We start from the raw sequence: 115,343 nt of genomic DNA on the forward strand, positions 1-115,343 counted from the left end.
TTCCATGTGATACACAAACGATGCATTGGCATCAGGTGGAATCACCCAACATTCTTTCAACCAGGGCTTGAGCTCGTTTTTTTAAGAGTTTGTCGAATCGTTTCATGGGAAATGCTCTCGACATACTCCAGTTCCACCATCTTTTCGGCGAGTAGGCGGAGACTCCAACGGGCTCTGCCGTCTGGAACCTCCCCACAGGTCATCGTAATCAAACGGGCTTCCTGCTCACCATCTAAGCGTCGAGCTTTTCGCTGGTGCTGAACTTGCCGAGTTAAAGCGGCCTCTAAACTGGTTTCGACGAACCGTTGCCGTACCCGTTCAATGGTGGCAATACTGATATCTAAGGCGTCACTGATAGCCTCATCCGTCCAACCGCCTTCCGCTCGATTGATATCGGCCTTCAGCAGAATCCGGGCATGATTCATTTTGTAGGCTGAGGTTTTGCCTGTCGTCGTCAGTTTTTCCAATGTTTCTCGCTCTTGCTCAGTCAGAGCTACGATGTATTTCTTTTTTGCCATGCTGTTAAAGGGGGAGACGAGCTTTCATCCATTATCGTTTAGTTACCCCTCAAAATAAAGCTGACAGACCACTAGTACTCGACAGTTTAAATTTGCCCAGTTTAGAGATGAAGGAGACTTTTCCCGGCTTATACCCATTCAACACGATTCAGCAAGACATTCAAAAGCTTAGGCTTAGGCATTTTTGCTGTGTGGTGTGCTTTGCACACCACACAGCAAAAATGCTCTACAGATGGTGGACTTGGTAAGCCCTAACAATTGCGGAGAGTTAGACAAAGGCATCGGGGGCAGCGGCGTTGAACTCGGGCGATCGCCCCAAATATCCTTAATACGGTTTTGGGTTTGCCTCGCCTCCGCCAACCTAGGGAGTTCAGTGGTCCCAACCCGTTAAGGACGACGCAAAAATCCGCTTGCGAAGGAGGCTCCAGCTCCAGCAATAAACCCAAGGGTTCGCAAAAACTGTCTTCGGCTTAAATCAAGGGGGAAGGAAAACTTAGCCTCGTTTGCCTGTTTACGTGCCATAGGAGTGCGTTAAAGCCGCTGGACAGACAGCATTCGCAATTCCTATGACCCTGCCGTCAAGCGAAACTGCGCATCTCATGCATATCTATGGATTCTCCTAGAGGACTGATAGACATGATTTCTTCATTCCAAACTTAGTCTGACTACCAGCAATCGAGAATTCGTTGTCTTTATTTGTTTGTTTGAGTTGGTGATCGCATTAACGTCTACTCCACGTTCAATATCCTGAATATTGGCATCACTTTTCAAGAACAAATTACATCCGTTCATCGTAAGCGTCCCGATCGCAAAATTCCCACAATTAGCCACAAGCCTAAGAAGCTGGCGATCGCAAATAACGCATCACTCAACCACGACACCTGACTAAACTGTGAGTTGGCCGAAATAATTGCCGCTCCCATAATCAGCGAACCGACAAGGATACTGAAAGAGAGGCGATTCGCAGCGGTATCCATAGCCCGCCGCACCGAGTCCAATTCCTGTACGTTAATGTTCCATTGCAATGTCTCGGAGGTGAGCCGTTCGAGGAATAGTTCTACTTGACGGGGAGATTGCAGCGTCAAACTTTTCAGGTCAAGCACCGCCCGCAATAAAGAGGGAAGCGGTGCATTGCCCTGGAGTTGTTGCCGGAACACGTCAGCCATCAGGGGACGCACCTGTTCGGTGAAATTGAAGTCAGGATCTAGAATACGGGCAACGCCCTCCAGGTTGGCGATCGCTTTCGCACACAATCCCAAATTCCCTGGAATGCGGATGCGGTTATCGCGCGCAGCTTGCAGCACCTCATAGAACAACAGGCTAAAGTTCACCTCTGAGAGGTTGGTGCTGTAGTAGGTGCGGAGCAGGCGATCGTAATCCGTCTCCAGTTTGGCAAGACTGACGGGGTGGGAAGAGGGAGCCAGATTTAAGGTGAGCTGGGCACAGCGGCGAGCATCCATGCTGACGATGGAGAGGATGAGTTCTAGCAGCACTTCCTGGGTGCGAGGGTCGAGGCGTCCGACCATGCCGCAATCCAGCAGGCACACTCGCCCATCGGTCATGTAAAACAGGTTGCCAGGGTGAGGGTCAGCGTGGAAGAAGCCATCCAGACAGACTTGCTGGAAGAAAGCACGGAGGAGGAGGTCGGCGATCGCCCGCTGCTCCTCTGCACTTTCATGCAGTTCCGTTGACTCATCCCGCAACGCATTCAGCAACGGCTTCCCCTCAATCCATTCCATCACCAACACCTGCTCCGAGGTGAGGGGCCAGATAATTTCGGGAATGGTGATTTGGGTGGGGTCAAACCAATGGCTGGTAGAGAGATTTTGTCGCAGTTGCTCCGTGGCACGGGCTTCTTTCATGAAATCCAACTCGGCTCGGAGGGCTTGAACAAATTCCTCCGCCAGAGAGACAATGTCGTAATACTGGCCAAAGTCAGTCTGGGCGACCAATGCCGCCAAAAATTGAATCAGGCTAATATCCCGTTCCACCGCAACGGATAGGCCAGGGCGTTGCACCTTGACCGCTACCGCTCGTCCATCCTGGAGGGTAGCCCGGTGGGTTTGGGCAATAGAACCCGCGGCCACGGGCACAGCGTCAAAGCTGGAAAAGGTTTCCGTCAGGGATTGAGACAAACTTTCCTGAAGCACTTTTTCAATTTCGCTCCAGGGCTCGGGCGGCACATCTCCCTGTAAGGTGCTGAGGGATTCGATATAGGCAGGCGGCAACAAGTCAGGGCGGGTGCTAAGCAACTGCCCCAGCTTCACAAAAACAGGCCCCAGCTCAATCAGGATCTTTCGTAAAACTGCCGGAGTAGGCAATTTAGGTTCCTCAGCGCGGCCTACAGTCAGCAAGCCCCGCATATAATCCCATCCGTTCCGAAAGACGACCTCGGCAATTTCGGCCTGACGAGAGCTGCTCTTTACAAGACTGGCAAACATGGGCGATCGCTCCGGGGGTCGAACAAGGAAGGCCCCTTTGCCTTAGCCTAGCAAGGGAATAAGGGTTTCTGTGTCTACAGGAGGACAGGAATAAGAGTAGAAGCCCAAGAGGACACTGGGGATAGAAAGGTACAGCATCTCTGCTCTCTCACCCACCCAACTCCTCCAAAAAACGTTTTCCCTCAAGCCAAGGCCCAAACCCTGACGTTGCTGTGATATGACCGCCACCTTCGATCGCCTCAAACCGACTGCCCCAGGCTTGGGCAAACTCTTTGGAGCGGTGGAAAGCCATGTAGGGATCATCGGTGCCAGCGACGAGGATACTGGGAAAGGGGAGGGGCGATCGCGGCATGGGAGCCAGAGCTGTGATGGCGGGAATGGCATCGGGTGCTTCGCAATCCGCGGGGGCGACAAGCAGAGCACCGATGACCGTGTGGGGAGGGCATTGTTCAGCCCATAGGGGGATCAACACTGACCCGCAGCTGTGCCCGACCAGGAGAATGGGATCGGCGATCGCACGAATGGCGTGATCCAGGGTTTGCACCCATTCCGTGCGATCGAGGTTTTCCCAATCTCGTTGTTCGACCCGGCGAAAGTTGGGATGTTCTTTCTCCCAGAGGCTTTGCCAATGATCGGGAGCAGAATTGAGGTAGCCAGGAACGAGGAGAACAGTTGGAGGCATGCGATCGCGACATCTATAAACTGAGCCAAACAAATTTTTCAAAATGAAGCAAAAAAGCAAACGTCGTTGACTTTTCTGCTTCATTTTGAAGTTAACGATAATGATCCTCAAACGATTGGGATGGAGCAGATAGGATACACAAAAGATCAACTATTTGAGAAAATATTATCCTTAGACTTATGAAGAATCGATTACAAAATCTGATTCTCGGTCACACACTTTTGGTACCAATAAAAGCTAGCTTTTGGGATACGTTTTTGTGTGGCGTAATCAACGTAGGTGATACCAAAACGGCGATCGTATCCATAGGCCCACTCAAAGTTATCCATGAAGCTCCAGAGGAAGTAACCGGTTAAGGGGAAGCCTTCTGCCGTGGCACGATGTAGCGATCGCAGGTAGTGCCGCAGGTAATGAATGCGGTCTATATCCAATACTTCGCCAGACTTTGTCACTTCATCTTCAACAGCACAGCCGTTTTCACTAATAAAAACGGGTAACTCGGGGTGCTGAAGGGTTTCGCTGATGTGGCGAACGGCCCAATAGAGGCTGTCTGGCAGAATGTGTAACCAGGGCATATGCAAGCGCGGGTAGCTTTTAGGAAAAGGTACTTTTTCGTACCCTCGAGGCGTGGCTGCTGCCCGCACATACACTCCTGTATAGATATTCAAACCCAAGGCGTCGAGAGGTTGGTTAATAATTTCCAAATCGCCGGGAGCAATGTCAGGAGAATCCTTGCCCAGGTCTGCAAGCAATGCAGGGCTGTATTGTCCGGTGAGAGCCGGCACAATAATGCCACCGTTGGTTCCGGTTCTCGGAAAGGCGGCTTTGGCAGCGGCAATATCTTCGGGAGTTTCCGTCAAAGGCACGGTTGCCAGGAAGTTGTCCACCAAGGCTACCTGGCAAGGTTGGGGAGTGGCGGCGCGAATGGCCTGACAACCCAAACCGTGGGCCAGCAATGCATGGTGAGAGGTTTGCCAAACGTCTTTGGACGATCGCACTTTTGTCCCTGGCGCATGGGGAGGTTGCTGCACGCCATAACCCATGTGGGTAAAGCAGAAGATTTCGTTGATGGTCATCCAGTGGGTGACGCGATCGCCCAACCCTTTCACCACGACGGTCACATAATCGGCAAAGTCCTGGGCCATTTCTCGACTGCGCCATGACCCATACCGTTTTTCCAAAGCCTGAGGGCTGTCCCAGTGGAATAGAGTGACGTGGGGCGTGATGCCGTTAGCTAACAAGCAATCCACTAAACGATTGTAAAAATCTAAGCCGGCCTGATTGGTTTCCCCTCGTCCTTCCGGTACGATGCGAGGCCATGCCACGCTAAAGCGGTAATGCTTGACTCCCAGTTCCGCCATTAATCGAACATCATCTTCGTAGCGATGGTAATGATCACAGGCAATTTTTCCGGTAGCACCTTGCAGCGTACGTCCTCGGGTGGCACTGAAGGTATCCCACACGCTGGGCCGCCGCCCATCTGCCTCCACTGCGCCTTCAATTTGATAGGAAGCTGTTGAAACACCCCATTGAAAGGTTGGGGGAAAAACGTAATTCATAATGTTAGGAGATTGCGATCGCGACCAGGCAAGATTGAAGCTGTTTGCCTTTAGTCCAGCATAATTCAGTCAACCGAGCGACAATACTATCTCAAGGATTGATGTACATTCTCTACACAAAATGCAATCTTGTTGGAGGATGAATATCTTGGATAATAAGGATTCTTACAAAATTAAAACTCGTAACTTTTTCGGGAGAATGCGGTTAAGCTGCACTTTCCCGCAACGAATCTTTGTTGTGTAGGGTGCAAAGCACCCTACACAACAAAGATTTCATATAGAGAACTTGCATAAGCCTTGTGAAAGCCATTCTGAGTTTTATCAAAATAGCATCACCGCATAAAGTGCAATGTTTGAAAACGTTGGCGGAACTTGAGAACATCCAGCGCAACGGTTTCTGGTGGTTCTTTGTCAATTAAGACACGGCTAATCAACGTAGCCAGTTCGCCCATATCGGCAGTGGTCATACCCCAGCGCACAATTTCGGGGGTACCGATGCGTAGGCCATTGAGATCCCCTTCGATGGGTTCTATAGGAAGGCCAATACCCGACGTGAGCAGATTGGCGCGACGGAGAAGTTTTGCCGCCTGTTGGCCGCCGCCAAAAACTTCGGCAATAATCGCAAATTGATGCGAGTGAGTATATCCGTCCTTGGTTTTAAAGACGGGGATTTGGGCGATCGCCAACTCCTGAGCCAAAGCGATCGCAGTTTCTGCCATCTGAGCGGCGTAAGCCTGTCCGTAAACCTTCCAATCCAACAACGTAATTGCCAGGGATGCAGATTTTGCCGCATCAAAATTAGCGGTCAATCCTGGATACGCAATCTGGTCAAGTCGTTGAGCCAACTCTGGCTCGTTGGTCACCAGTAGCCCAGACGGAGGGCCACCCAAACTCTTGTAGGTACTCATGGTCATCAGGTGTGCCCCTTCCTCCAGGGGTTGTTGCCAGGCACGACCGGCAATCATCCCCGACAGATGAGCCGCATCGAAAAGGACGTAGGCTCCCACTTCATCGGCAATTTGGCGTATCTGGCGAATCGGGTGGGGGCACAGATTTAAGCTGCCACCAACCGTAATCAGTTGAGGTTTTATCTGATGGGCCTGTTGCCGCAATGCTTCGACATCAATGGTGTAGCTTGGAATATCCACAGGTGCTGTATGAATTTCTAGACCAAACAGCCCAGCAGCACCGGGTTGGTGATGGGTAATATGCCCTCCAATGTCAGGCGACTGCGCAATAATTTTGCTGCCTGCCTGACAGGTTGCCATGAATGCGTACAGGTTGGCCATCGCTCCCGAAGCGACACGGATTTCCGCAAACCGGGCATTAAATACTTCACAGGCGAGTTCAGTAGCGATCACCTCAATTTTCTCGATCGCCTCTAACCCCATCTCATACTTATCCCCCGGGTAACCCAATGAAGGACGGGAGCCTAATCCGCGACCCAGTACGGCTTCTGCCTTGGGGTTCATCACATTAGTTGCAGGATTGAGATTAATGCAGCGTTGCTCGTGAATGTCACGATTTTCAGTGATCAGGCGATCAAGTTCGGCCTCCAGTGCATCGGCATTGAGCGCCGCATACTGTTCTGCCAGGGATTGAATGTAGTTTTCAGAATGGGTAGGCACCCATGACCGCTTTGCCAGGGTTTGCATCAGCCTGTCTCCTAGGAAAATAAGCGAGCGATCGCATCCACCTTCCCCACCCCGGAGAAGCGGCCTGCAATCCATAGCCATAAATCGTATACGATTAACCCGTACAAATCGTATACCTCTCGCCATCCCCCACGTAACCTCCAAAGCCTTGCATCAAGCCGAAGCCATCATTGGGGAGGCCGAACTAGGAGAAGATTCATATTCATTCCGATCGCTATGTACGCTTACATCTATCTCTTACAAAATCTCAGGCTCGTTCTCAGCTAGAGCATTATGCCATCCTGGACGCATGTAAAAAGAGTGATATTCCAACGGCTATTTCCCTTCTCACCACACATTTACAATTAGCGAAATCTTTATTACTTGAGTATTTCAAAAATTGCGATATACAAAGCTAAAATGTGTACGTTGCTGAAGGTATGAAATGGGATGTGGAACTGTGGTTCCATATCCCATTTCATACCTTCAGCAACGCCAAAATATAAGACACCCGGTGTTCCTAAAAACACCGGGTGTCTGAGTTCCTTTATCTTCAGAAGTTTAAAGGAATCTATGTGAGGTGAGTGAAACTCACCTCACATAGATTAGCCGTTCAGATAAGCTTCTAACGCCTTGGCAACCACCTCACTCATGGAGATACCCTCAGTCGTTGCAGCAGTCTTCAGGCGATCGTACAGATCATCGCGAACACCAATGCGGTGACGTACTTTCGTGGCCTTGGCAACCATCCCCGACGTGTAACGGGCTGCATACTCCCGCAAACTTTGCAGACCCACACGATCGCAGAAATCTCCAAAGCTCTCACCGGGATGGCGATCGCGCTTAAAGTACACAAACAGTGGCTCCAGCGTGACTTCCAGATCGTTGATGTGGCTCTTGTCAGCATAAATTTGAGCCAACCGATTTTGGTGGGGATCAGCACCCAACCAAATCTGGTAAGACTCAGGGGATTGACCCACAAAACCCAACTCCGCCAGATAGGGACGGGCGCAACCGTTGGGGCACCCCGTCATGCGGATAACGAAATGCTCGTCTTCCAGACCTACTTTGGTCAGCAGGGCACGAATTCGATCGAGGATGCCGGGGAGTGCCCGCTCGGACTCGGTGACGGCGAGGCCACAGGTAGGCAGCGCAGGGCAGGCCATGGAGTAGCGCACCAGAGTGTCAATTTCTTCGACAGCTTTAATGCCGTGGCTGCTTAAAATTTCTTGAATTTCCAGCTTATCCGCCGGTTCAATGTCGTGGAACAGAACATTTTGATGCGGAGTCAGGCGGATAGGCAGCGCGAACTTCTGGTTAATCAGACGCATCGCAGTTTTCAGCCGGAAATCGCCTTCGTCTTTAATGCGGCCATTCTCCACAGAGATACCCAGGAAGAATTTGCCGTCGCCCTGGTCATGCCAGCCGAGAAAGTCCTTGTACTCGAAGGGAGGCAGCGGTTTGAGAGGTTGAATGGCCTTACCAAAGTAACCTTCAACAACGCTACGGAACTTGTCCACCCCCCAATCATTCAGTAGGTACTTCATCCGGGCGTGACGACGGTCTTTGCGATCGCCATAATCCCGCTGGGTTGCCACGATCGCCTTCACCAGGCTATATACATCCTCTTTATCTACATAGCCAATGGGGTCAGCTACACGGGCAAAGGTTTCTTCCTTATTGTGAGTCCGACCCAGACCGCCACCGGCGTAAACGTTAAAGCCCAGCAATTGCTTCTGGTCGTCGGTAATCACCACCAAGCTCACATCCTGGGAGAACAGGTCTACAGAGTTATCCCCTGGCACCGTAACAGCGATCTTGAACTTACGGGGCATGTAATGTTGCCCGTAAATAGGCTCTTCGCCATCGTGGAAGATAGTGCGGTTGCCGTTCGCTTGACGGGCCGCAACCACATCGGGATGCTCTTCCCCAGAAATAAATTTTTCTCCATCCAGCCAGATTTCGTAGTAGGCTCCGGTTTGCGGAGCTAGCAAATCTGCAATGTTGTTAGCGTATTCCCAAGCATAGATGTACTCCGGGTGGTTGGCATAGGGAGCCGGAGGAGCCATGACGTTACGGTTCAAGTCACCGCAGGCCCCAAGGGTAGATCCCATGTTCCGCACAATGGCAGCCATGACGGTTTTCAGGTTCTTCTTGAGGATGCCGTGAATCTGAAAACCTTGCCGAGTGGTTGCCCGCAGAGTACCGTTGCCATACTCCTCAGAAAGTTGATCCAACGCCGTGTAGAGTTGCGATGGAATAATGCCCCCCGGACTACGCGTCCGTAGCATAAACTGATAGTCTTTCTCTTGGCCCTTAACGCGGTTATCACGATTGTCTTGCTGGTAAGACCCGTGAAACTTCAGAATTTGAGTGCCGTCTTCGCTGAAGTGGGTCGTGTCTTGCAGCAACTCAGTCGCAATTGGCTCTCGTAACTGCTGACTGCGCTCCTTAATGCCTTCGACCTTTGATACTTGTGAGGCAGACGGTGCAGAAGTGGGAGACATAAGAATTCGGTTAGTACGCTGGACTGATGGGGGAATTCCCAGTATTCCTACCGGGATTATGGAAAATTAGTTCGAAATTGATTGTAGCACCTGTTCTGTGGATCCTGGTTACGACTTAATACGATGTTCACTTACGTTGTAGGGAGAACCCGGAGGTAAGAATCTACGTTCTCCTCATACCATGCTTCTGTTGAGTGTGGTGTATTAAACCGAGCCCATATATATAAGGTAGGGAAGTACTTGGCGCAAACTTGGGCACCTTCCATGTTTAGGGTTTTGAGATACGTTCTGTACAAGAAACGCGGCTCCTGGGATATCCAGAAGCCGCGTAGATTTCCTGTGTATCAATCAGGAGAAGACTTAGAAGCGGTAGGCCGCACCGAGTTGTAGGCTAATGGCAGCATCATTGCTGTCTTGATAAGCATCAATGCCCACTTTCGCGTCACCGTAAACGACGACATTCCGGGTCACCGCTGTTTCAGCACCCGCCATCACCACAGGGGCGTTCTGGTTACCCAGAGGGGTATCACCACCTTCCTCAGTTACGAAGGAGTAGCCACCACCCACATAGAGGTTGGTGCGGGGGGCGACGGGCAGATCGTAGGTTACGAGGGGCATCAGAGCAACGCCATCATCAGAGAACAGGGCAGCACCCCGTACAGAGACAGGCGCAACGGGCACATCGAAACGCCCCTGCACGTTCCCGCCAAAGGTGCCATCTTCGGTAACACCTGCGGAAATACCACCACCCAGGTAACTACCACTCATACCACCCACAAAGGGTTGAGCTGAGGCAGGACCTGCAGACAGCAGCATGGGGGCAGCGATCGCAGCGGTCATTACAGACCCCACAGCAAGGGATTTCAGTACGTTTTTCATGGTTTCAATCTCTCCTCAATCAAATAGTGAAGGCTTCAATGCGACGGCATAGAAAATGAATTGGGGGAGTACATCAAAGCTTCTATTAGGGCTTGCTTTAGTTATAAAAAACTAAAGTAATAGAAGGAAGATTTCACCCCTCTCTATTGATACTTGATTAGTGGAAGACCATCATTTTTGCTGATAACTTTCACCTGTTCAAGAACCTATTACAGTTGTATCGATAGCCTGAAGAACTTGGATTTTGCCATAGCCTCTTTCTACAACTGTCACACAATGTGGTGGGTCTTTATAATGACAATTATGCGGTAGCCAATGAGGCAAAGGCTTTGAAAAGTGGCTATTAGAAGGATAGCAACTATGTCTTAAATTGTGTTTTCAAGGTCTTCGCAAGACGCAAGAAATTGCAGTTTGGTTCCAAGGAACAAGAAGAATCACCCATCTGGATGAGCATCTTCTAACCGAAATAGCTAACCCAATTAGAACTTCTCTAAAAAGCGTGATTTTTTCAAGGGTCTTTAAATGCAAAAACCAGACTTTCCAAATAGCTCTTCAATATCGTGATAGAAATCCTGAATAGTTTTTGCAAGATAAGATGGGCATAGTTGGTTTTACTGGCAAAAACTGTTTCACAAATCATGTGGGAGTATACAGCGTTTTTCAACCGCTTAAAACCTGGTTGTTTTTGTGAGAGCCGCGCGGAGCGCGGCTCTCACAAAAACAACCGTGTCTAACTCAAGCGCAAGGCGCTGTATATCCCTTTCCAATTAGGCGAGATACGAGAAATGGCTGTAGAACCTTAACCCACATCTATACCTCGTACCTCACCCATTCGAAAATGCTGCCTGTACAATGCTGAGTCTTCTGGGTCTTATGTTCAATGAAACTGAGCTACTTCGTTAAGCCCTTGAGAATTCACCAATCGCAACAAATTTATGGGCTATCTCAGGGTATTCTGGGGAACCTTATAGAGTGAAGCCTACAGACAGCATTGGGGTTTTCACTTAGAACCTTTCATCTGCTCGCCTATAGTCAGGGCGTTTATATGGAGGTATCGAGCAACTCGCGCTACATATTGCTGGCTGGCTCTCACTCACTAAGCCAAATTTCATTATGGGTTATGGGTCGTCTGATTTCCCTTTCCCTGCTCTGCCGTCCTCAAATCATACCCGTGACATTTATCCCAATCCTATGGGCTCAAGCCTATCGAAGCCAGGAGCGTGGTCGGGTGTGAACCAACCGTTACAACAGTTTGATGTCAATCGTCTGATGCAGTTGGCTCAGGCGACTTGTCAGGTACCCACTGTCCTGTTGGTGCTGAAGCTAGGCACCACCCCTCGATATTCAATTGCTAGCCAAATTGGCTGGCCCTTTGTGCGGAGTGCCGAGCCTCTAGCCCGACCCCTATTTGAGCGGGTCGAATCTCATTTTTCTGGGGAAGCTCGAGCCATCCAGGGTACGGTTCAGACCGCTGCCAGCCGAACCAGCAAAATTCAGCGGTTGTCTCATTTTCGGACCTGGGCAGGCATCGGGTTGGGGGTAGATGGGCAGATGATGGGTGCTTTGCTGGTGCTCGACACTCAGCCTCGAACCCTGAACGCTGATCAGCTGGATATGCTGAGTCTGATTGCAGAAAAGCTGACCAGGCTGATAGCACCGATCGCCCCTGCATATCGGATCTCCCCGGAACCTCCGTCCGGCACGACTCCTAAAAACACCCTCGAACAGCTCCATCACCTGAATGCTATGAGTTGCTGGATGCAGTCCTGCATTACCCAGGCAGAATTGTTTCAGTCCCTGGCGGAGTGGGTTCAGCCTCTGATACCCGACTGCTCCGGCCGCATTTTACTCTCGCATGCGTTAGACGTTCACATGACCGTTGCCGTTGAGTGGGGAGAGTGGCCTTCCTCAGCAGAGAGTTGTGTAACCGTCTTTTGCCCTGTCATGAGAACAGAGCAGGCTCAGTTTAAGTGTTCTCGGCCCTGCCGCGATCGCCCCATCAACCTTGCGCACCCAAACACACCCACAGCCCTGCCCCCCCCGTCAGGATCACAATATTGTGTCCCTATTACGACGATGGATCAGGTGGTCTTAGGGGCATTAGCATTCTGGCAACCTCAGACGGATAAACTGCCCGCCGAGTTGTTACCTATGGGGGAGGCGATCGCCCAACAGCTAGCCTTAACCCTATGGCGACTTCAGCATATTGATGAATTGCAGCAGCGTAGTATTCGTGACCCCCTGACAGGTTTGTTTAATCGCCGCTACCTGGCAGAGACACTACCCCATCTGCTACATCGCGCCCTCCGAGGGCAACACCTCGTCAGTATCATTCTTCTAGACTTGGATCACTTTAAGCGCCTCAATGACCAGTTTGGGCACCTGGCAGGAGATCAGGTATTAAGGGATTTCAGCCTGTTTCTGAAAGGATTTGTACGGGGAACGGATATTGCCTGCCGATACGGGGGGGAAGAGTTCATTCTAATCTTGCCGCAAGCCCCTCTTGAAAAGGCCCAGGAGCGAGCCGAGCGCATTCGCCAGGGACTCCACTATATTTCCATGCACTATGCCGGAAAAAATATGGGCAATGTCACTCTCTCTGCCGGAGTTGCCACCTTTCCACGGCACGGCGACACGGCAGATATATTAATCGCAGCTGCGGACAAGGCACTGTATCAATCGAAGCTGAATGGGCGCGATAGGGTAACTGTATTTGAGCCATCCCATTAACTTCGCTGGGCCGAGCATCTCAAGCGGACACCTCCATAGAACACCTCAGCTTGAAAGACCAGTCAAATTTCAAATTGCGCTAAAACTCCTGAAGCTTGTACAGCCAATCGAGGGTACCGGGATCTTCGCGAAAGCTGATGAGGTCAGCTTGTTCAGGATTTTCCAGCATGGATTTTGCCAGCAGGAAGCCGGCGATCGTCCAGGTCTGGTATTTCCGAGACGCTTTGCCCACCAGACGCCCATAGCGCCCGTCGTAGTATTCAGGCCAGCCGTCATCGGCCAAACGTCGCTCCGCGATTTCCATGGCCCGTTGAGCTAATTCCATACGCCCGGTTTTAATAGCAGCTCCGACCAGGAACCACAGCAGCACAGGCCAGTTGCCACCGTTGTGATATGACCAGGGCACATTTTTGGGGTCGCAACCGGTGAGAATCTTCCATTCCTGGTCAGCGATCGCCGGGTAACAAATCTTCATCGGCATATGACCCACCAAATCCTGCCAGCGCTGCTCAATCAGGCTCATGATGAGCTGTGCTTCTTGAGCTGTCACCAGGGAAGACATAATTGCCATTAAATTCCCCAGGGCAAAAAAGCGGAAGTCCATTCGGGCAGGGCTGAGGTTGCCCACCAGATAACCGCCCTGCTCCGGCATCCAATCATGTACCCACTCAGGAATAGAGTCAGGGTAGATGTTGAATTTATTGATGGCAGAGGTACCAAATTCCTCAGAGCGGTAGCGATAGATATTGTTGAGCCGCTTCAGATCGAGCCAGTAGTACTGCCGCAGGTGGTAGCTTAAAGCTCCCAGACGCTGGTTGATGACCTCCAAATAAATGTCGCGCTTGTAGCCGGGTAGGAGCATTTCCCGAGCCGACTGCAGGGCCGCATAGAAGAGGGCTTGAATTTCCAACGGGTGACCGTCTACCCCCATACGGCGGTCAATCATGAAGGCACCATCGGGTACCAGGATGGTGGGGTACATGTCGAAGCGATCGGCCAGGCATAGTTTCAGAATCCATACAATGCCCTGTTGGAAATCAGGCTGGTAAGCCAGATCCAGGTCGCCTGTCGCCTTCACGTAGGCTCGCAGCACAATGAGCCACCATAAGCAGGAATCTACTGGGGTAACGCGGCCAATGGCGTGTTCGCCAAAATCAGCTACCAAGTAGTGATGGCTACCCTCATTCATCACCTTAAAGCTGGCTGGCATCAGTCCCCGTCCGGCGTGGCTGTAGTCCATTTGCTTGTCACTACTTTGCAACGCCAGAGTTTCAATCAAGAAATTACGAACGATGTCAGCTCGACCATTTAGCAAGAACACGAGGGCCGAGGATACAAAATCTCGTACGAAGCACTGATCGTAGTTCAGGGCTTCGACGCTAGGGTCTGAGGCAGCCACGGTACCAACGGGACGATCGCCATAGTAAATGATGGATCGTTCAAGTAGTTGCCAGGAATCCGTTGTAGTCTTGATCTGAGTCTCCATTGCGCAATCTGAGGATAACGGGTAAGGGGCAGATAAGGAAAACTAAAAAGTTGTGGCTATCCAACCCCGTACAATACGCCAGGATTTGGAGCCCACCCATCTCAAACAGGAACGAAGCAATGGCGATCGCCAACGCTACTACAGTTTGATAGGTATCTGCGAAGGAAGCATCCCCCTAGCTGGCAGGATGCACTCAAACACAGGATTAAATGAAGCGAGGATTAGGTGCGAGGGATAAGACTCTGGGTGCTTTACCTGGATCTAGCCTGAGCCCAAAGGAGGAGCTCGGCTTGTAGATGTATCCAGGGCAACCGGAAACGCGGGAAAGTAAACTCCTAAACGAACCGGTGGGGAACAGCGAGTGTGTCGCTCGACCGCTTGTAGCCCAATAGGGACATTTTTTTGGACAGAGCGGATAGCAAACCCAGGCAAGCCTAGGTTAGCAAAGAACAAGACTCAGTCCAAGGAGATAAAAGGACAATCATTGCCCTAACTTCCTCCTATGTAGCCACACCCAGAATGCATAAAAATACAACAACTTGCGATCAGAATTCCACCGTGGGCAGGAAATCTAACCCGGGATGGATGCGATCGCCCGACTGCTCTTTGAAGCATCCTCTACTACTAGCTTACGCGCAGTGCTTGGGATTGCGTCAGGTTTTAATTACGCAAGTTATGGAATCCATACACATTGATAAAGATTTCGACCTCCCGTTACTTAACGGCCTCGGCAGGCAAATTATTGGCCTTAGGATTGTGGATTTCTAGCGGCAAAGCCAGAGCCTGCCGAAACTTGGGTGCGGTCAAGCTTTATGAAGTTTTGAAACACTTGGGAGGTTGGTAAAAGTAGGAGTTGGCCCATTGTTGATGAGCGTGGCCTGCCGCCCTGCAGAAGTGGTAGATTTTGCCGCTTCTGAAGAAATCACCAGCTCAATCTCGCCGTAGGATTCAGGCCGCTCTGCTAACCGCTCTGCCCACTCAATTGCGACTAAGCCAGGAGGATACTCATTTCCATCCCAATAGGTTTCTAGATATAGGTTTGCGGCTTCTTCTGAAGTGAGCCGATACAAATCCAGATGATAGAGGGGAATACGGCCTTCGTAGTATTCGCTGATCAGCGTAAAAGTTGGGCTCAAAATAGGGTCGGTGATGCCTAGCGCTCGACCAATTCCTTGCACCAGAGTCGTCTTGCCGCTGCCCAGATTGCCATGGAGCAACAGAACAGTACCAGGTGGAAGCGATCGCCCCAAAAATTCGCCCAGGGCCAGAGTCGCGTCAGCGTCTGCCAGAGATATCACCGATGCCGTTGTGCTCATGCCCTCTGCGCCCCTACCTGTTTCATTCATCTAGATTGCGGTGCAACTTTGCCATTTTCCTTAAGGATAGGTATTTTACCCACCGGATTTAAGTAAAGTGGCTACCTTACAAGGTCTAACCCCCAACCATGACGGGTATTAGCTTATAAGCCGCACTTATTCTATACTCACATCCTGGCTGTTTTTTAGACTAATCAAGTCAAGACAGTGCACTTCCATTGGGTGTAGTCACACGCAATGAAAATGCACTGTTCTGGTTGAAAACAAAGGGGGATGCAACTGCATCCCCCTTTGACAGCCTGCTTAGAGAAATTCGCTTCACAATACCTGCTTAGACAGGCAGCGGGCGATCGCTCGTCATCTCAAAGCAAAGGGGGACGCAACCGCATCCCCCCTTGATGCCTATTTAGAGAAATTCGCCTACTCAAAACTGCCCAAGACAGGTCATACTGGCGATCGCTCTTCAACGGGTTGATTTAGTTGTCGTAAACGCGGCACTCATCAGCTTCGGGGTTCGCATCGCAGTACTGCTCAAAACTAGTCTTCTCATCGCCCCGCTCCCGTTGGTGGGACGCTTCTGCTTGCAGTTCTTCAACAGCGTCCCAGGCAGCGGCACATTCTGCCGAACCATCGCCCTTGATTTCGCAAACTTCGCGAGCTTGGTCACGCTCTTCTTGAATTTTTTGGTGGATGTCGCTCATAGCTATAACACTCAGAGGTTGATATACGGACGATTGTATCGATAGTGCCCTCAGAATAGAGTAACTCGACGGACGGTTTCGTCAAGTCACCCAGTCAGGCTATCAAAATGGGTGAGTGAGTATTTCTACTCTTCTATATTGTAACGTGCGATTGTCAGCACGACTTGCGCCTATCGGCCAAGCTCAGCTATTACCAAAGGATGTAGCTTTTGAAAACCACTCAATCTTCACCAATTCCGGGCACTTCGGGCTTCTGGCAGTATGTCAAAATGGAGACTTAAAGAAAAGTGGAAAATTATACTGGCCCCGTATAATTCCGGTAAACCCAGTTCAGCTTCCGCTGGTGGTGACAAAGACGCACAGGATGGACGCAATGGCAGACCCCCAAACCGACCCGATGCAGTGGGTTAATGCGCTATCAACGCAGCCTTCCTTAGAGGCGGCAGTGAATGAAGTCGTTGAGCAAGCCCTAAGCCAACTCCAGGCTCCGGCGGATCTGGCCATGGTGTTCATCTCCTCTGCCTTTGCCAGCGAGTATTCCCGGTTGATGCCGTTACTAAAGGCAAAGCTGTCAGTTTCCGTGCTTATAGGTTGTAGTGGTGGCGGCACTATCGGCGTTGAGGTTAGCGGCCAAGTCCGCGAAATAGAGGATGCTCCTGCCCTGAGTTTGACCCTAGCCCGCTTACCTGGAGTGAACCTTCACCCCTTCCACATTGACAGCGATGACCTCCCTGATTTGGATGGTCCGCCTCAGCGGTGGGCAGAGTTAATCGGCGTCCCCCCCGAAGAAAATCCCAGCTTCATTCTGCTCTCAGATGCGATGTCATCGGGCATCAATGATCTACTGCAAGGAATGGATTTTGCTTACCCAGGTGCCGTGAAGGTTGGTGGCATGTCTACGGGACCATCCCTCTTTGGCACCGGGCTCTTCTGCAACTTTGAGCTGTACCGTGAAGGAACCGTAGGGTTAGCGCTGAGCGGGCGGGTCGTGCTGGAGGCAATCGTGGCCCAAGGATGCCGCCCCATTGGCAAGCCCTTCCGAGTCGTAGAAGGCGAGCGCAACATTCTCATCAAACTGGAAGCCCAGGAAGCAGGAGCCAGCGTTTGTACGCCGCTGGAGGCATTACAGGAGCTCTATCAAGACCTGGATGCTGCGGATCAAGAACTGGCCCAGCATTCGCTGTTCGTCGGAGTGGCCCAGTCTGAATTCAAGCAGAATTTGGAACCAGGGGATTTTCTAATCCGGAATATGCTGGGCGTAGATCCCCGTATTGGAGCCATTGCCATTGGCGATCGCGTCCGCCCAGGCCAACGTATTCAGTTCCATCTGCGCGACTCACAAGCCTCTGCCGATGACCTGGAGGCTTTGCTGGAGCGTTATCAGAAAGAACATCACGGCGTTCAACCTGTTGGGGCGTTACTCTTTGCCTGTGCTGGCCGGGGAGAGGGGTTGTACGACCAGCCCAACTTCGACTCGGGTTTGTTTCGTCAGTATATTAACCGCATTCCCCTCAGCGGCTTTTTCTGTGGTGGCGAAATTGGCCCTGTGGGAGGTTCCACTTTCTTGCATGGCTATACCTCCGTCTTTGGAATTTGCCGCGAACCATGACCGAAAGAAAACGTTGGCGGTCCCTGGCTCTGGCTCTGGCATTGGTTGGAGCGGGAGGATGGCGATCGCCCCTTCTGGCATCCATCTGCCCGGCTGACCTTCCCCAGGCAATTGAGACTATCCTCCAACAACAATCCATCAGCCGCCGTGCCCGTTGGGGTATTCAGGTCAGTCCCATAACCGGAGGTGAGCCCCTCTACACGCGAGATGCCCAACAGTTTTTTATTCCTGCCTCAAATATAAAGCTGTTAACCACAGCAGCGGCTCTGACAGAATTAGGGCCTGACTACCAAATTCGCACGTCGGTTTATCAGTTGCCATCCGCAGCCGGGGAAACCGTGCTGCGAGTCGTAGGGCGAGGCGATCCAACGTTTACAGCAGAATCGCTACAAAATTTAGCACAGCAAATTTATAACCAGGGCGTTCGCCGTATAGATCGGCTAGAAGTCGATGATTCCTACTTCACAGGCGACCCCATCAACCCGAACTGGGAGTGGGAAGACTTACAGGCAGGCTATGGAGCTCCGGTTAGCAGCTTGATGCTAGATGGCAATGCGATCGCCCTTCAACTAACCCCCCAATCCTCTGGCCAGCCTTTGCATGTAGCCTTTAATAACCCCGTCGATGCTGGCAACTGGCAAATTATTAACCTCAGCCGCACGCTGCCCGCCGGAAGCAACGAAGAGGAATTCACCCAAGTTCAGCAGGATGGACAGCGACGGGTACTCCGGATTGAGGGGCAACTGCAAGCAGGTAGCGAGGCTGTGGAGGAGGCGATCGCTACCCCAGATCCAAATGGGCGTTTTCTACGCCATTTTCAGTCAGCCTTAAGGGCTGTGGGAATAACGGTCGAGCGAGGGACAACGCCAAATACAGCCACCTTTCCCCCCCTCCCCAGCTCGGCATCAGAGATTGCCTTTACGCTCTCCCCGCCCCTCTCCTACCTGATAACCCAGGCCAATACCGAAAGTGAAAACCTCTATGCGGAAACCTTGCTGCGCCAGATTGGAGTTCGCCACACCTTATCGCAACCCTCGACGCTAGTAGCCGGCTTAGAAGGGGTTGAAGCTATTTTGGCTCCTCTAGGTGTTGATCCAGATAGCATTGACCAGACGGACGGTTCTGGGTTAGCTCGCCGTAACTTAGCGACACCCGAGGCCTTTGTACAAACTCTCCAGGCTATGCACCGTGGTCCTGCGGCTCAGATGTATCAGAACTCTCTGTCTGTCGCTGGTGTCTCAGGAACCCTCCAAAACCGCTTTCAAGGAACTCCTGTGGAAGGCCATTTATGGGGTAAAACAGGGGCCATTAGTGGGATTGCAGCCCTATCCGGTTACCTTGAGCCAGACCATCACCCCCCTCTGGCCTTCAGTATCTTAGTCAATCATTTTGACCAGCCTGTGCGAACAATCCGTCCCACAATCGATCAAATTGTAGTGTTATTAGCAGACCTCTCTTCTTGCTCCAGCAATTAACGAACTGGATAGATGAAGTGTGCATGACACATTTGTCATAACCGTATTCATGACAGCCGAATCATCTTGTTTGTACCTGATAACGAGCAATCTCATACCTTTGTATTTTTCGGGGCTTACCACTACGGATCAGACAAACCCCAAATTGCTCAATTTCACGAGGGAAATCCTCTAACCAGTCATTCTTTACAAGATAAAGATTGGGCGATTTAAGAACCCGGCGAACACAGCGAGAACAGCGAACACGACGGGTTCGAACGGGAACTTTTTCGGGAGCTTTATCAGGACAGGGGGTACGCCCTTTCTGGTCATAAGGCGTGCAATTAAGATTGGCAGGATCTGCGCTGCACAGCACGTAAGAGGACCAGTATTCTCCAATAAATCCCGCAGGAGCAAGATTCTCAAATGGCTGTAGACGCAACACATAGGGTGGTGCCACTTTCAGAGCCAGGACTGGAGTAGCTTGAAGAAAAATAGAAGCAATAGCCATCAGAAATAGGCCGAGTTTCATACGACGCCCATAGGCACCCGATACCTGTTCTACCAACAACAGAAATGCCATCCAGGCTGAGATGTAAACGACTGAGAAATATCGCAGACTTACATCGTTGATATAGAGCCAGTTAGATACCAGGATTAGCCCGAAGGAAAAAATAGCATTCAAGAAGAAGAGCATTGCCCAATGAGGAAAACGGCTCTCAAGCAGAAAGCTTCTTTCGGTACTCCACCAGTAGATGGCATAGCCCACCAGCAGCACAAACAAAACAGCATAAATTGAAAGGATTGGGCTATCAACTTGAAATGTTAATGTTTGAATGGCCGATGTTATAAGACGATTGAGTACCTCAAGGATTTGCGAAAAGCTGCTGAACCCTCCATAAGGAGAAGTTCCAGAGGCTTCATGCTTGGCAAATAAGATAAATGAAAAGCCTACAATAGAAGTAATGATGATATTAATTACATCAGGTATTAGGAGGTTTCGCAGGCGATCGCGCCAGGAAATATCAGTACCCTGATTAACAGTTTTATCAACGTGCTGTACGGTAATGGCTGCCAGGATAGCCATAAACACAAAGTGCAGGTCGGATATCCAGAGTGAGGTAAATAGGCAAAGGGTTGCGCTAGAAATGAGAACCTGACGCCTCCATTGCTTCAGATGCTTCTGTTCCAGCAGGTAGTTGATAATGAAAAGAGCTATTCCTGTAAAAGCAAACTGGGGCCCATAGGGGTGGGCAGGAAAAACGAGCTCGTGAAAGTGTGGGATTGGAAGAAACCAGGCCAGGGCAAAAATTAAGCGAGAGAAGTATGTTTTAAATAGAGTACTAAGACAGATAAAACCAGCCAGTAGAAGCCCATACTGTACATAGGAAATGGCTTCAACGGGCGATAAGGACGTAATCTTTAGTAGAAGATTGCTTAGAATTGGAACGGCACTCCCAAGGCGATTTTGGCCCCAATAGTACAAATCTTCAGGGAGTTTGAGATGGTAGGCCATTAAGATATGAACGGCCATATCTGAGTTCAGATTAGGGATGCGATCAGCTGCGAATCTCCGAAATGAAAGCAGAAAAATGAGGACTATTAAGGATTTAGAAATCAGCGAACGGATTGATTTAAGAGAGTTAGACGTGGACAGCAAACCTATCTTTCCTTACTAAAGAGAATTTAAGTTTCCAAGCGTAAATCTATAAAGCTGATCCATTGCCTCCAGCTATTAGCAAAACCTGGTGAGTTTATACCCTATGGATGTGATAAATAGGAGCTTCGGCACTCATCTATTTTCTAAGGGAACAGGTTATATCTAAGAATGCAGTAGATAGCTCGAACGCCGTCCTTCCAACCAATCTTTTTCCCTTCTTTATAGGTACGACCATAATAGGAAATACCCACCTCATAGATACGACAGTCGAGCTTAGAAACCTTGGCCGTAATTTCAGGCTCGAAACCAAATCGATTTTCCCGAATTTGAATGGATTGAATAATTTCCCGACGGAAAGCTTTGTAACAAGTTTCCATATCCGTCAGGTTAATATTGGTCATCATGTTGGAGAGAGTAGTCAAGAACTGGTTACCAACCATGTGCCAATAGTAAACAACCCGGTGAGGATGGCTACCAATGAACCGAGAGCCAAATACCACATCTGCCCGATCTGCCAGAATGGGTGCAATCATAAGCGGATACTCTTGAGGGTCGTACTCTAAATCCGCATCTTGAACAATAACAATATCACCCGTGGCTTCTGCAAAACCTGTACGTAGCGCCGCTCCTTTTCCTTTGTTTCGAGGATGGTATATAACCTTGTCTACGTATGGCTCGATTGTCGAGCGCAATAGATTTTGAGTGCCATCTGTTGAACAATCATCAACAATAATGATTTCTTTGTCTTTGACAGGTGATTCTTTAACGGCAGCCACGACTTTTCCAATCGTACCTAACTCGTTGTAGCAGGGAATAACAATCGATAATTTCATAGACAAAGCCGAACATTGGATGAGAACAACAATAACTGACAGAGTGGTTACTCGTGGTACCGGGACATAGGACTGAATAGTTATTGCCATATCCCTGTCTAGAGAAGCTGACAGAATAAACTATTATTTACCGAATGCTGGCAGCCCGCATAAATTTCGATGGCAATTGTACATCTGATCGTTAGGTGCTTGACACTCCACCTGCCATATCTAGAAGAGTTTTAAATGTGCTTTACGCTGTTAGCATCTACAGCATAGAAGACAATGTTGGAAACGAGACCTAATAACCGATGTGGCCGCATATAAACCTGCATCGTTGGAGGGCACATCTGTTGCAGTTCCTGAGCAGTCAGCAGATTTAAGTTTTCCTCTCTAGCCCAGAAGTCATGGCCTAGCAAACGAAGAATTCGGCGAAACCATGTGGCAGGTAACCAGTGTATTAGTGGAAGAATGGTGTGAAACTCTACAGGATACCAGCGGTTAGGTGTGGTGATAAAGCAGCGCTTACCTACTCGGCAGAGTTCGTTAACAAAAGCTTGTTGGCGCTGGCGATCGCCTACATGCTCAATCACTGCAGAGCTCACTACAAGATCAAAGCTCTTGTCAGGAAACGGCAGATTAAGCCCATCGGCTTGAACGTAGGTTAAGCCAGGAAATTCTTTTTCTAAAAACTTGGCATCTTCCATACCAACAGCCGTGATGCTTTGGGGGTAAGGATAATACCTTTCAAAAAAGTTGCAATCTTCTCGTCGATCAGACGTAACACCCACATCGAGAACTTGCATGGTCGGGGTCGGTTGAACCAACTGCATCAGAGTGTTCAACATCTCCAGCCGGACTTTCAAAGAAATTTTGCTGACTATACCACCCACATTAGGTTGTACATAGTCACTTTGCCCTTCAGAAGATGAATATAAAGACAGGCTAGTTTTGCTGTTCATAGGCTTCGGCGCGTTTCACTCGACACGACAGATAGGAACGGAAATAGGAATCTAGTGCGAAGTCAATGACGATCAGCAGGGCTGCAAAACAATCTCTTTGAACTAGGAAGGGGGCATCAGGTTAGCCCAAGTATTCTGTATTGGCGTTTCTAGGCATACCTTTAGCACCTGGCTACCGGACTAGAAGCAATTTCTTACACGAGAAAAGAATAAGCACCTGATTGATTTCTGGCAGAAAGATCCGTCATCAAAGTTTCAAGCATGAGTGATTTAATCCTGCAAATTTGACGCATCAACTGCAATGTCTTATACAAGAGCATTGCTTAAAGCAAAATCCTCATAACCAAGCCAGATCTACATTTATTTCTGCTGCCACACAGAACCATGGGGAGCAAAAATTGAAGTGATTATACTATGAGGAATAACTTAGCGGTCATAATAATCGACCTATGTTGGAAGTATCACAGGTCATAATCTCCATCAGGCACTTCTGATACGCTCAGGACTAGAGCCTTTTTGTTGTGTGTTGTGCGAAGCACAACACACAACAAAAAGGCTCTAAATAGGAGAAGAGGTTGAGTGCGACGCACCCAACCTCTTCTCCTATCTCTACAAAAATAACTAAGGTCAATCTCTACTAAAAGTAGCCGTTTTTCAACGGTCTTGCTCAACGACTTCACGCACCCGGTAAATGGGCCGCCCCTGGGATTCATGATAAGTGCGCATAGCAACCTCGGCCAGCAGGCCCAAACTGAACAGCTGTACCCCTGTTAGGAAAAGTACTACCGCCAGAATGAGGAGGGGGCGATCGCCAATACTTTGCCCCAATACCAGCTTCAAGAAGGTGAGATAGCTACCCAGCAGAATTCCCAACGCTAGCGACGCCAACCCAAAGCCACCAAACACATGCATGGGTCGGGTAAGGAACTTTTTCATAAAGGCGATGGTGAACAGATCCATCAACACCCGAAAGGTACGCCCCAGCCCATATTTGCTTTGACCAAATTGACGGGCGTGATGCTTCACAGGCACTTCCGTAATTCGTGCCCCTTCAATGAAAGCCAGGGCCGGCAGGAAACGGTGCAGTTCACCGTACAGATTCATATCCATGACCAACTCAGAACGGTATGCCTTGAGGGAGCAACCGTAGTCATGTAGCTTTACCCCGGTGACCCAACCGATTAAGCCATTGGCCAACTTTGATGGTAGGAGGCGAGTTAGAGCAGCGTCCTGCCGATTCTTACGCCAACCGCTCACCAGGTCATACCCCTCCTCCAACTTCTCAACCAGCATAGGAATGTCAGAGGGGTCGTTCTGCAGGTCACCATCCAGAGTAACAATTACATCTCCCCGGGCATGGTTGAAACCTGCAGCCATCGCAGCGGTCTGGCCATAGTTCCGGCGCAACAGCACACCTCGCAGGTCGCTTCGGCTCAGGGCCAGCTCCCGCAGCAGTGCCGTAGTACCGTCTCGGGAGCCATCGTCTACACAGATAATTTCATAGTCGAAGTCGGTGGGTTGGACGGCTGTGGCGATCGCCTCCACTAATCGGGGCAAGCTTTCCACCTCGTTGTAAACGGGTACCACCACCGACAGCCTTAGCGGGCGAGTTGCTTCATCAAGGGACGGTTGGGGTTGACCTTTAGGGATGAGAGAAGTATCCATAGCACGGCGACTCATGAGCTAACCACCATTAAACCGGAGAAGCGGTTTCGATGGATGAGTCAGTTAGCCAGATTTTGTCAGGGCAGAAGGTGGGGGCTTTGCTTTCATCTTTTGCCCTAACAGAAAATGTAGAACAGTCTGTCATAACTTTAAGTTGCCAATATGGTCAGCAAAGATACGGAGCCTTTTCAAGAGCTAGGATGTAAACCTTTCTATATTTCATGGGGCGAGTTTGAATTTTATTCAGTCCAGATCAAATTTGCTTAACGCAGCTTTCATATTTTGGGGAAGGCCTACCCAATCTATTTCCATTTTATTTGGCTAACTTATGTAAACAGAATTCATTTAATTATTACAAGAAGTCATTCTCTCAAGGCCGATCAAATCTCTAATACATCGGCAAAAGCTACCAGCAAAGGACTTTCATAGATTTAGGCATAAGTTAGCGTTAGTTTGCTGGCCTCTAAGATTTGCTCAAAGCTACTTCTTCAGATAGCTTTATAACTCGCAAACTAAATCAATTTGTTAGTAATTTATTTTATTTTTCTTCAGAATAAAGCCGAAACACAACGCTCAGAAAAATCCGTGGATATTCCCTACAGCTATCTTGGTGCAGCTGACTAGGATGAGCTTAAATCAATTCAATGCAATCCAATCTATCCGCTCTACAGGAGTCATCATGGTTTTAGATCCTCACACTTTCATGGCAAAGATGGAAGCTCGAATGGACTTTTCTACCGCTGATAAAGAGCTTCTATTAAGTAATGCAAATTGGGGATTAGAAATTGCCTCTGACATGTCCGATCACTTCTACAGCTATATGGGACGTGACCCGGAAATGGGCGTCATCCTCAACGCCTCTGAAGGTCGGGTTCATCGGCTGAAAGAAACCTTCGTTCTGTGGTTTCACGAAATGTTTACCGGCATGGATAATTGGGGAGACGAGTACGCCGATCGCCGCTGGAAAATCGGTCTAGTTCACGTCAAGATTGGCATTGGTCCTCAGCACGTCGTTCCAGCCATGGCAACGGTTGTTCATGAGGCTGGTAAGCGAGCGATCGCTGATGGTAAATCTGAAAATTTACGCGATGCCCTGGGTAAGATCTGCATGATCGACCTGGCATTTATTGAACAGGCTTACATTGAAGTTTCTTCAACGGCTGTGTTGAAAGAAACAGGCTGGACTGAGGGCCTATTCCGGCGCTTAATTACAACAGGTGCTGGAGCAATGTAAGAGCACCAGGCTCATCCTTGAAAATCTCTTTTAGAGGATGTTTGAAACGTTTTAATGAGGGTTTTATTTTCCGTACACAGCATACGAAAAATGAACGTTTCAAACACCCTACCAGGCTTATGATCCAACACTATCTATTTCGTTAATTTTCCAGAAGTTGTTGACCCTCTATTTCTCCTGACTTCCGTTCACTCCCACTAACAAAGGAAATCACAATGGCTATTAGCACCGAAAAGTTGAATATGGTTTTGCAGCAGTTCGTCACAGCTACCAGTGACGTTCAAGGGGCAGCCCTGGTAACCCCCGATGGTCTGCCTTTGGCTACGAGCCTACCCGCAGGTATGGATGAAGAACGGGTTTCAGCGATGTCTGCCGCTATGTTGTCCCTGGGCGAGCGGATTGGTTCAGAGTTGGCACGGGGTGGTGTTGATCGAATCTACGTAGAAGGAGATCAGGGCTACGGCGTGCTGACCAGCTGCGGCGAAGACGCCGTATTCCTAGTGTTGGCCAGCAAAGCGGCCAAGCAGGGTGTACTGATGCTTGAGATCAAGCGCACCCTGGGGGAATTGAAGTTACTCATGATGTAAAGTTCCGATTCGCTGTGGCGGAGTCCCAGGCTCCGCCACCTTCTTCACCCCTATCCCTTCATCGGTCTCTTCCATGGAAATCATGCGGCTTGTGGTGACTGGCCCGGTTGGGTCGGGCAAGTCCACGTTTATTCGCTCTGTTAGCGAAATTGAGGTCGTCGATACTGATCGCCACGCCACCGACGAAACTCTACTCATCAAAAAACGCACCACCGTTGCCTTTGACTTTGGCCGCCTCCAGTTTGGGCCAGAAATGGCATTGCACCTCTACGGAACTCCTGGACAATCGCGCTTCGACTTTATGTGGGACATTTTGATCCGCAAAGCTCACGCGTATATCTTGCTGATTGCGGCCCACCGTCCCATGGAGTTTCGCCACTCGCGCCGCATTCTGGCTTTTATGAAACAGCGATCGCAAATTCCCATGATCATCGGCCTCACCCATACAGACTGCGAGGGAGCCTGGGAAGCCGAGAACGTGGCGATCGCCCTGGGCTACGTCCTCCCTGAAACCCGTCCCCTAATGATTACGGTTAATCCCACGGAATCTGCTTCCGTTGCCGAAGCCATCATTACCCTCGTCCAACATTCTATGCAGGGCTGTCTTGTCTAATAGTTGATGTTGCGTGCGCGGCCCAAACCAACCTTTCTCAGAGCGTCGCATCTACAGGTCAGCGCATAAGCCCAGCCCTGTCCATCAGCCCCCATTTGAAATGTTGATTTTTTGTAGATTAATCAGCCACGCAAAATCAACATCTCAAATCTCTCTCAAATCCATTGCAGCGACTACCTAGGTGAGATGTGTCATGACCATTACCGGCTATCTATCAGAGTTTTCCTTAGCAGAACTCTTCCAAATTTTGGAACAGGGAACGAAATCGGGGTTGTTGACCATCTGCTCCCTGTTGGAACCGCAAGCACCGAAACAAGGCAATCACTACATCTGGTTTAAGCAGGGGCGCATTGTTGCTGCCTCCAATACTCTCGACCAGCAAGGCTTAATGCGCTTGATTAATCAGCGAGGCTGGTTGGGAGAGCGAGCGGCTAACCGGCTCACTCAAAACTGCACAGTGGGAACTCCTGCCGGAGTTTGCCTAAAAACCCAGGGAGCATTAACTGTTGAACAACTCAAGTTGTTGTTCTACTCCCAGGTCATGCGTCAGGTCTGTGCCCTGTTTGAACTAGAAAATGGCTGGTTTCAGTTTGATCCACAAGCACCAATTCCCGTAGCTGAATTGACAGGATTAAATGCATCAGCAACCGAAGTGACGCTAGCAGGACTGCGAGCGCTAAAAGATTGGTCAGCCTTACTGGACAAGCTACCCGATCCCTCCTCAGCCCTGGTTAGTGTGATTCATGGTCAGCCACAGTTCAAGCTCAGCCCAACAGAGTGGCAGGTCTGGGAATTTGCTAAGGGAACAGTGGCGTTGGGGGCGATCGCCAAACAGCTTCAGATTTCCGTCGAAAAAGTACAGCAGGTGGCTTTTCGGCTAACGGTAGTGGGTTTGGCGGAAGAAGTGCCGATGGTTTCGGAGCCCCTGGTAGCCATGCCAGATCCAGAACCTCTCGTAGATGCTCCCATCAGTGGCTTTGGATCCCACTCGGCACAAACTGAAGCAGTACCAGCAGGCCACGGGGTTAGCCAATCCTTTCTACAGAATTTGGTTGGCTTCTTGAAAGGCAAACTCTAAGTTTTCCCAAAGGTCTTATGCTCATCTTCGATTTCTTACTCGGGTTGTTCGAATTTGTAGAGTTTCTTGCCAGCCCGCTGGGTCTATCTACCAGCCTTTGGGGAAGCGCTTACTGGATTTTGCTCCAACTCTGGCACGTCAGCGTTCCCTCGGCTCTGTGGCTGCCACTCATTCCGGCCTTCTACCTCTACATCTACCTGGATAGATTGGCATGCCGTTAGCCCTTCGGCTATGCCTCTCTCACCATTGCGCAATCTAGGGATAACGGCTCTGGTGTTCCATCACCTCCCTAGATTAGGCATGCTTTCTTCCTCTCTGCGATTCAAGGAGTGTTTATGCAACGGTTTGCCTGGAACGATTCCCTCAGCACTGGCGTCCCAATGATTGATGCCCATCACAAGGAACTGATCGCGGCAGTGAATGATCTGGCTCAGGCGATTGAACAGGGCCAGGGGTCAAATGCTATTAAAAAGCTGATTATGTTTCTTAAGTACTATGCTGAGTGGCATTTTGATCACGAAGAAAAATGCGCAGCCAAGCACCAATGCCCTATGGCCGACACCAATGAGAAGGCGCATGCCGCTTTCATTGAAACCTTTGGTAATTTACACGAGCAATATCGCCAGAGCAACGCCAGCGAAGCCGTTGCCCAGCAGATTTACGATGAGCTGTCCCGCTGGCTGGTAGGACACATTATGAATATTGATACAGAGATTGGCCGATGCCTCAGGCAGCCAAAAACGGTTCTTCCTACGTCATAGAGGGCTTATAGCCTGACGCAACTTAGGATCGCGTATTTATTAACCTGTAATTCTTGTTGTGAGAGGGGCGGCAAAGCCGCCCTTCTCACAACAAGAATTACAGGTTATTTTGTTCGTGATCCTTAGTAATCGACGGCTGAAGCCTGCCCACCTTCAAATATAGGTTGCTCTTTGCTGTTTACTCCTAGCCAGAACGGTTCATTGTTGAAAGGCCACGGAAAGCTTTTCAACAATGAATTTCCTGTTTCTAAGCGCGTAGCACCACAGGCGTTGATTACAAAGGAGGAGTGGCGTGCGTCGCACGCCACTCCTCCTTTGTAATCAACCTACTTGTAACAGGTGCATTTCACCTTATATAAGCAGGCAAATCCATTCACAACACTCGGCTATCCCCTTACACGCCGCTATAAGGGGATTTAAGGCTGAAATAATACCTTTGTTCTGGTCAGGTTTCAAACATGTGGATGGGGTGTGGTGAAAGGGGCATTTCGTGTTCCTTTCACCACACCCCATCCATGCATCTAAACACTCTCCTCTATTCTGATTTCCTGAAGTGATAGTGTCTTTGAAAAGCATTGGCTTTAGAGGACAAGAATATAGGCTGTTCACTTTTATGTTAAATTTCCTAGAGTATCTACGCCGTTAGGTACAACTCCTTATTTCAAGGCTATTTCAGAACGTTGATTTCAGATCTGAAACATCCTCGAGCCAAATTTTCTGTTGAAGCGGATCAATTTGTCTAGGCTAGGCGGTCAAAAAAAGAATGCTTTTTACGAGTTTTAATTTTTTTGTATTGGTTGCGATCGCCTTCGGGTTGTACTACTCGACAAAGAAGCAAAAGTTGCAAATCCTTATACTAATCATTGCAAGCTTTATTTTTTATGCTTGGAATTTTCCTGCACTCCTTTTGCTTCTACTCCTATCAATTGCTATTAATGCTATTTCCAGCTATGGCATTACAACTACAGGGGATAAAAACCTCAGGAAGATATATGCAACGCTAGGAGTTGTGCTCAACCTTGCAATTTTAGGTTTCTTTAAGTATAGCCCTTTAATTGGCCATACTTTTTTTGAGGACAAATCAACAATTGGGCAATTTTTAGTATCAATTCCTCTACCAATTGGTATTTCGTTTTTCACCTTCCAGGGAATTAGCCTCGTTATTGATACTTTCACGGGCAAGGAATTAGTTTTAACAGAAAGCCATGGAAACAAATTTAGTACACATCTGGCTAAAGTAACGCTATTTAAAGCCTTCTTTCCACAGCTGGTTGCTGGGCCTATTGTCAAAGCCCATGAATTTTTACCTCAGATAAAATCTAAGTTCTTATCCAATATTGAATGGGAATTCTGCTTTAGGAATCTCGTGGCCGGGTATTTTCTGAAGATGGTTGTTGCAGACAACCTCAAAGAGCAAACCTATTGGATCACCTATCCCTGGTTTTCTAACGTTTCCTTATCTGGGTTGCTAACACTTTTGTTTGGATACTCAATGCAAATCTTTGCCGATTTTGCAGGGTATTCCCTCATCGCTATTGGCCTTGCCGCATTGTTTGGATATAGGCTAATGGACAACTTCTTGTTCCCCTATATCTCCACATCTTTCTCTGAATTCTGGCGGCGGTGGCATATTTCCCTATCTAATTTTCTCAAGGAGTATTTGTATATACCCCTGGGAGGTAATCGGAAAGGTCGAGTCAGAACCTATATCAACTTAATGATTACGATGATGCTAGGAGGACTATGGCATGGTGCAGCTTGGAGCTATGCAGTGTGGGGAACATACCATGGCGCATTACTCGCTTCTGAACGTTTTTTAAAGGAAAGCTTTAATCCAAAACCTTTGAATCTTCCAAAAAACGTTATTCTTATCATCAAAGGAATTTTAGTATTTACAGCGGTCAGCTTTGGATGGTTACTATTTAAGCTACCCAATTTTGACCATGTAATCAAGTACCTACAAGCAATGATTCATAATGTTTTTTTTCTAAATCAGGATATAGACATTATGTTCTTCGTTGCAATTTATTCACTTCCTGTAGTGATTTATCATTTTCTATATCTTTATAAGGAAGGAAAGAATAGTTCTGGCTACAAGAGCTTACAGAGACTTGAGCCTATCATTTATGGAACGATGCTTTTTATGTTGATTTCAAATAGTGGTTCTTCTGGAGATTTTATCTACTTCCAGTTCTAAAGAATGCTTTAAAGCTCACTGAAAAAGTTATTTTTCGTGCAGAAAATGCATGAAAGAAATAACTAAAACGGACCCTGGTATCTTGTCAATTTCTCCCGAAGCATTGAGCGAGAAGCACTGGCCATGATGATACGTAAAACGTTGACGGTAACAATTGCTTTGATTCTGTTGTGGTCTATCATCGTCAATTTTCTACCACAGGATTTGGATACTTATCAGAGCCAGCGAGACAATAATTTAATTCGTGCACAAGACTACCTTTATAGCGTTCCTAACATTCAGGAAGAGAATGTCATTTTAGGTACTTCTCTTTCACAAAAAATTTCTGAATCCCTCCTATCTAAAAATTTTTATAATCTTGCCTTTGGTGGCCAGGGAATATTCGATGGTTTGGATGTTGTGAATTATCCCAAGGAGAAGCCAAGGGTAGTTTTTATAGAAATCAACAACATTTTGAAGGTAGAGGGAGACCTGTTTACAGAGGCTTTATTTGGACCAGCTACGTATAACTTGAAGAAGTACGTACCCTTGCTCAGAGATAGGAATAAGCCTGTAGGGGTCCTTAGAGGCTTTACCCGACCAAGGCAGAAAACTGCTGTGAATTTTAAGATGGCTGAAGATCAGATAGATGAAACAGATGCTTATAAGGCTGTTCTCAACCAACAAAGGGAAGCTTACAAGACGAAACCTTCGAAGCAGAGATTAGATCCACTATTTCAAAGATTAAAGCAATCTGTTGAGAAGCTTGAAAAAGAAGGTACAACAGTTGTTTTCTTCGAGATGCCAGTGCATCAAGAACTCTGTACTATGCCACGCGCTACAACCATTAGGAAGCGCTTCTACGTCGAATTTCCTCAGAAACAGTACCTTTATATCAAACAGCCAAATTGCGGTAACTATCAGACAACAGATGGCATTCATCTAACAGAAGCAAGTGGCAATCGGTATTCTCTGTACTTCAAAAGAAAAGCTGCAGCTTTGCCGCTTTAATATTACATTTTTCATAGATAGCAATGGGCAAGTGCATTAAGTATGGTGGTATAGGACACTTTGTGCCTTATACCACCGTCTGCTATATTTAACCTCAATTTGAGGAAAGCTCAAGTGCCCATTTTGGTATTCGCAGAGCGCCCATCAAAATGTTTTTTCAGGGATGTGCAAGGCACGCCCTCGAAAGAACCCTTAACCCGAACTCAACAGTTTTGTTGTATACAGTGTGCGAGCCACCACATACAACAACAATGCGCAAGGTCTAATCAACTCGACATGAAGATGCCTCCGTTCCATACCTTAACCAGACAAAGCTAGGACATGAGAGATATCTTCATGTTGAGTGGATAGATATAGCTTATATTTTGCACATTTCTAAAACTAAAACCCAGAAGTATAATTCTTCCACAACAACGTGGCTGAAGAATTACACTTCTGGGTTCTGGTGCAAGATCCAGGCCTATAAATTATGACCCTGGGTTAACACGCATTAGAACCTGGCCAAACTCCACAGGCTGAGCATTTTGCACAAGGATTTCGACAACTTCTCCGACTACTTCGGCCTCGATCTCGTTCATGATCTTCATAGCTTCAATAATACAGACAGTTTGGCCCAGACGAATCCGATCGCCCACCTCCACAAAGGACGCCTCGTCAGGGCCGGGAGCTCGATAGAACGTACCGACTACCGGAGCAACGATATCGATAAGCCGATCGTTGGCATGGGGAGCTGGAGCAGGGGCTGAAGTAGCAGCAGGCAAAGGGACAGGAACAGGAGCGGGTAGGGAGGCAGGAACGACACTACCCCGATCAGGTTCGACGGGGAGGGAGCGATCGCTAAAAACACCTCCCTTGCGTACCGTCAGTTCAAAATCGCCACTTTTTAAGTTCAGCTCCGCAATATCGGTCTGACTCAGGGTAGACAGCAGCTCGCGCAGTTCGTTCCAGTTCAATTCCACGTCCTATCCGCTCAATCTAATCGTGCAGTTTTATAAGAGACGACTTGCTTCAACAAGCCATCATGGGTCTCCCACACCGTTGCCTATTCTCGGCCCAGGTAGGAGTCGTTCCGGGTATCAATCTTAATGCGTTCGCCAACGGAGATAAACAGGGGCACCATAACTTGAGCTCCAGTTTCAACCTTAGCAGGCTTGGTACCGCCCGTTGCGGTGTCTCCCTTAACGCCGGGATCAGTCTCAGTAACCTCCAAAACAACGGAGTTGGGTAGTTCCACTTCCATCACCTGGGTGTCCCAACGAACCACGCTGACTTCCATGCCCTCTTTGAGGTACTTGACACGATCGCCGATTTGCGCCGCCGTCAGTCGTCCCTCTTCGTAGGTTTCCATATCCATAAAAACGTAATCATCACCTTCCTTATAAGTGTGTTGCATCACACTCTTTTCGAGGATGGCTTGGGGTACGGTTTCACCAGCCCGGAATGTACGCTCAATCACGCTGCCCGACTGTGCATTTTTCAGTTTCGTGCGTACAAATGCAGAGCCCTTCCCCGGTTTTACGTGCAGGAATTCAACTACCCGCCAGACGTTACCATCTAGCACGATGCTGACACCGGGACGAAAGTCGTTGCTGGAAATCATGAATCTCTTTGATTTGTGGGAGAACAATCGGCATCTAATTTTACCGCTTGTTGTGCGCTTGAGACATGAACGATCGCTTTCATTCAGCAATTCTCATTTTGAAATTAGGCCCGAAAACCGCGCGCCAAAGGCGCGCGGTTTTCGGGCATCAAAGCCAAGAGTTCACGCCCTACGGGCGTGAACTCTTGGCTTTGATGCCCATACTGAGAATTGCTGGCTTTCATTCAGACTTTGTGCTTTTACTCAGTTAAGCTCTGACAATAGGAACGATTGAGCTTCCCTGCGCCAGAACGAAAATGTTCGAATTTTGCGAATTTCAAGAGACGCTGACACTACACATATTTTCGTGAGAATTTGCAAGTGCCAATTGACGGAGAGCTCCAAATCCAACTAATCTACAAAAAATACATCGATAAACTGGAGTATGAGCTCATCTAAACCCTAAAGTTTGTCTCCGCCGTAGACAGCAGTGTGGGTTGGTGAAGCATATTCTCGCTTATCTCACGAGGTAATTGTTGTGGGCATCGTTGTTCAGGAGGTTTCCAAGGGCTTTGGTTCATTCCAGGCGGTTGACCAGGTCAACTTGGAAGTAGAGACTGGGTCATTGGTGGCATTGTTGGGACCATCGGGGTCTGGGAAGTCTACTCTGCTACGTCTCATTGCAGGGCTAGAAACTCCAGACGCCGGGCGAATCATCCTGACAGGACGAGATGCGACCTACGAGACTGTGCAGGAGCGCAATATCGGGTTCGTGTTTCAGCATTATGCGCTGTTTAAGCACATGAACGTGCGGGAAAATATTGCGTTCGGCCTGAGTCTGCGCAAAACACCCAAGAAAGCGGCCCAGAGACGGGTGGAAGAATTGTTGGAGTTGGTGCAGTTGAAAGGGCTGGGCGATCGCTACCCCTCCCAACTCTCCGGGGGCCAGCGGCAGCGTGTGGCTCTAGCTCGTGCTCTGGCAGTAGAACCCAAAGTATTGCTGCTCGACGAACCCTTTGGCGCTCTGGATGCCAAAGTTCGCAAGGACTTGCGAGCCTGGTTGCGCCGGATGCATGATGAGGTGCATGTAACCACAGTGTTTGTCACCCATGACCAGGAAGAGGCCATGGAAGTTGCCGACAAAATTGTGGTGATGAATAAGGGGCGCGTGGAACAGGTGGGCACCCCCGCAGAGATATATGACAACCCTGCAACGGCATTTGTCATGAGCTTCATCGGCCCAGTGAACGTGTTACCGGGCACATCCCGGATTTTTGAAGGGAATGGGTTTGAGTCACCCCATCCAGAAGTCTTTGTACGACCTCAGGATGTGGTAGTAGAAGTAGAGCCCAACGGCTCAACGGTATCGGCTCGGGTGAATCGCGTTATCCACCTGGGTTGGGAAGTGCAGGCCGAGCTGATTCTAGATGATGGTCAAGTGGTGACGGCACATTTGACGCGCGATCGCTTTGATGAGCTACAACTCGCCCCTCAACAACGGGTGTACGTTAAGCCCAAGGAAGCTCGCGCCTTCCCGCTTTACTACTCCATCTAGATCGCCTATTCATGATGCGCTGAAACGCTTGTGGTATGTGCCTTGCACGCAATGTTACTACTACAAGCGTTTCAGCGCATGTGAGATGAATACGCAGGTTGGCGTCTCTAACTATGCAAGCCAATTGAATTAGTAGGAAGCTGTGCCTTCTACGCCCTGGCGCATCAGGACGCAAAAGGCACAGCTTCCTATTGAATCTGGTACAAGTCAGTGTTATTCGTCTAAAGTCCAGAATGGAGAAATGGAGAACGTAATTGACGATCGCACGGCTCAAACCCCTTCTACGCTGGCTCATTTTAGGGGCAGCGCTGTTCTTCCTGGCCAGTACGGTGCGGCAGCACTGGCATGAAGTAGCGGCAATTCGGTTGGACAAACGAGGCTGGCAGTTGTTAGCGATCGCCCTACTCACAACCCTCTTGGCGCATGTTTGGACAGGGTGGGTATGGGGTTGGATCTTGAAGGCCCTGGGCCAGTCTACCTCTGCCTCCTGGAGCATCCGTACCTATCTCACCACAAACATTGCCAAATATCTGCCGGGAAATGTCTGGCATTTTTATGGTCGGGTGTGGGCAGCCCAAAAAGTGGGGGTTCCATTAGCGATCGCCATCGTTAGCGTTGTCTTAGAACCGTTGCTCATGGCGGCCTCGGCCCTCCTGGTCGGGCTCCTGGGAATTCGACAGGCTGGATGGGGCCTACAAGCCTTGAGTTTGGCGATCGCTCTGGCCCTGGTGCATCCCCGCATTTTGAATCCGGTGTTGCACAAGCTCAGTCGTAAAAAAGCCAGCACCGATGAAGGTATGGCAGTGGAAGCACAGCAAGTCGAGCAGATTGGGTTGCAGCGCTACCCGGTTTGGCCACTCATCGGAGAGTTGATTTTTCTCGGGTTGCGGAGTCTAGGTTTTATCTGGATTGTGTTGGCATTTGCCCCAATTCCTCCTGAGCAAGTGTTACCGGTGTTTAGTGCCTTTAGTTTTGCCTGGTTGTTAGGGTTAGTGGTACCCGGCGCTCCTGGGGGAATTGGCGTATTTGAGGCGACGGCGATCGCCCTCCTGCCAGCTCAGCTCACCCCAGCTGTGATCCTAAGTGCCGTTGCCTGTTATCGCCTGGTAAGTACCCTGGCAGAAGCGTTAGGGGCGATCGCCGGATGGGGTGTCGGTAAACTCGCCAAGCAACCTTGATGCCCTGACAAACGCGACAAAGGCTATATAGTGGCAGTTTTTACTTATATCGCTTTGCTACATCCCCAACTCAAAGATTAAGGCGGCTCAATTCCTCCAGCAGTAAAGCTTCGGCTTCCTCATCAGAAATTTCGTTCAGGGTTTGGAGGGAATCCCCAGTGGCGTTGGGTGAAGGGTCAGTTGGTGACACGGAAGTAAGCTCCGGAACAAGCAGGCTGATGAGATAGGTACCGAGAGCATCAGGAGTAGGGTGATCAAACAGTAGAGTGATGGGTAAAGGGCGACCCAACTCCGTTTGTAGGCGATTACGCAACTCAACAGAGGTCAGAGAATCCAACCCCAATTCTGTGAAGCCAAGAGTGGAGTCGAGCCGAGTCACTGAAATTCCGAGAACGGTGGCCACCTGAGTTTGCACGTACTGGGTGATCAAAGCAGGACGAGCCGACAGCTCAGTCTGTTCGAGTTGCTGAGTTAGAGCAGAGGTTGTTGCTGGCTGCACAGAGACAGCAGGACGGGCATGGGAGGTCACGATGTCCTTTAGAAAAGCAGGAACCCCCTCCGCTTTCGTCCATTGAGCCCAATCAATCGGCAATACACTGATTTGTGCCGATGAGGAACTGAGCAGATGTTCCAGGACTGTGAGGGCCGTTTCTGGGGCAAGGAATTGGATACCGCGATCGCCCAAGTTTTTTCGCACCACCGGATCATTCGCCATACCACTGCCCTCCCAGGCTCCCCAATTGATGCTGAGGGCGGGCAATCCCTGGCTTTGCCGGAAATGGGCCAGGGCATCGAGGAAGGCATTGGCAGCAGCATAGCTCCCCTGTCCAGCGGACCCGAGCAAAGCCGCCGCTGAGGAGAACAGCACAAAGCAATCCAATGGTTGCGCATGGGTCAGGGTGTGAAGATTCCAGGCCCCTTGCACCTTTGGAAGCAACACCTGAGCCAGCCGCTCTGGAGTTTGCTGAAGCAAACTACCATCATCCAAAACACCCGCAGCATGGAAGATTCCGCACAGAGGTGGAGTTGCGCTGCCCCAGGAGAAATGCAGGTAGGGTTGTAGAAGCATGGCTAATCCATCTGCATCAGCGACATCTCCTGTCAGGATGTGAATGGTAGCTCCCGTCTGGCGAAGGGTGGCGATCGCCCGTTCTACCTCTACCGACGGGGCGGAGCGACCCATCAACAACACATAACGAGCACCCAGGCCGACAAGCCACTGGGCCACCTGTAACCCTAAGGCTCCCAGACCACCCGTGATGAGGTAGGAACCATCGGGCCGTGGGCTGAAAGTAGGGGTCACTACCAGTTTCCCTAAATGCCGCCCCTGCTGCATGGTGCGGAAAGCTTCGATAGTATCTTTGGCTGCCAGTACTTGGTGGTGAATGGGGTGAAGCTTCCCAGCCTGCAGCAGACGCAGCACATCCTGTAGGAGAGACTGGATCTGCCCAGGATCAGCTTGGGTCATCTCCATTAAATCCACTACGGTATAAGCGACATCGGGCCGAACCTCAGCGACCTGTTGCGATCGCCAGATTCCAGCCTTCCCAATCTCCAAAAAATGTCCACCTGATTTCAAGAGAGACAGGCTCTTGGGAATGAAGTCTCCATTTAGAGAATTAAGTATCAGGTCAACCCCTTCACCCTGGGTCGCAGCACGGATCTGATCGGCAAACTCCAGGGTGCGTGAGTTGTAGAGGTGTTGGATACCGAGCGATCGCAAGAACTCCCATTTACTGGGAGAGGCTGTCGCAAAAATCTCTGCACCAACCAGCTGTGCGAGCTGAATTGCGGCTTGTCCGACACCTCCGGCAGCCGCGTGAATGAGAACGCGATCGCCCTGCTTTAACTGCCCCACCTTAAAGAGGGTGTAATAGGCTGTGAGAAACACCACAGGGATCGTAGCCGCTTCTGCAAAGCTAAGAAATTCGGGTTTGGGGGCAACCAGCCGGGCATCAACGGTGACAAAATCGCTGAAGCTGGCGGGGGCGATCGCGACAACCGCATCCCCAACGTGCAGATCAGCAACACCCTCGCCAACCTGCACCACTGTTCCAGCACACTCCAGCCCCAACGGTCCAGCTTCACCCGGGTACAATCCCAGCGCGTTCAGCACATCCCGAAAGTTCAGCCCCGTAGCTCGCACCCGAATTTCTACCTCGCCCGCCGCTGGAGCCCTGCGAGCCACGGGCTGCCACGTCAAATTTTCAAGAGTACCCCGTTGGGAAATGTGGAGCTGCCGTCCCAGTCGGTCTGTTGCAATCGTGGGCTTTTCGATCGGGGAAGCCAGACGTGCAACATAACGCTGCCCCCGCCGAAACGCAACCTGATCTTCCAGGGGGGTGTTGGTCAGTTCTTGAAAGAACTGAGCAGGATCGAAATTATCGTGCTCTAAGTCGATTCGGGTACAGCGCAGTTCTGGATGCTCCAGAGCAATAACACGCCCCAACCCCCACAGCGGAGAAGCACTGGGATCGATCGGGTCAATGGATGAAACGGATTGGCTGCCCTGAGTAACGATCCACAACCGGGGTGGATTCGTAGCCGCAACCAATTTCTGTACCAGTTGCAACACCGTTTGGGTATGGCGCAGGGCCTGCGCTGGGCTGGATTCTCCTCCATCTGCCAGGTACAGAACATGTTGAATATTGGACAGAGCCTTAGGAGCCATCTGCCAGGTTGCGGGATCTCCTGTTTGGGTCCATACCGTTTGTTGTTGGGCCGTTAGTGCATGGGCCAGGGCATCGGTGAGGGGAGAGGGGGCACCGGGTACCAGTAACCATTGGGCAGGTGATAGGGAGGTTGTAGAGGAAAGAGGCTGCAATTGCCAAACCACCTCATACAGCCAATCCGCCGGGTTAGGTTCCGCAACAGGAGTCATGGAAGTACTCAAGGCTCCAGCCTCAACTCGCTGGGCTGTTAAGCCATCCACCTTGATGAGCACCTGCCCCCGCTCATCTAATAGATACACAGTAGCCGTGACAAAGGCTTTATCCTCTCGTAACGGCTGAAGCTGGATATAACTCCATACGGCTTCAGGGATGGGATGGAAGTACTGAAGTTGATCAATACCCACAGGCAGATAGGTCGCGCGTTCGCTTTCTGGCAACACCGCCAGAACCATTTGGAAGCAAGCATCCAATAAAGCCGGGTGAATGTGATACTCCCCTCTATGGCTTTGGTTTCGAAGGTCTTCTGGGGGAACAGATGAGTTAATTGGCCCTTTTACCCAACCCAAGACTTCGCCATCGTGAGATGCAAATTGTTGAATTCCTTGAAACGAAGGGCCATAATTCAACCCCAGTTTTTGACAAGTTTGGTAATGTTGCACAACTTCCTCAGACCTAGGCCCCCTGGAAGATGGGCTAACCTGCATGTCCATCAAGCGCCGTTGGAGTGCAGGCAAATCTATCGGTTCTGCTTGACCTGGCTCCAACGCCAGCTCCCCAGAGCAATGCAATGTCCATTCATCCCCAGTGCCACTCAGGATCTGGAAGGTTGCACCTTGAGCCTGACGATTGAGTAGAGTTTGGAGAGTTTGAGGAGCATCCGATAGCCGCAGCGGTTGTGAAATTGTGACATTCTTTAGAGTTATCGGCTGATCAGGCCAGAGGGTTTTGGCAGCGGCGATCGCCATCTCCACATATGCGGTTCCTGGCATAATAACGGTCTCGTTGACCTGGTGATCCGTTAGCCAGGCCGGTTGTGTATCTCGCAGCTCACTTTGAAACACAACGGTATCGAGTGCCAGAGACAAGCGACCCCCCAGCAATGGGTGCCCCCCAAGCCCTTGAGGCTGAGAGTGTGGATGGGTAGAACGGACAGTCCCTGGAGCATCTAACCAGTAACGTTGGCGTTGAAACGGGTAGGTCGGCAGAGAGATCCGTTGAGCCTCTATGCCATCCAGCACAGCAGACCATTCAATCGCCTCCCCAGCTTCATATAACGTCCCCAGGCTTTGCAGGAGAGTCTGAATTTCCGATTGAGCAGGCCGCAAGCTGGGCAGGTATTGCATCGCTAAATCCTCAGCCGCCCCAAGAAGCTGTGGATTCGGGAGGTCATCTGGGCTAAGGTCCTCGACTTCAAGTAGTTGAGCATCCGATCGGTGAGCTAGAACCGATCGCGCCATACCCAACAGCACCGGCTTGGGGCCGCACTCTAGTAGAAACCGGTAGTTGGCTCGGCACAACGTTTCGACACTGCGAGCAAACTGTACGGGCTGGCAAATGTGATCGCACCAGTACTCGGCTGTGGCAATTTCAGGGCCAACGAACTCTCCGGTAACGTTCGAAACCAATGGCAGGGTGGGCACACGGTAGGCAATCCGAGTGGCGATCGCCCGGAACTCGGCCACCATGGGCTGCATCAACGGCGAATGAAAGGCATGAGACACGGACAGAGGCGTTGTTTTAATTCCTGCAACACTCAGGTGGTGGGCAAAGGCTTCCAGTTTCTCCAAAGGCCCCGAGAGAACCGAGTTCTCAGGGCTATTCAGGGCGGCGATCGCCACTCCCGGATACCGTTTTAGCCAGGGCTGGAGAACATCCGCAGCGGCCATCACCGCTAGCATTCCACCATTGCTGGGGAGAGCTTGCATCAGGCGTCCACGAGCGGCGATCAGCGTCAACGCATCCTCCAGAGTAAAAACTCCGGCAATACAGGCGGCGACGTACTCTCCAACACTATGCCCCATTACCACAGCAGGCTGAATTCCCCAGGATTTCCAAAGCTGGGCCAGGGCATACTCCAACGCAAATAGGGCAGGCTGGGTGTAAGCCGTCTGATTCAACACGTCAGAAGAAGCCAACTCCCCCGCTATTTCGGGACGTGAGGGATAGAGGAGGCTCACCAAGGGTTGATCTAGATGGAATTGAAGAATTTCAGCACACTGATCAATTGCCGCACGGAACAGGGGATAGCGATCGTACAGTTCACGACCCATACCAGAATATTGAGAACCCTGGCCCGTGAAGAGAAAGGCAACTTGAGAGGGCAGGGCGGTAGGGGAGCAGGGCGGTAGAGCAGAGGAGAGAAGAGATTGAAGTTGGCGATGGAGGTGTTCGGTGGAGTCGGCAACGAGAGCAAGACGGCAGCTGTTGGGCGATCGCCCAACAGCTGCCGTCCAGCAAATATCCTCCAGGCTAGTGCTGAGGTGAGTTTGGAGAAATTGCAGATAGCGCTGGGCCAGCTCCGTCAGGGCCTGTGGGGTGCGGGCGGAGAGAGGGAGGAGATGGGGATGGGTAGATAGTTTCTCTTCTGCCTTCTTTTGTTGGGTTGTTGCCTCTTCAAGAATGACGTGTACATTGGTGCCGCCGATACCGAGAGAGTTGACACCGGCCCGGCGGGGATGACCTTCGGGGTGCCAATCTCGCAGTTGCGTATTGACGAAGAAGGGGCTATTGGGAAAATCAATTTGCGGATTGGGTGCCTCGAAATGAAGGCTGGGAGGTATCTTGCCGTAGTGTACGCTGAGGGCCGCTTTGATGAAGCCGACTACCCCAGAGGCAATGTTGAGGTGCCCCACATTAGTTTTAACGGAGCCGATCGCACAAAATTGCTTCTTCTGAGTGCTGGCGCGGAAAGCCTGACTCAGGGCGGCCACCTCGATGGGGTCACCCATCGAGGTGCCAGTGCCGTGGGCTTCTAGATAAGTGATGGTTTCCGGGTCAATATCTGAGAGGGCGATCGCCTCTGTCGCCACAGAGGTTTGCCCTTCTCCTCGGGGAGCCAGGTAGCCAACTTTCTGGCTACCATCGTTGCCCATGGCAGAGCCTTTGACCACCGCGTAAATGTGGTCGTGGTCAGCGATCGCGGCTTCCAACGGCTTCAGCACCACCATCCCAACTCCACTGCCAAACAGCGTCCCCCGAGCGTTGGCATCAAAGGCGCGGCAGTGACCATCCGGCGTCAAAATCATTCCTTCCTGGAACAAATGCCCGGCTTTTTGTGGAGTATGGACTGAGACCCCCCCGGCCAACGCCATATCGCACTCGCCTGCCAGCAAACTTTGACAGGCCATGTGTATGGCTACCAGCGATGTGGAGCAAGCCGTCTGCACATTGACACTGGGGCCGCGAAGGTTCAGCTTATAAGACACCCGCGTCGTCAGATAATCCTTATCATTCGCCACCGTCAGTTGAAACCCTCCCAGAGAACCGAGGGTCAGCGTATCCAGAGGTTCGTGGGGATCGAGGCGATGGCGATTGGGGTAAACGTGGTTGAGCAGGTACGTGTTCATCGAGGCCCCCGCGTAGATGGCGATCGCCCCCCCATAGCTCAACGGATCGTACCCGGCATCCTCCAGGCTTTCCCAGGCGCACTCCAGCATAAGCCGTTGCTGGGGGTCGAGCAGTTCTGCCTCACGGGGATTCAGCCCAAAAAATTCTGCATCAAAAGATTCCACATCATCCAGAATGGGGCTGGCTTTGACGTAGTTGGGATGGTTGACTAACTCCGGTGGCACCCCGGAGGCTAGCAATTCTTCATCGCTGAAGAAAGCAATCGATTCCACTCCATCACACAGGTTTTGCCAGAACTCCGTCAGGTTTTTCGCACCGGGGAAACGGCCTGCCATGCCAATGACGGCAATATCTGTTGTACGCACCTGGGGTTTACGACGTTGGGCACGTTGCTGCGCCTCTTGAAGCGTGGTGTTCGAAGACGAATCCTGTTCTAGAAAAGTAGCCAGCGATCGCACCGTTGAATGCTGGAACAAATCTACCGTTGTTACCGATCGTTCCAACCGCTCCAGAATCTGGGCCATCACCTGCATGAGCGCTAGAGACGTTCCCCCCAATTCAAAAAAGTTTTCATCCAGCCCCACCGATGGCAGGTTCAGAACTGCCTGCCAGATAGCGGCAATTTCCTGTTGCAGCCTGCTCTGGGGCAGAGATTGAGTGGACGTGGGGCGATCGCGCCAAAGCTGGGCCATCTCCTCCACGATGCGATCAAACTTTCCGGCGGCAAATCGCTGGCTGAGCTGACTGCGCTGGATTTTACCAATACTGGTTTTGGGAATGGCAGATCTTTCTACGGGAATCAAGAAGTCTGGATTGACACCAATCGTCTCGATCACCTGGCGACGGATACGGCCCAATAAATCTGCCGTGACTTGAGTGGAATCGATGGGGTGGAAGAAGATAGCGACGCGATCGGTTGTGTCGTGCGATCGCCGTACCCCGCAGGCCGCCGTGAACGATACGTCAATTTCCGGTAGTTCCTCAACGGCTGCCTCAATTTCGTGATTATAGAAGTTGGCCCCATTAATGATGATGACGTCCTTCTGGCGCCCGGTTAGGGTCAGCCGCCCCTGTTGCAAAAAGCCTAAATCTCCTGTGTTGAACCATCCGTCTGCCGTAAAAACCTCTGCATTCGCATCCGGTCGGTTGTAATATCCCTGGGTAACCGTTGCTCCCTTCACTTGCAGGGCTCCGATAGTACCTTCAGGAACCACAACATTTTGGTGATTCACAATCCGCAGCGCCACACCAGGAATTGGCTCGCCTAAATCCACCAGAGCATTTTCATCCTGAGCAATGGTTTCGGCAAAGTTGTGGGAGTGAACAATGCCGGAGCAGGTTTCTGACATACCATAGCCGGGGCTAACAGCGGTTTTGCTCAAACCATGGGGAGCCAGCAACTCCAGAAACCGACGAGTCGTCTTGCCTACGACAGCTTCCGCCCCATTGCCCATCCAACGTATCGTCGACAAATTCCACTGCCGCTGACTTAAAGCTTCTGCGCGATCGTTGATCAATCCATAGGCAAAATTAGGGGCCCAGGTGGCAGTTACCCGGTAGCGCTCCAGCACATCCAGCCACCGCAATGGATCCTGTAACACCCACTCATTGGCCACCTGAATCTGCTCGCACCCCAGCATGATGGGGGTGAGGTGGAACATAACGATACTGGCTACATGCTCTAAAGGCATCCAGTTGAGCTGGATGGAATTTGCCGTTAACCCGTTGACCGTAGCCATACCGTAGGTGCTGACCCGCAAGTTTCGGGTACTCAGCATCACGCCTTTTGGCAAACCGGTACTCCCTGAGGTCAAGATCAGCAGAGCCAATGCATCTAAATCAGGGCGATAAAAATCCTCATGGGGAGCATAGCTCTCCAAATCTTCAATGGAACAGATCCATTCACCCCGTACCAGAGAAGCCGTATGCTGGGATTTGGGCAGAACCTTGGAAGCTCCTTGGCGCGATCCTTCACTCTCCCCAACGGTGTTTTGGGCTGATGGGACAAGGGTGCGATCGCAAAACTCCCGAATTTCCCTCTCTAACTGTCGCTCGGTCACAATGACTGGATCATCCAACAGCGCTAATGCGCCACGCAGGATCGCGGACTTACTATTGTCCGTCATATAATCCGGTGCCACGGGTACAGGTACAGGTACAAAGCCCCCCAGAAAGCAGGCCCACAGAGCAGCCAAAAAATCAGCACTTTGAGGGCATAGCACAATCACTTTTGTTTGGGGTTGTACCCCCCTGGCCTGCAGTCCTCTCAGGATGCATTGAGCCCGTAGCAACAATTCACGGTACGTTTGACGTCGTTCTTGCCCATCAGCACCCAAATAAGTGATGCCCCGAGATGACTTCGCCGCGCGCAGGAGCAAATCGGGCAAGGTCAACGTCCAATCAAACGTTGAGGGAAGGGGAATACCGGGGTGCAGCGACGGGTTAGCAATGGGTGATGATGTCGTGTTCTGATTGCGATCGCCCTTTTCCATCACGGTTTCCTATATTTTCCCAGTCAGCCAATTTTACGTTGTGAAAACGCCTTTATCAGTAGTTTTATAGCACTCCCTGCGCTTGCTCAAAAGCAACTTTAACGCCAAAAAATACATTGCTGAATGCATTAGTAGAGCTGAACGTTGTGTGCACTTCATACATACAACATTGGAGGACCTCAGAAAAACTGTCCTAAATACTGTAGAGAGATGAAACGAAATATGGAATCACGATTCTACGTTCCATGCGTTCCTCTATTTGATAATGGAACAAAAAGAAAACAGCTGAATAGATAGAAATCTCGCGTAAAAAAATACAGGTCTGCCACCCAAAATTCATGCTCATTCTGCAATACCGAGAATAGCCATTGTGCAGACAGTTTTTTCTGGAACGGTTAATTCCTGGTTGATAAATCAACAGACATTGTACTGACGCATGATTGGGTGTGTTTGTGCCCTCGACAACTGTAGGTTACGTGGCGCGAGCTTGTGTAAGCCTAGTATCAGTAGCTGAAGTTGGCCGTCAACCATAGTTAATTCCCGCTGGCATTACTAGGCGATCGAAGTTGTAAGTCCAGTTCTAAAATCAGCCCTTTCAGGAAAAAAGTTCAACTTTTTGAAAAAGGACTGTGAGGAATTGAAGAAACTAGTTAACAGTGCCCACAAGGAATGCTAGGCTCATCGGCAAGCCATTTCCAGTCTATTTGAGGGGCATCGGCAAAAGGGAAAACGTGTGGTGTAAGGAGGCATGGTTGTGATACAAGACATCCAAAATTGGAATTTTAGGGGGAGACAGGAACCCCTATCAGGTGGCGATTGCTGCAATCTTCAAAAGCCATTAATCAGGACAGAAACGTAGGGTCTGCCGTGGTGACTGGAACGAGCCAGTTTGCCTATCGCATTTCAATCATGGCTTAAACCCGTTTTTGTCCCGTTTTTATTCAAGAGAGACTCTCACTCTTTCTCAATACAGGGTCAGTTCCCCAGCGATGCGAGGGGAACTCACTCTGTAATGGCGCTCGTGGCAGCGCTGTTCCCTGAAGATTGCTCTAAACCCTATGGAAACGCTGACTCTGACAATATCAGACGAAACTCTACGCGATGGCCAACAGCAGGTTGGGCTCTTTTTCGACCCCGACATCGAGCATACCCTGGCCCACGCCATTGCCCGCACTGGGGTTCACCAAATTGCATTGATGCCCGCTGTCCACGCGAGCGAAGCAACCCTGGTTCGCTCCCTGATTCATGAAGGGTTGGGGCAACAAATTATTGCCTCCACCATGCTGACAAAAACGGCTATTGATCAATCCGTTGCCTGTGGAGTGCGGCAAATTATCCTATTCCATGCCGTGAGCGATCGCCTCCTTCTCCTCCGTGACCCCGACCTGCGACAGCACCCCGCCTACCGCGACAAAACCCTGGAAGACGGTATCCCAGAATCTGTGCTGGAACAGATCCGCCAGGCCATGCTCAATAAAGTGGTGGAACACTTACGCTACGCCGACGAGCGCGGTCTGAAAATCTGCTTTGCTGCCGAGGATGCTAGCCGCACCGACTTTGATTTTCTGGTGGATTGCATCTGCAAATTCCAGCCCTATATTGAGCATTTTCTGCTGTGCGATACCGTCGGCATTCTTACACCGGAAACAACTTATCAGTGGATTTCTAACCTCCTCGCTCACACCCGACAAGCACCTCTGGCCGTCCACTTTCACAACGACATGGGCATGGCTCTAGAAAATACCATTCAGGCCGTTCGAGCCGGAGCCTGTGGCATCTCAGGCACCTTCGGCGGCATTGGTGAACGGGCTGGCAATGTTGCGCTGGAACAAGTTCTCCACGGCCTAAAGTGGCGCTTTGGGTGGGAAGTCGCCGGCATCGATTACGATGCCCTCAATCACGTCACAGAATACCTGCACAGCCTCGGAGCCCGAGCTCATGCCCCCTACTCCCCGCAGGCGCAACGCCACGAAAGCGGCGTCCACGTTCACTCGTTATTGCGCGATCGCCACAGCTACTGCATCTTTCCCCACGTCGAACCTGAAATTTGGTTTGGCAAATGCAGCGGTATCAGCAATCTCCAGCACCTATTCGAGCAGCAGTTGGGGCAATCGCTCAGTCGCCACCAGTACGAGAGCTTAAGAGCAGATTTGAAAGCGATCGCCATGCAGCAAAAGCGATCCTTTTCTGCCAGTGAGGTTCTGGAACTTTTGGAGAATGGCACGTTGAAACTCCAGATGGCTTGAAAGAAGGCACATGCAATTTCCAATGCAATTTCCAGATTTCTGAAAACACTTTAGAAATCTAAACAACCCAAGTTCGGATTAAGAGCGTTTTGGAGTACCACATGATACGGGGTACTCCAAAACGCCTATGCGTGTGCAACGCACAACGATCCCAAAAGTCCTTAGCCCGGTGCATTCTTGTTGTGTGTGGTGTACTTTGCACACCACACACAACAAGAATAGACCTCCTGCGTGAATTGTTGCGCGGCTGCGCAACAATTCACGCTCTCAGAAATCGATTCATGCAGGAGGTCTAATGTGTAAACCCTGGAGAGACTAAGAACGACAAAGACATAGCCAAGACTAAAAAATGAGATCTTGATGAAGAAAAGTAAAGCAGGCCGAGCCCTTTGTATCGAAGTATCAAAAAAGCCGGCACCTCTCAAAACCGTAGCCTATGATACGAATATAAACCAATAAATCGTTCATCTCTCCGCTGGGCTGAGGCTCTGAGCAGTCGCGGAGAGACGGAAGTAGGGAACCCTCCCGAAGGAACGCGCCGCACCATGCTTCATCGCTTCAAGGAGGCAACATGAAACTCAAGTATCGCGGCGTTAGCTATGATAGTTCGCCCAACTCTACACTACTTAAAATTGGCCCAGTCCTTGCGAAAGGCCTGTACCGTGGCTTATCCGTTATGTTTCGGAGAGCTGAAAATGTTCCTGAAATGCCCAGCTACGAACTGAAGTGGCGTGGCGCTACGTACCACAGCGGTCGCCCGACTCCTATTACAAGCCCGGTTCCTGTCCCTGCAACAGTTCCTATTCCTGCAACGGTTCCCGTCTTTGAAGCGGCCCCAGTCATGGCACCCGCTGCCCCTATCGCGCTCGGTGCTGTTCCTGAAGTTGTTCCTACGCCCGCAGTCGAAGCTGCTGTACCTACCATGTCTATTAATGATCGCTCCCGCAATCTGTTTATCCAACGCCACAAGAGCATGCGTCGTCGCGAACAGGACATGATGGTACGCCTTGCCGAGAAGATTGGTCTACCCATTGAGCAGGTAACGGGCTACGAAAGCCAGATCCAGGGAAAAATCCCCCATGACTTCGGTGGTTATGAAAGTAGCCATCGAGCCATGAGTTAAGTGTCTGTGGTGAGACAAACACTATCGCTGTAAGCGAAACACTCCAGCCGATTTCAACCTTCCCTGAACAACGGATTTTGAGCTTGCCGCGATAGTGAATCGGGCCAGTGTGTTTCCACACACTGGCCCGTTTTCTTAATCTTGCGCACTACGTACACAGAACCAGACAGTTTATTTTTGAAAAGCGGCGCTTTTCAAAAATAAACTGTCCTAACCAGATTGTATGAGTTTGTCTCTGCACCAGAAACGTGCAGACACAGGCCGAGACGTTTAGGCGTTAGTCGGTTCCAACTGTAGTTCCGGTTGGGAATGTTGGGCACGGGCGATCGCCGCCTGCACCAGGCCTCGGAACAATGGATGAGGCTTGTTGGGATGGGACTGAAACTCTGGATGGAATTGGCAGGCAATAAAGAAAGGATGCCCCGGCAGTTCTACCATTTCCACCAGACGGCCATCCGGCGACGTACCACTCACCAGATATCCCGACTCCAAGAACAAGGTGCGGTAGGCGTTGTTAAACTCATAGCGATGCCGATGCCGCTCATACACTACCTCATCACCGTACAGCCGATCTGCCAGGGAATTAGGAGCAATACGGCAGGGGTACAGCCCAAGGCGCATAGTACCGCCCAGGTCTACCACATCATGTTGTTCGGGTAACAGGTTAATGACCGGGTTAGTAGTCTCTTTGTCAAACTCAGAACTGGTTGCATCCTGTAGCCCAGCCATATTGCGTGCCCACTCAATAACCGCGCACTGCATCCCCAGACACAGCCCCAGGAAGGGGATCTGGTTTTCACGGGCGTATCGGATAGCGGCAATTTTGCCATCAATACCTCGGGGACCAAAACCACCCGGGACAAGAATAGCCTGGACACCTCGCAGGTGATGCTCCACCGTCAGGGGTTCCAGATCCTCAGAGTTAATCCAACGAATTTTTAGGTCACCGCCTTCACTGAGGGCCGCATGTTTCAACGATTCCACTACCGAAAGGTAGGCGTCGGTCAGTTGCACATACTTACCCACGATCGCCACTTCGAAGGGCTGACTAGGGCGGTGCAGTTGCTCTACCAGGGCCTGCCACTGCCTCAAGTCAGGCTGTCGCTGCTCCATCTGCAAAATATCGAGCACTTGGTGTGCCAAGCCTTCCCGTTCCAGATTCGTCGGTACTTCATAGATGCTGCTGGCATCCTGACAGGTAACAACGCAGGATACAGGAACGTCACAGAAGCCAGAGATTTTTTCCTTAATGCTGGAGGCGAGGGGGCGATCGCACCGACACACCAGAATATCTGGCTGAATCCCAATGGAACGCAGTTCCTTCACCGAGTGCTGGGTGGGCTTTGTCTTCATCTCCCCGGCTGAGGGAATCCACGGCAACAGAGTGACATGCATATAGAGCACATCCCGCCGACCCACATCTTTGCGGAACTGACGAATAGCTTCTAGAAAGGGTAGCGATTCAATATCCCCAACGGTGCCACCAATTTCGGTGATGACCACATCGGGGTTGGTATTCTGGGCCACCCGATGCACACGTTCTTTAATCTCGTTGGTGATGTGAGGAATCACCTGTACGGTTCCCCCCTGGTAATCGCCTCGCCGCTCTTTATTAATAACGGCTTGATAGATCGAACCCGTGGTCACGCTATTCAGCCGCGACATGGAGGTATCGGTGAAGCGCTCATAGTGACCCAAATCCAGATCCGTCTCGGCTCCATCCTCGGTCACAAACACTTCCCCATGCTGGAAAGGGCTCATGGTGCCAGGATCAACGTTGATATAGGGGTCGAGCTTGAGGATCGAAACGGAATAGTCCCGAGACTTGAGCAGCCTCCCCAAACTGGCCGCAACAATACCTTTACCGATACTGGAGACTACCCCACCGGTCACAAAAATAAATTTCGTCATAAAAGCTAACTTGGAGTGCGATCGCCCATGGTGGTTCTGTGCGGTTTATCTCTGAACCATGACCGAGATTCAGTCACAAACCACAACCCATACATTCTGCCACAGTCATGGCGATCGTCATAAACCTTAAAATCATTAACTATTATAGGTTGAATGGGGGTAGGCCACACAAATCCATGTTCACTCCTATCCGTCCGGGCTTTTCTTCTAAAGTCCTTGGCTTTGTGTACGCTCCTGACTTTACATACGCTACATAGACCTAAAATCAGGGATTTCAGAACAGTTTGAAAGGAAACAAAACAACAATTCTTAAAACTTTCAAGAATTAAAGTTTTACCCGGGAGGCGGGCACTTTACTGTGTATTAATCGTCAATCTATGCCTGGCGGGGTACATCCATCACCTACGGGTGATGTAGAAATGATGCATGCCACGCTCCTGCCCGGGGCGTTTATCAACTTGTTCTCATTTAGAGGAGTAACGATCATGAAGGCTTACGCACGAATCGCAGGAGCAGTGCTCAGCACAGCGGTTCTGCTGGGGGGTGGCTGGGTTCATAGCGCCCTCGCAGAAACCCTGCTAACCCAGGACGGCGCTTTAGAAGAAGGCGACAAGGTACTGCCTAGTGACAATAGCCTGTACGACGAATACACCATTGAAGGACAACAGGGACAAACCATTGTCGTCAACATGGAGAGTGAGACATTCACTCCCTATTTAGCTGTTCTGGATCCCCAAAACCCAGATTCCTTTGTTCTGGGAGAAGGCGGCAACGTTCCGGGTACCCAAAGCTCCCGCCTGGAAATCGTGCTACCTCGCGATGGTCAGTTTCTGGTTATCGCCAATGGGATGGACAGCACTAGCCGAGGCGCTTACACCCTGGAAGTCAGCACTGGGGAAGCTAGCACAGGCGAGTAGTCCAACTCCGGTTACTTGTTATATGGGTTGTGGGCTCCGTAAAGTATTGCTCACAACCCACATCTGTTCATAAAATCCAAACACCAATTGTGGGCAGCGCAAAGCGTTGCCCACAATTCTTTTGAACAAAAAACTTCATCCTATTGTGGCTTTAGAGCCGCAATGAAAATTACTAGTACGCTGCGGCCTAAGTTTGCATACTATGTTTTTGTGTGGGGTGCGAAGCACCCCACACAAAAACATAGGTGATGGATTTCCGCCTCAGCGTACTAGTTTATGTTTGAGAAGCCGCGCTTCGTGCGGCTTCTCAAACATAAACTACAGGGCTTTGAACCCGTAGGGCTACATCAACTATGGTTGAAAACTACGGGTGAAAGAACGGCGATGCTGAGGGGTTAGCCCTAGAGTAGCGATCGCCTGCCGATGCTTCTGAGTTCCGTAGCCCTTGTTTTGAGCCAGGTCATAGCCGGGATAGCGCCGGTCTAACCGAGTAATTAGGCGATCGCGCCATACTTTCGCCACAATACTCGCCGCTGCAATCTCCACATGGTGCTGATCGCCTTTCACCACCGCTTCCTGAGCAAGTAGAAGTTGGGGAATCGTTTGATTACCATCTATACGACACAGGTCGGGAGTGGGACTGAGTCGGGCGATCGCTCGCTGCATCGCCAACAGAGAAGCTCTGAGAATATTCATCCGATCAATTTCACGAACCGATGCATACCCAATGTGGCACGCTGTTGCCTGGGAAAGAATTTCTCGGGCCAGGCTCTCGCGTCGAGCGGGAGTTAGCAACTTGCTGTCGGTGACTCCGGCTTGCTGAAGGGCGATCGCCGCCGCATCTGACAAAATGATGGCGGCGGCGACTACTGGCCCAAATAAAGCTCCTCGTCCAACCTCATCGACTCCCGCCACCCAGTTGATACCTTCTGTGGCAGGAGCGATCGTCAGTTGCAAAAACCCGTCAGCCTGACGGCGAGTTCGGCGCATGGGCCTTAATCATCCGATCCGCCGGACGCGGACGAACGACGACGACGACGACGGTTCGGAGCACCATTCTGCTCACTCGCATCAGATGCTTCAGAGTCGGCGGCGGGTTCAGGCAATCGTACAGGTTCCGGAGTTACGGGGCCGGGCTCCCAACCATTATCCTCATCTGCCAGAGCCACCGCTCCCCTGTAGTTATAGCTATCGTCATCACCTTCTGTGTCGTTCATTACAGACACGGTCGGTGCGGTTGCCGGAGCCATACCGGGTAAGTAAACAGATACCACTGCCGATTTGGGATTTTTTACTGTATCTGGAGCCAGTACCAGAGGAGAAATTCCCATCATGGCGTACAGTTCCTGCTCCTCTGCGGTCATCTCAACCATAACCACTTCGGGTGGCTCAGCCGGAGGTTTTTCACGACGGCCTCGACCTCGTTCAGGACGCGGTTCTTTCACGACCCGCTCCCGTTCAATGGGTGGGGCAGGGAGTTCGGGCGCAATGTCATCCAGGGGTGACACAGGCTCCGGCAAACTCGGGGCCAGTTCCAGAGGACGCCCTCCTCCCAAAACGGGCCGAGGAATACTGTCTCCATTGCGAGCAGGCCGTCCACGACGACGACGGCGATCGCCTTTACCCCGATCCTGATAGCTTGGATGGCTAATCAGGCTAGCGGCCAAAGGCTCAGCCATCCCATCAGAGCCATAATCCACGCCACTATCCCAGGATTCGCGAGGCTCTCGGGGAATGATGCGAGGTTCCGCAGGAGTCACTTCGCGAGGTGGAGCGATCGATCGCCCACTACCTCCCGTATCCAGGGCATGCACGACGTCGTCCGATTCACTGGGCAGATGCACCAAATGCCCCATCCCACCACACGTTGGACAGGGCCGCCCAAAGAGTTCATAGATATTTTGTCCCTGACGTTTGCGGGTCAGTTCCACCAGACCCAACTCCGTCAACTGGGCGACCTGAGGACGGGCTTTATCTGCACGCAGAGCCTTCGTGAATTGCTCCAGTACCTGCAACTTGTCACGGTGGGAATCCATATCAATGAAGTCCACCACAATCACCCCGGCGATGTTGCGTAGACGCAGTTGCCGGGCAATTTCTGCCGCTGCTTCGCAGTTCGTCCAGAGTACTGTCTCCCGGGCTGTTGCCGAACGGGTAAAGGATCCAGAGTTAACGTCGATAACCGTCAGAGCTTCAGTACGCTCGATAATGATGTAGCCACCGGAGGGCAGATCAACACGGGGCTTGAGCGCCTCTCGAATAGCCGCATTCACTCGGAAATATTCAAGAATCGGAGCTTTTTCCCGGTGATGGTCAATCAGCACACCCTGAGGAGCTTTACCACCGCTCCAGTTCAACAGATGTTGCTTCACCCGCTTCGTGCCATTGGGGGAATCCACCACGATCCGGTTTACTTCCGCACTATGCACATCCCGCAATACTTTTTGGATAAAGTCATCGTCCCGGTTCAACAGGCTGGGGGCACGGCTGGTTAGGGCTTCCTGCTGGATGGTTTCCCACTGCCGTTGCAGTGCTTCCAGATCCTCGATGATGGCTTCTTCCGGAACACTTTCCGCTTCGGTTCGCACTAACAAACCCATACCGGCGGGTTTTACCAGGATGGCCAGAGCCCGAAGACGGTTGCGTTCATTTTCATTACGAATCCGACGGGAAAGGTTCACACCTCGCCCGAAGGGCATCAGCACCAGGTAGCGTCCGGGCAGGGTGATATTTCCAGTGAGCCGGGGGCCTTTGTTACCCGTCGGCTCTTTCATAATTTGCACCAGCACCTTCTGCTGGGGAACAAGCAGCTCGGTGATGGGAGCGGCGGCGCGCTTCAGACGGAGAGGCCCCAAATCGGAGACATGAATAAAGCCATTGCGCTCACTATCCCCAATGTTGACAAAAGCAGCATCAATACCGGGGAGAACGTTTTCAACAATGCCTAAATAGATGTCACTGACCTGATGACTGCCCGTTGCAACGATCAGCTCTTGTATCTGATCTTCAGAGAAGACCGCGGCTATGCGGTGCTGCTCTGCGATGATGATTTGCTTTGACATTCAGTTTCCTCAATACGTAGGGGGGGTACAGGAGGTAGCGCATACGGTTTGGGCACCTGCCTGATACGATGTAAAACCTGCATGGTTCGCCTAGAGAATAATCGGGCTTCTGAAGATGGGTATAGCTCTCACTCAGCAAGGGGAGCGATCGACCGAATACCCAGCCGCTAGCTCAATCCAAACATTGACGGTTTGTATAACCAAGTCTGACCACACAGAGAAATGTCTGCGGGAACCAGGCACCCAAACTGCCCATGGAGGTTGTAAAAATTCCTGCGGAAGCGAAGAATCACCCGACGCTTGTCGCCGATTGGTGCCGCTGGCACTTCAGGGGCGTTCAATTCGCATCAGCGTACTTTTGACTGGAATTATAGCGCGTGTCTGAAGATGTGCTGCAAAAATTGACAATCGCTGTGGAGCAAGTCAATTTTCGGCAAGGTTTGCTTCCGCCCACAACCTTGCATCCAGCATAGCTTGTCATTCCCCGCCCTGCCAGAGAAATCAAGGAAATATGTACCCTCCAACATCTAGCGAGTACCGCAAATACAGCCGTGCTCGCTGATTCCAGGAAATTTGAGATTACTCAGCGCTGGCCAAATGTAACTGCTGCCGATGGGCATGGATCAGTTGCCAGGGGAACTCAGATACCACTTCTAGCATTTGTGCCACATGTTCGGGTCGCAGGAAGGTGCCATCGTTGCGGCAAACCCCTGTAAATCTCACAAAGAGGGTATTTGCTGGTAGCGGTGACAAGGTAGGGAGAGGCACGGGAAACTTGGGAACAACTTCCAGGGCGTAAAGGCGATCGCGCATATTGACGATATAAGCCTTGCCCGATTTCGTTGTCTGCTCCAGATTAATTTCCGCTGCTGCCCAAAGTTCTGCCACGCACTCTGCCACTTGCTCAGGGGTCAGGTCTGCCGGGGCGTCTTCGGAAGGGGCGATCGCAGCTACATACTCGGCTCGCTCCAACAATCGCGTTGCTGGGGGTGTCTCGGGAGTATTCGGCCCACCACCCAATGGAACATCCTCAACTTTATAGAGGGGCATGTCATCCGGCAACTGAACCGCTAATCGCTGACGGAATTCCTCTGGATCCACTTTCTCCGTCAAATCGAATTCCACAATTTCGCCTGAGCTGGTTAGGCCCAGCGACAGTGCCATCGTTGGCATAATCCGAGGATTTGGGTGAAATCCTCCACTAAACGCAATGGGTAGCGCCGCCCGCCGCACCGCTCGATCCAGAAGACGTACCAGATCCAAGTGGCCGGTCAGACGCAAATCGTTCAACTTGCCAAACACGACCCGGAGCCGCTGTACTCGTTCGATGGGCGGGACAAAGTGTCCAGTGAACTGGGGAATTGGGGGGGGTGGCACCACGATATTGTGGCCGAAGTCAGTGCCACAAACTCCGCAGTGGGAGCAGCCATCAAAGGAGCAATCTGGAACAACAGCCGCTTCCAATGCCTTCTGCAAATCCGTTTTAAGCCAACCCTTATCGATGCCTGTATCGAGGTGATCCCATGGCAACGGTGCATCGTAGATTGAAGGGTTCAATTTACGATGGGCTTCACGCTCCGAACCTTCGGGGACATCAAAGACGTTCCATTCTCCGGCATCCACCTTGCGATACTTCCAGGTCAGGTCAGCTTCTGCGATCGCCGTTGTCCAGGCAGCAAAGGCCCGATCCAGGCTTTCCCACCAGGCATCCATCCCCGCTCCCAATTCCCAGGCGCGACGGATGACTGTGGAGAGGCGGCGATCGCCCCGCCCCACAAAATCCTCCATAGCCGAGATCCGCACATCGGTGAAGTTGGCCTTCACCCCACGAATGGTGCGAAACTCCTGCCGCAACAACTGTTGCTTCCGCTCAAATTCAGCCGTTGATACCGAATGCCATTGGAATGGCGTGTGGGGTTTGGGGGTGAAATTAGAAATGGTGACGTTAAATCCTAACGGCTTGCGGCCCTTGATGCGGCATTCCTGCTGCAACCAGCGCATCGTTTCCGCAATGCCTAGTACATCGGCGTCTGTTTCACCCGGAAGGCCAATCATAAAGTACAGCTTGACCCGGTCCCATCCCTGCTCGGAGGCCGTTTTGACACCCCGTAGCAGCTCCTCGTTAGTCAAACCCTTGTTAACGATGTCTCGTAGGCGCTGAGTTCCAGCTTCTGGTGCAAAGGTCAGCGTACCAGGACGCATCCCGCCTATGATATTGGCAATATCTTCGTCAAACCGGTCTACCCGCTGGCTGGGAAGACTGAGGGATACATTCTCCCCCTGCAAGCGGTTCTTAATTTCAATACCAACGGCCGGTAAAGCCAGATAATCAGAGCAACTTAGAGACAGCAACGAAAACTCGTTGTACCCCGTTTCTCGAATACCTCGCTCAATAGCATCCACCACCGCGGCAGGCTCTACATCCCTCGCCGGGCGAGTTAGCATTCCCGGCTGGCAGAACCGACAACCTCGTGTGCAACCTCGACGGATCTCAATCACCAGGCGATCGTGCACTGTCTCTACAAACGGCACCAGTCCGATCGAGTAGGCAGGCATTGGGGTTGCAACACGCCGGAGAATTCGCTTGGGCACATCAGGCCGATTGGGTTCTACCGAACCATCAGGCCGCATATCGTAAAACTGAGGAACATAAACCCCCGGAACTTGAGCCAGATCCAGAAGAATTTCTTCACGGCTCATCCCCGCCGCTTTTCCTTCTTCAAGCACCAGGCCAATTTCGGGCAGCAATTCTTCCCCATCCCCCAGCACAATGAAGTCGAAGAAATCGGCATAGGGTTCGGGGTTGGAGGTGGCGGTTTGACCGCCCGCAAAAATTAGGGGAAAACTTGTGGAGTGCTCGTCAGGCCAGGGAGAGTGATCTTGTCGCTCTCGCCAAGTCAACGGAATCTGAGCCAGGTCGAGCATCTCCAGAATGTTAGTGGCTCCCAGCTCATAACTGAGGCTGAAGCCCAAAATGTCGAAGTTCGTCAGGGGACGGCGGGACTCCACCGCAAATAAAGGTGTTTGGGATTCCCGCAGTTTGCTTGTCAGGTCGGGAGCAGGCAGATAGGCGCGATCGCACAACTGACGCGGCTGAGTATTCAGAATGCTGTAAAGGATAATGTGTCCTAAATTGGACGCACCCACCTCGTAGACCTCAGGATAGGTCAACACCCAACGCACCGAAGCCGTCTGCCAAGGCTTACGAACGGCTCCTAACTCATTACCCAAGTAGCGGGCCGGACGGGAAATATCCGTTGTCAGGAGTTGATCGATTGCGATCGCCACAGCAAAACCTCAAGTTACCAGACCAGATCAACTACCTAGTATACGGAGTCTGGCAACCGTCGGGGAGAAATAACAAGAGAATCTAGGCCAGTACAGCCTCAACAGAAGAGCGATCGGGGTGAATTCGGAAAACCCGATCCAGTTGGGTCACTTCAAAAATAATTTGAATCGTGGGTGAAATTCCACAAAGATGCAGATCTACGTTGGATTGTTGAGCCAGCGAGTGCGCTGAGACAAGGGCCATCAAACCAGCACTATCAAGAGATTCAACTTGACTTAGATCCACCAAAAGACACTGGAGAGGCTGTTGACTCAAAGCAGCCTCTAAATTTTGCTGAAATGCACTGGAGTTAGAAGCATTAATGTGCCCAGTAGGCTGCACACAAGTAATAGAAGATTTTGCTAACAGTTCTTGCATCATGACCATCCTGCTGTGGTTTGGTACGCACGATGAGCAAATCCCGTTGGATTACTCAGTAGAAATACCATGGACTATAACTGCTTCATCTCAATACGAGCCAATCATCTCGTTAGTTTCACCGAATCTTCAAGGAAACGTTACGAATACTCGCATTTTCATGCTAAACATTTCAGCAATAAGGTATGAGAGTATACGGATTGACAACAATCATCCTTAATTTCCTTCGGTTTACGGATAGCTTGAATCGAGACGAAGGCATTAAGTTCCCTAATACTTAGGAAAACGTAACTTTTATTTTGCATGCCGTGATCTTAATCACACACCTATCCTGGGTTAGATCACCTGTCCTGCCTGGAAATACGCGGAGAATAAGCAAAGATGACGCTCTCCTCAGGACCTAGCACTAATGAAATCTACTCATCCGATTCGTCACCTTGTCGAAAAAGCGCTCTACATCAAAAAGCTCACTCCTGACATCGAAAACGAAATTAACTACGAATTAACCCGGTTGGGATACGTATCAGAAGTAGATTATGAAGCTCTTGAATTGCTGATGGAGGAGATGGACGCCGGGAGAGTACAGCTAGTGCCCAGTCTTTAGGCCTGTGCATAAAACCTACAATCTCTAGGATGAGGACGGACTGGGATGTCAATATGCCGAATCGCCTCTCGGAACGTTGCTGCTCTGATAACCGTGTTCTAGAATGTTGAGAAAGATGAATGGCGACCTGTGTAACTACGCAGTTTGTTGGCGTGGGTTCAGTTCATCCCTCTCCATTCGCCATTGGTTTGTCGCTAGCCAAGAGGATTTCAGCAGTGTCCGTCCAAACGATTGAACAGAGTTCAACCACTACTAGGCACGCACCTCGATACAAGGTTCTGCTGCATAACGACGACTTCAACTCAATGGAACATGTGGTGCAGTCTCTCCTGAAAACCGTCGCTAGTCTGACAGTCCCTCAGGCCGTCAGCATCATGATGGAAGCTCATAGCAGTGGCGTTGCCTTGGTCATCACGTGCGCTCAAGAACATGCAGAGTTTTATAGCGAGAGTCTAAAAAGCCAGGGACTAACCAGTACTATCGAACCCGACGAATAATAAAGACAGAGCAGTAATGGCTATTTTGTCTAATTAGGTCTTGGGAATTTTGAACGAAGCAGGATAGGGCTCTTGTTGTGAAAGCTATGGTCTAACAGCCATGCTTACAGCAAGGGCTACAATCTCTTTCTCTCAAGCTGTATTTAATTTCTTGAGGTCGTTTGAGCCATGCTAGGGCAATTTCAACAGACCAATATCCGTATCGAAATTGAGGCAACAGAGGCAGCTATTCGCAAAAGCCTCCTGAATGTGGCTCAGCTCAAACAATGGATGCTCCCATCAGGCTTCTCCCAAGGACTACCCGACGAATTAACCGAAGGAACTACCTTCACCCGGTGGATTGGCCCGATCGCCGTTTGCCATTATGTTCAATCTGTTGAAGCCAATACTCTAGAGTTACTGCTCAGCCAGGGAATAGACGGATTCCATCGCTGGCACTGGGGTGATGGATGGATCCAGTCCTGCCTTGAGGGCGTCTCTCCCCTGCCATTGGGTTTGGGGCACACCATTAGCCTTCTGAGCTTGAAGCGCTACCTGACGAACCAAGCCGTTCTTAAAAGTTAAGGCTTTGCGCCATCCCTGCCACAGCAGAAAACCCGGTGTCTTCAAAGCACCGGGTTTCTGATATCTAACAACTTACCCTGAACAGGCTAGCGGCACAGCAAATTAACGAACGTGTCGCATCTAAGAAGTTGAAATGTTTGAAGAACCAGCACTTCTAAAGTTCTTGCACCACCTAATGCTCCAATAATTAGGGATGCAATTCCTGTTCTTTTTGCTCCGTTGGCACCTGAGTCCGCAACTTTACAGAATCTGCGTGGGACGGCAAGCCTTCCGCAGTAGCCAAGGTAATAATCGCATCTGCCACTTCCTGCAGAGCTGCCGGAGAATAATGAATAATGCTGGAATGCTTCATAAAGGTTTCGACCCCCAAAGCCGAAGCATAACGAGCAGATCCGGATGTCGGCAGCGTATGGTTAGGGCCAGCCAGGTAATCACCAACGGCTTCCGGAGTAGAACTACCTAAGAAAATAGCTCCAGCATGACGGATTTTCTCCATCAAGCTCCAGGGATCTTCCACTTCCAACTCTAAGTGCTCCGGTGCAAACTCATTAGAGAGTTCTGCAGCAGTTTCCAAGGAATCTACAACGACTACTAAGCCGTAGTGGGCGATCGCCTTCTCCGTCAACATCCGTCGCGGATGATTCACTAACATTCGATCGACTTCTGCGACCACCGCGTTTGCCAAAGCGGTACTGGGAGTTAGCAAGATAGCCGCCGCCAACGGATCATGCTCCGCTTGAGCCAAAAGGTCAGCGGCTACGTGGGTTGGGTTAGCAGAGGTATCCGCGATTACCAAAACTTCGGAAGGGCCAGCCAGAGAATCAATCCCTACTGTTCCATACACCAGCTTTTTCGCGAGGGTGACATATATATTTCCAGGGCCCGTGATCACATCCACTTTCGGAATGCTTTCAGTACCAAAGGCAAGAGCGGCAACCGCCTGCGCCCCACCTACCCGATAAATCTCGGCAACTCCAGCTTCCTGAGCCGCTACCAGCACTGATGGACTGATTCCATTCTCTCCAGGCGGCGTCACCATCACAATGCGCGGCACTCCCGCCACCTTGGCAGGAATCGCATTCATCAACACAGTACTGGGATAAGAGGCCCGACCCCCTGGCACATAAAGCCCGGCCCGGTCCACGGGAGTATATCGTTTGCCCAAAACTGTCTCATGCCGTCCAAACTCAACCCAACTCTTAGGCATCCGTTGCCGATGGAATGCCTCAATGTTTCGGGCCGCCAATTGGATTGCCTCCAACAGCTTTTGATCGACCTGATGGTAAGCAGCTTCCAAATCTGCTCCGCTTACCCGCAATTCTTCTGGTTTCAGCGTGACCTGGTCAAATTCTTCCGTGTAGTGCAGGACAGCCAGATCCCCTTGCCGTCTGACGGCCTGGATCACTTGCTGAACCGTCGCCTCTTTGTGAAGGATTTGGTCATCATGAGTGCGATCGCAAATCCGTCGCAGTTCAGTTAGCGCGTCCGACCGTTGATTGATAATGCGCAGCATCGCCACTTGGGGTAAAAATGCTAATTCGGGTTCACCCGGCAGACTGCTTCAGAAATCTGTGCAGCCCACCTATCTAGATTAGCTTGTATTTCCTGAGGATTCCGTATCGTGGATGAAGACATGGCGAACTCTACAAAAGATTTATTGCCCTGCCCATCTCAAGTATCCCGACTATTTAGATTATGAGGCGTAATGCCACCTGAATCACATCACCAACCTGTCTGGATAATACTCCGGATAAGCTTTATAAATTGATGAGCCGGCATGTCGAAACTCAACCAGAGCAAGAAAGTACATGTGAGGATGGATGAGCGGACGATTTTTGCCTGTATCAAGACTCACTTGGCAAAACCTCCCCTCACAGCCATTGTGGTCAATAAACGAAACGGCTTTGAACTACACTCTCGATTTTATCGTGAGAAGGCCAAAATCAGCTCTACAGATGATCACTATCATTCGAGCCTTAAAGCTTTATTCACGGGAACTTTTGCCTTCATTTGAGCTGTACAGCAAGACACCTATCCATGCGTAGTCACCACAACGGCACAGACGATGGATGAAATAGTATTTTTCAGAGAGGGGTTGCAATTGCTCGACAGGTTCGTTATGATAAGCAACTGCTGAAAGTTTTACAATTAACTCAGAGAGTCGCTGTGGCTAACATTAAATCTGCAATTAAGCGGGTTCAGATTGCAGAGCGCAATCGCCTCGAAAACAAATCCTACAAATCTGCGGTCAAGACCCTGATGAAACGGTACTTCACCGTTGCTGAGCAGTACGCCGCCAATCCCTCTCCTGAGTTGGAGGCGGAAGTGAAGCAGCGGATGGCTAATGCCTACAGCAAGATCGACAAAGCTGTGAAGCGTGGTGTTTACCATCCCAACAACGCAGCTCGTAAGAAAGCTCGCTTGGCTCGCTTCTTGAAGAAATCTGCTACGGCTAGCGCATCCTAGGTTTGAGTCTTCAAAGGTCAGGGCAAGCCCTGACCCGGAGGCTAAACCTGCCAAGGTTCAAATGTGGGTTTCTCTCGCTCTTCGCTCCTGAGCGTAGGCGATAGAAAGAACGATACAAATAAGAGCCAGATGAAGCTGATGGAGCAACGACGTGGTGAGGATTCAGCCTCCCTGGCCAGGTTAGAGGGACAGAAACCGAACGGAGCGTTTACGGTCTGAACCTATGCAGCTAATTGATACCCACGTTCATTTGAACTTTGATAGCTTTCAGCCGGATCTGGACGATGTGGCTCGGCAATGGCGGGAAGCTGGGGTTGTTCAACTGGTTCACTCCTGTGTAGAGCCAGCAGAATTTTCCGTAATCAAAGGTATTGCTGACCGCTTTCCGGAGATCTCCTTTGCGGTCGGCTTGCATCCGTTGGATGCAGAAAAGTGGATGGCAAACTCTGCCGAGCAAATTTTTGATTTAGCGCGATCCGATGCTCGAATTGTGGCAATCGGTGAGATAGGGCTGGACTTTTACAAGGCCGAGAACCACGAGCATCAAATTCAGGTATTTGAGGCTCAGTTAGCGATCGCCCATACACTTGACCTCCCCGTTATCATCCATTGTCGCGATGCAGCAGCGGAGATGGCAGAGTTATTGCGATCGCGCCAGCAGAGGGGCGAAACGGTGTGCGGCGTCATGCACTGTTGGAGTGGTACGCCTGAGGAAACACAATGGTTTCTTGATCTGGGTTTTTATGTCAGCTTTAGCGGAATTGTAACCTTCAAAAATGCTCAGGCAGTTCATGCCTCAGCGCAGATGGTTCCGGCCAATCGTTTGCTGATTGAAACCGATTGTCCATTTCTAGCTCCGGTGCCTCACCGAGGTGAACGGCGTAACCAACCCGCCTACGTTCGTCATGTGGCAGAACGTGTGGCGGAACTGCGTCAAGAATCTGTAGAGACGATCGCGACGCAAACAACCGCAAACGCTCGCCACTTGTTTAAGTTGCCCGATTTACCGGAGGCTACTCCAGCAAACGAATCCCTGGCAATTAGCTAGACAAATTAAATTTGTCAAGTACTTAGCTAAAATCTTTAGCTAGAATAGCGATGAGTCGATTCACATTGAACATCATTCGTTGCGCTTTACAACTTTGCTGGCCTCTGGGCGATCGCATTCTGTGCGGTGGCCCTCCTGCGTTTTAACGCTCTGCCCCTGACTGAAACAGGAGTGTCGGATGTGTGGCCACCCTCTGTCTTTCCGCTCCTGCCTATTTTGAGTCTGCCCGCTCTACTTATATATCCTGTGCTAATTAAACGAACACCGCCTCTCCCTTTGTTCATAGCCGCAGTACATTTCAGGCCTCCTGGGTAGCTCATACCCCTATTTCATCCCCCTGATGAAATAGGGGTCGTGGCGCCTTCAGCCTCATTTCGATTTTCCCGACAAGCCGACCCGTTCTGAGGAGACGCATGACTAACTCACTCCAAACCGCCATCAACTTTACGTTGCCTGACCTGGTTGAGATCCAACGGTCCAGTTTTCGCTGGTTTTTGGAAGAGGGGTTAATTGAGGAACTCGATAGTTTCTCCCCCATTACTGACTACACCGGAAAGCTTGAGCTTCACTTCCTCGGACGGGACTATAAGCTCAAACGCCCTAAATATGATGTGGATGATGCGAAGCGGCGGGATGCGACCTATGCCGTACAGATGTATGTGCCAACCCGTCTGATCAACAAGGAAACCGGCGAAATTAAAGAACAGGAAGTGTTCATCGGGGATTTACCCCTGATGACGGACCGGGGGACCTTCATCATTAACGGGGCCGAGCGGGTTATCGTTAACCAGATCGTTCGGAGCCCTGGGGTTTACTACAAGGCAGAAACCGACAAAAACGGACGACGCACTTACAACGCCAGCCTGATTCCCAACCGGGGTGCCTGGTTGAAGTTTGAAACCGACAAGAATGACCTGGTTTGGGTTCGTATCGACAAAACCCGTAAGCTCTCCGCTCAAGTGCTGCTCAAGGCACTGGGTCTGAGCGACGGCGAAATCTTCGATGCCCTCCGTCACCCCGAATACTTCGAGAAAACCATCGAAAAAGAAGGCCAATTCTCTGAAGAAGAAGCGTTGATGGAACTGTACCGGAAGCTGCGTCCCGGTGAACCTCCCACGGTATCGGGTGGTCAGCAGTTGCTAGACTCCCGCTTCTTCGATCCCAAGCGTTATGACCTGGGACGAGTGGGCCGTTACAAGCTCAACAAAAAGCTGCGCCTCAACGTTGCAGAAAACGTTCGGGTACTGACACCTCAGGACATCCTGGCCTCCATCGACTACCTAATCAACCTGGAATATGACATCGGCAACGTCGATGATATCGACCACCTGGGGAACCGCCGTGTGCGCTCCGTGGGTGAACTGTTGCAAAACCAGGTGCGCGTGGGTTTGAACCGTTTGGAGCGGATTATCCGGGAACGGATGACCGTGTCTGATGCAGATGCACTGACACCCGCCTCCCTGGTGAACCCGAAGCCTCTCGTCGCGGCTATTAAAGAGTTCTTCGGTTCATCTCAGCTCTCGCAGTTCATGGACCAGACCAACCCTCTGGCAGAACTGACTCACAAGCGTCGTCTCAGTGCCCTTGGCCCTGGTGGCCTGACTCGGGAGCGTGCAGGCTTCGCGGTGCGAGACATTCACCCCTCCCACTACGGTCGGATCTGCCCCATTGAAACACCAGAAGGTCCCAACGCCGGTCTGATCGGTTCTTTGGCAACCCACGCTCGTGTAAATGCCTACGGTTTCATCGAAACCCCTTACTATCCCGTAGAAAACGGTCGAGTGCGGCGCGACATCACTCCCATCTACATGACCGCCGACGAAGAAGATGATCTGCGGGTTGCTCCCGGAGACATTCCTGTGGATGAAGAGGGCATCATTCTTGGGGATCAGGTGCCTGTACGTTACCGTCAGGATTTCACCACTACGACTCCTAAAGAAGTGGACTACGTCGCCATTTCTCCCGTACAGATTATCTCCGTTGCAACATCACTGATTCCGTTCCTGGAGCACGATGACGCGAACCGAGCTCTGATGGGTTCAAACATGCAACGGCAGGCGGTGCCTCTCCTCCGTCCCGAACGTCCTTTAGTTGGAACAGGGCTGGAAGGCCAGGCAGCCCGTGACTCGGGGATGGTAATTGTGAGCCGCACCAGTGGTGAGGTGTCCTATGTGGATGCGAACCGCATTCAGGTGCTTAGCGATGATGGTAGTGAGCGCAATTATTACTTGCAAAAGTATCAGCGCTCTAACCAGGACACTTGTTTGAATCAGCGGCCCATTGTAAACGTGGGCGATCGCGTCATCGCCGGTCAAATCCTTGCGGATGGTTCTGCAACCGAAGGTGGTGAACTCGCACTTGGCCAGAACATCCTCGTCGCTTACATGCCATGGGAAGGCTATAACTACGAGGACGCCATCCTGATTAGTGAGCGTCTGGTTTACGAAGACGTTTACACCTCCATTCACGTCGAAAAATACGAGATTGAGGCCCGTCAAACCAAGCTTGGTCCTGAGGAAATCACTCGGGAAATTCCCAACGTCGGTGAAGACGCGCTGCGCCAACTCGACGAAAACGGCATCATCCGTATCGGTGCCTGGGTAGAATCCGGTGACATTCTCGTGGGCAAGGTGACTCCAAAAGGGGAATCAGACCAGCCCCCCGAAGAAAAACTGCTGCGAGCCATCTTTGGTGAAAAGGCTCGGGATGTACGAGACAACTCCCTGCGCGTACCGAACGGTGAAAAAGGCCGCGTAGTAGACGTGCGGGTGTTTACTCGGGAACAGGGTGATGAACTGCCTCCCGGTGCAAACATGGTGGTGCGCGTTTACGTAGCTCAGAAACGGAAGATCCAGGTGGGCGACAAGATGGCGGGACGCCACGGCAACAAGGGAATTATTTCCCGGATTCTGCCGCTGGAAGACATGCCATACCTACCCGACGGTCGACCTGTAGACATTGTATTGAACCCCCTGGGTGTACCTTCCCGTATGAACGTGGGTCAGGTGTTCGAATGTCTATTGGGTTGGGCTGCTGAGAACCTTGGTATGCGTTTCAAGATGACCCCCTTCGACGAAATGTATGGCGAAGAGGCATCTCGTCTAACCACTCACTCCAAGTTGCAGGAAGCGCGCGATCGCACCGGTAATAACTGGGTATATGACCCCGAGAATCCTGGCAAAATCGAGGTCTATGACGGACGGACTGGGGAAGCGTTCGATCGTCCGGTTACCGTGGGTAAAGCCTACATGCTGAAACTGGTTCACCTGGTTGACGATAAGATCCACGCTCGCTCCACGGGCCCATACTCGCTGGTTACCCAGCAGCCTCTGGGTGGTAAAGCTCAGCAGGGTGGACAGCGCTTCGGGGAAATGGAGGTGTGGGCACTGGAAGCTTTCGGTGCTGCCTACATTTTGCAAGAGCTGCTGACGGTGAAGTCTGACGATATGCAGGGGCGCAACGAAGCTCTGAATGCGATCGTCAAAGGCAAACCAATTCCTAGACCGGGTACACCAGAATCCTTCAAGGTGTTGATGCGTGAGTTGCAATCCCTCTGTCTCGACATTGCGGCTCACAAGTTGCAAACCCAGGATGATGGTACCAGCCGCGACATCGAAGTTGACCTGATGGCGGATGTCGGCAACCGACGCACTCCATCCCGTCCCACCTACGAATCCATCTCTCGCGAAGAGCTAGAAGAGGTAGAAGAGTAACACCGTCGCCGATCCGGTTTGGGGAATTAGTGCCCCAACCGGATCAGTCGGTGACTTTCATTGGGGCGGTAGAGCCGACCCATTTCTTTGCTTCCGCCTTACATCACTACAAGGAATCATCCGTAATGCCTAAGCTAGAACAGCGCTTTGACTACGTCAAAATTGGTCTGGCATCCCCGGAGCGCATTCGTCAGTGGGGAGAGAGAACCCTGCCGAATGGCATGGTAGTCGGGGAAGTGACCAAACCCGAAACCATTAACTACCGGACGTTAAAGCCCGAAATGGACGGGCTGTTTTGTGAACGAATTTTTGGGCCTGCAAAGGACTGGGAATGCCACTGTGGCAAGTACAAACGGGTACGGCACAGAGGTATTGTGTGCGAACGATGTGGGGTGGAAGTTACTGAATCCCGTGTTCGTCGTCACCGTATGGGTTATATCAAGTTGGCTGCCCCCGTTACCCACGTTTGGTATCTGAAGGGCATCCCCAGCTACATGGCAATTCTGTTGGATATGCCCCTACGGGATGTTGAGCAGATTGTTTACTTCAACGCCTATGTCGTTCTAAATCCTGGTAATGCTGACAACCTCTCCTATAAGCAACTGCTGACGGAAGATCAGTGGATTGAAATTGAAGACCAGCTTTATAGCGAAGACTCGCAACTGGCTGGGGTTGAGGTCGGCATTGGTGCAGAGGCCCTTCAGCAACTCCTGCAAGATCTGGCTTTAGAAAAAGAAGCGGAGCAACTGCGGGAAGAAATTGCTACGGCAAAAGGTCAGAAGCGCGCCAAGCTAATCAAGCGCTTGCGGGTTATCGATAACTTCATTGCCACCGGCTCGAAGCCTGAGTGGATGGTACTGTCGGTCATCCCTGTTATCCCTCCCGACCTGCGCCCGATGGTGCAGCTGGATGGGGGCCGATTCGCAACCTCCGACTTGAACGACCTGTATCGTCGCGTTATCAACCGGAACAACCGTCTGGCTCGTCTTCAGGAAATCCTGGCTCCGGAAATCATCGTCCGGAACGAAAAGCGGATGCTTCAGGAAGCGGTTGACGCGCTGATCGATAACGGTCGTCGTGGTCGTACCGTAGTGGGCGCCAACAACCGTCCGCTGAAGTCCCTCTCCGACATTATTGAAGGTAAGCAGGGTCGTTTCCGGCAAAACCTTCTAGGTAAGCGGGTTGACTACTCTGGCCGTTCCGTTATTGTGGTTGGCCCTCGCCTGAAGATTCACCAGTGTGGTCTGCCCAAGGAAATGGCGATCGAACTGTTCCAGCCGTTTGTGATTCACCGTCTGATCCGCCAGGGCCTGGTGAACAACATCAAAGCGGCTAAGAAGATGATTCAGCGCAACGATCCCCAGGTTTGGGACGTGCTGGAAGAGGTGATCGAAGGACACCCCGTCATGCTGAACCGCGCACCGACGTTGCACCGTCTCGGTATTCAGGCCTTTGAACCCATGTTGGTAGAAGGTCGCGCCATTCAGCTACACCCGCTGGTATGTCCTGCGTTTAACGCAGACTTTGACGGTGACCAGATGGCGGTTCACGTTCCGTTGTCGTTAGAAGCTCAGGCGGAAGCCCGCTTGTTGATGCTGGCCTCTAACAACATCCTGTCTCCTGCAACGGGGCGTCCTATTGTGACCCCTAGCCAGGATATGGTGCTGGGTTGCTATTACCTGACGGCTGAGAACCCGGATGCATCTCTGGGTAAGGATCGCTACTTCGCGAACCTGGAGGACGCCATTATGGCCTACGAGCAAAGGCAGGTGGATCTGCACGCTTATGTATGGGTTCGGTTCGATGGTGAAGTTGAGCAGGATGACTCTGACACAAAACCACTCGAAGAACTTGTGGATAAAGACGATGCGGGTAATGTTCGGAGTATCACGCGTCGCTATAAGTCCCGCCGAGTACGGACAGATGGCGAAGGAAATCTGATTTCCCAATACATCTACACCACGCCGGGCCGCATTATCTACAACAAGACCATTCTGGATGTGCTGTCAGTCTAATTAATGGTTGCGATTTATAGGCGATGCCTATAAATCGCAAATCAGGCGGAATAGATTTGCAGAACTCGCTAATCGTTAATTGAGGGCAGAGACTACGATGACGGAGCAAAACGCAACGCAGAAGCCTGAAGAAAAGATTGTGTTTCGTAACCGAGTGGTTGATAAGAAACAGTTACGCAATCTAATTTCTTGGGCATTTACCAACTACGGCACCGCTCGCACCGCTCAAATTGCCGACGAACTGAAGGATCTGGGCTTTAAGTTTGCGACTCGCGCTGGAGTTTCCATTAGTGTGGATGACTTGCAGGTCCCCCCTAGCAAGCGCCAACTATTGCAGGAAGCCGAAGAAGAAATTCGCCTCACCGAAGAGCGCTACAGCCGGGGCGACATTACCGAAGTGGAACGTTTCCAGAAGGTAATCGACACCTGGAACAGCACCAGTGAAGAACTGAAAGACGAAGTGGTGCGAAACTTCAAGAAAAACAATCCACTGAACTCCGTTTACATGATGGCGTTCTCTGGTGCCCGAGGAAACATCTCTCAGGTTCGTCAGTTGGTGGGGATGCGAGGTCTGATGGCAAACCCACAAGGGGCCATCATTGACTTGCCAATTAAAACCAACTTCCGGGAAGGTCTGACTGTAACGGAATACATCATCTCCTCTTACGGTGCACGGAAAGGTCTGGTAGACACGGCGCTTCGTACCGCCGACTCTGGCTACCTGACCCGTCGTCTGGTGGACGTATCCCAGGACGTGATTATCCGCGAGCAAGATTGCGGCACCGATCGCGGTATTACGATTCGCCCCATGACTGACGGGGAACGCGTACTGATTCCCCTCCAGGATCGACTGCTCGGTCGAGCGGCAGCAGAGGATATTATTGACCCTGCTACTGGTGAAGTGTTGGTACAACGCAATCAGCCTATTTCGGCTGAGATGGCTAAAGCTGTGGGTAAGGCCAATCTACCTTCCTTGAGAGCGCGATCGCCCCTCACCTGTGAAGCTACCCGTTCTGTGTGCCAAACCTGCTACGGCTGGAGCTTGGCTCATGCTTCCCTGGTAGATCTGGGTGAAGCGGTTGGGATTATCGCCGCTCAATCTATCGGTGAACCGGGGACCCAGCTCACCATGCGTACCTTCCACACAGGAGGTACGTTTACTGGGGAGCAAGTGCCCCAAGTTCGGCCTGCTGCCGACGGTATCGTGCAAATCAAGCCGAAGCAGATTCGGGCACGAGCCTTCCGCACCCGTCATGGGGAAGACGCACAAATTCTAGAAGTGGGTGTTGATCTCACCATCGTATCGGGTTCGAAGCAGGAAACCCATAACCTGCCACCGGGTTCCATTCTGTTTGCAAAGGATGGCGAATCTGTACGAGCTGGACAGATGGTGGCAGAAATGCCTGCGGCTGGTCGTGTTCGTAAGGTTACAGAAAAGGCTACCAAGGACGTGGCTTCCGACTTGGCCGGTGAAGTGAAATTCGCCGATGTAATTCCGGAAGAGAAGAAGGACCGTCAGGGCAACACCACTCGCAGCGCTCAGCGGGGTGGTTTGATCTGGGTTCTTTCAGGTGAGGTTTACAACCTGCCACCGGGTGCAGAGCCTGTTGTGAAGAACGGCGATCGCATCACGGCTGGAGATATCCTCGCTGAAACCAAGCTAATCACCGAAAACGGTGGTTCGGTTCGGATTCCTCCGGATAGCGAAGGCAAAACCAACCGCGAAGTCGAAATTATCACAGCTTCTGTGCAGCTCGACCAGGCACGAGTACGGGCCGAGAGCTACCAGGGCCGAGAGCATTACATGATCGAGACCCCTAACAACCAACGGTTCTCGCTGATTGCGACTCCCGGGACCAAAGTGACCAACGGCCAGGTCGTTGCTGAACTGATCGACGATCGCTACCACACTCAGACTGGCGGTATCGTTCGCTTCTCGGGTTTGGAGACGGCGAAGAAAGGGAAGGCGAAGCTCGGTTACGAAGTCGTCAAGGGTGGAACCATTCTGTGGATTCCTGAAGAATCCCATGAAGTCAACAAGGATATCTCCTTGTTGTTGGTGGAGGACGGTCAATACGTTGAAGCCGGAACCGAAGTGGTGAAGGACATCTTCTGCCAGAGCAACGGTGTCATTGAAGTCACTCAGAAGAACGACATTCTGCGGGAAATCGTGGTCAAGCCCGGTGAACTGCACATGTTGGATAACCCCGAGGCGATCGCCAACCGGGAAGACAACATTGTTCTCCCCGGAGAAGAAGTGATCCCTGGGCTGGTCGTCAACGAACTGCGCTACCTGGAGTATGTTGAGACTCCCGAAGGCCCCGCAATTCTGCTGCGCCCTGTGACCGAGTTCGCGGTACCCGATGAGCCTCCGGTTCCCAGCCAGGCGTCTTCTAGCGAAGACATGAGCCGTTCCATCCAACTGCGGGCATTACAGCGTGTGCTGTATAAGGATGGCGATCGCGTCAAATCTGTTGAAGGGGTTGAACTGGTACGCACCCAGCTGGTGCTGGAAATTGACCAAGAAGCTCCCCAATTGGCAGCAGACATCGAGCTGGTTCCCGATGAAACCGAAGACGGCATCATGCGTCTGCAACTGGTGATTCTAGAATCCCTGGTGATTCGTCGCGATGTGGTTGCGGATCAAACCCAGGGCAGTACCCAGACCCGCCTGCTCGTGAAAGATGGCGACCAAATCGCTCCTGGAGCCGTGATTGCTCGGACTGAAATTCAGTCTAAGGAAGGCGGTGAAGTGCGCGGTATTCGCCAGGGGGAAACCATTCGTCGTCTGCTCATCGTGCGCGATGCAGACCTGATGACGATTGACACCCAGGGCCAAATACCTACCGTGAAATCGGGTGATCTGGTGGTGGCTGGAAGCACCATTGCCCCTGGACAAGAAATTCCAGAATCGGGTCAGGTTATCTCGGTTGAGCCTAGCCAAGTGGTTATTCGACTGGCACGTCCTTACCGGGTATCTGCGGGTGCCGTGCTGCATATCAGCGATGGGGACCTGGTACAACGGGGTGACAACCTGGTACTACTGGTATTTGAACGAGCCAAGACCGGAGACATCATTCAGGGTCTACCTCGTATTGAGGAACTCCTGGAAGCCCGGAAGCCCAAAGAAGCTTGTATTCTGGCGGCTCGTCCGGGTACAGCTCAGGTGATTTACGGCGACGATGACAACGTCGAAGTGAAGGTGGTTGAAACTGATGGCGTTATTACTGAATACGTCATTGGCCCTGGTCAAAACGTGATCGTGATCGATGGCCAAGAAATTGATACCGCTGAACCATTGACCGATGGCCCTGCCAACCCCCACGAAATCTTGGAAGTGTTCTTCCGCTATTACCGCGAAAGCATGGGCACCTATGAGGCAGCTCTGCTAAGCCTGGAGAAAGTACAGACCTTCCTGGTAAACGAGGTGCAGTCCGTGTATCAATCCCAGGGGATTGAGATTTCTGACAAGCACATCGAAGTGATTGTGCGGCAGATGACCTCGAAGGTACGGGTAGATGACGGAGGTGACACCACCATGCTGCCTGGCGAACTTGTTGAACTGCGCCAGATTCAGCAGGTAAACGAGGCTATGGCTATCACAGGTGGGGCTCCGGCAGACTATACCCCGATGCTGTTGGGTATTACCAAGGCGTCACTCAATACCGACAGCTTCATCTCGGCGGCCAGTTTCCAGGAAACCACTCGGGTTCTGACGGAAGCGGCGATCGAAGGGAAATCGGACTGGCTGCGTGGTCTGAAGGAGAACGTGATCATTGGTCGTCTCATCCCGGCAGGGACAGGCTTCAATGCTTACGAAGAAGCCAACACGAACATTGATGTAGACCTGAGCTACGACGGTGGCGTGTTTGAGGACGAGATGACGCTGGGAGATGTGGTTCTCGACGATCGCATTGCCCGTAGCTATGATCTCGACGGTGGCCTCGACATCTTCCCCATTGATCGGCCCAAGAGCGGCGGGGCAGACTTCAACCGGCCCTTTAGCTTTGGAGGCGCTTCTCCCATCCTGGATGATGAGGATGCCGATGAGTTGATTGGCGGTACCGCGTCGGAAGTTGACGACGATGACTATGAAGACGTCGACGATGACATGGACGACGATGATGAGGATTAAAGACCTCTAGGGCACTCTGTGCAGCTTAAGTAAGATGGTGTAGAACACTCGTGTTCTACACCATCTTTTTTTTGGGTGTTATAGGGCTCAACCATACAGCGCCGTTGGATTGATTCTGCGCAGAATCAACTTGAATAATCGCTATATAACTCGCACAAAATATCCCTGCACGTTGAGCCTGGGTCTACTTCACGGCCACTCTGCTAGAGCTGTATAGACAGGGGAAATTAAGCTCAAGGCCGACGATTTATGGGTCTAACAAGTTCCCTATCGGGTAATGGGGTTTTCCCTAAGAGTTGGGTTGTTTTTGGCCTGGAAAAACGCTGCAATCCCTTGCCAGTCCCGTACTTTGCCGGATGGCAACTGTCCCATTTCGACGGATGATAAAAACACACTTCATAACATTTCACTCCTGGCCTCTCACGTTATGCAATCCTTTTTATCTGATCTTTCTGATGGGATTGGTCAGGCTGATACTGATCAGCCATTGATTCTAGAGTCACGTACCCTCTACCGTTCCTGTCATATTGTTTTGACAGAAACGGGTGAGCGTATGCCTGCAATTAATTATGGGAATCAGTTTTATAGCTTCTTCCGCTCTGAGCGAGATAGAGCGCGAGCTTTAGAATTAGCGACTAAACTGCGCCAGCGGGATCACCTTCCCCTACTCACCCAAACCCCCAAGGGATTCGCGATTTGGGTCTTTGAGCCAGATGCCCTTTTAGCGTCTCAACAGGCGATCGCTCAAAGCTTTACTGATGCGGATTCCTCCTATGACGAGTTGGATTCGTCCTACCGTCTCCTGACATCAACGGATAGTTATCAAACGTGCGAGATTTCTGTTCCTGATCTCGATAAACGCCTCTCCGCCATCCTCTATGAAGGCCGCTTCTATAGCTTATTCAAGACAGTTGATGATCTTCAGCAAGCATGCCAAATTATCAACCGGCTCAGCTACCGAGGTGATGAAACCGTCATCATTCAATCAGCCGAGGGCATGAGCTTATGGATTTTGGAACCGGATGGTTTTTTGGCTGCTCGCATTTGATTTGTTGACATGCCAGGTAAACATAATAGTGAGCCAAAAAGCAAAAGGGACGTTCTAAGAACGTCCCTTCTGCTTTTTCAGAAAATATTTGAGAATTAGACGCTTTGCTCGCTCAGTTCAAGCGTCATGTAATCAAAGGGCTGATCCACAAAAGCAGTGGAGCTAATACCCGCAGCAGCTACCTGTTCCTTCACCAGTTCCTTCATAATTTGGATACCACGAACGGTCGGAGCGATGGGTACGCTCAGAGAGTTGTAGGTTTCCCGCAGACCCTGGAGTACACGCTCATCCAATACATCCATGCTGCCTGCAATGATGGCATAGCTGGCGTAACGCAGGTAATAGTCCATATCCCGGAGACAGGCGGCGTAGCGACGAGTGGTATAAGCATTACCACCGGGACGAATCAGTTCAGGTACTTCCTCGAACAGTCGGGAGCCTGCTTGCTTCACAATGGCTGCGGCGTTCGAATTGATCACAGCGGCTGCTTGAACCCGCTCCATACCTGTTGTGAAGTAGGACTTCAGGCTATCCATGGCGTCCCGATCCAGGTATTGGCCTTTGATATCGTAGTTTTCAATCAGCTTTGTGACTGCGTCCCGCATAAAATAAAGTCTCCCAACACAGGTTTATTGATAGTTCAGATGTTACAGGGGATTGTACGAGCCCTGCGTCGTCTCTGATAAAACTGGCTTCTATGCCGCAATGAAGCTAAGTTTATCACGGGACATTGTGCGGAATGAGGCTTCTACTGCCTCTATCGGAGCTGGCCTGATTAAGTTTTATGACTAAGGATCGGACAACTATCAAATCTCAACATTTTTCTAAAGATTAGGGACCATCGCCGTATTTTTCTGGGAAAAATGTTGTTTTTTGGGCAGTTAGAGCTTCCAATTTCAGAAAAGTTAAGTGTTACATACAAGCACTTCTTTGAGGGCGATCGCTCCTTGGGGATCAATTTGAAGGATTCTCTGAGGAGGGGTTTAATCCGTAGAATTGCCTCGTTTAAGAGGAATCTAATTTCTTTAGAGAACTCACGCATTTTGTAGTTCTTTATACAAAATGCGTGCATCGCAGTTCCTACGATTATGCAGGTGCAGTTAAGCCCAATTACCTGATCAAGATGTTTGGATTTAGAGATCTGTGTGGGCAGGGGAAGCGTGGGTCAGTAGGCGAGCCATCCTTGGGCAGCTCAGAGGGTTGCCTTCCATGTGCATCATGCGTCACATTTCTTTGAATATTTGCCGGAACTAAGGAGTAGTTCATGACCAAGACCGCTGAAGACGTCCTTCGTCTAATTAAAGACGAAGGTTACAAGATGATCGATCTGAAGTTCATCGATATGCCAGGTACCTGGCAGCACCTGACGGTTTTTGAGAACCAGATTGATGAATCCAGCTTTACAGATGGGGTTCCCTTCGATGGTTCTAGTATTCGGGGATGGAAAGCCATCAACGAATCTGACATGACGATGGTGTTGGATCCCACCACCGCTTGGAAGGATCCTTTCATGAAGGAGCCGACCCTTAGCATTATTTGCAGCATTAAAGAGCCCCGGACGGGCGAATGGTACTCCCGTTGCCCTCGTGTAATCGCGCATAAGGCGATCGATTACCTGAAAGCTTCGGGTATCGGTGACACTGCGTTCTTTGGCCCTGAAGCTGAATTCTTTATTTTTGAAGATGTGCGCTTCGATCAAACCGAGAGCCAAGGCTTCTACTACGTTGACTCGGTAGAAGGTCGTTGGAACTCCGGTCGCGTTGAAGAGGGCGGCAATAAGGGTTACAAGCCTCGCTACAAAGAAGGCTACTTCCCTGTAGCTCCCACGGATACGCTGCAAGACATCCGGACGGAAATGCTGCTAACCATGGCAGACTGCGGTGTACCCATTGAAAAGCATCACCACGAAGTAGCAACCGGCGGTCAGTGCGAACTGGGCTTTAAGTTCGGTACTCTGGTTGAAGCAGCTGACTGGCTCATGACCTACAAGTACTGCATCAAAAACGTGGGTGTACGTCACGGTAAGACGGTTACCTTCATGCCCAAGCCGGTCTTTAATGACAACGGTTCTGGGATGCATACCCACCAGTCCATCTGGCGCGATGGTCAGCCTCTGTTTGCGGGCGACAAGTATGCCGGTCTGAGCGACATGGCTTTGTGGTACATCGGCGGTATCCTGAAGCATGCACCTGCGCTGTTGGCTTTCACCAACCCCACCACCAACTCCTACAAGCGTCTGGTGCCTGGTTTTGAAGCTCCCGTAAACCTGGCTTACTCTCAGGGTAACCGTTCCGCTTCCGTGCGAATTCCTCTCTCGGGTACCAATCCCAAGGCGAAGCGTCTGGAGTTCCGTTGCCCCGACGCAACCTCCAACCCTTACCTGGCGTTCGCAGCAATGCTCTGCGCCGGTATCGACGGGATCAAGAACCAGATTGATCCTGGTGAGCCTCTGGATGTGGACATCTATGACCTCAGCCCTGAAGAATTGGCGAAGGTGCCTTCAACCCCCGGTTCTCTGGAAGATGCGCTGAGCAGCCTGGAGAAGGACCACGAGTTCTTGATCACCGGTGGCGTGTTCACCGAGGACTTCATTGGCAACTGGATCAACTACAAGTTGGACAACGAAGTGAACCCGATGCGTCTGCGTCCTCACCCCTACGAGTTCGCACTCTACTACGATTGCTAAAGCAGAAGGTATAAGACAGAAAACAAAAGGCGTGACCGGTTCGTTCTTTGTCTAAGTATCTGTGTTGGTTAAAAAAAGGGAAGGGTTAGTCCTTCCCTTTTTTCTTGGGTGTTTGAAATTTTGCAAGCACAGCGTGCATACAAAAATTGCTTATTTGGTGGTCATCGTGTGAACGCCATCCCAATGCGCTGATGGGGGAGTCAGGAGGTAGGTGTGGGCACGCTCCAGGTGAACGGCGATCGCGCGATCCGTGGGTCGCAGCTGCTGCGCTTGCTCAAACCGTTGAATGGCGGTTTTGAAATCCATATGGGTGTAAGCAATACGAGCTTTGTAGTACAGGTCGAGGAATTCTTGGGTCTCGTCGTCGGGGGGAGATTGGCGATCGCCTATCAATTCATAAATGGCGATCGGCTGGGTTTTACCCTTCACTCGAATACGGTCCAGTTCCCTTACCCACACCTCATCCTTACAAAGCTGATAGGTAAACTCGCTAAGAATAATGTCACAACCATATTCCTTCGTGACGCCTTCCAAACGAGAGCTAATGTCTACCCCATTTCCAATCACGGTGTAATCCATGCGTTTTTGGGAACCGATATTGCCAGAAACGACCTCGCCGGAGCTGATGCCGATGCCGATGCGAATCATTGGTTGGTTAATGAGTTGTCGCTCGGCGTTAAACTCGGCCAAGCGTCGTCGCATATCTAAGGCAGAGCGCACCGCCATAACAGCATGATTTTGGAGAGGGAGAGGTGCCCCGAAAACGGCCATTAAGGCATCACCAATGAATTTGTCGAGGGTGCCTTCAAAGTTGAAGACTGCCTCCACCATCGTCTCGAAGTAATTGTTCAGCAGGGTTACGACATCGGCCGCTTCCATGTGCTCCGTCAGGTTTGTGTAGCCGCGAATATCAGAAAAGAGGATGGTAACGTCCTTGCGTTCGCCTACCATGAGGGCATCTTCGCCCAGGGCCATGACCCGCTCAGCGACACCGGGTGTCATGTAGCGGTACATGGTGGCCTTCATCCGTTTTTCCTGGCTAATGTCTTCCAAGACAACTAGACCACCTCGCACCCGCCCTTCGGGGTTCGTGAGTGGATTAACGGTGAGGTTGATGCTGCGCTCAATCTCTTGAACATGCTCAGCCGGAATGGGGGAAGCGTCAGATGTCTCTTGGTTCCAGGGGAGGTAGTGGTTGGGATGCGTGGGCGATCGCACTGCCAGCACATGGGTCAACCCATCCGTATCCTCCAGCCGCACAATGGGGGCATCCTCGGCAGGTTTCACATCCAAAGTCGTGGCTTTGTCAGAGAGAGCGTGGGACTGCTGCGACTTTTCCTGGCCTAATAAGTAACTGCCAACGGTTAGGGTTTGCTCTGGTACATAGTGCCGTGCACCATGCTTCAGACTGTCCTCCAGGCGCATCCGCAGGTTATCGACGGGGACCACATCCCAGACCCAGCGCCCGGTGAGTTTGCGAATCCAGGTTTGTTGCTGCCGTCCCCCGTCCCGTTGTAGGGGGCATCCCAGTAACGCCAGAGCTGCGTCATTAATGGTGACAATGCGACCTTCCAGGTCGGTGGAAATAACAGCATCAGAAAGGCTTTGCAGAATGTCCTTCTGGTATTGCTTTTCCAGTAACACCCGTTCGAAGAGTTGGGCATTTTCGAGCGCAATACCTGCCTGAATATTGAAGGCCCGCATGAATTCTTCGTCCGAGCGGTTAAACGTGCCCTGATATTTATTGATTAATTGGGTGACACCAATCAGTTTCCCCTCTGAGTTGTAAACCGGCATACACAGGATATTGCGCGTGAGGTAGCGCGTTCGCTGATCGGTCGAAGGGTCAAAACGGGGGTCTTCGTAGGCATTGGGAATATTGAGGGTTTGCCCGGTCGAAGCGACAAAGCCAGCAATTCCTCGGTTCGCTGGAATACGAATTTCAAGTAGCTCTTTGCCATCGGCTGTGGCAATTTTAGACCACAGTTCACCGCGTTCTCGGTCTAGTAAAAATAAGGTGCTGCGATCGGCTTGCATCAGCTTCCGGGCTTCATTCATCACCGCCTGGAGGGTGCGTTCCAGATCAAGGCTCTGGGCCAGAAATGTGGTGGCATTGAGTAGGGCAGTAGCTCCCCGTTGATTGCGAGAAGCCATGTAGAAAGCCGTACAGCTTTCAAGAATGACTCCCATAGCAGCAGCAAACTCTTCGAATTGGATCTCGTCGGTGACATCGAAGGGGCGATCGCCCTGCTTATTCAACAACTGCGCCACTGCAACAACTCGATGCTGGCCATCGAATATGGGCATGCACAGAATATTAGAGGTGCGATAGCCAGTGTTGATGTCCACCTCGGGGTTGAACATTGGGTGGCTGTAGGCATCGGGAATATTGAGGGGACTGCCCGTGCTAGCCACGTGCCCGGCGATACCTACGGATAGGGGAATGCGAAGTTCCTTGATCTGACCATTCTCGCCGCTGGCAACCTTAGACCAGAGCTGCTCTTTCTCTTCGTCCACGAGAAAGATTGTGGTACGATCAGCCTTCAAAATTTGTCCAATCTTTAAGGTGAACGCTTCTAAAATCTGCTCGAGTGCTGTTTCCAGGCCATCGTTATTGATGAGATCGATGGCGCGGCGGCACTGGTCAAACTCTTGAGTAATCTGGTCAAGCAGTTTGACAAATTGAGGGGCGGGTAAATCTTTAACAAGGGGAATAAGGGCACTTTGGCGATCGCCCTGAGAGAAGATCGCCAACATATTCCCATTTGAATCGGCCATGGTTTTGCAGGGTTAGGGGTCTGAACAATGCAAAGCAACCACACCAGCAAAAATCTGGTAGAAGCATTTCCGATAGAGCACCCTAGGGCGTACGGCCCGATCTCTAAGCTAACCTACTCCACCGATAGACTACCACTCGAGATGAAGTTTTCATGAAGGTGTCAGCCTCCTCTCTGAACCTATTCCTTGGCTATATTTTTGGGCTGCCTACTACTGCCCTAATGCTTTGGCATAGGCACCATAGAGGCGTTGGAGATAGTTTTCAAGGCTGTAGGTTTGGGCCATTTCGTAGCCGCGCTCAATCATTTGATCGCGGAGGGGGCGATCGCCCAACAGCTTCTCAATTTTGTTCTTGATGTCATTTACATCATAAGGATTGGCATAGAGCGCTGCTGAGCCACAGATCTCGGGCAAGCAAGAAACGCTGGAGGTAATGACTGGACATCCCAGGGTCATGGCTTCCACAGGGGGCAGGCCGAACCCCTCGTAGAGGGAGGGGAAGACCAGGGAATAGGCGCCCTTATAGAGGTATTTCAACGCCTCTAGCGGGACGTACTCCAGCAGTTTGACCTGGCGTTTGGAGTCACGATCAAACAGGTAGTTGAGTTTCCCCAACTCCTGTTCCCAGGACCAGGCTTTCTTACCCACAATCACTAGGGGCATATCTGTATCTACCGTAGCGTAAGCTTCCAGCAAACGACCGATGTTCTTTTTGGGCTCGATCGCCCCCACAAACAGGAGATAGTTGTCGGGGGTGAGGCCGTAGCGACGGAGGTAGTTGGCGATCGCCTGCTCATTCGCCTGCAATGGTTGCAGAGTCACAGGTTGGTACGTAACCACGATGCGATCGGGGTCAGCATCAAAGTAAGTGAGCAAATCCTTCTTGGTATTCTCGGAAACGGTGATGATGACCTCAGAATCCTCAATGGCATTGCGGATTTTGCCGTAGAAATCCTTTTTGTTATCCAGCGTGGTGTAGGGCAATCGCAACGGGATCAGGTCGTGAACCGTGGTGATTTTTTTAGTGCCTTTGATCCGAATGGGCAGCGGATAGGTCACGTGCCAAATATCCATCTTTTCGGGCACGTGGATGTCGGTGACACGCCCGGTCAGGGAGAAAGAGAAATTGGCAATGTCATAGCACTTCGCCAGGTTGAAGGACTGCGCATAGCGAATAAAGTCCGCTCCATAGGCTCCCTCTTTCAGTACAATATCGCCAATGCTCGTCCGTCGCCAGGCTCGATAGAAAGGCCCGGTGTAGGACTTTGCCATCCCCTTAAACAGCCCGATTAACTCCGCAATAAGATTGGTACGACGGGATTGATGATCAAAAAACAGGATTTCGTCGAGAACCTTATCTTTTTTATTGCTATTGCGGCTGAGCAGAACATCCACCTGAGCTCCCATCGTTTGCAGAGCTTTTACAAGGGTGGTGCTATAGGTTTTGATGCCGGTACCGTCCGTTAATTGCAGGTTGTAGCCATCCATCAGGATTTTGACCCCAGCTAGTTTGCCTGCCAGGGCGGATTCTCCCGTAGCGGGTCGTTGGTCACACTCAATCCATTGGGGTGGAGTCTCCGCTTCCGGGGCTTTGGGGACAGCCAGTTCCAATAGAGGCGTTTCTCCGAGGGCGGCTCCACTGGCATCGCGTTCGCTGGCATTGTCCCACGTAGAGCCTTCCGCCCCACCCTGGAAGGTACGTACCAATCCCGGCACGACAATGAGATAGCCGCCGCGCTTGGTGATGGAATTGGGTGACCATGCCGTGATCCACCAATCTTCGTCGGCTCCCTGGCCATGCTTACGGCCCACGGGTTTGGGCGCACCCAGGTAAGGAGTTGGGATGGGCAGCACCCCTGCCCAGTAGCCGCGGTGAGCGTGTAGGTGTTGACCGGGGAGCGATCGCTTATACAACACCTGGTATCCCCCCAACGCCCCCGTTGCGAACGTGGGATGCTCCGATGCATCCTTCCCCGCCAACAATGGCCGCTCCTTGGCATCCTGAATCTGCCCCAGGATCTGGAATAGCTCAGGGTGTACATCCACATCGTCCTGGAAGTAGGAGATCCAATCCACATCGGGGTCGGCTAACCAGTAGCCAATGCCGATGTTCATGGCGTTGGGCAAGCCTCGGTTTTCGGGTACGCGAATCAGTGGGACGTTGTGTTCGTCGGTAATGCGTTGATTCTCGTGAAAGTTTTCTTCGGTGGAGGCGTCATCGACGACGACGACAGGGGCACCGAGGGCGAGGATTTGGGGGAGCGATCGCGCTAAGCTTCCCGGGCGGTTGTAGGTCGTGATCACGCTAGCGAAGGTAGGCTTCCTCTCCTGCATCCGGTCCAGCGTTTCGAGCGCCGCCAGTTGGTCTAGCAACGATTGCACATGACCTTTGACCACAGGAGGCGCCGAATCCAGAGCATGGCGCGCGTACACCACAAATACCGGATTTGCGAACACCGGCTGAAACTGCTGCATCACCGCCACCGCAAAGGGCGGTTCTACTTCATGCACCATGCCCTTATGGAACACTACAAAATCAAATTGCTCCGGAGGCAGCACATAGGTGACGTTGTAGTGGTAGTTCCCTGGAAAAAACTCCATAAATTCGTTCGGAGCTAGAATCGCCGCCGTGGGCTGAGCGTGCTCCTTCAGAAAGTCTCGGGTTTCAATCCAAAATTCGTCTTCAAGGGGAAAAGGCATGGGAATTCAGTGATGCGTCACACTGGAACGGTCAGGAATAACTTTATATCAAATCCGGTTGAAGAACCGTGATGGGGAGTAGCACAGTGCAATGCGCCGTGCTACTCCCCATCACGATTCTGACGACAAGATTGTTCCTAATCCGTTGTAGGAATACCCAGGCGGCGCTTCACCCGAAACCAGCCACTCCGCAGTTTCCAGAACTTGCTGGATTCCATAGCCGCGATGCGGGCTCTGGCATCATACAGATCGCGATAGTTTTGTTGGGCGTATTGGATCGTCAGGCCAGGGGTAAACTCCTGATGCCAGAAGACGAGGCGCAGGGCAATTTGTTCTGTCTCAGAAATGGGGGCGGGAGGTTGCACCTCCACGGTCACTTCGTAGCTGAATTTGAATTGGGTTCGTTGGGCCAGGTGAAGCAACAGGCAGGTGTGGGCAGCTTCGCTGAGTTCCGGGTCACGCCCCAACCATGATAGACAAGACTGACGCACCAAAAAACTACCGGGAGCAACCAGGGGCTGAAGCTGCAACAACCGCTCAGAACTGTAGGGATGAAAGCTGTACAACTCAAGGGGATCGCCCGATCGCCCCACAGCTCCGCTATAGGCAACTCCCACTTCAGGATTTTGCTCCAGAATTTGTACGAGCGTCCCAATGTGATTGGGATACAGCACATCTCCAGCGTCCAAAACTCCAGCGTACGTGCTGTGGATGCGGCTCAGTCCCTTCCACAAAGCAGTGCTGAAGGGAACATCAGCGGGAACCTCCAACCGCATCATGGAAACATCGGTGTGATGCCATTCTGCCCGTTCAGAATCCGTGGCGGATTGGATTAAGGTAACGGAGAGATTGGGATACGTTTGCCGGCTGAGGCTGTCGAGCGATCGCCCCACCTCTTCCGCCGACTTTCCCACCCCCATCAAGAGGATCTGCACCGGGCATTCCTCCTCGATCTGCAAGTGGCCGTGCGCCACAAACTGCTTCTCAGGCAGTACCTCCTGCTGAAGCTGAGGCAGGTTTTGCAGCAGTTTTTCCAGGGTGTAATGGTCGTTGAAGTGGGCGTGGGCTTGCTGGGTGAGGGCGATCGCAGCCTCCCGATTTCCACAAATCCAGGCCATGTGCTGATCAATCTGCCGGGCCTGCTCTACCGGGCTAGCTTCCGCGTCAATATACAACACGGAATCCCCAAAGGCGTCGCGGATAAAGGGATGATCGCTACAAACGGCTACAGCTCCAGCAGCAACAATTTCAAAAATGCGCATGGAGGCAACCCCAGCCCGTCGGTGCTCATCCCGATGCAGACACAGGCCCACCCCTGCTTGATGGAGGGTTTTGAAAAGACTGGTGCCATCAAAGGGTAGGCTACCCCGGTACGCATTCTTCAAGTACTGCCACCCAGCAGGATTGCCGTACACTGCCATATAGGGCCGCTGATCCAGCTCACGGAACAGATCGGAGAAGCGCTGTCCATCCCAATTAGAGCCACAGTAAACCAATTGTGGGTTGTCAAGTTGAGGCTGCTGGTATTCGGTGGCGGGGGAGCTGGTGTAAAAAGGCATCCGCAGAAACGGCTTGGGGGTGTTGCTCAGCAAACGATGCAACCACCGCTCGATGTAGGGGGCGGCAACCAGATAGCCGTCATAGGAAAGGATGTGGGCGATCGCCTTATCCACCCCTTCAAAAAAGTGGGGCGGGCTCCAAATACACCCGTATGTAGGAAATGACGTCAGCTTAGGAGCGTTGTCGTGCATCGCCAGCACGCAATCCGGTTGAAAATCCTGGATCTCCTGAGCATTGCGACAGGTGACAGCTTGCCAGCCCAACCGTTGCGCGGCGATTTCAATACGGCGAGCTAATTCGGCTTCAGCAAACCAGTTTTCTTCAAAGGGGTAATGAAGGGCAATTTTCATAAGATTTTGCTATATCATTCCGTCTTTCTGAAAACTGTTTGAGATACAAGAATTGCAGTTTTTGAAGAACTGCAATTCTTACGCGCAGAAAATCACATGAGGGAAAAGATACCGAGAGAGCCAGGAACTTTTTGTTGCAGTTTTTGTAGGCTTTCCCAATGGTGAGGTTCAGTAGGAAGCTTACAGAGAATGATCTGGGTCTTATCCGAAATGACGGACAGTTCCAGATCGTCGTGCCAATTCCAACCCATCGCTTGGAGGTTAGAAGATGGAATCCCTAAAGTTTGCTGAGCAGCCGCTGTTTCCTGAGCATTACCTAGCAGGAGAAAGGATCGCGTAGGCCTTGCTTCTAATATCTGCAAGATACGAATTGATGCCTCTAAAAGTGCCGTTTCATTTTCCAATTGAGCTTCTGCAAAATTGTCTAACCGACGGGTTAAAACCGCAATATCCTGAGTCGTTTTTGAGAGTCCTTCGAGTTGTTCTAATCGACGAAGAATCTCATCCAGTTTGTTTAGAAGTAGCTCTTTGATAACTTTGATGCGATTCAGCATTGCGATTAGGAATTTATAGAGTTAGATCGGTTGGAATGAAGCAAATCAGCTAACTGGCTGCGAAGGTCTTCACCTTTTTCCAGAAGAGCTTTAGCTCTGGGTGTATTCGCAAAAACAGGACGAGCTTTCGCAGCTCGGCTTAAGCTCTCATGAAGGCTAATAACTTCATGCTGAAGATAGCGAACCCGCTGCTGAAGCCAGTCGTCTTGCTGGAAAAGAGGAGCACTATTTTGAACACGGAAAAACTCTGTCAGTGAAAGAGTCTGTTCGCGGCAGGAAAAGCCCTGGTTCGAAAAAGAAGCAATGATTTCAGGAAAATAGCAAACTACAGCTTCAGGATATTGAGCCAATCGTAAAAACCAGTCATAATCCGCTGAAATTCGATATGTCTCATCAAACAGTCCCAGCTTCTCAAACAAATGGCGACCGAAGAAACTGGCAGAATGTTGAGGGCCATCCGAAAACCACAAAAGAGCTTCTTTCAGTTCTTCAGGAGGCCGGGGTACGCGATGAATCGTGCGGTTATTTTGCACAATTCGCATTTCCATTTGCCCGTACACAAAATCACATTTTGGTTGCTGGGCGATGAAATTTGCTAACTTCTCAAAGACCTGATGATTAACGAGGTAATCATCAGAATTGAGGAAGTACAAAAAGTCTCCCGTTGCCATGCGGATACCCTTGTTCATGGCCGCATAGATTCCCCCGTCAAGTTCGCTGACAACACGGGCAATCTTCGAGGCGTATTTCTGGACGATATCGAGGGTGCGATCGCTCGACTTCCCATCGATAATCAAATACTCCACATTCGGGTAAGTTTGATTGACAACGCTCTGAATGGCTTGTTCAATGTGAGCTTCAGCATTCTTACAGACCGTGATAACCGTGATTTTCATAGCAGGATAGTTGAGGGAAACACGAACACGAGAGGGGAATACAATTACTCCTCGGCAGGAAGACCTAAACGCCGTTTAATTCGAAACCAGAGACCCCGCAATTTCCAAAATTTGCTGGTTTCCATCGCTTCAATTAATTGGTTCTTCTGAGTCATTTCGGCCTCTAGAAACTGGATGCGTCGTTCCTGAGTTTGGAGCTCCTGAGTATCGTGCAGCAGCGCATGAACCAGCACAGGCTTATGAATTGCTTCGTAGTGTTCACCCAGAGTGGCATTGAAGCCAGCCAGGCTAGTCTGAACCGGAGGTGAGACAGTTTCCGTTAGAACTGTGTTCACGAGCGTCGCTGTGCCCCCGGAGTTAGAGCTTGTACTGCTGGAACTCCCATTTGAAGACGATTGGAGCAGGGACTCATACAACGCTAAAAAGCGCTGCCCGATCACGGGCATGGAGTACTCCGTTTCGGCAATTTCCCGGCAGAGAGACTGCATAGCGACAGAGGCTTCGCGCTGTAGTACACAATCGACGATGAGCTCTGCCATGCGCTTAAAGTCGCCCACAGGAGCAAGCCAACCCGTTTTACCCGACCGAATGACATCCGGCATGCCACCCACATCAAAGCCAATCAGAGGTGTGCCACAACTGATAGCCTCTAACATGACGTTGGGCAGATTATCCTCTAGCGACGGCAGAATAAACGCATCTGCTGCTGAGTAGAGTTCTGCTAGCTTTTGGGGCGAGTTGCAAAAGCCCACATGAACATATGGAATGTCAGGAGCATCCAGGGGATGGCTGATGTTGCCAAAAAAGAGGAATTGAATCTTACCAGCATTGGCAGCGGCCCTAAACTTTCCATTCTGCAGAGCGCGGCGAATCGCCTCCAACACTTGGGGGAATTCCTTCCGAGACTCGATGCTGCTCTGGGCAATGAAGGTGAACGCTCCCGGTTTAAGACCTAGACGTCGCCGGGCAGCAGGTTTACCCAGGGGTCGAAAAACATCCGTTTCGATCGGGTTAGGAATGACATGAATGGGGCAGTTCCCCAAGAGACGGCTCTGTCGTGCCTCCTGGGCCATCCAGCGGCTCGGCGTCACAATCGTCAGGTTGGGGACGTGCGCTAGGAGCTCCAATTTGTCTTGAAGCACCGCGGATGGAAGATGGTAGGGGTCATTCTGCAATTGTGGGCAGGGGGCGCAATTATCGGTGTAGCCACTACACCCCGAGCTGTAGTGACACCCTCCAGTAAACGGAGCCATGTCATGCAACGTCCAGACGACAGGCTTGCCTAGTTCCAGCAGGGCCTTCAGAGAGGTGGGGGAGATGAATTGGCTGACCCAATGCAGATGGATAATGTCGGCCTGGGCGATCGCCTCGACCGACGTTAAATCTAACCCTGGATATGCGGCCGTAAAAAGGGTTTTGGCTCGATTGGTCAGATTACGGTTCAAGTAACGCCGCTGAATGGCTAGCCATTCAGGAGACTGGAGTTCCAGTTCGAGCGCTTGTGAGGTCACCTCCAGGACAGTGGGATCGGTCGAGACCTTCCAGCGCACCGCCATGCGGCTATCCTGCCCCAACTGTCGAAGTGATTTATGCAGGCGATAAGCCGCCAGCGCCGCTCCGCCACGAATATCTCGGGTGTTGACCTGAACAATTTTCATTGGTGCACAAACGCTGCTTCACGGCTCGGAGTTCCGTCCCAACTGCTTCAACCTGAACCAGGCATTTCGCAGTTTCCAGAATCGACTGCCTTCCATCTCCGCAATTTTAGCCTGCGATCGTACCAATTCCTCTTGTGTGTGGACCAACTGTTCCCCTAACTGACTGACCTGCTGCCGCTGATTGGCCAACCGCTCTCGCAGCTTTTGCACCTCCGGTCGCAGCCTTTGTACTTCCGGCCGCAATTTCTGCAACCTTTGGACCTCTGGCCGCAACTTCTGCACCTCCAGCCGCTTCTCGTGGAGTACTGAACGGGTTTCGTGAAGATCCTGTTTGGTTTGCTGGAGTAGCAACTTGTCTGCTTCCCAACGTTCCTGAGTAGCATCCAGGCGTTTCTCTAGCGCTCGTCGTTCCCGCAGCAGAGCTTCTTGAGCCAGGTCTGGATACAGGGTCGCAAAGTGAGGCCCCATGCTCGTGTCGAGGCTCATATCGCGATCAGCGGGCGATCGCTCGACCAGAGGTGGTGAGGGTAAGTCAGCATATAATGCCTGGTACCGTTCGGCCTGAAGGGTCAAGGCATAGTTCGCTTCCACATGACGACGAGCTGTTTCTCCCAGGGTTTGGCGTTGTTCAGGTGCCAGGGTTAACGTCACAATTGCCTGGGCCAGGGCCTCTAAATCACCGGGTGGAACGAGGGCTCCGGTCTGCCCATCCGGAACAGCATCAGGGATACCTCCGCTGGCAAAGGCGATAACGGGTGTCCCACAGGCCATGGCCTCCAGCATGGTGTTGGGCAGGTTGTCTTCTAGAGACGGCAGGATGAACAGATCGGCTGCGGCGTAGAGCTGGCTGAGGGTCTCATCTGAATCAATGGTGCCAAAGGAGCGCACCGGAATTTGGAGGGTTTCTAGATCTTCACTAGGGGCCCCAAAGCAGAGCAGTGTTACTTTACCCGCCTCGATCAAGCTCTCAAACTGCGGGTTCGCACGGCACTGCTGCAACGCTTTGAATAATGGCAGAAATCCCTTGCGCTGCTCGTTCCCATTGTTGGCTCCAATGAGTAGAGCGATCGCCCCCTCATCCAACTCCAGCGCCCGCTTTGCCTCTCCCTTAGGCCAGGGCCGAAACACATCGGTCTCCAACCCATAGGGAATGACTTCTATCCGCTGCTGCCGAAACAAAGCACTCTGGCGGGCACAATCGGCCAGCCATTGACTGGGAGTGACCACGGTAATGGGAGATTGCAGCAGGGCCAGCTTATCTCGCAGCAGATAAGCTGGCAAATCTGCCGGATTTTCGGCTAGCTGAGGGCAGGCATGGCAGGTGGTCTGGTAGCGATCGCATCCCGCCGGATAGTGACAGCCTCCTGTGAAGGCTGAGCAATCATGAAGCGTCCACACGGCGGGCTTACCGAGCTGTAGCAGCCTTTGCAGGGTCGTCACAGACTGAAATCTGCTAACCCAATGGAGATGGATCACATCAGCCCCCATTACTTGGGGGAACTGGCTTAGATCCACACCCGGGTAAGGCAGCGAAAAGAGCGTATTGGTGAGGTCTGAGCGATCCTGGTCGATAAAAACAGATTGAATTGCCGCCAGCCCCATTCGCCGCACGTACTCTTCGGAGTAAACGGTGTCAGTAGCGTAAACCTGAGGGTCCGGCGATCGCTTGCTCCGCACCACTAATGAAGATTCCACCCCAATTTGCTGAAGACCAAGGTGTAACCGATAGGTCGCGCGAGCGGCTCCCCCGTCCACATCATTCGTGCTGAGTAGGGCAACTTTCATGATTAATGGTCTCCGCCTCGGAGCGATCGCTTGACCTGAAGCCAGAGTCGCTGCATTTTCAAAAACTTACTATTTTCCAGGGCGGCTAGCTTCGTCTGAGCATCGTGTAGAGCATCCTGATACTCCTGAAGCTGCCGAGCCAGATTGCGTTTCTGCCGCTCTATTTTCTCGGTTTGAGCCACTTTCTGAGCCAGCTTATCTTGCAGGCTCTCAATTTGTTGCTGCTTGAAGGCCAGTTTCTCATCCTTAATTTTTTTAGCGGTAAAACGCCCCAATTGTTGCATCAGATGATGGTAGTTCTGCTCGGTAAACAGCGGGATTTGATCCCGCTGCCCTGTGTAGGTGGGAAACATCAGCGCATTTTTCAGGAAAGGCTCAACCTCTTTCACCCAGGGTTGGGTAAGCAGGGACACCAGGGTAGCTTTGGCTTCATCCACACAGCCCAGGTAGGCCAGTGCAGCCCCCCATTGCAAGGTGTAAACGGCCAGAGCACGCGTATCTTGACGAGCATGAGCTTGCAAGAAAAGAGCAGCAAAGGCGTCATCGATCCACCCTTTATCGATAGTTGACAAAGTGTCAGGGAGGCGATCGCCAACCGTTTCCACCCGCAACTCCTGCGTTAACCGAAAAGTATAGGTTGAGCCAACATGGGCAATGGGCTCAAAATGGTCAGCCAACCGTTGAACGACCAGGGGGATCCAAAAGCAGGTGTACCATCCGTAGTCTTGAAATAGAAAAATGGTGCCTTTATGAACGTGAGGGGCCATTTTTAGCAGGAAATACTGGGTGCCATACCAGCTTTTGCACCCATCTACGAAAACAGCACCAAACTGGCTATCAGGAGGTTCAAACTCTTGTTCAAGCTGTCCGACCTGCTCAGGATAATCAGGCAAAGCCTGACTTTGAGAGACCAAGAATGCGCTGTAAGGCTGATTTTCATGGAAGCGTTGGAAGACTTCCAAAAAGCTAGTTGAGGTTTCAACCGTTGCCTTTAAATCAGCAGGTAATCGCCCTTCTTCAAATGAAGTTTGAAGGAAATTGGAGAGCTGTTGAGGGTCGTAATACTCGTCAAAACGATCGCATGTATAGAACTTTGTTTCGGGGTTTCGTTGAGGATTTGCCGCCATACCGAGGGCGATCGCTCGCGAGGTTCCTCCTAAAAATGGCCCAATCTCGAAAACATCCTCATTCCCTGGCCAGAACTTCGCAAAGTAGTTATATAAAAAACGCCGTTCTTTAGCAGAAACCTCTGATGGAACCTCATCCAATTGGGCTGAAAGTTCAGGGGATGATACCTGAAAATAATGCGGCGTATTGTAACCCAACTCGTATAAGGGCTCCAGGTCTAAAAATTGCTGTTTTAAACCCTCAGGAGACTGAAAATATTGGGCTCCGAGGTAATAATCTACTAACTCTAATTGTGCCGGAGTAATAGAATCGGATGGCTCCTGAAATAGGGACTTAATTTTCTGGATACGCGGCTCATCCAATGTGGCTAAGGTCAAAGCTAAACGCTTCGGGTCTGCAGCAGAACGAGTGACATTACCAGTATCAATGTAGAGATAAGGACACCCAGTTTTAACCGCATAAAACACATGAGAGCTAATATCATTGCCTGCCGCGTAGCGATGCAGTGACAGCAAATGATAAAGTCGCGCCATGAAGAGGGGATCGTACATATGCCCCGCCGAAACGACTCGAAACCCCGCCGCTTCAAAGGGCTTTTGACACCCGAGCTGGAAATCTCGCCAATATAGACAAATGGTAACAGGATGGTAACGTTGTTCTAACGCATGAAGCTTATCAATAACAACTTGAGGATCAAATGCCGTGGTAATGTGATGAGTCGAGTGCGTCAGGAAAAAGAGAGTGCCATCGCGCTCGGGCTTAGGTGCATTTTTATAGAGATCTAGTAAATAGAGAAACGGCGAACTTAAAGGGTATAAGCGTTTATGAACATGCTGCTTCTTTAAGTTATTTTCGTAATTTTTCTGAAGGTGTTCTGAAAAGTAGAAAGCAGCCGGCAAAGGACTGAAAATTTCTTTATGCCAAATAAAAGTATCTGATAAATAAACTCCATGAGGAACCACTCCCTTCAAGGCGTAATCCGGGGGAAGATTGGCATAGGTTTTGAGAATGCGATCGCCCCCATAAAACGCATTTCCATGAAAAATTTCAACGTTCCCCTCGGGACATTCCTGACACAAACTCTCCAGGTTTTCCTGCTGTGCCAGGGTCTCGTCCAGAGTTAATTCAAACATAGGAAAAAGGCTAAAGAACAGATAGGTAGTTAATCCTGCTAAGCATGATTCCAAGAGGCTCAGCAGATTGAGCCCCACCATTCTCTCACAACCCATAGAGGATAATACATCCCACTTGTTTGAGGTAGGTGAAGCTCGCTCACACAAGTGGGTTTCCAAATTTGCAAAATTGGAATACATCCCCCGGAATTATCCTATCAGGACTGAACCCGTTGCAAAATTTGCTGAACAATGCGATCGCCCCCCTGTCCATCAATCGTTTGCCACCCTTTACTGGCTAACGCGCTCAAGCGTGCTGGATCCATCAGACGACTTCGTAAGGTATCCGCTGCCTGTTCAACAGCTCCCAAGTTCTCCAGCAAATCCAGTGCCGCTAGAGGTTCTACGTAAGGAGCCATGTTTTCCCAAGCGATCGCTCCACAAGGCCGCCCCAGGCACATCACTTCATAGCTTGTGATACCTCCTAACGTAATAGTCAGGTCGTGTTCCACAATCAACTCCGCTAGAGACGATGGCGCGTTCAAAAGGCGAATGCGTGGCTCCTTCTGGGCCAGGTTTTGTAGATGATAGCGATGATTGGGATGGAATGCTGGACCGGCGATCGCTGTCACCTCTAAATCGGCCTCGTCCAAGAGGGGCCGCAGCCGCTGCAGAAAGTTCAGCGTCAGGTTAGCAGGGTCAGCGCCTCCCAGAGTCACGAGAATGCAGCGAAGGCGATCGTCCTGCCAGGGTTGCTCCGGTCGTAAGTCTCGCACTGACTCCCGAATCACTCGATAAGGCGATCCGATCAATGCGGCCTTCTCAAACGATGCAGGCAGATCAGCCGTGGATTTCGAGCTATCTTCGTCCACAATCATGTCAGCCGAAAAACGCCCACTAGCGCTGTCGTTCAGGTGCACCAATAGCCGATACCCTTCATCACGGGCGGCCTGGAAATCCTTATCCTCCAGGTCCATCAAGTCGGTGATGAGGACGGCATAAGTGCCGGGGGGAGCGAGGAGCGATCGCCAATCCAATGCCGTCTCCCGATCCTCGACGCCCAAGACTTCACAACCTTTGGGGGCAAAGTGTTCCACCAATTCGGGTGGAGCCTCCCAGATCACCAGAACACGGTGCCAGTAGCTTGTTTTTAGCAATGCCTGGGCCAGGGTGGCGGTACGGGAGAGGTGACCGACACCAATGTGGCGATTTCCAGCAGCCTGAAGCACAACAACGGGGCGGGTAAACATAACGAGGGCTGTATAGCAATGTTTTTGATGCTAACGCAGAACGCAGAGAGGCTGTTTTTGACTCATCTTGCACCGCACCGATTGTGCCAGGGTAGATGAGTCGGGCTCCATCCACCCTGGCACAATCGGTGCGGTGAACTGATGGTTGCAGTGGAAAAACAGTCGCTTGGGTGCTACGAGACCCGGACTAGCCAATCAAGTCCCAAGACATTGGTGTTCCTTTTTTGACCGCTCGATTGATGGTTTTCCCGAGAAGGGTTTCTAGATATTTGGGAGGAAGCCCCAAACCAGGGCGCACAGCTCGGAGATTTTTAGAAGTGAGGCGATCGCCCGCCTCCATATTCTCAGCAATGTAGAGCGATCGCCGGTACTGCAATGACGCTTGCTCTGCTTCAGTTGGCCCATACTGAACCTGACCCATGGCTTGCCACGCCCGTTCCGTTTCAATTACGAGCTGTTGCATTTCCTCGGGCTCCATAGAAAATGCCGAATCTACCCCCCCATCAGCCCGCCGCAGGGTGAAGTGTTTTTCAACGACCGTTGCGCCCAGAGCGATCGCGGCCACCGCCACTCCAATACCCATGGTGTGATCCGACAAGCCCACCTGCACACCGAATAAATCTCGCAGATGGGGAATCGTGTTGAGGTTGGAATTTTCAGGAGTTGCAGGATAAGTGCTGGTACATTTCAGCAGGACAATATCCTCACATCCTGCGGCTCGCACAGTACGGACAGTTTCATCAAGCTCGGCAATGGAAGCCATGCCGATGGAAATAATCATGGGTTTGCCAGTGCTGGCCACCTTCCGAATCAGCGGCAAATGAACATTCTCAAAAGATGCAATTTTATAGCAAGGAACGTTTAGCTCCTCCAAAAAATCAACAGCAGTCTCATCAAAGGGCGTACTAAAAACAATTAAATCCAGCTCTTTACACCGCTTAAAAATGGGCAAGTGCCATTCCCAGGGGGTATAAGCTTGCTGATAAAGCTGATGGAGTGAACTGCCTTTCCAAAGACTATTGGGATTATCAATAAAAAATTCTCCATCCGACACATCCAGCGTGATGGTATCGGCAGTATAAGTCTGTAACTTAATGGCATGAGCCCCAGTTTTAGCGGCCACCTCAACAATTTCTAGAGCCCGTTCAAGAGATTGATTGTGGTTCCCCGACATCTCCGCAATGATGAAGGGAGGATAGTGGGGACCGATGGGGCGATCGCCAATAGTAACCGTATTCATAAAAAGCAAAATCTACTAAGTAATAGTATCGGCATGGTTGACAAGGAACTAGGGCTTTAAACACCGGTAGTGAAAAGCTTCACATCCTTGAATGGTAAGTTGACCAGACTGTATAAAATTAGCAGCCTCAAATGCTCGAATAGACACTAAATTGTCAACTCTAATATAAGCATGAATAGTGTGAATATCCGTTTCTTGGAACACCTGATAACACGCTGTCTTAAGGGAGAGTTTGCCATATCCATACCCTCGCATCTCAGGCGCTAGACTAATGCTAATATTTGCCTCCCCAGAACACACTGTATCAAACCGTACCTGCCCAATTGAATTCCCGTTATGGGAAGCAATCCATAAATAACACCCTGGCTCTGTCAGTTTTTGCTGCAGCCAACGAGTATGGTTTTCCCAAGGAATGGGAGATGTGGAAAAAGACACAGCTCGCACATGAGGATCATTCGTCCATTGCCAGAGCAAGCGGGCATCTTCAGCAGTTGCAGGTCTTAGATAGATTGAGACGTCCAAGTCAACTCCCTGCCGATGCCCTTTCTGCAGAAATGGCTGAGAAAGTTCAGGATCAACCGTGTAGTCCATCCTTTACCAATTCCTTGTAATTAAACAATTTTTGTTTCTTCATTCAATAAAGCAATCAATTGATTGTCATCGCGATACCTAAGCGATTTATGGCTATTGATTGATGCAACATTTGGATTGTTATCTAAAAATAAAAAGATATCAGTTAGGGTATAGCTCACATTGCCCTGAGCGATAAAATTCTGATGCAACTGATTAAATAGCAGCAGATCTTCTTCATAATCTAGAGTTAATCGATAATCCCTAACTAACTCATCAGGCAAATCAACAAAATTGAGCCTAAAATGCTCTGGATTGTTCTGAAAATACCATGTCATATACTCAGCATGCTGAGCGGTTGGGAAATGGCGATGTATTTTTTCAAGGGTCTGCACACTGATAATTTCTAAGTTCGTTCCGACGGCTGCTCTACTTGCTGTAGTGTAGTCTGCAGCATTTTCAAAATGGGATTTTAGCAATAGTTGGCAGATGTGATTATCAATGAACGGCATATCAGCCGTCACCCGAATAATAATGTCAATTTTTAACTGCTGTGCTACACCTAAGTAGCGCTGAATTACATCTTCAGGATGCCCCTGGTAGAAGATAACGCTGGAGGAAAATAAATAATCCTTTAAGGGCATATCGCTCTCTAGATCAGATGTTGCCAATATAGTGTGATGAACATTCTGAAATTTGAGAGCATTCCGAAGACAAAACTCAACGGAGGTGAGATCGCCTAAAGTTAACAAAGCTTTCTTGGGTAGTCTTGATGACTTCAACCGACAGGCAACGATCGTCGCGATTTTTGCTTTCTTAAAGTCATAGCTGTAGAAAGCATCCCCACTTACCTTTTCTGTCCCCAGGATATGAAATGTGTCCTGCAAGCTTTTAATTTGCCTTGCACTAAGACCTGTTTTATCGGAGCGTTTATAAACTAAGTCTTCACTCAATGCGAGTAGTTTTCCCGCAGGCACATCCGTTTTTAGGAACGGGATCATTAACGTTTTCTGTAAGTATTCTCTCTCTTTAGCATTAATAAAAGGCTGTTCAGCTAAGCCTGCATATACAAATTGTTTTTCAATGAATGAGTCATATTTTTCGGGCGTGATACTAGAGAAATAATCATAAGGAGTTTCTCGGTCTGCTAACATAACGTGTTTTTCAAGAACGTCAGCCCCCTGCATCATCGCCATAATAGGCAGCCAAATGCTATCCTCCGTCGTACCATCTGCATGATCAGCAAAGACAACACGGCAGTTAAAGCATTGTTTAATTGCTTTAATTTTGCCAATTCCAGAGTCTTCAATTTGTGTAGGATATGCTTGAAATCCTACTTCTAACAACAGCTCCTCAGGCTGCAAGTCCCGTTTGAACCTTTGAGTGATTTCATCTATTTCATCTAAGGTAAATGACGCAATATTAAGAATCAGCTTTTTACTAGATAAATCGAGAGCTGTTATTTCCTTAATCAGGCTGTAGTTGTATAGAATCGAAGCTTGAAATTTAATACCGTAGATGGCCTGAAAATTGTTTTTTAAGATTTGAACGCTATAAGAGTCAAAAATATCGAGCCAAACATCTTTTGTTTGGGCAACTTCTCTAATTAATTGTTCCCATTGGGTCTCATAAAAAAAAAGTTTTTTATAAACCTCATACCACTGGTAATTTTCTGTGGCGAGAAAATCAGGATGAAAGGCCTGGAACTTAATTCCAAAACCTTTTGTGTATTTCTGAAACGACCTAACTAGCTCTATTGCATAGTTGTGATCACCACCATGTGTATTGGCAAATTCGATAATGTTATAAGGCATGTTTGACAAGAGGCTGATAATTTAGTAGAGGCATGAAAAAGAGGTAGCTTTTCTGTAACTTAGGGTGAGTTCTATTGCTTACAATTCAAGTGGCGAACTTCAATCCCACGGTTTTTCTTAGAATCTAATACAATAACATTTGCAAAGCCTCGTTTTTGGGCTGCCAAACAAATACCATTTGTATCTGATGCTTTGAGAGGGGGTTGATTGGGCGATCGCAACTTATACGACGGATACCCATAAAATGTAGCATCACAGTTTGCTGCAGGTAGTCCATCAAGTAATGCTACTCCTGTAATAGCAGGAGCAATAAAAGGAGAAACCTTGCAGTTCCTATACCATTTCCAATACAACTTATAACTTTGGGGAATAAAAAGAAGAGTTTTTCTTTTCTCCAAAGATGGCATGGTTCCAATTTTTTGCAAAGCAGCAAGCAATTCTTTTCGCTTCGGATCAGCTTTAGGAAGATCTATAGAATCTTCAACCCCTTTTACAGCCCCTATAACATTACTTATCGAAGCAATAACGATGGGGAGCCCTACAAAGGCAAACAATAAAGTTTTGAGTGGAATCTGACCAATGTACTTGAGCATTTGTGAACTCAACTATCAAGCCGCTGAAGTTAAGATTTAGCTCTGCAAAAAATTTCGAAAAAAACTAAACTTACTCTAAGTTTCCCCTTATCAAAGACATAACTTTTAAGATATGTAAGATCTGCAGCGAGGGTTCAAAACTATTTGCAGTCCATCTGAGCAATGGAGATTTCCTAAAAGAAAGCTAAGGGATAACCAAATTTGGAAATCCATGAAGTAGTAAGCAGCCCCGCCCGCTAAGTCCAATAACATCCCAGGAAGTAAACCTAAGAAACAGGCAACAACAATAATTTCGACCTCAACAATTTTACCTGTGCGACAAGCTATGACTAAATCACCTACTGTGCTAAGGCCTATAGCTTGAAGTCGAAGACTGAGGTAGATAACAGACCATAAAAAGAGTATAGGAAACCAAAAGACTCGAAGACCAGGCTCGATAGCAGCAAGATAGGCAAAAGGTTGTGCAGGGTTAGAGGGCATAGGAGAACCACCTAAATACCCCATAAAGCTCAAGGCCTGAAGCTGTAAACCTATGGAAGCTATTAAACCTACCCATACTAGCCAATGTGTATAAAGCCGGAGGCGTAAAACGCTATAGAAAACAATGTTGAACAAAACGAAGCCAACCGATACTTTAGATAACGTAATAGCCCATAGAAGTAAGCTAACACAAAGTATTAGTAACCCTGTTGAAATAGAATTTTTATTTTTATGCTGATAAGTTAGAAACTTTAAGCATAAGGATAGACAAAGAAAAGCTAGGCTGAGGGCAAATAGTTGAGATTGACTAACTATGCTGCTGCTTAGAAAAATTCTAAGTTTCGAATATAGAACAATCGGTAAAAAGCCGACAAAACCAAGAAACAACAATCCCCAAAATTTCCAATCTTTTCTTAGATCTTGCTTGCAAGAACTAAGTTTATCTAAAGAGCGTAAATCTACTACAAAGTTTAAGAAGCTGTGAAAGAGAATGGGTACTATCAGGATTGGATAGGCTAAATTGTAGAATCGAAAAACACTCAAGTCGAGTAATGGTGCAAGCTGAGCAAATAACCAGTGGCTAGCAATGTGATAGGGAAGGTAAACTGGACCATCGATTCCAGTACTCGGTACTCCATAAGTTTGAATCATAGCTGCAACACTGCTGTGGAACAGGTTGTCAATATGCAGGGTTGCCGCCAGAAGACTTGCGTTAGGGCGGAGACTCATATAGCGAAAGCCCCAAACTACCCAGGCAATGTAAGTATAGAACGCAAAAACAATTCCCCCTACCGCCCAGTGTCTCCATTCCAGCCTTGTGGGCATAAATCGCCACAGACTCAAGCAGAGGAGAAGCACTGCCAAAACCCAAAAAAACGGCATGAAGTTTACGGACAGGTAAGTTCTTAGCCAACTAAGCCCAATTAGAACTGCCAGTCCTAATAGTGTTACGATTGCATCCATTCCCACGTCAGTCTGGGATGATTGCTTTAACCAAGACCGCAATTCCCGATAACCTTGAGGCAACAGTAGTAGGCAAACACTGACTGCGGCAGAATTCTGAACCTGTTCAAAGCCCCGCAGTATGTCGGGTTGCACCACCGTGTAACAGATGGAGAGGGTGATCGCCAACATTACACAAAATATTGCCGTAGTCAGCCGGGCCTTCTGAATGGAGACTTCTTGGGTAGGTACAGGAGGCAATGCTGCCCCCATACTAAATGGTTCAGACATGGCGATGGACTGCCTCAATGACACGATCAATCATCTCATCAGTCATGCCTATCCAGAGCGGCAATCGAACCAGGCGACTGCTCAGGTCATCGGTGTAGGTTAGCTCTCCATGGGCACGACTAAACTTCTGGCCGGCTGGAGACGAGTGGAGGGGAACGTAGTGGAAGACGGCATCAATGGCATCCGTCTTCAAGTCTCGAATGAATTGGTTTCGTTTTTCAGTGCTAGGAAGTAGTAAATAGTACAAATGCGCGTTATGTTCTGAGATTTCTGGAACGATGGGTCGCCGCAATTTTTCTGTTTGCTCTAGCTCTGCAAAAGCCTCATGGTAACGTTGCCAGATATAACGCCGCCCTTCGGTAATGCGCTCGGCTTCCTGGAACTGAGCCCATAGAAACGCGGCACTAATCTCATTGGGTAAGAATGAAGACCCAATATCAACCCAACTATATTTATTAACCTCTCCTCGGAAGAATTGGCTCCGATTCGTCCCCTTCTCCCAAATAATTTCCGTGCGTTCGAGCCAATGGGGATAGTTAACGAGAAGGGCGCCCCCTTCCCCACAGATAATATTTTTCGTTTCGTGAAAACTAAGGGTTGCCAAATGCCCAATACTGCCTAAGGGGCGGTTTTTGTAGGAAGCAAAGAGGGCCTGTGCGGCATCTTCAACAACCCAGAGGCGGTGGTGATTGGCGATCGCCATAATCGTGTCCATCTCACAGGGGACCCCTGCATAATGGATGGGGACGATCGCCTTAGTTTTAGGCGTAATGGCAGCCTCAATCTTCGTCTCATCGAGATTCAGGTTATCGGGGCGAATATCCACAAAGACGGGAATTGCCCCCCTTAGCACAAACGCGTTCGCCGTCGAAACAAACGTAAACGACGGCATAATGACCTCATCCCCCGGCTCTACTTCCGTTAGGATTGCCGCCATTTCCAATGCTGCTGTGCAGGAATGGGCCAGAAAAGCTTTGCGGCACCGAAGGTGCGACTCTAACCAAACATGACACTGCTTGGTGAAATAGCCGTTGCCCGATAGCCATCCTTTGTCAATGGCGTACTGGATTTGAGCAAACTCAGTACCGACAGTGTACGGACGATTAAAGGGAATCGTTATTTGGTGCATTCGAGAATGAGGTGGGTATAAGGAATTCGTAACAGTTTGTGATTTATATTGACAGAGATTCTATCAAAAACCGGTTGGGCTAACTGAAGATACCCTTCAGTGGTACGCACGTTTTGCCCACGATCCTTTGAAATAATCCAACGGGCAAGGGGAGACTGCCCTTTAACATAGACCCCATCAAACGTAATGAGTCGGCCTCCAGGACGCAAGGCTGTATGGGCCAGATGAAACAACTGAATAGCTTCGTCGTCATTTAGATGGTGCAGAATTCCGATGGCGAGTACCAGGTCAAAGTACTCCTGCTTAGGTAAGGTAGTGGTAGTGACAGGCTCGCAGATGAAGGTGGCGCGATCGCCAAATCGTTTCCTGGCTGCACTAATATAGTCAGGGCTGATATCGAAGCCGGTGTAGTTTACATCTGGCAGAAAAGGCAACAGATCGGCAGGCCCACAACCGATATCCAGAATTTGATCCCCACTTTCTGGACGAATATAGTCACGAACCAAAATGGTTCGCCCCCGGGTACCCCCCGTTAACCATCCAAAAAGGCTGTAAACGAAAGGGGCTTGAAGCACAGCCCGAATTCCCTGGTTGATTTGCGGCATAGGTTTATGAGCGGACGTGGCACTGCGCAAAGTATGAGAAGAGGCTGGCAAGCCCAGATATCAGCTTGGCCCGTCAGCTTAAATTACACCTTTTGGGCAACAACCAAAAGAGAACCTCCTAAAGGCAAGGAAAGCTTGGCTTGGATTAATTGACGCTCTATAGCCATGACAGCCTCTAGGGTAGCATTCAACCAGGAGGCGATCCGAAATTCCGCTGCCGGATCGTAGGCTTGAGTTGAGCCCTTTTCTCGCAAGCGAGATACCAGCATCAGAGGTAGCAATAGGGAGACAAAGGATGTCATTCGCACAATGCGAAAACCGGCAGCCTCAACTTTTGTTTTGATTTCCCTCGCTTCATAACGACGAACGTGATGGGCATAATCATCTGCTCGGCTCCAGAGCCATGAATGTTGCGGCACTGTGAGTAAAATTCCTTGCTGGCTTGCTCGATACATTTCGCTCAAAACCCGAGTATCGTCCTGAATATGCTCTAGCACATCGAATGCCCCAATCACGTCAAACTCCTCCGTGAAAGGAATTGAGCGGGCATCCATTTGAAATAAGCTGGCTCTAGAAAGTCGCTGAGCCGCAAATTTCAGCCCAGTGGTAAAGATTTCGCTCCCCTGAAGCTTTAGGTGCGGGAATGTTTGCTCTAAATTTGACAGCACGAAACCAGTGCCGCAACCAATTTCCAAAAAACTCTTTGCGTTTGGGAAATAGGTCTCTAATGCCCACGCTAATAGATGATTTCGTGCTCGGAACCAGAAATTATTACTTTCAAGAGTTACAAGCAGGTTAAAAAAATGAGCTTCAAACCCTTCACTAGATAGTGCTAGTTCTGGAGAGAAAGCTAAAAACCCATCTATGTTTTTGGGGCGAAAGGCACACTCAGGGCATTCCCAATCTTTGCTGTGAAACTGGGTGCTGCATTGGCAACAGTGCTTCATAGTATAAATTCTTGTATGCTTCTAGCGATCTTAATGACTATCAAAAAAATGGTTCTATCGTTTTTAATGCAATGTAAAATATGAGTTTAAAATTCATGTTCTTTTAAGGTTTTATATTTTTCGTTTCCAGATTTCAAAAGGTTTCGAGGTTTCTGGCTCATCAAAATTCATTGACGGCTGGCGATGATAATGCCTGCCATAATAAATCCAAGACCAATACCCTTTGAAAGGGTGAGAGTTTCATGGAAGAAGATAGATCCTAAGATAAGAATTAAAGCAAAGGAAAGACTCATAAATGGGTAAGCATAGCTAATCGGAAATTTAGTCATTGCGGCCATCCAGGACAGCCCTGCTAGAAAGGTTAAAAATACGCTCAGGATAATCCATGGATTAATCAGGAGACGTAGCATAAAGATAACTTTCTCCGGCACTCCTTCTGGCAGAGCTCCAACCATATTCATTTGCCATTTAACGATGATTTGACTCAAAACTCCAAAGAGAATTGAGGCAAAGATATAACCGTGGCTCATTAGGTTCTCCTGGATAAGAGATTAAGTAGCTTTTGCTTCAACATAGGTAACCAGTGAATTTGGATGGCGTCGGTTTAGCTTTTGAAGCAGGTGGAAGGGGGTAAGGGTATATTCGTTCAGAAGCAAGTTTAGAACGGATGGGAAGGTTGTTTTAAACTGAACATCGCGATCGCCCGACGCCACCGTCCTTGCCTGCATATCCAAAACTTTTTTTCGAGACTCAGCACGATTCACCAGGAAGTTTGAAATTGGTAGTAACAGGTTTGACAGTGGGTAAGTCAAACCTGCTATATGTTCGATCTTCCAGCCGAATTCGTTCAGGCGATTATGGAGTCTTTCAAAGGTATATCGTCTGTAGTGCCCTGCAATTTCATCTTCAATTCCCCAGTTATTTGGTGAAGATGGCACAAATAGAACTGCGGTTCCTTGAGGGTTTAGAAACTCTCGACACTGGTCAAAATAGCGCTTTTCATCTGCCTCATTGAAATGCTCAAGAACCATGCAAGATATGACCATGTCAACGGTATGCAAAGGTTGGCTGTGGAGCCAATCTTTGCATTGAATGTTATATTGACCACTTTTAATATATGGCTGGTTAATTTGAGAGGCAATGGCGAGCGATCGCTCATTTAAATCATACCCAACTCCTTGCCATCCCTGTTCCAACAGCACTCTTGATAAAATGCCATGCCCTGTACCAATCTCGATAAAAGAACCGGGCTTCAAGTAGCGTAAACGCTCCTTGAAATACATATGTTGAAGAATAGTTCCGGGAGGTAGGGGAGATGACATGAATCCCTCTTGAAAGCAGTTTGAGAATGTTTATGAAGGTTGATTGTCGAATTAGAACGACACGAAAAAGGTTTTTTTCAGCTCGGCTTTACCTGATTTTTGATTCGATCTATCCCTGCCCTGCACGATACAGGCGTTTTTCAGATGGTTGGTAATATTCATCCAGGCTGGTCACGACACGGGTGTACCACCCTAAAAGTTGTTGGGTTCTTGCGGGTAATGCTCCTTCTTTAAAAAGGCCTGGGTTATTTAAAGCCCGGCAGTAATCAATTTGCTGCTTAAAGTATGAGCGGGTGAACTGATGATTAATGCCTAAACGATCCTGGCCTGATACATTCATCCCCGCAGCATGCCAGAGGGTTGAGTCAAATACTATCATCGAACCTGCTGGGCACTCGATAGGTAACGCGTTTTGATGGCAATAATCCTTATCGGGAGAGGAAAGTTTCTGATGGGATCCAGGAACTACCAATGTTCCCCCATTTGTATGGGTAAAGTCACTAATCGTAAACATCACGTTGATGGAAGCCATGTAGCCATTTAGGACACGCCGAAAGTCCTGGTGAAACTGATTTTGGAAAACTTTTGGCGTTTCTCCTGGTGGAAATGGAGGCAAAATAAATCCATTTTGGAGATGCAAGATACAAGTTTCTGATACAGTTGCATCAATAATAGACAGAACTTCTGGGAGTTGTAAAAACTTGAGGAAAAACGGGTCAAATAGCATCATTAAACGCAAGATGCCGAGTTCCCCAGCTTGATGAAGCCTGTCTTTTCCCACCTCAGCCCAAATCTTTTGCTGAACGGTGTATAGGCGATCGCGGCACTCTTCAACAAAAGCTGGTTCTAAAACATTTTCAACGACGCTAAAACCTACGTAACTAATTTGTTCTAGTGCGACGGGTAGCCAGTTCTGAGTTGTTGTTAGATGCTGATTTACTGTCATCTTACGTTATGTATTGGATTCTAATACTGCCAGACCCATGCCTGTTTTTCCATAAGCATTGCCGTTGTAAACCATGTAGCGATCGCCTTTATGGTCAAAAACATTTGGATACTCAACGGTTTCTGAATCCCACCCAGAGTCAGAAACCGTAATACCCACCTGTTCGTCCAATCGCGTCCAGTTAACCCCGTCCTCAGACTCAGCATATCCAATGCGATAGCTTTTTCCCCGATAGGAGTACCACATGCGATAAAGCCCCGGCTCTTTGATGACGCAGGGTTTAGACATGGCATACTCATCATCCGACTTAAAAGGAATGGCAATTCGTCCTTCTCGGTGCCAATTAACGCCATCTGGAGACTCGGCGTACTTTAGCAAGTGCGCCATATCAGTTTGTTCGGTGCCCCACTTCAGGTTAGAGCCGTACCACATACGCCAAAGGTCACCATCTTTGATGACCCAGGGATAGGAAATGGAAAAGGGATCAACGGCATGACGATCCAGCAAAGGAGCCTGAGAAAAACGTTCAAAGGCAATTGATGAAGTTGGGCTAATAGCTAACCCAATACTATTCCGCCAGGGAACTGTTACGCCCAAATTCCAACCTAGATAGTAGAGATATCGCTTTTCCCCAACCGTAACCAAGCAACCCATAGATGCACCACTATCATCAAAAGTGCCCAATTCGCCCGGACTTAAAATCGGTTGTTTGGCAATCTCCAGTATTTTATCGGGTTCATTTAAGTTAATAACAACATAGCCAATGCTAGAACGGTTTTGGGCATCTCGGCAGCTAAAGTAAATGCGATAGAGATCCTCCTCTAAATGTTCTGCTACCGCATTGGCAGCATGAGAAATCATCCACTCGTACTGATTGTTTGGGCAGAATATTAAACCCAACTTTCTCCACTTCATTATCGACCTCCTAAAGTTTTCGCAAGCGATGACTTGGAACCTTAGAAAGTTCTGCCCCTGGAGTTGTGTAAACTTCGCTTTCCTGCGTATCTTTAAGAATCAAGGAGCCTGCACCAATGACACAATAGGCTCCTACCGTGATATGGTCACGGAGGGTTGAGTTCACACCAATAAATGTGTTTTTCCCAACCTTTACACCACCAGAAATGACAACATGAGATGTGATGAAACAATTATCTTCAATCTCAGCATGGTGTCCGATATGGTTGCCGCTCCAAAGAGTGACATTATTGCCAATCTTGACGAAAGGTTGAATGGTATTGTCTTCAAAAATAAAGCAGTTATCTCCAATTTGGGTATCACCCCAGTGGGTTGCCCTTGAACTGATATAGCTGATGAGTGAGTAGCCTTTTGCTTTTGCTTGCTCATACTTCTCTGTTCGTACCTGGTTCAGCTTTGCATAGCTGACTGCAATAAACATAGTGTATTTGCCAGGAGTATAGTGCTGCTCAACCTCTTCAAAAGCAACCACTGGCAAACCACAGAACGTACGATCCGAGAGATATTCTCGATTAACGGTAAATGCAACAACCTCATGTTCGCTATCATGGGCTAAATAAAAATGGGCGATCTGGGCAATATCCCCAGTGCCAAATATAACAACCTTACTCATCTACGAAAGCCCTTTTAGATCAGAAAACAAATAATTAACTTTGGTCACTTTTACTTTCGAACCAAAATAGTAAACTCGTATAAGTTGTAATCGTGTAAAAGTGCTACGTTTCTAGAAAAATTCCGTTTGCAATAATCAAAGTAAAAGCAAGGGTCAGCGTAATAGAGGTTATCTCGCATATATTCTGGGTCTGAGTAGCTAGTTAAAACGTTAAACGAAAAACCTTTATAACTTAAATCATTAAGTTGATGCAAAATTGAGAGTACATACTTCTTCCAGTCATGCGTAGAGTATTGCAGCTTGACATTTAAGATTCCGCTAGCCACTGTGTAGTCAGCGATTTCAGAAAAGCCACTTCCTGATAAAAACTGACAGTTTTCAAAGTTGCCATAGCGAGCGTGGCACAACTTGATCATCTCTTCAGAAAGGTCAAACCCTGTGTAATGAAAGGAAAGATTGCGTCGGGCCATGTATTCAAATAAATACCCATATCCACATCCGAAATCATTTAGACTAAAGCTTGAATCCTGCTCACAAATCTTGAGTAATTGATCAAACCGTAATTCTTGAGATTCTAAGGAATTCCAATCGACGCCTTTAGGAACTGTGCCAAAGGTGAGTACCTTCTCGGTGTAGTAAGTATTAACATCCTGCTGTAAAGAATCAAAAGAATTAGTCATTTTTGCTTCAAGGAGTGCTGATAGATTTCTCGAATAATAGAATAGGGGCGTTGCTTTGTCTCGATAAAAATTTTGGAGATGTAAATTCCAATGATCCCTAAGAAGGAAATAATTAAACCTCCAATAAACCATATAGAAACAATAAGGGATGTCCATCCCTCAAGACCGATACCAAATAATATCTTTCGAGCAACTAAATCTAGGATGCAATAAGCAGAAATAGACGAGATAAGCAGACCTAGGTAGAAAATAAAGATAAGGGGTCTATTACTGAAGGATGTTACGGCATTGATCAGAATTCCAAGCTTTTTAGAAAAGTTGTAAGTTGTTTCACCTTTCGAGTGTTTAATAATCGTAAGGGAAACTTGTTTATAGCCAGTAATGTACCAAATCCCAGCCATATCCAATTCTCGTTCCCGATGCCGAAGTAAGCTTTTAACGTAGCGTCGGGTCATTAAACGAACTGTAACAACGTTTTTAGGAAAATCAATACCCGAGAGTTGTCTGAGAAGGCGATAGTATATAGCACCTGTAACTTTCTCAAACCAGTTGCCCTTCCTATTCTTTTGAACTCCGTAGACAACATCACAGTCTAGCTCCATGCGCTTTTGGTAGAACACATCAAGCAGCTCAGGTTCTTCCTCGAGATCACAATCGATAAGAAAGACAAGCTTTCCTCTAGCATGGGATAAGCCAGTCATCATAGCCTTGTGATGGCCAAAGTTCCGTGAAAGATCGAGAACTCGGACTTTTGAGTCATTCTCATAAAGTTTGACAGCAATATCTAACGAGTTATCGGGGGACCCGTCATTAACAAAAATAATTTCATAGGAACTAGTAATTTTCTGAGCTTCATCTGCAACCCGTTCATAGAACTCCTGCAGGTATGGAGCGGAACCATACATAGTTGTAACAATTGATAGATCCATAATCAAAAACTTTTCATAAATTTAGATGCTTGATCACCTTCATTAAAAAGCAAATCAAGAATGCTTACAGCGTGATCAAACGGTGGAAAACGTTGATCATATTCGGGATAGCCTGAGTAGTCAAAAAAAGTAACCTTAAGCCTTGCCTGAGTAAACTGATTAAGATCCATATAATCTTTTGCAGAGGGGCCGGAAATATAATGGGTTCCCCCTGCTTGCTTGCAAAGGCTAATCAAACGCTCATTTTTCCCATCTACGATTTCATAGTTAGATGACCATGAAATCTGTGTTTTGATACCCAAGAAATCACAAATCTGGGTGATAAAAAGATGATTAACTTTACTTAAGTAGTGCTGCTGGCTAGCTATTTCATAAAGCTGCCAAAACATATCTTTTATGTCCAAGAAATATTTGGATTTACTGTAGTTATGGGTTAACGTTTTCCAATGTTCCATTGCCCAATCGTCACTAGCCACTGTTGTTTCATTAATTTTTTGATAATACTTTCCTTTTACGTTGACTGGAATTGTGAGCCATTCTGTTCCTTTCGAGGTTTTGATTTTATTACGATTACGCCAGTCACGCCGTGTGTATTGCATGTCATCAAATAGGATGAACTCATCAACGGAGTTGATCAGGTCAAAATATCCTTTCCAGGGGATGTAATTAGACTGAACAATAGCAATTTTCTTATCCATACTTCCAGTCAAAATACTGTATCGTCAAACTTCAAATATCCACTAATTAACAGCTACCTGAAACACTAAGTCATTAAGATAACGCTGCATGCAAAACCTGCAAAATCCTGTCTTGTTCCTCCTCTTTCAGGCCAAAGTAAAGGGGCAAAGTAATGGCTTCCCGATAGTATTGCTCGGCTTGAGGAAAGTTCCCCCAAGTAAAGCCTAGGCGTTGGTAGTAGGGTTGGGTGTGAACGGGAATGTAGTGGAGATTGACACCAATGTTTGCAGTTCGTAGTTCCTCAAATACTTGTCGGTGGGTTTTCTGAATTTTGTCTAAATGTAAGCGAATGACGTAGAGGTGCCAACTTGGTTCGGTATCGGTATGTTCCCAAGGAAGGGTGATCGGGAGGTCGGAGAGGAGTGTTTGGTAGCGATCGCACAACTCCCTCCGTCTCTCCACAAACTCGTCCAGCCGTGCCATTTGGCTGGCTCCCAAAGCAGCTTGAATATCGGTCATGCGGTAGTGATAGCCCAACTCAATCTGCTCGTAGTACCAGGGGCCAGGGGATTCCCCTTGTAGATGAGCTGGATCACGGGTAATGCCATGGGTGCGCAGGCGAATCAGTTTTTCGTACAGATCATCCCGATTCGTCAGCACCATTCCGCCTTCCCCGGTGGTGATAATTTTAACGGGATGGAAACTGAAGACAGTCATATCGGAAAACTGGCAGGAACCCAGGGGTTGCCCCTTGTATGTACCACCGATGCCGTGGGCCGCATCCTCAATGATGGTAAAACCATAACGTTTGGATAAAGCATGAATGGCGTTCATCTCACAGGATTGCCCCGCGAAATGAACGGGAATGACCACCTTCGGCAACGAATTGGCTTGCTCCGCTTTCTGAAGCTTCTCTTCGAGTTCTGCGACCGAAAGGTTATAGGTGCGGGGGTCGATATCCACAAAATCAACGGTGGCACCGCAGTAAAGGCCACAGTTGGCGGAGGCAACAAAGGTGTTGGGAGAAGTCCAGAGGCGATCGCCTTCCCCTAACCCTGCCGCCAAACACGCGATGTGGAGGGCAGCGGTGGCACTGGCGACAGCAACAGCATACTTGGCACCGCAGTAGTCGGCTACCCTGTGCTCAAAGTGGGCGATCGCCGGCCCCTGAGTAATCCAGTCCGATTGCAGCACCCGCACCACTGCTTCAATGTCGTCAGGGCTGATATCTTGTCGTCCGTAGGGGATGTAATCGGTCATGACTTCAACATGTCCAGCAATTCAGAACCTGTTAGCCACCAATCATTATTATCCGAACTGTATTGAAAGCCTGGGGGGACAGGCTTACCCTGTTCGCCCAGGGCATTTTCGGTGTAGTGGAAGCGATTGGGAAACTCAATGGTGGGTTGAATCACATAGTGGTCGGGAAATTCCAGGGTCAGATAGTCGGCTTCCGGAGGACACATTACCTCGTGGAGTTTTTCGCCAGGTCGGATACCGATGACCTTGATGGGAACGCCTGGGGCCAGGGTTTCTGCCAGGTCAAGCATGGTCATGGAGGGGATTTTGGGCACGAAAATTTCGCCGCCTCGCATCCGCTCGAAGCTTTTCAGTACGAAGTCGATGCCCTGGGGTAGGGTAATCCAGAAGCGAGTCATGCGGGGGTCAGTGATGGGAATTTCCGCTGCGCCTTCCTGCACCAGCTTCTGGAACAGCGGCACAACGGAGCCACGAGAGCCCACCACATTGCCGTAGCGCACCACCGAGAAGATGGGGCCACCTTCTCCGGAGAGGTTATTGGCCGCTACAAAAAGTTTGTCCGCGGCTAATTTGGTCGCCCCGTAGAGGTTGATTGGGTTGACGGCCTTATCGGTGGATAGGGCGATGACTTTTTTAACGCCGGTTTCCAGGGCAGCATCAATGACGTTATTGCCCCCCATGATGTTGGTTTTGATGCACTCCATGGGGTTGTATTCGGCAGCGGGAATCTGCTTCAGGGCGGCGGCATGGATGACGTAATCGACGCCCTTCATAGCGAGAATGAGGCGATCGCGATCGCGCACATCCCCGATGAAGTACCGCATCGCGGGACTATGGAACTCCTGGGCCATCTCATACTGCTTCAGCTCATCCCGCGAGTAAATGATGACCTTTTTGGGCGTGTACCGTTCTAGAAGCGTTTTCACGCACTGCTTCCCAAAGGAGCCCGTTCCACCTGTAATTAAAATGACTGAATTATCAAACACAAGCGCCTTCCCTTAACGGATCATCTCGATGCAGGGGCAAACCGTTACATTGTCCCGAATCCTTTACCAGGCAAAGGATTTGGCTGTGAAGGCAAATGGCTATTCGCCCTACTTAAGGACGAGGAGTCATCTGTCCCTACCACAGCACAACCGTTTTATTATGCTCCTATGTGGCACCTCAAGTCTGGTTAAAGAGGTCAGTTATGGAGAATGAACAGCCAGCTATTTTGGCAGACAGCCAAAAACCCAGAAGCCCAATGTTTTTGCAAACATCAGGTTTCTGGGGAACAACTGCAAAGAAATTTTTGAGGAGTCTACGACCCCTCGAAAATTTCTTGACAAAGTACTAGTTGCTACGGACTAGTAGGCTGCGGCCTAAGTTTGCATACTATGCTTTTGTGTGGGGTGCCTCGCACCCCACACAAAAGCATAGGTGATGGATTTCCGCCTCAGCGGACTAGAGCGATCGCCCCCATCCCTGGCAGCCTCGCTTCGAACTGACCGTCTCGGCCAACTCGTAGCCGCTCTGTACAAGATTCAGCTAGGAGGTTGCAGTACTCGCCAGCCGGTAAGCCCGTTTGGAAGCGATGGGTGAGGGGGCGACCATCTCGATTAATGACGACAAAACCGCGATCGCCCCGCCCAAATGCAATTTGATTGCTCCCGTTAGTCCACCAGTGGGTCAGGGGTTGACCATCGGTGCGGTTGCGGAAGCGAACCATGGGAGCAATCGTTGTCCAGTGATGCTCACATACCCACTCCTGGCCACAGGTCGTCGTGCCGTTGGCAAAGATTCGATGGGTGGTACCGTCCGGATCAGCGGGCGGCCCCTGGTCGGATGTTGTGAAGGGGTAGCTAGACATGACCTGGGGATAGCCGTAAGGAAAGGCCAGCATAAACACATTCGCCAGGCTGTAGAGACTGGCCTGTTTGTGGGTCAGGTAGGTACCACCACCGCCATGGCCTCGTTGTTTGTCGTGGTTGTCGATAAAAACAACGGCTTTATCAGCAGGCATCAACCCCCAGGATTCTCCTAGCGTTTCCAGTTGGGCCAGGTTTCGGTTGTTAAGCCCCAAAAAACTTTCCCCAACAATGTGGCCATACTCAAACTCAAACACATCGCCGTTGGGATAGTACTCTACTTTCTTGATCGCTTCGGTGCCTGGATCGATAACTTCTTGATACACATAGGGGTCAGGTTCCACCTGTTCGCGAAGATGTTCCAGAACAATACCCAATTCTTTTGCCCGGATGTGTTTAGCAGCGTCGATCCGGAATCCATCAATGCCCAGGTTAATGAGGTCCAGGAGATAGGCGCTAATCTGGCTTTGGACATAGGGAGAGGCCAGGTTTAAGTCTGCCAGACCCACCAGTTCGCACTGGGTCACAGTGTCGGAATCCTGATAAGTGTCGATATTACGGCGACAGGAATTAAAGTCAGGATCCCGATACAGGCCAGGATAGTCATATTTGGTAAAGCGGGTACCCGCACTGCCAACCCCAGAGCTAACTCCTGCCATGTGGTTAATGACAGCATCGGCATAGACCTGTACCCCAGCACCATGGCATCGACGGACCATATCAGCAAGTTGGGTGCGATCGCCGCTTCGGCTTACCAGCTTGTAACTGACGGGTTGATAGCGTTGCCACCAGGGAAATTGCTCGTCAGCCAACACCACGTGTTCTTGCGGTGGAGAAATTTGGACCGCAGCATAGCCATTGGGTCCCAGGAAGGTTTCACATTCCTGGGCGATGTCATCCCAACGCCATTCGAAAAGATGTACCAGTACAGTACGGGGAGATGGATCGGCTGACAAACCTGCAGGCGTGGCCCCGCGAAAGAAGTGTTTTGTACCCAAATTTACCTGGCCCAGGCTACAGCTTCCGGCCAGGGTCATCACCGTGATCAGTAGACTCACAAGTGTGATGCTTGACAACGGGCGCCAAAGGGACAGAAGGCCTGGGCGATCGCGGCGAAATCGGTGTACCAGCGGTAAACGATCCATAGAATAGGTAGTAAATGTACTGCACCCAGGCATGGGGGGTTCAACCACCCATTCTGGAACGTGCACCAGGCTAACTGCAAATTTTCCTGAAGTCAGGTGAGCTTACCCGGTACTCTGCATAGCCTGTTAGAGTTCTGTTATACGAGATCAGGGTTTTCTCTGACCACAGGTATCTGCATCCTGAACTTTTGTGACAGGGCTTACGGACCCCCAGAGCAATCTGGTGAGGGCAGATTGCTTTTGAAAAGCTGTGCAGAAGGGGGCTTCTCAAACGCAAGCTGCCCGTTCTATGCACGTAACGTTTTACAGCCAGAACTTACACATTTGTGTTGTGGGTGAGGTGCTTCGTACCCCACCCACAACACAAATGCGTAAGTTCTGACATCTTTCGGTGAACCCCGTGTGAATTTCATTAGAGGGAGTTGGGCAATCTTAGAGAGTGCTGATTTCCCAAAAGCGGCTATCCCCTAAAAAAACTCGTTACTAAGCACACCGACCGCGTTATAACTAGGTGCAGCCCTGGTGCAACTATATGGAAGTGCTTCTGGAATCGAGGGGACGTTACATTGCTGTGCAATGTTTCTCGAACAAGATTCTCAGAATCATTCGGATGATAGTTGGCTTCTTTGGGAAGGTATGGGGTGTCTACTGACATTTCCTCTTCAACTTCTGATGTGACCCGCGTTATGAACAAACGAGCTGTTCGCTTCGGCCGAATTTTGTTGGCAATTGGTGCAAGCCTCTCCGTGGTAGCGGTGTTGGAAGCGCATCAGGATATGGTAGGTGCGCGATCGCTAAATGAAACTTCCCAAGCAACCGGCGCAAGCCCATCAACGCTTCCCCCGGGCCTACCTCCCAGTGGCGCAATTCAATCCCCCCAGGGCACACAAGCCACGCCGCAGCAAGTCGCTCAGGCTCAACCGTCTGCAGGTGGTCAGGGCACGGCGGTCAGCACGGGTAATCCGAATGAACAGGGTCAGGGGTTGTCTAACCTGTCGGCCAACCAGATTGCCGCTGTTACCCGAGATAACCAGTGGTCAGGTGCTTCCTTCCCGCTGGAGCAATTTCAAGCGTACACCTCGCCCTTTGGCTATCGTCGCTCCATCGAAGGCTACAACTACAACGAGTTTCACTATGGTCTGGACATGGCAGCCCCCCGCGGCAGCTACATCCGCAACTGGTGGACAGGCACGGTTGTCGAAGTGTCGGATGACTCTAACTGCGGTACATCCGTGGTCGTCGAAGCCGGAAACTGGCTCAGCATTTTCTGCCACATGGAAGGGCGTGTCGAAGTATCTAATGGTCAGCGGGCCATGGTAGACCGAGATGGCGGCCTGCGGATTGTGGAAGGATCAACTGTACAAGCTGGGCAACGCGTCGGTCGGGTCGGCATGAGCGGCCGTACTACAGGCCCCCACCTGCATTGGGGTCTGAAGTACGACAATAACTGGGTTGACCCTGCGATGGTCTTGCGGGCCATGTACAGCAGCCAGCAAAACACCGCGTCTCGGCCCAACTAATCGTTCACTACGCTCAGTTGAAGAACCCGATATAGAAAATGCGCGGCGCTAAACGCCGCGCATTTTCTATATCTCAGTTGGATTAATTTTTGAGGCTGGCCGCTGCTTCTTTCAAGTCATCTAGCAGTTGCAGGGGAAGATGGAAGCTATTGAGGTGGGGGGCATGGTTGCTGCCCGTATTGGGGCCATGATAGTCACTACCGCCCGTTTTCACCAACCCGTACTGATTGCACCAGTCCTTCAGGACGGCAGACTGACCCGGACTGTGGGTTGGATGGTACACCTCTAACCCCATCAAGCCAGCGTCCATCAGGTCGCCGAGCACCTGGGCCACGTCGCCTCCCCGAAACAGATAGGGATGCGCCCACACCGGCACCGCACCGCACTCGCGCAATAGCTTTACCCCATCGATCGCTGAAAACTTTTCGTACTGCACATAGGCCGCTTTTCCATCAGCGAGGAAGCGATCGAACGCCTCTTCATAGCTTTTGACATGACCTGCTCCCACCAGTGCCTTAGCAACGTGGGGCCGACCGGGAGCCATGCCTTCGCCCATTTCGGGTAGGGTGACGGGGTAGCCTAACTGAGCTAATTTATCGATCATGGCCTGGGCACGGCGCTTGCGGCCATTCAGGCGATCGCCCAACGGCCCCTCCAACTTCTCCGGGTCTGGGTAAAACCCCAAAATATGCAGAGAGCGGTTCCCCCATACCGTACTCAACTCCAAACCTGGCACAATTTCCAGGTCATGATCGCTAGCAGCTTCGTAGGCTTCGGGCCAACCCGAAAGGGTGTCGTGATCCGTGATGGCAAGGGCTTTGACTCCGGAAGCGATCGCCTCCTTCACCAATTCGGTTGGAGTCAATGTGCCGTCAGAGAAGGTGGTGTGACAGTGCAGTTCAAGCATGGGAAGGGGGAGAGTAGATAGAAGGGGTTGCATTTTCGTGCGTGACGCACACGAAAATGCAACTAAAACGTTTACGCCAGTACCCAGTTCACCAGGGTACGCACGCCAAAGCCCGTACCGCCAGCGTTGTTGTAGCCGGTATCCTTATCAGTCCAGACGGGGCCTGCAATATCCAGGTGCAGCCAGGGGGTGTCCTTGACAAACTGCTTCAGGAAAAGGCTGGCAGAGATCGCGCCACCGGCCCGAGACCCTGTATTCTTCATGTCGGCCACGACCGATTTCATAGAGTCGAAGTACTTTTCTTCCATGGGCAGTTGCCAGAACTTTTCGCCGGAGAACTTGGAAGCTTCCATAAATTGTTCTGCCAATTCTGGATAAGGGCTGAACAAACCTCCGATGTCATCACCCAGGGCAACAATGCAAGCTCCGGTAAGGGTAGCCAGATCAACGATCGCCTCTACACCCAGCTTCTCAGCAAACACCAGGGCATCGGCCAGAGTGAGGCGGCCTTCTGCGTCGGTGTTGTTAATTTCAATGGTCTTGCCGTTGGAGGCCGTGAGGATATCACCGGGGTGCATGGCACGACCGCTGATCATGTTTTCAGTGACCGCGCTAATGAAGTGGACTTCCACATCGGGCTTGAGTTGGGCGATCGCCTTGGCAGCCCCAAAGGTTGCAGCGGCTCCCCCCATGTCGGTTTTCATCATCTCGATGCTGCTAGCACCCACCTTCAAATTAAGGCCACCGCTGTCAAAGGTTAGCCCTTTACCAACAATCGCAACCTTCTTGCGGGGCGTACCCTCAGGCCGGTAGGTGAGATGGACGAATTTGGGCGGCAGCTCGGAAGCCTGAGCGACTCCCAGGAAGGCACCCATACCCAATTTCTCACAGTCCTCTTTTTCCAGGATTTCAATATCCAGGCCGTATTCTTTGGCGATCGCCTCCGCCGTCTCTGCCAGCGTAATGGGGGTCACGATGTTAGCCGGAGCCGACACCAGTTCCCGCGCCAAAATTACACCGAGGGCAATCTGGCGAGCTTTGGTGAACGCGGCTTCCTGTCCGGCAAACCCCAGGAGCTCGATGCTCTCTAGCGTTGGATTTTTCTTGTCATCATCACCGGACTTGAAGCGATTGTCCTGGTGCAGGGTGAGTTCAATAGCTTCAGCGATCGCCTGCGCACTGGCAGCCGCATCTCCATTCCATACGGGCAGGCTCAGCCCCAAGGTTTTTACTTTTTCCTTCTGGGCCAGACGTACGGCCTTCGCGGTAGCCCGCCGTAG

At 50.3% G+C, this 115,343-nt stretch carries 80 protein-coding genes, 1 pseudogene and 1 riboswitch (1 of these 82 running past the window's edge); of the genes and pseudogenes, 27 read left to right on the forward strand and 54 right to left on the reverse strand.

Annotated features, from left to right (window positions below):
- From H6F91_RS17225 to H6F91_RS17255, 7 genes and pseudogenes are all read right to left on the reverse strand, one after another.
- A pseudogene (locus H6F91_RS17225) lies at positions 1-518 on the reverse strand (helix-turn-helix domain-containing protein); the annotation flags it as partial.
- Positions 519-1,306: 788 nt separating this feature from the next.
- Positions 1,307-2,959: an AarF/ABC1/UbiB kinase family protein gene (locus H6F91_RS17230; RefSeq protein WP_190774901.1), complete on the reverse strand. Its 1,653-nt coding sequence runs from the start codon at positions 2,957-2,959 to the stop codon at positions 1,307-1,309.
- A 148-nt stretch (positions 2,960-3,107) separates the two neighbouring features.
- Positions 3,108-3,641 (reverse strand): alpha/beta hydrolase, encoded by a 534-nt coding sequence (locus H6F91_RS17235; RefSeq protein WP_190774900.1) that lies wholly within the window; start codon positions 3,639-3,641, stop codon positions 3,108-3,110.
- A 191-nt stretch (positions 3,642-3,832) separates the two neighbouring features.
- The gene (locus H6F91_RS17240; RefSeq protein ID WP_190774899.1) at positions 3,833-5,200 is read right to left on the reverse strand and encodes a GH1 family beta-glucosidase; all 1,368 of its coding nucleotides are present in this window, start codon (positions 5,198-5,200) and stop codon (positions 3,833-3,835) included.
- Between the two features lie 332 nt (positions 5,201-5,532).
- Positions 5,533-6,855: an aminotransferase class I/II-fold pyridoxal phosphate-dependent enzyme gene (locus H6F91_RS17245; RefSeq protein WP_190774898.1), complete on the reverse strand. Its 1,323-nt coding sequence runs from the start codon at positions 6,853-6,855 to the stop codon at positions 5,533-5,535.
- Between the two features lie 584 nt (positions 6,856-7,439).
- On the reverse strand, positions 7,440-9,341 hold the full coding sequence (sir, locus tag H6F91_RS17250; protein WP_190774897.1) for a sulfite reductase, ferredoxin dependent: 1,902 nt from the start codon (positions 9,339-9,341) through the stop codon (positions 7,440-7,442).
- 360 nt (positions 9,342-9,701) lie between these two features.
- Positions 9,702-10,220: an outer membrane beta-barrel protein gene (locus tag H6F91_RS17255; protein WP_190774896.1), complete on the reverse strand. Its 519-nt coding sequence runs from the start codon at positions 10,218-10,220 to the stop codon at positions 9,702-9,704.
- Between the two features lie 1,230 nt (positions 10,221-11,450).
- On the opposite strand from H6F91_RS17255, the gene H6F91_RS28590 reads away from it, so the two are divergent.
- On the forward strand, positions 11,451-12,950 hold the full coding sequence (locus H6F91_RS28590) for a GGDEF domain-containing protein (RefSeq protein WP_190774895.1): 1,500 nt from the start codon (positions 11,451-11,453) through the stop codon (positions 12,948-12,950).
- A 79-nt stretch (positions 12,951-13,029) separates the two neighbouring features.
- On the opposite strand, the gene H6F91_RS17265 is transcribed toward H6F91_RS28590, so the two are convergent.
- The 3 genes from H6F91_RS17265 to H6F91_RS17275 all read right to left on the reverse strand — a co-directional run bounded on the left by H6F91_RS17265 (position 13,030) and on the right by H6F91_RS17275 (position 16,453).
- Positions 13,030-14,436 (reverse strand): glycoside hydrolase 100 family protein, encoded by a 1,407-nt coding sequence (locus tag H6F91_RS17265; RefSeq protein WP_190774894.1) that lies wholly within the window; start codon positions 14,434-14,436, stop codon positions 13,030-13,032.
- A gap of 803 nt (positions 14,437-15,239) precedes the next feature.
- Positions 15,240-15,752, reverse strand: coding sequence for a tRNA (adenosine(37)-N6)-threonylcarbamoyltransferase complex ATPase subunit type 1 TsaE (gene tsaE / locus H6F91_RS17270; protein ID WP_190774893.1), 513 nt, complete (start codon positions 15,750-15,752; stop codon positions 15,240-15,242).
- Positions 15,753-16,228: 476 nt separating this feature from the next.
- The gene (locus tag H6F91_RS17275; protein ID WP_190774892.1) at positions 16,229-16,453 is read right to left on the reverse strand and encodes a Calvin cycle protein CP12; all 225 of its coding nucleotides are present in this window, start codon (positions 16,451-16,453) and stop codon (positions 16,229-16,231) included.
- 373 nt (positions 16,454-16,826) lie between these two features.
- On the opposite strand from H6F91_RS17275, the gene H6F91_RS17280 reads away from it, so the two are divergent.
- Together H6F91_RS17280 and dacB are read left to right on the forward strand one after the other, a co-directional pair.
- Positions 16,827-18,062 (forward strand): FIST N-terminal domain-containing protein, encoded by a 1,236-nt coding sequence (locus H6F91_RS17280; RefSeq protein WP_242035849.1) that lies wholly within the window; start codon positions 16,827-16,829, stop codon positions 18,060-18,062.
- Entirely contained in the window at positions 18,059-19,537 is a 1,479-nt protein-coding gene (gene dacB, locus H6F91_RS17285) for a D-alanyl-D-alanine carboxypeptidase/D-alanyl-D-alanine-endopeptidase (RefSeq protein WP_190774891.1), read from the forward strand. Before H6F91_RS17280 ends, dacB begins: the two co-directional genes overlap by 4 nt.
- 61 nt (positions 19,538-19,598) lie before the next feature.
- Here dacB and H6F91_RS17290 read toward each other — a convergent pair whose 3' ends face one another.
- From H6F91_RS17290 to H6F91_RS17305, 4 genes are all read right to left on the reverse strand, one after another.
- Positions 19,599-21,050 (reverse strand): hypothetical protein, encoded by a 1,452-nt coding sequence (locus H6F91_RS17290; RefSeq protein ID WP_190774890.1) that lies wholly within the window; start codon positions 21,048-21,050, stop codon positions 19,599-19,601.
- Positions 21,051-21,319: 269 nt separating this feature from the next.
- Entirely contained in the window at positions 21,320-22,009 is a 690-nt protein-coding gene (locus H6F91_RS17295) for a glycosyltransferase family 2 protein (protein WP_190774889.1), read from the reverse strand.
- Positions 22,010-22,230: 221 nt separating this feature from the next.
- Positions 22,231-22,821: a class I SAM-dependent methyltransferase gene (locus tag H6F91_RS17300; RefSeq protein WP_199307895.1), complete on the reverse strand. Its 591-nt coding sequence runs from the start codon at positions 22,819-22,821 to the stop codon at positions 22,231-22,233.
- Positions 22,822-23,604: 783 nt separating this feature from the next.
- Positions 23,605-24,615, reverse strand: coding sequence for a glycosyltransferase family 2 protein (locus tag H6F91_RS17305; protein WP_190774887.1), 1,011 nt, complete (start codon positions 24,613-24,615; stop codon positions 23,605-23,607).
- Between the two features lie 679 nt (positions 24,616-25,294).
- On the opposite strand from H6F91_RS17305, the gene H6F91_RS17310 reads away from it, so the two are divergent.
- The 8 genes from H6F91_RS17310 (at position 25,295) to H6F91_RS17345 (ending at position 32,075) form a co-directional block, all read left to right on the forward strand.
- Positions 25,295-25,849: a protoglobin domain-containing protein gene (locus H6F91_RS17310; RefSeq protein ID WP_190774908.1), complete on the forward strand. Its 555-nt coding sequence runs from the start codon at positions 25,295-25,297 to the stop codon at positions 25,847-25,849.
- 215 nt (positions 25,850-26,064) lie between these two features.
- Positions 26,065-26,436 (forward strand): roadblock/LC7 domain-containing protein, encoded by a 372-nt coding sequence (locus H6F91_RS17315; protein ID WP_190774886.1) that lies wholly within the window; start codon positions 26,065-26,067, stop codon positions 26,434-26,436.
- A gap of 73 nt (positions 26,437-26,509) precedes the next feature.
- Positions 26,510-27,049 carry an ATP/GTP-binding protein gene (locus tag H6F91_RS17320; protein WP_190774885.1) on the forward strand — a complete coding sequence of 180 codons (540 nt, stop codon included), beginning with the start codon at positions 26,510-26,512 and terminating at the stop codon, positions 27,047-27,049.
- 193 nt (positions 27,050-27,242) lie between these two features.
- Positions 27,243-28,127, forward strand: coding sequence for a DUF4388 domain-containing protein (locus H6F91_RS17325; protein WP_190774884.1), 885 nt, complete (start codon positions 27,243-27,245; stop codon positions 28,125-28,127).
- A 17-nt stretch (positions 28,128-28,144) separates the two neighbouring features.
- The gene (locus H6F91_RS17330) at positions 28,145-28,348 is read left to right on the forward strand and encodes a hypothetical protein (RefSeq protein ID WP_190774883.1); all 204 of its coding nucleotides are present in this window, start codon (positions 28,145-28,147) and stop codon (positions 28,346-28,348) included.
- 114 nt (positions 28,349-28,462) lie between these two features.
- Positions 28,463-28,888, forward strand: a complete 426-nt coding sequence (locus H6F91_RS17335; RefSeq protein ID WP_190774882.1) for a hemerythrin family protein — start codon at positions 28,463-28,465, stop codon at positions 28,886-28,888.
- A gap of 763 nt (positions 28,889-29,651) precedes the next feature.
- Positions 29,652-31,085, forward strand: a complete 1,434-nt coding sequence (locus H6F91_RS17340) for an MBOAT family protein (RefSeq protein ID WP_190774881.1) — start codon at positions 29,652-29,654, stop codon at positions 31,083-31,085.
- 123 nt (positions 31,086-31,208) lie between these two features.
- Positions 31,209-32,075 (forward strand): hypothetical protein, encoded by an 867-nt coding sequence (locus H6F91_RS17345; RefSeq protein WP_190774880.1) that lies wholly within the window; start codon positions 31,209-31,211, stop codon positions 32,073-32,075.
- A 467-nt stretch (positions 32,076-32,542) separates the two neighbouring features.
- On the opposite strand, the gene accB is transcribed toward H6F91_RS17345, so the two are convergent.
- Both accB and efp read right to left on the reverse strand, forming a co-directional pair.
- The gene (gene accB, locus H6F91_RS17350; RefSeq protein ID WP_190774879.1) at positions 32,543-33,034 is read right to left on the reverse strand and encodes an acetyl-CoA carboxylase biotin carboxyl carrier protein; all 492 of its coding nucleotides are present in this window, start codon (positions 33,032-33,034) and stop codon (positions 32,543-32,545) included.
- Positions 33,035-33,117: 83 nt separating this feature from the next.
- Complete coding sequence (efp, locus tag H6F91_RS17355; protein ID WP_190774878.1) at positions 33,118-33,675, reverse strand: elongation factor P; 558 nt, start codon at positions 33,673-33,675, stop codon at positions 33,118-33,120.
- A 517-nt stretch (positions 33,676-34,192) separates the two neighbouring features.
- On the opposite strand from efp, the gene H6F91_RS17360 reads away from it, so the two are divergent.
- Both H6F91_RS17360 and H6F91_RS17365 read left to right on the forward strand, forming a co-directional pair.
- Positions 34,193-35,209 carry a TOBE-like domain-containing protein gene (locus H6F91_RS17360; RefSeq protein WP_190774877.1) on the forward strand — a complete coding sequence of 339 codons (1,017 nt, stop codon included), beginning with the start codon at positions 34,193-34,195 and terminating at the stop codon, positions 35,207-35,209.
- 254 nt (positions 35,210-35,463) lie between these two features.
- Positions 35,464-36,387, forward strand: coding sequence for a lysylphosphatidylglycerol synthase domain-containing protein (locus tag H6F91_RS17365; RefSeq protein ID WP_190774876.1), 924 nt, complete (start codon positions 35,464-35,466; stop codon positions 36,385-36,387).
- Positions 36,388-36,457: 70 nt separating this feature from the next.
- Here H6F91_RS17365 and H6F91_RS17370 read toward each other — a convergent pair whose 3' ends face one another.
- Positions 36,458-45,118: a type I polyketide synthase gene (locus tag H6F91_RS17370; protein ID WP_190774875.1), complete on the reverse strand. Its 8,661-nt coding sequence runs from the start codon at positions 45,116-45,118 to the stop codon at positions 36,458-36,460.
- A 1,058-nt stretch (positions 45,119-46,176) separates the two neighbouring features.
- Between H6F91_RS17370 and H6F91_RS17375 the strand changes: the two genes are divergently transcribed.
- Both H6F91_RS17375 and H6F91_RS17380 read left to right on the forward strand, forming a co-directional pair.
- A complete protein-coding gene (locus H6F91_RS17375) occupies positions 46,177-47,364 on the forward strand; it encodes a 2-isopropylmalate synthase (protein WP_190774874.1) in 1,188 nt (395 codons plus the stop codon).
- A gap of 459 nt (positions 47,365-47,823) precedes the next feature.
- Positions 47,824-47,904: riboswitch (Glutamine riboswitch) on the forward strand.
- A gap of 31 nt (positions 47,905-47,935) precedes the next feature.
- On the forward strand, positions 47,936-48,487 hold the full coding sequence (locus tag H6F91_RS17380; protein ID WP_190774873.1) for a DUF4278 domain-containing protein: 552 nt from the start codon (positions 47,936-47,938) through the stop codon (positions 48,485-48,487).
- A 270-nt stretch (positions 48,488-48,757) separates the two neighbouring features.
- Here the strand turns inward: H6F91_RS17380 and H6F91_RS17385 are convergent, their stop codons facing one another.
- Positions 48,758-50,398, reverse strand: a complete 1,641-nt coding sequence (locus H6F91_RS17385; protein WP_190774872.1) for a CTP synthase — start codon at positions 50,396-50,398, stop codon at positions 48,758-48,760.
- A 485-nt stretch (positions 50,399-50,883) separates the two neighbouring features.
- On the opposite strand from H6F91_RS17385, the gene H6F91_RS17390 reads away from it, so the two are divergent.
- On the forward strand, positions 50,884-51,315 hold the full coding sequence (locus tag H6F91_RS17390) for a hypothetical protein (RefSeq protein WP_190774871.1): 432 nt from the start codon (positions 50,884-50,886) through the stop codon (positions 51,313-51,315).
- A 351-nt stretch (positions 51,316-51,666) separates the two neighbouring features.
- Here H6F91_RS17390 and H6F91_RS17395 read toward each other — a convergent pair whose 3' ends face one another.
- From H6F91_RS17395 to H6F91_RS17410, 4 genes are all read right to left on the reverse strand, one after another.
- Positions 51,667-52,305 carry a ribonuclease HII gene (locus tag H6F91_RS17395; RefSeq protein WP_190774870.1) on the reverse strand — a complete coding sequence of 213 codons (639 nt, stop codon included), beginning with the start codon at positions 52,303-52,305 and terminating at the stop codon, positions 51,667-51,669.
- A 5-nt stretch (positions 52,306-52,310) separates the two neighbouring features.
- Complete coding sequence (locus H6F91_RS17400; RefSeq protein ID WP_190774869.1) at positions 52,311-54,377, reverse strand: Rne/Rng family ribonuclease; 2,067 nt, start codon at positions 54,375-54,377, stop codon at positions 52,311-52,313.
- Between the two features lie 579 nt (positions 54,378-54,956).
- Positions 54,957-57,665, reverse strand: a complete 2,709-nt coding sequence (locus H6F91_RS17405) for a TIGR03960 family B12-binding radical SAM protein (protein WP_190774868.1) — start codon at positions 57,663-57,665, stop codon at positions 54,957-54,959.
- An 82-nt stretch (positions 57,666-57,747) separates the two neighbouring features.
- Positions 57,748-58,086 (reverse strand): STAS domain-containing protein, encoded by a 339-nt coding sequence (locus tag H6F91_RS17410; protein ID WP_242035851.1) that lies wholly within the window; start codon positions 58,084-58,086, stop codon positions 57,748-57,750.
- Positions 58,087-58,492: 406 nt separating this feature from the next.
- Between H6F91_RS17410 and H6F91_RS17415 the strand changes: the two genes are divergently transcribed.
- From H6F91_RS17415 to H6F91_RS17425, 3 genes are all read left to right on the forward strand, one after another.
- A complete protein-coding gene (locus tag H6F91_RS17415; RefSeq protein ID WP_190774867.1) occupies positions 58,493-58,687 on the forward strand; it encodes a hypothetical protein in 195 nt (64 codons plus the stop codon).
- A 215-nt stretch (positions 58,688-58,902) separates the two neighbouring features.
- On the forward strand, positions 58,903-59,184 hold the full coding sequence (clpS, locus tag H6F91_RS17420; protein ID WP_190774866.1) for an ATP-dependent Clp protease adapter ClpS: 282 nt from the start codon (positions 58,903-58,905) through the stop codon (positions 59,182-59,184).
- Positions 59,185-59,352: 168 nt separating this feature from the next.
- Positions 59,353-59,748, forward strand: a complete 396-nt coding sequence (locus H6F91_RS17425) for a hypothetical protein (RefSeq protein WP_190774865.1) — start codon at positions 59,353-59,355, stop codon at positions 59,746-59,748.
- Positions 59,749-59,935: 187 nt separating this feature from the next.
- Here the strand turns inward: H6F91_RS17425 and hisD are convergent, their stop codons facing one another.
- Positions 59,936-61,261: a histidinol dehydrogenase gene (gene hisD, locus H6F91_RS17430; protein ID WP_190774864.1), complete on the reverse strand. Its 1,326-nt coding sequence runs from the start codon at positions 61,259-61,261 to the stop codon at positions 59,936-59,938.
- A gap of 653 nt (positions 61,262-61,914) precedes the next feature.
- Between hisD and rpsT the strand changes: the two genes are divergently transcribed.
- From rpsT to H6F91_RS17460, 6 genes are all read left to right on the forward strand, one after another.
- Positions 61,915-62,214, forward strand: a complete 300-nt coding sequence (rpsT, locus tag H6F91_RS17435) for a 30S ribosomal protein S20 (protein WP_190774863.1) — start codon at positions 61,915-61,917, stop codon at positions 62,212-62,214.
- A 223-nt stretch (positions 62,215-62,437) separates the two neighbouring features.
- Positions 62,438-63,262 carry a TatD family hydrolase gene (locus H6F91_RS17440; protein ID WP_190774862.1) on the forward strand — a complete coding sequence of 275 codons (825 nt, stop codon included), beginning with the start codon at positions 62,438-62,440 and terminating at the stop codon, positions 63,260-63,262.
- 413 nt (positions 63,263-63,675) lie between these two features.
- Positions 63,676-66,975 (forward strand): DNA-directed RNA polymerase subunit beta, encoded by a 3,300-nt coding sequence (rpoB, locus tag H6F91_RS17445; RefSeq protein WP_190774861.1) that lies wholly within the window; start codon positions 63,676-63,678, stop codon positions 66,973-66,975.
- A gap of 125 nt (positions 66,976-67,100) precedes the next feature.
- Entirely contained in the window at positions 67,101-68,990 is a 1,890-nt protein-coding gene (locus H6F91_RS17450; protein ID WP_190774906.1) for a DNA-directed RNA polymerase subunit gamma, read from the forward strand.
- A gap of 97 nt (positions 68,991-69,087) precedes the next feature.
- A complete protein-coding gene (locus H6F91_RS17455; RefSeq protein ID WP_190774860.1) occupies positions 69,088-73,125 on the forward strand; it encodes a DNA-directed RNA polymerase subunit beta' in 4,038 nt (1,345 codons plus the stop codon).
- 427 nt (positions 73,126-73,552) lie between these two features.
- Positions 73,553-74,173, forward strand: a complete 621-nt coding sequence (locus H6F91_RS17460) for a hypothetical protein (protein ID WP_190774859.1) — start codon at positions 73,553-73,555, stop codon at positions 74,171-74,173.
- A gap of 95 nt (positions 74,174-74,268) precedes the next feature.
- Here the strand turns inward: H6F91_RS17460 and apcB are convergent, their stop codons facing one another.
- The gene (gene apcB / locus H6F91_RS17465) at positions 74,269-74,778 is read right to left on the reverse strand and encodes an allophycocyanin subunit beta (RefSeq protein WP_190774858.1); all 510 of its coding nucleotides are present in this window, start codon (positions 74,776-74,778) and stop codon (positions 74,269-74,271) included.
- A gap of 659 nt (positions 74,779-75,437) precedes the next feature.
- On the opposite strand from apcB, the gene glnA reads away from it, so the two are divergent.
- A complete protein-coding gene (glnA, locus tag H6F91_RS17470) occupies positions 75,438-76,859 on the forward strand; it encodes a type I glutamate--ammonia ligase (RefSeq protein ID WP_190774857.1) in 1,422 nt (473 codons plus the stop codon).
- A gap of 150 nt (positions 76,860-77,009) precedes the next feature.
- Here the strand turns inward: glnA and H6F91_RS17475 are convergent, their stop codons facing one another.
- The 28 genes from H6F91_RS17475 to H6F91_RS17610 form a co-directional block, all read right to left on the reverse strand.
- Complete coding sequence (locus H6F91_RS17475; RefSeq protein ID WP_190774856.1) at positions 77,010-79,637, reverse strand: adenylate/guanylate cyclase domain-containing protein; 2,628 nt, start codon at positions 79,635-79,637, stop codon at positions 77,010-77,012.
- 210 nt (positions 79,638-79,847) lie between these two features.
- The gene (locus H6F91_RS17480) at positions 79,848-82,337 is read right to left on the reverse strand and encodes a glycosyltransferase (RefSeq protein ID WP_190774855.1); all 2,490 of its coding nucleotides are present in this window, start codon (positions 82,335-82,337) and stop codon (positions 79,848-79,850) included.
- Between the two features lie 137 nt (positions 82,338-82,474).
- Positions 82,475-84,247, reverse strand: a complete 1,773-nt coding sequence (locus tag H6F91_RS17485; RefSeq protein WP_190774854.1) for a hypothetical protein — start codon at positions 84,245-84,247, stop codon at positions 82,475-82,477.
- Positions 84,248-84,339: 92 nt separating this feature from the next.
- Positions 84,340-84,801, reverse strand: coding sequence for a hypothetical protein (locus tag H6F91_RS17490; protein ID WP_190774853.1), 462 nt, complete (start codon positions 84,799-84,801; stop codon positions 84,340-84,342).
- A 5-nt stretch (positions 84,802-84,806) separates the two neighbouring features.
- Positions 84,807-85,697 (reverse strand): glycosyltransferase family 2 protein, encoded by an 891-nt coding sequence (locus H6F91_RS17495; RefSeq protein WP_190774852.1) that lies wholly within the window; start codon positions 85,695-85,697, stop codon positions 84,807-84,809.
- 44 nt (positions 85,698-85,741) lie between these two features.
- Entirely contained in the window at positions 85,742-87,355 is a 1,614-nt protein-coding gene (locus H6F91_RS17500; protein WP_190774851.1) for a glycosyltransferase family 4 protein, read from the reverse strand.
- Positions 87,356-87,373: 18 nt separating this feature from the next.
- Entirely contained in the window at positions 87,374-89,140 is a 1,767-nt protein-coding gene (locus H6F91_RS17505) for a glycosyltransferase family 4 protein (RefSeq protein ID WP_190774850.1), read from the reverse strand.
- A gap of 2 nt (positions 89,141-89,142) precedes the next feature.
- Positions 89,143-91,401, reverse strand: coding sequence for a hypothetical protein (locus H6F91_RS17510; RefSeq protein ID WP_190774849.1), 2,259 nt, complete (start codon positions 91,399-91,401; stop codon positions 89,143-89,145).
- Positions 91,402-91,598: 197 nt separating this feature from the next.
- Entirely contained in the window at positions 91,599-92,630 is a 1,032-nt protein-coding gene (locus H6F91_RS17515; protein ID WP_190774848.1) for a hypothetical protein, read from the reverse strand.
- Between the two features lie 187 nt (positions 92,631-92,817).
- Positions 92,818-93,870, reverse strand: coding sequence for a pseudaminic acid synthase (pseI, locus tag H6F91_RS17520; protein ID WP_190774847.1), 1,053 nt, complete (start codon positions 93,868-93,870; stop codon positions 92,818-92,820).
- Between the two features lie 48 nt (positions 93,871-93,918).
- Positions 93,919-94,461: a GNAT family N-acetyltransferase gene (locus H6F91_RS17525; protein WP_190774846.1), complete on the reverse strand. Its 543-nt coding sequence runs from the start codon at positions 94,459-94,461 to the stop codon at positions 93,919-93,921.
- Between the two features lie 20 nt (positions 94,462-94,481).
- Entirely contained in the window at positions 94,482-96,254 is a 1,773-nt protein-coding gene (locus H6F91_RS17530; protein WP_190774845.1) for an N-acetylneuraminate synthase family protein, read from the reverse strand.
- Between the two features lie 71 nt (positions 96,255-96,325).
- The gene (locus H6F91_RS17535; protein WP_190774844.1) at positions 96,326-96,847 is read right to left on the reverse strand and encodes a hypothetical protein; all 522 of its coding nucleotides are present in this window, start codon (positions 96,845-96,847) and stop codon (positions 96,326-96,328) included.
- A gap of 105 nt (positions 96,848-96,952) precedes the next feature.
- A complete protein-coding gene (locus H6F91_RS17540) occupies positions 96,953-98,560 on the reverse strand; it encodes a hypothetical protein (RefSeq protein ID WP_190774843.1) in 1,608 nt (535 codons plus the stop codon).
- On the reverse strand, positions 98,553-99,689 hold the full coding sequence (rffA, locus tag H6F91_RS17545; protein ID WP_190774842.1) for a dTDP-4-amino-4,6-dideoxygalactose transaminase: 1,137 nt from the start codon (positions 99,687-99,689) through the stop codon (positions 98,553-98,555). Before rffA ends, H6F91_RS17540 begins: the two co-directional genes overlap by 8 nt.
- The gene (locus H6F91_RS17550; protein WP_190774841.1) at positions 99,677-100,294 is read right to left on the reverse strand and encodes a class I SAM-dependent methyltransferase; all 618 of its coding nucleotides are present in this window, start codon (positions 100,292-100,294) and stop codon (positions 99,677-99,679) included. Before H6F91_RS17550 ends, rffA begins: the two co-directional genes overlap by 13 nt.
- An 83-nt stretch (positions 100,295-100,377) precedes the next feature.
- Complete coding sequence (locus H6F91_RS17555; RefSeq protein ID WP_190789413.1) at positions 100,378-101,241, reverse strand: class I SAM-dependent methyltransferase; 864 nt, start codon at positions 101,239-101,241, stop codon at positions 100,378-100,380.
- 167 nt (positions 101,242-101,408) lie between these two features.
- Complete coding sequence (locus tag H6F91_RS17560; RefSeq protein WP_190774839.1) at positions 101,409-101,771, reverse strand: EamA family transporter; 363 nt, start codon at positions 101,769-101,771, stop codon at positions 101,409-101,411.
- Between the two features lie 21 nt (positions 101,772-101,792).
- Positions 101,793-102,524 carry a class I SAM-dependent methyltransferase gene (locus H6F91_RS17565; protein WP_206754948.1) on the reverse strand — a complete coding sequence of 244 codons (732 nt, stop codon included), beginning with the start codon at positions 102,522-102,524 and terminating at the stop codon, positions 101,793-101,795.
- A 148-nt stretch (positions 102,525-102,672) separates the two neighbouring features.
- The gene (locus tag H6F91_RS17570; protein WP_190774837.1) at positions 102,673-103,509 is read right to left on the reverse strand and encodes a phytanoyl-CoA dioxygenase family protein; all 837 of its coding nucleotides are present in this window, start codon (positions 103,507-103,509) and stop codon (positions 102,673-102,675) included.
- Positions 103,510-103,515: 6 nt separating this feature from the next.
- The gene (locus H6F91_RS17575) at positions 103,516-104,424 is read right to left on the reverse strand and encodes a hypothetical protein (protein WP_190774836.1); all 909 of its coding nucleotides are present in this window, start codon (positions 104,422-104,424) and stop codon (positions 103,516-103,518) included.
- Between the two features lie 10 nt (positions 104,425-104,434).
- Positions 104,435-105,097, reverse strand: coding sequence for an acetyltransferase (locus tag H6F91_RS17580; protein ID WP_190774835.1), 663 nt, complete (start codon positions 105,095-105,097; stop codon positions 104,435-104,437).
- Positions 105,098-105,147: 50 nt separating this feature from the next.
- Complete coding sequence (locus tag H6F91_RS17585) at positions 105,148-105,777, reverse strand: class I SAM-dependent methyltransferase (RefSeq protein ID WP_190774834.1); 630 nt, start codon at positions 105,775-105,777, stop codon at positions 105,148-105,150.
- Entirely contained in the window at positions 105,774-106,706 is a 933-nt protein-coding gene (locus H6F91_RS17590; protein WP_190774833.1) for a glycosyltransferase family 2 protein, read from the reverse strand. Before H6F91_RS17590 ends, H6F91_RS17585 begins: the two co-directional genes overlap by 4 nt.
- A gap of 2 nt (positions 106,707-106,708) precedes the next feature.
- The gene (locus H6F91_RS17595; RefSeq protein WP_190774832.1) at positions 106,709-107,404 is read right to left on the reverse strand and encodes a WbqC family protein; all 696 of its coding nucleotides are present in this window, start codon (positions 107,402-107,404) and stop codon (positions 106,709-106,711) included.
- 73 nt (positions 107,405-107,477) lie between these two features.
- A complete protein-coding gene (gene pseC / locus H6F91_RS17600) occupies positions 107,478-108,644 on the reverse strand; it encodes a UDP-4-amino-4,6-dideoxy-N-acetyl-beta-L-altrosamine transaminase (protein WP_190774831.1) in 1,167 nt (388 codons plus the stop codon).
- Positions 108,641-109,630, reverse strand: coding sequence for a UDP-N-acetylglucosamine 4,6-dehydratase (inverting) (gene pseB / locus H6F91_RS17605; RefSeq protein ID WP_190774830.1), 990 nt, complete (start codon positions 109,628-109,630; stop codon positions 108,641-108,643). The genes pseC and pseB overlap by 4 nt, the downstream gene beginning before the upstream one ends.
- A gap of 449 nt (positions 109,631-110,079) precedes the next feature.
- The gene (locus tag H6F91_RS17610) at positions 110,080-111,549 is read right to left on the reverse strand and encodes an alpha-amylase family protein (protein WP_347280055.1); all 1,470 of its coding nucleotides are present in this window, start codon (positions 111,547-111,549) and stop codon (positions 110,080-110,082) included.
- 1,079 nt (positions 111,550-112,628) lie between these two features.
- Here H6F91_RS17610 and H6F91_RS17615 point away from each other — a divergent pair.
- Positions 112,629-113,156, forward strand: a complete 528-nt coding sequence (locus H6F91_RS17615; protein ID WP_347280057.1) for a M23 family metallopeptidase — start codon at positions 112,629-112,631, stop codon at positions 113,154-113,156.
- 82 nt (positions 113,157-113,238) lie between these two features.
- On the opposite strand, the gene H6F91_RS17620 is transcribed toward H6F91_RS17615, so the two are convergent.
- Entirely contained in the window at positions 113,239-114,063 is an 825-nt protein-coding gene (locus tag H6F91_RS17620) for a PHP domain-containing protein (RefSeq protein WP_190774829.1), read from the reverse strand.
- A gap of 71 nt (positions 114,064-114,134) precedes the next feature.
- Positions 114,135-115,343, reverse strand: partial view of a leucyl aminopeptidase gene (locus tag H6F91_RS17625; protein ID WP_190774828.1) — the 3' portion only. It continues 267 nt past the right edge of the window; 1,209 of the gene's 1,476 nt are visible here — the last part of the coding sequence; its start codon lies beyond the right edge, outside the window — the gene reads right to left on this strand; the stop codon is at positions 114,135-114,137.

The sequence above is a fragment of the Leptolyngbya sp. FACHB-8 genome, from assembly GCF_014695575.1.
In the GTDB taxonomy this organism is placed as follows: domain Bacteria; phylum Cyanobacteriota; class Cyanobacteriia; order Elainellales; family Elainellaceae; genus Vacuolonema.

Coding starts and splice junctions, on each gene's coding strand:
- H6F91_RS17230 (WP_190774901.1), bottom strand. CDS start 2,959: ATGTTTGCCAGTCTTGTAAAGAGCAGCTCTCGTCAGGCCGAAATTGCC.
- H6F91_RS17235 (WP_190774900.1), bottom strand. CDS start 3,641: ATGCCTCCAACTGTTCTCCTCGTTCCTGGCTACCTCAATTCTGCTCCC.
- H6F91_RS17240 (WP_190774899.1), bottom strand. CDS start 5,200: ATGAATTACGTTTTTCCCCCAACCTTTCAATGGGGTGTTTCAACAGCT.
- H6F91_RS17245 (WP_190774898.1), bottom strand. CDS start 6,855: ATGCAAACCCTGGCAAAGCGGTCATGGGTGCCTACCCATTCTGAAAAC.
- sir (WP_190774897.1), bottom strand. CDS start 9,341: ATGTCTCCCACTTCTGCACCGTCTGCCTCACAAGTATCAAAGGTCGAA.
- H6F91_RS17255 (WP_190774896.1), bottom strand. CDS start 10,220: ATGAAAAACGTACTGAAATCCCTTGCTGTGGGGTCTGTAATGACCGCT.
- H6F91_RS17265 (WP_190774894.1), bottom strand. CDS start 14,436: ATGGAGACTCAGATCAAGACTACAACGGATTCCTGGCAACTACTTGAA.
- tsaE (WP_190774893.1), bottom strand. CDS start 15,752: ATGAGCACAACGGCATCGGTGATATCTCTGGCAGACGCTGACGCGACT.
- H6F91_RS17275 (WP_190774892.1), bottom strand. CDS start 16,453: ATGAGCGACATCCACCAAAAAATTCAAGAAGAGCGTGACCAAGCTCGC.
- H6F91_RS17280 (WP_242035849.1), top strand. CDS start 16,827: ATGGCAGACCCCCAAACCGACCCGATGCAGTGGGTTAATGCGCTATCA.
- dacB (WP_190774891.1), top strand. CDS start 18,059: ATGACCGAAAGAAAACGTTGGCGGTCCCTGGCTCTGGCTCTGGCATTG.
- H6F91_RS17290 (WP_190774890.1), bottom strand. CDS start 21,050: ATGGCCGTTCATATCTTAATGGCCTACCATCTCAAACTCCCTGAAGAT.
- H6F91_RS17295 (WP_190774889.1), bottom strand. CDS start 22,009: ATGAAATTATCGATTGTTATTCCCTGCTACAACGAGTTAGGTACGATT.
- H6F91_RS17300 (WP_199307895.1), bottom strand. CDS start 22,821: ATGCAGTTGGTTCAACCGACCCCGACCATGCAAGTTCTCGATGTGGGT.
- H6F91_RS17305 (WP_190774887.1), bottom strand. CDS start 24,615: ATGGATACTTCTCTCATCCCTAAAGGTCAACCCCAACCGTCCCTTGAT.
- H6F91_RS17310 (WP_190774908.1), top strand. CDS start 25,295: ATGGTTTTAGATCCTCACACTTTCATGGCAAAGATGGAAGCTCGAATG.
- H6F91_RS17315 (WP_190774886.1), top strand. CDS start 26,065: ATGGCTATTAGCACCGAAAAGTTGAATATGGTTTTGCAGCAGTTCGTC.
- H6F91_RS17320 (WP_190774885.1), top strand. CDS start 26,510: ATGGAAATCATGCGGCTTGTGGTGACTGGCCCGGTTGGGTCGGGCAAG.
- H6F91_RS17325 (WP_190774884.1), top strand. CDS start 27,243: ATGACCATTACCGGCTATCTATCAGAGTTTTCCTTAGCAGAACTCTTC.
- H6F91_RS17330 (WP_190774883.1), top strand. CDS start 28,145: ATGCTCATCTTCGATTTCTTACTCGGGTTGTTCGAATTTGTAGAGTTT.
- H6F91_RS17335 (WP_190774882.1), top strand. CDS start 28,463: ATGCAACGGTTTGCCTGGAACGATTCCCTCAGCACTGGCGTCCCAATG.
- H6F91_RS17340 (WP_190774881.1), top strand. CDS start 29,652: ATGCTTTTTACGAGTTTTAATTTTTTTGTATTGGTTGCGATCGCCTTC.
- H6F91_RS17345 (WP_190774880.1), top strand. CDS start 31,209: ATGATGATACGTAAAACGTTGACGGTAACAATTGCTTTGATTCTGTTG.
- efp (WP_190774878.1), bottom strand. CDS start 33,675: ATGATTTCCAGCAACGACTTTCGTCCCGGTGTCAGCATCGTGCTAGAT.
- H6F91_RS17370 (WP_190774875.1), bottom strand. CDS start 45,118: ATGGAAAAGGGCGATCGCAATCAGAACACGACATCATCACCCATTGCT.
- H6F91_RS17375 (WP_190774874.1), top strand. CDS start 46,177: ATGGAAACGCTGACTCTGACAATATCAGACGAAACTCTACGCGATGGC.
- H6F91_RS17380 (WP_190774873.1), top strand. CDS start 47,936: ATGAAACTCAAGTATCGCGGCGTTAGCTATGATAGTTCGCCCAACTCT.
- H6F91_RS17385 (WP_190774872.1), bottom strand. CDS start 50,398: ATGACGAAATTTATTTTTGTGACCGGTGGGGTAGTCTCCAGTATCGGT.
- H6F91_RS17390 (WP_190774871.1), top strand. CDS start 50,884: ATGAAGGCTTACGCACGAATCGCAGGAGCAGTGCTCAGCACAGCGGTT.
- H6F91_RS17395 (WP_190774870.1), bottom strand. CDS start 52,305: ATGCGCCGAACTCGCCGTCAGGCTGACGGGTTTTTGCAACTGACGATC.
- H6F91_RS17400 (WP_190774869.1), bottom strand. CDS start 54,377: ATGTCAAAGCAAATCATCATCGCAGAGCAGCACCGCATAGCCGCGGTC.
- H6F91_RS17410 (WP_242035851.1), bottom strand. CDS start 58,086: ATGATGCAAGAACTGTTAGCAAAATCTTCTATTACTTGTGTGCAGCCT.
- H6F91_RS17415 (WP_190774867.1), top strand. CDS start 58,493: ATGAAATCTACTCATCCGATTCGTCACCTTGTCGAAAAAGCGCTCTAC.
- H6F91_RS17425 (WP_190774865.1), top strand. CDS start 59,353: ATGCTAGGGCAATTTCAACAGACCAATATCCGTATCGAAATTGAGGCA.
- hisD (WP_190774864.1), bottom strand. CDS start 61,261: ATGCTGCGCATTATCAATCAACGGTCGGACGCGCTAACTGAACTGCGA.
- H6F91_RS17440 (WP_190774862.1), top strand. CDS start 62,438: ATGCAGCTAATTGATACCCACGTTCATTTGAACTTTGATAGCTTTCAG.
- rpoB (WP_190774861.1), top strand. CDS start 63,676: ATGACTAACTCACTCCAAACCGCCATCAACTTTACGTTGCCTGACCTG.
- H6F91_RS17450 (WP_190774906.1), top strand. CDS start 67,101: ATGCCTAAGCTAGAACAGCGCTTTGACTACGTCAAAATTGGTCTGGCA.
- H6F91_RS17455 (WP_190774860.1), top strand. CDS start 69,088: ATGACGGAGCAAAACGCAACGCAGAAGCCTGAAGAAAAGATTGTGTTT.
- H6F91_RS17460 (WP_190774859.1), top strand. CDS start 73,553: ATGCAATCCTTTTTATCTGATCTTTCTGATGGGATTGGTCAGGCTGAT.
- apcB (WP_190774858.1), bottom strand. CDS start 74,778: ATGCGGGACGCAGTCACAAAGCTGATTGAAAACTACGATATCAAAGGC.
- glnA (WP_190774857.1), top strand. CDS start 75,438: ATGACCAAGACCGCTGAAGACGTCCTTCGTCTAATTAAAGACGAAGGT.
- H6F91_RS17475 (WP_190774856.1), bottom strand. CDS start 79,637: ATGGCCGATTCAAATGGGAATATGTTGGCGATCTTCTCTCAGGGCGAT.
- H6F91_RS17480 (WP_190774855.1), bottom strand. CDS start 82,337: ATGCCTTTTCCCCTTGAAGACGAATTTTGGATTGAAACCCGAGACTTT.
- H6F91_RS17485 (WP_190774854.1), bottom strand. CDS start 84,247: ATGAAAATTGCCCTTCATTACCCCTTTGAAGAAAACTGGTTTGCTGAA.
- H6F91_RS17490 (WP_190774853.1), bottom strand. CDS start 84,801: ATGCTGAATCGCATCAAAGTTATCAAAGAGCTACTTCTAAACAAACTG.
- H6F91_RS17495 (WP_190774852.1), bottom strand. CDS start 85,697: ATGAAAATCACGGTTATCACGGTCTGTAAGAATGCTGAAGCTCACATT.
- H6F91_RS17500 (WP_190774851.1), bottom strand. CDS start 87,355: ATGAAAATTGTTCAGGTCAACACCCGAGATATTCGTGGCGGAGCGGCG.
- H6F91_RS17505 (WP_190774850.1), bottom strand. CDS start 89,140: ATGAAAGTTGCCCTACTCAGCACGAATGATGTGGACGGGGGAGCCGCT.
- H6F91_RS17510 (WP_190774849.1), bottom strand. CDS start 91,401: ATGTTTGAATTAACTCTGGACGAGACCCTGGCACAGCAGGAAAACCTG.
- H6F91_RS17515 (WP_190774848.1), bottom strand. CDS start 92,630: ATGTTTACCCGCCCCGTTGTTGTGCTTCAGGCTGCTGGAAATCGCCAC.
- pseI (WP_190774847.1), bottom strand. CDS start 93,870: ATGAATACGGTTACTATTGGCGATCGCCCCATCGGTCCCCACTATCCT.
- H6F91_RS17525 (WP_190774846.1), bottom strand. CDS start 94,461: ATGGACTACACGGTTGATCCTGAACTTTCTCAGCCATTTCTGCAGAAA.
- H6F91_RS17530 (WP_190774845.1), bottom strand. CDS start 96,254: ATGCCTTATAACATTATCGAATTTGCCAATACACATGGTGGTGATCAC.
- H6F91_RS17535 (WP_190774844.1), bottom strand. CDS start 96,847: ATGCTCAAGTACATTGGTCAGATTCCACTCAAAACTTTATTGTTTGCC.
- H6F91_RS17540 (WP_190774843.1), bottom strand. CDS start 98,560: ATGTCTGAACCATTTAGTATGGGGGCAGCATTGCCTCCTGTACCTACC.
- rffA (WP_190774842.1), bottom strand. CDS start 99,689: ATGCACCAAATAACGATTCCCTTTAATCGTCCGTACACTGTCGGTACT.
- H6F91_RS17550 (WP_190774841.1), bottom strand. CDS start 100,294: ATGCCGCAAATCAACCAGGGAATTCGGGCTGTGCTTCAAGCCCCTTTC.
- H6F91_RS17555 (WP_190789413.1), bottom strand. CDS start 101,241: ATGAAGCACTGTTGCCAATGCAGCACCCAGTTTCACAGCAAAGATTGG.
- H6F91_RS17560 (WP_190774839.1), bottom strand. CDS start 101,771: ATGAGCCACGGTTATATCTTTGCCTCAATTCTCTTTGGAGTTTTGAGT.
- H6F91_RS17565 (WP_206754948.1), bottom strand. CDS start 102,524: ATGTATTTCAAGGAGCGTTTACGCTACTTGAAGCCCGGTTCTTTTATC.
- H6F91_RS17570 (WP_190774837.1), bottom strand. CDS start 103,509: ATGACAGTAAATCAGCATCTAACAACAACTCAGAACTGGCTACCCGTC.
- H6F91_RS17575 (WP_190774836.1), bottom strand. CDS start 104,424: ATGAAGTGGAGAAAGTTGGGTTTAATATTCTGCCCAAACAATCAGTAC.
- H6F91_RS17580 (WP_190774835.1), bottom strand. CDS start 105,097: ATGAGTAAGGTTGTTATATTTGGCACTGGGGATATTGCCCAGATCGCC.
- H6F91_RS17585 (WP_190774834.1), bottom strand. CDS start 105,777: ATGACTAATTCTTTTGATTCTTTACAGCAGGATGTTAATACTTACTAC.
- H6F91_RS17590 (WP_190774833.1), bottom strand. CDS start 106,706: ATGGATCTATCAATTGTTACAACTATGTATGGTTCCGCTCCATACCTG.
- H6F91_RS17595 (WP_190774832.1), bottom strand. CDS start 107,404: ATGGATAAGAAAATTGCTATTGTTCAGTCTAATTACATCCCCTGGAAA.
- pseC (WP_190774831.1), bottom strand. CDS start 108,644: ATGACCGATTACATCCCCTACGGACGACAAGATATCAGCCCTGACGAC.
- H6F91_RS17620 (WP_190774829.1), bottom strand. CDS start 114,063: ATGCTTGAACTGCACTGTCACACCACCTTCTCTGACGGCACATTGACT.